This is a genomic window from Halovenus aranensis (assembly GCF_900100385.1).
Lineage (GTDB): Archaea > Halobacteriota > Halobacteria > Halobacteriales > Haloarculaceae > Halovenus > Halovenus aranensis.
This window is the reverse complement of the sequence record NZ_FNFC01000006.1, coordinates 56,115-168,608: the sequence shown is the minus strand read 5'-3', so window position 1 is coordinate 168,608 and position 112,494 is coordinate 56,115. Positions and strand designations below refer to the sequence as shown.

111 protein-coding genes, 1 tRNA gene and 1 pseudogene (1 of these 113 cut by a window edge) are annotated in these 112,494 nt (G+C 61.1%); 49 read left to right on the top strand and 64 right to left on the bottom strand.

The window, feature by feature from the left end; translation table 11 throughout:
- Positions 1-18: 18 nt before the first annotated feature.
- Positions 19-690 carry an MBL fold metallo-hydrolase gene (locus tag BLR34_RS07940; RefSeq protein ID WP_092701728.1) on the bottom strand — a complete coding sequence of 224 codons (672 nt, stop codon included), beginning with the start codon at positions 688-690 and terminating at the stop codon, positions 19-21.
- 110 nt (positions 691-800) lie between these two features.
- A complete protein-coding gene (locus BLR34_RS07935; RefSeq protein WP_092701725.1) occupies positions 801-3,458 on the bottom strand; it encodes an efflux RND transporter permease subunit in 2,658 nt (885 codons plus the stop codon).
- A gap of 293 nt (positions 3,459-3,751) precedes the next feature.
- On the opposite strand from BLR34_RS07935, the gene BLR34_RS07930 reads away from it, so the two are divergent.
- Positions 3,752-4,657, top strand: coding sequence for an ABC transporter ATP-binding protein (locus BLR34_RS07930; protein ID WP_092701722.1), 906 nt, complete (start codon positions 3,752-3,754; stop codon positions 4,655-4,657).
- Positions 4,650-5,435: an ABC transporter permease subunit gene (locus BLR34_RS07925; RefSeq protein WP_092701719.1), complete on the top strand. Its 786-nt coding sequence runs from the start codon at positions 4,650-4,652 to the stop codon at positions 5,433-5,435. Before BLR34_RS07930 ends, BLR34_RS07925 begins: the two co-directional genes overlap by 8 nt.
- Positions 5,436-5,489: 54 nt before the next feature.
- Here BLR34_RS07925 and gltB read toward each other — a convergent pair whose 3' ends face one another.
- Positions 5,490-10,112, bottom strand: a complete 4,623-nt coding sequence (gene gltB / locus BLR34_RS07920) for a glutamate synthase large subunit (RefSeq protein WP_092701716.1) — start codon at positions 10,110-10,112, stop codon at positions 5,490-5,492.
- Between the two features lie 161 nt (positions 10,113-10,273).
- Positions 10,274-11,956 carry an ammonium transporter gene (locus BLR34_RS07915; protein ID WP_092701713.1) on the bottom strand — a complete coding sequence of 561 codons (1,683 nt, stop codon included), beginning with the start codon at positions 11,954-11,956 and terminating at the stop codon, positions 10,274-10,276.
- Between the two features lie 456 nt (positions 11,957-12,412).
- On the opposite strand from BLR34_RS07915, the gene BLR34_RS07910 reads away from it, so the two are divergent.
- Positions 12,413-14,968: a methyl-accepting chemotaxis protein gene (locus BLR34_RS07910; protein WP_092701710.1), complete on the top strand. Its 2,556-nt coding sequence runs from the start codon at positions 12,413-12,415 to the stop codon at positions 14,966-14,968.
- 18 nt (positions 14,969-14,986) lie between these two features.
- Here BLR34_RS07910 and BLR34_RS07905 read toward each other — a convergent pair whose 3' ends face one another.
- The 15 genes from BLR34_RS07905 to BLR34_RS17580 form a co-directional block, all read right to left on the bottom strand.
- Positions 14,987-15,190, bottom strand: a complete 204-nt coding sequence (locus BLR34_RS07905) for a hypothetical protein (protein ID WP_092701707.1) — start codon at positions 15,188-15,190, stop codon at positions 14,987-14,989.
- A 49-nt stretch (positions 15,191-15,239) separates the two neighbouring features.
- A complete protein-coding gene (gene hypF, locus BLR34_RS07900; protein WP_092701704.1) occupies positions 15,240-17,525 on the bottom strand; it encodes a carbamoyltransferase HypF in 2,286 nt (761 codons plus the stop codon).
- A 2-nt stretch (positions 17,526-17,527) separates the two neighbouring features.
- A complete protein-coding gene (hypB, locus tag BLR34_RS07895; protein ID WP_092701701.1) occupies positions 17,528-18,286 on the bottom strand; it encodes a hydrogenase nickel incorporation protein HypB in 759 nt (252 codons plus the stop codon).
- Positions 18,287-18,288: 2 nt separating this feature from the next.
- A complete protein-coding gene (locus BLR34_RS07890; protein ID WP_176765268.1) occupies positions 18,289-18,666 on the bottom strand; it encodes a hydrogenase maturation nickel metallochaperone HypA/HybF in 378 nt (125 codons plus the stop codon).
- Positions 18,667-18,715: 49 nt separating this feature from the next.
- Positions 18,716-19,756 carry a hydrogenase expression/formation protein HypE gene (gene hypE / locus BLR34_RS07885; protein ID WP_092701695.1) on the bottom strand — a complete coding sequence of 347 codons (1,041 nt, stop codon included), beginning with the start codon at positions 19,754-19,756 and terminating at the stop codon, positions 18,716-18,718.
- Positions 19,753-20,919, bottom strand: coding sequence for a hydrogenase formation protein HypD (gene hypD / locus BLR34_RS07880; RefSeq protein WP_092701692.1), 1,167 nt, complete (start codon positions 20,917-20,919; stop codon positions 19,753-19,755). The genes hypE and hypD overlap by 4 nt, the downstream gene beginning before the upstream one ends.
- Positions 20,912-21,256, bottom strand: coding sequence for a HypC/HybG/HupF family hydrogenase formation chaperone (locus BLR34_RS07875; protein ID WP_092701689.1), 345 nt, complete (start codon positions 21,254-21,256; stop codon positions 20,912-20,914). Before BLR34_RS07875 ends, hypD begins: the two co-directional genes overlap by 8 nt.
- Complete coding sequence (locus tag BLR34_RS16920) at positions 21,256-21,432, bottom strand: hypothetical protein (protein ID WP_176765267.1); 177 nt, start codon at positions 21,430-21,432, stop codon at positions 21,256-21,258. The genes BLR34_RS07875 and BLR34_RS16920 overlap by 1 nt, the downstream gene beginning before the upstream one ends.
- Positions 21,432-21,935: a hydrogenase maturation protease gene (locus BLR34_RS07870; protein WP_092701686.1), complete on the bottom strand. Its 504-nt coding sequence runs from the start codon at positions 21,933-21,935 to the stop codon at positions 21,432-21,434. Before BLR34_RS07870 ends, BLR34_RS16920 begins: the two co-directional genes overlap by 1 nt.
- Positions 21,922-22,728 (bottom strand): cytochrome b/b6 domain-containing protein, encoded by an 807-nt coding sequence (locus BLR34_RS07865; protein ID WP_092701683.1) that lies wholly within the window; start codon positions 22,726-22,728, stop codon positions 21,922-21,924. The genes BLR34_RS07870 and BLR34_RS07865 overlap by 14 nt, the downstream gene beginning before the upstream one ends.
- Positions 22,725-24,287: a nickel-dependent hydrogenase large subunit gene (locus BLR34_RS07860; protein WP_092701681.1), complete on the bottom strand. Its 1,563-nt coding sequence runs from the start codon at positions 24,285-24,287 to the stop codon at positions 22,725-22,727. The genes BLR34_RS07865 and BLR34_RS07860 overlap by 4 nt, the downstream gene beginning before the upstream one ends.
- Positions 24,288-24,293: 6 nt before the next feature.
- Positions 24,294-25,475 (bottom strand): hydrogenase small subunit, encoded by a 1,182-nt coding sequence (locus BLR34_RS07855; RefSeq protein WP_092701679.1) that lies wholly within the window; start codon positions 25,473-25,475, stop codon positions 24,294-24,296.
- A 385-nt stretch (positions 25,476-25,860) separates the two neighbouring features.
- The gene (locus BLR34_RS07850) at positions 25,861-27,432 is read right to left on the bottom strand and encodes a globin-coupled sensor protein (protein ID WP_092701676.1); all 1,572 of its coding nucleotides are present in this window, start codon (positions 27,430-27,432) and stop codon (positions 25,861-25,863) included.
- Positions 27,433-27,569: 137 nt separating this feature from the next.
- The gene (locus BLR34_RS07845) at positions 27,570-29,183 is read right to left on the bottom strand and encodes a long-chain-fatty-acid--CoA ligase (RefSeq protein ID WP_092701673.1); all 1,614 of its coding nucleotides are present in this window, start codon (positions 29,181-29,183) and stop codon (positions 27,570-27,572) included.
- A gap of 117 nt (positions 29,184-29,300) precedes the next feature.
- Positions 29,301-29,618 carry a CPBP family intramembrane glutamic endopeptidase gene (locus tag BLR34_RS17580; RefSeq protein WP_368086079.1) on the bottom strand — a complete coding sequence of 106 codons (318 nt, stop codon included), beginning with the start codon at positions 29,616-29,618 and terminating at the stop codon, positions 29,301-29,303.
- Between the two features lie 34 nt (positions 29,619-29,652).
- On the opposite strand from BLR34_RS17580, the gene BLR34_RS17575 reads away from it, so the two are divergent.
- The 3 genes from BLR34_RS17575 to BLR34_RS07830 all read left to right on the top strand — a co-directional run bounded on the left by BLR34_RS17575 (position 29,653) and on the right by BLR34_RS07830 (position 31,702).
- On the top strand, positions 29,653-30,027 hold the full coding sequence (locus BLR34_RS17575) for a hypothetical protein (protein ID WP_368086078.1): 375 nt from the start codon (positions 29,653-29,655) through the stop codon (positions 30,025-30,027).
- Between the two features lie 278 nt (positions 30,028-30,305).
- Entirely contained in the window at positions 30,306-30,770 is a 465-nt protein-coding gene (locus BLR34_RS17230) for a hypothetical protein (protein WP_218120865.1), read from the top strand.
- Positions 30,770-31,702: a tyrosine-type recombinase/integrase gene (locus BLR34_RS07830; RefSeq protein ID WP_092701667.1), complete on the top strand. Its 933-nt coding sequence runs from the start codon at positions 30,770-30,772 to the stop codon at positions 31,700-31,702. Before BLR34_RS17230 ends, BLR34_RS07830 begins: the two co-directional genes overlap by 1 nt.
- Before the next feature lie 81 nt (positions 31,703-31,783).
- Here BLR34_RS07830 and BLR34_RS16620 read toward each other — a convergent pair whose 3' ends face one another.
- The 3 genes from BLR34_RS16620 to BLR34_RS07820 form a co-directional block, all read right to left on the bottom strand.
- Positions 31,784-33,208 (bottom strand): hypothetical protein, encoded by a 1,425-nt coding sequence (locus BLR34_RS16620; protein ID WP_143414141.1) that lies wholly within the window; start codon positions 33,206-33,208, stop codon positions 31,784-31,786.
- A gap of 283 nt (positions 33,209-33,491) precedes the next feature.
- Positions 33,492-33,770, bottom strand: a complete 279-nt coding sequence (locus tag BLR34_RS07825; RefSeq protein ID WP_092701664.1) for a DUF8101 family protein — start codon at positions 33,768-33,770, stop codon at positions 33,492-33,494.
- A gap of 53 nt (positions 33,771-33,823) precedes the next feature.
- Entirely contained in the window at positions 33,824-35,344 is a 1,521-nt protein-coding gene (locus tag BLR34_RS07820; RefSeq protein WP_092701661.1) for an aldehyde dehydrogenase family protein, read from the bottom strand.
- 156 nt (positions 35,345-35,500) lie between these two features.
- Here BLR34_RS07820 and BLR34_RS07815 point away from each other — a divergent pair, with 156 nt between their 5' ends.
- The gene (locus BLR34_RS07815) at positions 35,501-35,719 is read left to right on the top strand and encodes a hypothetical protein (protein ID WP_143414140.1); all 219 of its coding nucleotides are present in this window, start codon (positions 35,501-35,503) and stop codon (positions 35,717-35,719) included.
- On the opposite strand, the gene BLR34_RS07810 is transcribed toward BLR34_RS07815, so the two are convergent.
- From BLR34_RS07810 to BLR34_RS07795, 4 genes are all read right to left on the bottom strand, one after another.
- The gene (locus tag BLR34_RS07810; RefSeq protein ID WP_092701655.1) at positions 35,720-36,028 is read right to left on the bottom strand and encodes a DUF7968 family protein; all 309 of its coding nucleotides are present in this window, start codon (positions 36,026-36,028) and stop codon (positions 35,720-35,722) included. It lies immediately after the preceding gene.
- Positions 36,029-36,139: 111 nt separating this feature from the next.
- Entirely contained in the window at positions 36,140-36,703 is a 564-nt protein-coding gene (locus BLR34_RS07805) for a type IV pilin domain-containing protein (protein WP_092701652.1), read from the bottom strand.
- A 191-nt stretch (positions 36,704-36,894) separates the two neighbouring features.
- Positions 36,895-37,452: a response regulator transcription factor gene (locus tag BLR34_RS07800; RefSeq protein WP_092701649.1), complete on the bottom strand. Its 558-nt coding sequence runs from the start codon at positions 37,450-37,452 to the stop codon at positions 36,895-36,897.
- A gap of 21 nt (positions 37,453-37,473) precedes the next feature.
- Positions 37,474-38,280, bottom strand: coding sequence for an alpha/beta fold hydrolase (locus tag BLR34_RS07795; protein WP_092701646.1), 807 nt, complete (start codon positions 38,278-38,280; stop codon positions 37,474-37,476).
- Positions 38,281-38,381: 101 nt separating this feature from the next.
- Here BLR34_RS07795 and BLR34_RS07790 point away from each other — a divergent pair, with 101 nt between their 5' ends.
- From BLR34_RS07790 to priL, 4 genes are all read left to right on the top strand, one after another.
- Positions 38,382-39,128 carry a DNA polymerase sliding clamp gene (locus tag BLR34_RS07790; RefSeq protein ID WP_092701826.1) on the top strand — a complete coding sequence of 249 codons (747 nt, stop codon included), beginning with the start codon at positions 38,382-38,384 and terminating at the stop codon, positions 39,126-39,128.
- 155 nt (positions 39,129-39,283) lie between these two features.
- The gene (locus BLR34_RS07785) at positions 39,284-40,543 is read left to right on the top strand and encodes a Glu/Leu/Phe/Val family dehydrogenase (RefSeq protein ID WP_092701643.1); all 1,260 of its coding nucleotides are present in this window, start codon (positions 39,284-39,286) and stop codon (positions 40,541-40,543) included.
- Positions 40,544-40,601: 58 nt separating this feature from the next.
- Positions 40,602-41,171 carry a cell division protein CdpA domain-containing protein gene (locus tag BLR34_RS07780; RefSeq protein ID WP_092701640.1) on the top strand — a complete coding sequence of 190 codons (570 nt, stop codon included), beginning with the start codon at positions 40,602-40,604 and terminating at the stop codon, positions 41,169-41,171.
- Positions 41,172-41,210: 39 nt separating this feature from the next.
- Entirely contained in the window at positions 41,211-42,278 is a 1,068-nt protein-coding gene (gene priL / locus BLR34_RS07775; RefSeq protein WP_092701636.1) for a DNA primase regulatory subunit PriL, read from the top strand.
- Positions 42,279-42,283: 5 nt separating this feature from the next.
- Here the strand turns inward: priL and BLR34_RS07770 are convergent, their stop codons facing one another.
- The 7 genes from BLR34_RS07770 to BLR34_RS07740 all read right to left on the bottom strand — a co-directional run bounded on the left by BLR34_RS07770 (position 42,284) and on the right by BLR34_RS07740 (position 48,642).
- Positions 42,284-42,808, bottom strand: a complete 525-nt coding sequence (locus BLR34_RS07770) for a DUF7472 family protein (RefSeq protein WP_092701633.1) — start codon at positions 42,806-42,808, stop codon at positions 42,284-42,286.
- A gap of 48 nt (positions 42,809-42,856) precedes the next feature.
- On the bottom strand, positions 42,857-43,432 hold the full coding sequence (locus tag BLR34_RS07765; RefSeq protein ID WP_092701630.1) for a DUF7978 family protein: 576 nt from the start codon (positions 43,430-43,432) through the stop codon (positions 42,857-42,859).
- A 50-nt stretch (positions 43,433-43,482) separates the two neighbouring features.
- Positions 43,483-44,010, bottom strand: a complete 528-nt coding sequence (hjc, locus tag BLR34_RS07760; RefSeq protein WP_092701627.1) for a Holliday junction resolvase Hjc — start codon at positions 44,008-44,010, stop codon at positions 43,483-43,485.
- A 50-nt stretch (positions 44,011-44,060) separates the two neighbouring features.
- A complete protein-coding gene (locus BLR34_RS07755; RefSeq protein ID WP_092701624.1) occupies positions 44,061-44,447 on the bottom strand; it encodes a RidA family protein in 387 nt (128 codons plus the stop codon).
- Positions 44,448-44,488: 41 nt separating this feature from the next.
- Complete coding sequence (locus BLR34_RS07750) at positions 44,489-46,033, bottom strand: LVIVD repeat-containing protein (RefSeq protein ID WP_092701621.1); 1,545 nt, start codon at positions 46,031-46,033, stop codon at positions 44,489-44,491.
- 44 nt (positions 46,034-46,077) lie between these two features.
- Positions 46,078-47,883 (bottom strand): PAS domain S-box protein, encoded by a 1,806-nt coding sequence (locus tag BLR34_RS07745; RefSeq protein WP_092701618.1) that lies wholly within the window; start codon positions 47,881-47,883, stop codon positions 46,078-46,080.
- A gap of 72 nt (positions 47,884-47,955) precedes the next feature.
- Entirely contained in the window at positions 47,956-48,642 is a 687-nt protein-coding gene (locus BLR34_RS07740) for a protein sorting system archaetidylserine synthase (protein WP_092701615.1), read from the bottom strand.
- A gap of 136 nt (positions 48,643-48,778) precedes the next feature.
- On the opposite strand from BLR34_RS07740, the gene BLR34_RS07735 reads away from it, so the two are divergent.
- Positions 48,779-49,675: a GAF domain-containing protein gene (locus tag BLR34_RS07735; RefSeq protein WP_092701612.1), complete on the top strand. Its 897-nt coding sequence runs from the start codon at positions 48,779-48,781 to the stop codon at positions 49,673-49,675.
- Positions 49,672-50,322, top strand: a complete 651-nt coding sequence (locus BLR34_RS07730) for a DUF7504 family protein (protein ID WP_092701609.1) — start codon at positions 49,672-49,674, stop codon at positions 50,320-50,322. The genes BLR34_RS07735 and BLR34_RS07730 overlap by 4 nt, the downstream gene beginning before the upstream one ends.
- 113 nt (positions 50,323-50,435) lie before the next feature.
- Here the strand turns inward: BLR34_RS07730 and BLR34_RS07725 are convergent, their stop codons facing one another.
- Entirely contained in the window at positions 50,436-51,929 is a 1,494-nt protein-coding gene (locus tag BLR34_RS07725) for an FAD-binding protein (protein ID WP_092701606.1), read from the bottom strand.
- 93 nt (positions 51,930-52,022) lie between these two features.
- Between BLR34_RS07725 and BLR34_RS07720 the strand changes: the two genes are divergently transcribed.
- Positions 52,023-52,976: a ribose 1,5-bisphosphate isomerase gene (locus BLR34_RS07720; RefSeq protein WP_092701604.1), complete on the top strand. Its 954-nt coding sequence runs from the start codon at positions 52,023-52,025 to the stop codon at positions 52,974-52,976.
- Between the two features lie 2 nt (positions 52,977-52,978).
- A complete protein-coding gene (locus BLR34_RS07715; RefSeq protein ID WP_092701602.1) occupies positions 52,979-53,866 on the top strand; it encodes an ATP-dependent ribose-1-phosphate kinase in 888 nt (295 codons plus the stop codon).
- 1 nt (position 53,867) lies between these two features.
- Here BLR34_RS07715 and BLR34_RS07710 read toward each other — a convergent pair whose 3' ends face one another.
- The 3 genes from BLR34_RS07710 to BLR34_RS07700 are packed head-to-tail and all read right to left on the bottom strand — an operon-like array spanning position 53,868 to position 58,097.
- Positions 53,868-54,878: a phosphotransferase family protein gene (locus BLR34_RS07710; protein WP_092701600.1), complete on the bottom strand. Its 1,011-nt coding sequence runs from the start codon at positions 54,876-54,878 to the stop codon at positions 53,868-53,870.
- A gap of 59 nt (positions 54,879-54,937) precedes the next feature.
- Complete coding sequence (rbcL, locus tag BLR34_RS07705; protein ID WP_092701597.1) at positions 54,938-56,188, bottom strand: type III ribulose-bisphosphate carboxylase; 1,251 nt, start codon at positions 56,186-56,188, stop codon at positions 54,938-54,940.
- A gap of 40 nt (positions 56,189-56,228) precedes the next feature.
- Positions 56,229-58,097, bottom strand: coding sequence for a bacteriohemerythrin (locus BLR34_RS07700; protein ID WP_092701594.1), 1,869 nt, complete (start codon positions 58,095-58,097; stop codon positions 56,229-56,231).
- Between the two features lie 170 nt (positions 58,098-58,267).
- Between BLR34_RS07700 and BLR34_RS07695 the strand changes: the two genes are divergently transcribed.
- Positions 58,268-58,705, top strand: coding sequence for a pyridoxamine 5'-phosphate oxidase family protein (locus BLR34_RS07695; protein ID WP_092701591.1), 438 nt, complete (start codon positions 58,268-58,270; stop codon positions 58,703-58,705).
- On the opposite strand, the gene ndk is transcribed toward BLR34_RS07695, so the two are convergent.
- The 4 genes from ndk to rpl7ae are packed head-to-tail and all read right to left on the bottom strand — an operon-like array spanning position 58,706 to position 60,109.
- Positions 58,706-59,170 (bottom strand): nucleoside-diphosphate kinase, encoded by a 465-nt coding sequence (gene ndk / locus BLR34_RS07690; RefSeq protein WP_092701588.1) that lies wholly within the window; start codon positions 59,168-59,170, stop codon positions 58,706-58,708.
- Complete coding sequence (locus BLR34_RS07685) at positions 59,167-59,508, bottom strand: 50S ribosomal protein L24e (protein ID WP_092701585.1); 342 nt, start codon at positions 59,506-59,508, stop codon at positions 59,167-59,169. The genes ndk and BLR34_RS07685 overlap by 4 nt, the downstream gene beginning before the upstream one ends.
- Positions 59,508-59,735, bottom strand: coding sequence for a 30S ribosomal protein S28e (locus tag BLR34_RS07680; protein ID WP_092701582.1), 228 nt, complete (start codon positions 59,733-59,735; stop codon positions 59,508-59,510). Before BLR34_RS07680 ends, BLR34_RS07685 begins: the two co-directional genes overlap by 1 nt.
- Before the next feature lie 11 nt (positions 59,736-59,746).
- A complete protein-coding gene (rpl7ae, locus tag BLR34_RS07675; RefSeq protein ID WP_092701579.1) occupies positions 59,747-60,109 on the bottom strand; it encodes a 50S ribosomal protein L7Ae in 363 nt (120 codons plus the stop codon).
- Between the two features lie 652 nt (positions 60,110-60,761).
- Here rpl7ae and BLR34_RS07670 point away from each other — a divergent pair.
- On the top strand, positions 60,762-61,055 hold the full coding sequence (locus tag BLR34_RS07670; RefSeq protein ID WP_092701576.1) for a hypothetical protein: 294 nt from the start codon (positions 60,762-60,764) through the stop codon (positions 61,053-61,055).
- A 74-nt stretch (positions 61,056-61,129) separates the two neighbouring features.
- A complete protein-coding gene (locus BLR34_RS07665) occupies positions 61,130-61,693 on the top strand; it encodes an NADPH-dependent FMN reductase (RefSeq protein ID WP_092701573.1) in 564 nt (187 codons plus the stop codon).
- A gap of 10 nt (positions 61,694-61,703) precedes the next feature.
- On the opposite strand, the gene BLR34_RS07660 is transcribed toward BLR34_RS07665, so the two are convergent.
- The 3 genes from BLR34_RS07660 to BLR34_RS07650 all read right to left on the bottom strand — a co-directional run bounded on the left by BLR34_RS07660 (position 61,704) and on the right by BLR34_RS07650 (position 63,533).
- Positions 61,704-62,018, bottom strand: a complete 315-nt coding sequence (locus BLR34_RS07660; RefSeq protein WP_143414139.1) for a DUF7347 domain-containing protein — start codon at positions 62,016-62,018, stop codon at positions 61,704-61,706.
- Between the two features lie 8 nt (positions 62,019-62,026).
- On the bottom strand, positions 62,027-62,692 hold the full coding sequence (locus tag BLR34_RS07655) for a hypothetical protein (RefSeq protein WP_092701567.1): 666 nt from the start codon (positions 62,690-62,692) through the stop codon (positions 62,027-62,029).
- 184 nt (positions 62,693-62,876) lie between these two features.
- A complete protein-coding gene (locus BLR34_RS07650) occupies positions 62,877-63,533 on the bottom strand; it encodes a DUF5812 family protein (RefSeq protein ID WP_092701564.1) in 657 nt (218 codons plus the stop codon).
- A gap of 92 nt (positions 63,534-63,625) precedes the next feature.
- Between BLR34_RS07650 and BLR34_RS07645 the strand changes: the two genes are divergently transcribed.
- The 12 genes from BLR34_RS07645 to BLR34_RS07590 all read left to right on the top strand — a co-directional run bounded on the left by BLR34_RS07645 (position 63,626) and on the right by BLR34_RS07590 (position 74,261).
- A complete protein-coding gene (locus tag BLR34_RS07645) occupies positions 63,626-64,921 on the top strand; it encodes a glucose-6-phosphate isomerase (protein WP_092701561.1) in 1,296 nt (431 codons plus the stop codon).
- 40 nt (positions 64,922-64,961) lie between these two features.
- Positions 64,962-65,723: a creatininase family protein gene (locus tag BLR34_RS07640; protein ID WP_092701558.1), complete on the top strand. Its 762-nt coding sequence runs from the start codon at positions 64,962-64,964 to the stop codon at positions 65,721-65,723.
- A gap of 98 nt (positions 65,724-65,821) precedes the next feature.
- Positions 65,822-65,896, top strand: a tRNA-Val gene (locus BLR34_RS07635).
- 1,325 nt (positions 65,897-67,221) lie between these two features.
- The gene (locus BLR34_RS17370) at positions 67,222-68,052 is read left to right on the top strand and encodes a DUF8148 domain-containing protein (RefSeq protein ID WP_245683195.1); all 831 of its coding nucleotides are present in this window, start codon (positions 67,222-67,224) and stop codon (positions 68,050-68,052) included.
- Between the two features lie 76 nt (positions 68,053-68,128).
- Positions 68,129-68,470 (top strand): hypothetical protein, encoded by a 342-nt coding sequence (locus BLR34_RS07625; protein WP_092701555.1) that lies wholly within the window; start codon positions 68,129-68,131, stop codon positions 68,468-68,470.
- Positions 68,471-68,507: 37 nt separating this feature from the next.
- Complete coding sequence (locus BLR34_RS07620; RefSeq protein WP_092701552.1) at positions 68,508-68,888, top strand: DUF8023 family protein; 381 nt, start codon at positions 68,508-68,510, stop codon at positions 68,886-68,888.
- Complete coding sequence (locus BLR34_RS07615) at positions 68,885-69,280, top strand: DUF8023 family protein (RefSeq protein WP_092701549.1); 396 nt, start codon at positions 68,885-68,887, stop codon at positions 69,278-69,280. Before BLR34_RS07620 ends, BLR34_RS07615 begins: the two co-directional genes overlap by 4 nt.
- Before the next feature lie 5 nt (positions 69,281-69,285).
- Positions 69,286-71,097 (top strand): Env/VP5 family phage fusion protein, encoded by a 1,812-nt coding sequence (locus tag BLR34_RS07610; RefSeq protein WP_092701545.1) that lies wholly within the window; start codon positions 69,286-69,288, stop codon positions 71,095-71,097.
- A gap of 2 nt (positions 71,098-71,099) precedes the next feature.
- On the top strand, positions 71,100-71,675 hold the full coding sequence (locus BLR34_RS07605; RefSeq protein ID WP_092701543.1) for a DUF8063 family protein: 576 nt from the start codon (positions 71,100-71,102) through the stop codon (positions 71,673-71,675).
- A complete protein-coding gene (locus BLR34_RS07600) occupies positions 71,672-72,457 on the top strand; it encodes a DUF8125 domain-containing protein (RefSeq protein ID WP_092701540.1) in 786 nt (261 codons plus the stop codon). The genes BLR34_RS07605 and BLR34_RS07600 overlap by 4 nt, the downstream gene beginning before the upstream one ends.
- Positions 72,447-73,400 (top strand): hypothetical protein, encoded by a 954-nt coding sequence (locus BLR34_RS07595; protein ID WP_092701537.1) that lies wholly within the window; start codon positions 72,447-72,449, stop codon positions 73,398-73,400. The genes BLR34_RS07600 and BLR34_RS07595 overlap by 11 nt, the downstream gene beginning before the upstream one ends.
- Before the next feature lie 96 nt (positions 73,401-73,496).
- Positions 73,497-74,261: a PaeR7I family type II restriction endonuclease gene (locus BLR34_RS07590; protein ID WP_092701534.1), complete on the top strand. Its 765-nt coding sequence runs from the start codon at positions 73,497-73,499 to the stop codon at positions 74,259-74,261.
- 5 nt (positions 74,262-74,266) lie between these two features.
- On the opposite strand, the gene BLR34_RS07585 is transcribed toward BLR34_RS07590, so the two are convergent.
- From BLR34_RS07585 to BLR34_RS17570, 3 genes and pseudogenes are all read right to left on the bottom strand, one after another.
- On the bottom strand, positions 74,267-75,259 hold the full coding sequence (locus tag BLR34_RS07585; RefSeq protein ID WP_092701531.1) for a DNA-methyltransferase: 993 nt from the start codon (positions 75,257-75,259) through the stop codon (positions 74,267-74,269).
- A gap of 313 nt (positions 75,260-75,572) precedes the next feature.
- The gene (locus BLR34_RS17365; protein ID WP_245683194.1) at positions 75,573-75,998 is read right to left on the bottom strand and encodes a hypothetical protein; all 426 of its coding nucleotides are present in this window, start codon (positions 75,996-75,998) and stop codon (positions 75,573-75,575) included.
- Between the two features lie 171 nt (positions 75,999-76,169).
- A pseudogene (locus BLR34_RS17570) lies at positions 76,170-76,238 on the bottom strand (zinc-ribbon domain-containing protein); the annotation flags it as partial.
- Between the two features lie 330 nt (positions 76,239-76,568).
- Here BLR34_RS17570 and BLR34_RS07575 point away from each other — a divergent pair.
- Both BLR34_RS07575 and BLR34_RS07570 read left to right on the top strand, forming a co-directional pair.
- A complete protein-coding gene (locus BLR34_RS07575) occupies positions 76,569-77,390 on the top strand; it encodes an IS5 family transposase (protein WP_092701525.1) in 822 nt (273 codons plus the stop codon).
- 108 nt (positions 77,391-77,498) lie between these two features.
- Positions 77,499-77,774 carry a hypothetical protein gene (locus tag BLR34_RS07570; protein ID WP_092701522.1) on the top strand — a complete coding sequence of 92 codons (276 nt, stop codon included), beginning with the start codon at positions 77,499-77,501 and terminating at the stop codon, positions 77,772-77,774.
- A 284-nt stretch (positions 77,775-78,058) separates the two neighbouring features.
- Here BLR34_RS07570 and BLR34_RS07565 read toward each other — a convergent pair whose 3' ends face one another.
- The 4 genes from BLR34_RS07565 to BLR34_RS07550 form a co-directional block, all read right to left on the bottom strand.
- Positions 78,059-78,358 carry a DUF8011 family protein gene (locus tag BLR34_RS07565; protein ID WP_092701519.1) on the bottom strand — a complete coding sequence of 100 codons (300 nt, stop codon included), beginning with the start codon at positions 78,356-78,358 and terminating at the stop codon, positions 78,059-78,061.
- Positions 78,359-78,500: 142 nt separating this feature from the next.
- Complete coding sequence (locus BLR34_RS16615) at positions 78,501-78,737, bottom strand: hypothetical protein (protein ID WP_143414137.1); 237 nt, start codon at positions 78,735-78,737, stop codon at positions 78,501-78,503.
- Between the two features lie 297 nt (positions 78,738-79,034).
- Positions 79,035-79,352: a transcriptional regulator gene (locus BLR34_RS07555; RefSeq protein WP_092701513.1), complete on the bottom strand. Its 318-nt coding sequence runs from the start codon at positions 79,350-79,352 to the stop codon at positions 79,035-79,037.
- A 330-nt stretch (positions 79,353-79,682) separates the two neighbouring features.
- Positions 79,683-79,976 carry a hypothetical protein gene (locus tag BLR34_RS07550; protein ID WP_092701510.1) on the bottom strand — a complete coding sequence of 98 codons (294 nt, stop codon included), beginning with the start codon at positions 79,974-79,976 and terminating at the stop codon, positions 79,683-79,685.
- Positions 79,977-80,120: 144 nt separating this feature from the next.
- On the opposite strand from BLR34_RS07550, the gene BLR34_RS07545 reads away from it, so the two are divergent.
- The gene (locus BLR34_RS07545; protein WP_092701507.1) at positions 80,121-81,188 is read left to right on the top strand and encodes a tyrosine-type recombinase/integrase; all 1,068 of its coding nucleotides are present in this window, start codon (positions 80,121-80,123) and stop codon (positions 81,186-81,188) included.
- A 420-nt stretch (positions 81,189-81,608) separates the two neighbouring features.
- A complete protein-coding gene (locus tag BLR34_RS07540) occupies positions 81,609-82,148 on the top strand; it encodes a hypothetical protein (protein ID WP_092701504.1) in 540 nt (179 codons plus the stop codon).
- Between the two features lie 38 nt (positions 82,149-82,186).
- Here BLR34_RS07540 and BLR34_RS07535 read toward each other — a convergent pair whose 3' ends face one another.
- From BLR34_RS07535 to BLR34_RS07520, 4 genes are all read right to left on the bottom strand, one after another.
- On the bottom strand, positions 82,187-82,735 hold the full coding sequence (locus BLR34_RS07535) for a cupin domain-containing protein (protein WP_092701824.1): 549 nt from the start codon (positions 82,733-82,735) through the stop codon (positions 82,187-82,189).
- A 74-nt stretch (positions 82,736-82,809) separates the two neighbouring features.
- Positions 82,810-83,604: an arylamine N-acetyltransferase family protein gene (locus tag BLR34_RS07530; protein ID WP_092701822.1), complete on the bottom strand. Its 795-nt coding sequence runs from the start codon at positions 83,602-83,604 to the stop codon at positions 82,810-82,812.
- Between the two features lie 129 nt (positions 83,605-83,733).
- Complete coding sequence (locus BLR34_RS07525; protein ID WP_092701501.1) at positions 83,734-84,705, bottom strand: phosphoadenosine phosphosulfate reductase family protein; 972 nt, start codon at positions 84,703-84,705, stop codon at positions 83,734-83,736.
- 53 nt (positions 84,706-84,758) lie between these two features.
- On the bottom strand, positions 84,759-86,102 hold the full coding sequence (locus tag BLR34_RS07520) for an alkaline phosphatase family protein (protein WP_092701498.1): 1,344 nt from the start codon (positions 86,100-86,102) through the stop codon (positions 84,759-84,761).
- A 124-nt stretch (positions 86,103-86,226) separates the two neighbouring features.
- On the opposite strand from BLR34_RS07520, the gene BLR34_RS07515 reads away from it, so the two are divergent.
- The 4 genes from BLR34_RS07515 to BLR34_RS07500 are packed head-to-tail and all read left to right on the top strand — an operon-like array spanning position 86,227 to position 90,934.
- On the top strand, positions 86,227-87,258 hold the full coding sequence (locus BLR34_RS07515) for a Brp/Blh family beta-carotene 15,15'-dioxygenase (RefSeq protein ID WP_218120863.1): 1,032 nt from the start codon (positions 86,227-86,229) through the stop codon (positions 87,256-87,258).
- Positions 87,255-88,766: a phytoene desaturase family protein gene (locus tag BLR34_RS07510; RefSeq protein ID WP_092701495.1), complete on the top strand. Its 1,512-nt coding sequence runs from the start codon at positions 87,255-87,257 to the stop codon at positions 88,764-88,766. Before BLR34_RS07515 ends, BLR34_RS07510 begins: the two co-directional genes overlap by 4 nt.
- A 49-nt stretch (positions 88,767-88,815) precedes the next feature.
- Complete coding sequence (locus tag BLR34_RS07505) at positions 88,816-90,546, top strand: glutamate--tRNA ligase (RefSeq protein WP_092701492.1); 1,731 nt, start codon at positions 88,816-88,818, stop codon at positions 90,544-90,546.
- 49 nt (positions 90,547-90,595) lie between these two features.
- Complete coding sequence (locus BLR34_RS07500; protein WP_092701488.1) at positions 90,596-90,934, top strand: 4Fe-4S dicluster domain-containing protein; 339 nt, start codon at positions 90,596-90,598, stop codon at positions 90,932-90,934.
- 30 nt (positions 90,935-90,964) lie between these two features.
- On the opposite strand, the gene BLR34_RS07495 is transcribed toward BLR34_RS07500, so the two are convergent.
- Positions 90,965-91,363 carry a hypothetical protein gene (locus BLR34_RS07495; RefSeq protein ID WP_092701485.1) on the bottom strand — a complete coding sequence of 133 codons (399 nt, stop codon included), beginning with the start codon at positions 91,361-91,363 and terminating at the stop codon, positions 90,965-90,967.
- Between the two features lie 144 nt (positions 91,364-91,507).
- On the opposite strand from BLR34_RS07495, the gene BLR34_RS07490 reads away from it, so the two are divergent.
- The 5 genes from BLR34_RS07490 to BLR34_RS07470 all read left to right on the top strand — a co-directional run bounded on the left by BLR34_RS07490 (position 91,508) and on the right by BLR34_RS07470 (position 96,958).
- On the top strand, positions 91,508-92,389 hold the full coding sequence (locus BLR34_RS07490; RefSeq protein WP_092701482.1) for an electron transfer flavoprotein subunit beta/FixA family protein: 882 nt from the start codon (positions 91,508-91,510) through the stop codon (positions 92,387-92,389).
- Between the two features lie 2 nt (positions 92,390-92,391).
- A complete protein-coding gene (locus BLR34_RS07485) occupies positions 92,392-94,056 on the top strand; it encodes an electron transfer flavoprotein subunit alpha/FixB family protein (protein ID WP_092701479.1) in 1,665 nt (554 codons plus the stop codon).
- Between the two features lie 58 nt (positions 94,057-94,114).
- Positions 94,115-95,773, top strand: coding sequence for an FAD-dependent monooxygenase (locus BLR34_RS07480; protein WP_092701475.1), 1,659 nt, complete (start codon positions 94,115-94,117; stop codon positions 95,771-95,773).
- A 6-nt stretch (positions 95,774-95,779) separates the two neighbouring features.
- Positions 95,780-96,154, top strand: coding sequence for a DUF8055 family protein (locus BLR34_RS07475; protein ID WP_092701472.1), 375 nt, complete (start codon positions 95,780-95,782; stop codon positions 96,152-96,154).
- Positions 96,155-96,226: 72 nt separating this feature from the next.
- Positions 96,227-96,958: a bifunctional helix-turn-helix transcriptional regulator/GNAT family N-acetyltransferase gene (locus BLR34_RS07470; RefSeq protein ID WP_092701469.1), complete on the top strand. Its 732-nt coding sequence runs from the start codon at positions 96,227-96,229 to the stop codon at positions 96,956-96,958.
- On the opposite strand, the gene BLR34_RS07465 is transcribed toward BLR34_RS07470, so the two are convergent.
- From BLR34_RS07465 to tmcA, 3 genes are read right to left on the bottom strand one after another with little or no spacing between them, the layout of a single operon-like run.
- Positions 96,955-97,140: a DUF8014 family protein gene (locus BLR34_RS07465; RefSeq protein ID WP_092701465.1), complete on the bottom strand. Its 186-nt coding sequence runs from the start codon at positions 97,138-97,140 to the stop codon at positions 96,955-96,957. The genes BLR34_RS07470 and BLR34_RS07465 overlap by 4 nt on opposite strands.
- Positions 97,141-97,177: 37 nt before the next feature.
- On the bottom strand, positions 97,178-97,660 hold the full coding sequence (locus BLR34_RS07460; protein ID WP_092701462.1) for a DUF456 family protein: 483 nt from the start codon (positions 97,658-97,660) through the stop codon (positions 97,178-97,180).
- 47 nt (positions 97,661-97,707) lie between these two features.
- Positions 97,708-99,915, bottom strand: a complete 2,208-nt coding sequence (gene tmcA, locus BLR34_RS07455) for a tRNA(Met) cytidine acetyltransferase TmcA (protein ID WP_092701818.1) — start codon at positions 99,913-99,915, stop codon at positions 97,708-97,710.
- Positions 99,916-100,006: 91 nt separating this feature from the next.
- On the opposite strand from tmcA, the gene purB reads away from it, so the two are divergent.
- From purB to hisD, 3 genes are read left to right on the top strand one after another with little or no spacing between them, the layout of a single operon-like run.
- Positions 100,007-101,395, top strand: coding sequence for an adenylosuccinate lyase (gene purB / locus BLR34_RS07450; RefSeq protein ID WP_092701458.1), 1,389 nt, complete (start codon positions 100,007-100,009; stop codon positions 101,393-101,395).
- A gap of 48 nt (positions 101,396-101,443) precedes the next feature.
- Positions 101,444-103,033 (top strand): phosphoglycerate dehydrogenase, encoded by a 1,590-nt coding sequence (gene serA / locus BLR34_RS07445; RefSeq protein WP_092701455.1) that lies wholly within the window; start codon positions 101,444-101,446, stop codon positions 103,031-103,033.
- Positions 103,034-103,074: 41 nt separating this feature from the next.
- Entirely contained in the window at positions 103,075-104,340 is a 1,266-nt protein-coding gene (gene hisD, locus BLR34_RS07440; RefSeq protein WP_092701452.1) for a histidinol dehydrogenase, read from the top strand.
- On the opposite strand, the gene BLR34_RS07435 is transcribed toward hisD, so the two are convergent.
- A complete protein-coding gene (locus BLR34_RS07435) occupies positions 104,337-105,536 on the bottom strand; it encodes a DUF418 domain-containing protein (RefSeq protein ID WP_092701450.1) in 1,200 nt (399 codons plus the stop codon). The genes hisD and BLR34_RS07435 overlap by 4 nt on opposite strands.
- 246 nt (positions 105,537-105,782) lie before the next feature.
- On the opposite strand from BLR34_RS07435, the gene BLR34_RS07430 reads away from it, so the two are divergent.
- Positions 105,783-106,502 (top strand): SAM-dependent methyltransferase, encoded by a 720-nt coding sequence (locus BLR34_RS07430; RefSeq protein WP_092701447.1) that lies wholly within the window; start codon positions 105,783-105,785, stop codon positions 106,500-106,502.
- Positions 106,503-106,547: 45 nt separating this feature from the next.
- Here BLR34_RS07430 and BLR34_RS07425 read toward each other — a convergent pair whose 3' ends face one another.
- Both BLR34_RS07425 and BLR34_RS07420 read right to left on the bottom strand, forming a co-directional pair.
- Positions 106,548-106,979, bottom strand: a complete 432-nt coding sequence (locus BLR34_RS07425; protein ID WP_092701444.1) for a CBS domain-containing protein — start codon at positions 106,977-106,979, stop codon at positions 106,548-106,550.
- Positions 106,980-107,039: 60 nt separating this feature from the next.
- Positions 107,040-108,344 (bottom strand): M28 family metallopeptidase, encoded by a 1,305-nt coding sequence (locus BLR34_RS07420; RefSeq protein WP_092701441.1) that lies wholly within the window; start codon positions 108,342-108,344, stop codon positions 107,040-107,042.
- A 103-nt stretch (positions 108,345-108,447) separates the two neighbouring features.
- Between BLR34_RS07420 and BLR34_RS07415 the strand changes: the two genes are divergently transcribed.
- A complete protein-coding gene (locus BLR34_RS07415; RefSeq protein WP_092701438.1) occupies positions 108,448-108,993 on the top strand; it encodes an AAA family ATPase in 546 nt (181 codons plus the stop codon).
- Positions 108,990-109,400: an RNA-binding domain-containing protein gene (locus BLR34_RS07410; RefSeq protein WP_092701435.1), complete on the top strand. Its 411-nt coding sequence runs from the start codon at positions 108,990-108,992 to the stop codon at positions 109,398-109,400. The genes BLR34_RS07415 and BLR34_RS07410 overlap by 4 nt, the downstream gene beginning before the upstream one ends.
- On the opposite strand, the gene BLR34_RS07405 is transcribed toward BLR34_RS07410, so the two are convergent.
- Entirely contained in the window at positions 109,397-111,772 is a 2,376-nt protein-coding gene (locus BLR34_RS07405) for a type II CAAX endopeptidase family protein (protein ID WP_092701432.1), read from the bottom strand. The genes BLR34_RS07410 and BLR34_RS07405 overlap by 4 nt on opposite strands.
- On the bottom strand, positions 111,769-112,494 hold the 3' portion of the coding sequence (locus tag BLR34_RS07400) for an ABC transporter ATP-binding protein (protein ID WP_092701429.1). The gene runs 66 nt beyond the window's last position; the window shows 726 of its 792 coding nt (coding positions 67-792); the start codon falls outside the window, past its right edge — the gene reads right to left on this strand; its stop codon occupies positions 111,769-111,771. Before BLR34_RS07400 ends, BLR34_RS07405 begins: the two co-directional genes overlap by 4 nt.

The window sequence follows — 112,494 nt, the reverse complement described above, 5'->3', positions numbered from 1 at the left end:
CTGCCCGACGAGTCCCGTCTATAGACTGGCGGCGAGCGCGTCGAGTTCGTCGTCGCCGCGGTCTGTAACTGGGTCACCGTGGCCCATACACGCGATATCGAACGACAGGTCTCGACTCGCCAGCGCCTGAATGCTCCCGTCGTTTTGCCTGTTACTCGCGGCAAGCGGCCACGGTGGCGTCCCCAGCGTGTTGCCGTCACCGGTCACCAGGTCACCGAGCATCGCCACCCCGAGGTGTCCATGGTGAAAGGCAGTGTGTCCTGGCGTATGTCCCGGGGTGTGGTAGGCTGTGAATCCGCCGACCGTCTCGCCGTCCTCGATTCGACTGACGCCGGTTCCGGGCGGACGCTGGAAGACGGCGGCGACACGCTGGAACGCGCCTTTTTTGCTGAGGACGGTAGGTCGGTCTGTACCGTCCAGCAAGCTCGCGTCGGGCTCCATCGCGTAGATTGGTGCGGTCGAGCCGAGGGCGGCGAGGCCACCGACGTGGTCGAAATCATAGTGCGTGACGAGTATTCGGTCGAGTTCGTCTGTGTTGTAGCCTGCCTCCCCGAGTTCTCGTTCGAGTGTCTCGGCTCCGGGAGTGCCGGCATCGACGAGAGTCACTGTGCCGTCGTCGACCAGATAGGCGTTCACCATCCCGAGGTCGAGCGCCCATACTGCGCCGTCGTCGTCGAGTTGGACTGCCATCAGTTGTTATCCCGCACTGTCAGAGTGCCTGTCGCTCGATTCGTTTCACTACCGGTCATCGTTTTCTTCTAGTAGCCACAGCAACAGAAACCTACCGCCGGACCGTGCGTTTACGACGCGTCGCCTTCTGCGTCGACGGCCGGCTGTTCGTCACTCTCGGCGTGACTCTCGCCCGGAGGGTTGTCGTCACCGGGGAAATAGCCCGAGGGACCGAAATACCGCGTCCAGAGGACGAGCATCGACGGCAACACGAAGACGCTCGCGAGGAACGCGTAGATAATCGTGAGGCCGGTGATGATGCCGAACTGCTGGAGAATCGGCAGAATTGCGACGGCGAGCGTCCCGAATCCGCCGACGGTCGTCGCGGCGCTGCCGAGCAACGCACCGCCGGTGCCGGTCACAGTTGTCTCCATCGCGTCCCACACGTCACCGCGCCTGCGGAGTTCGAGTTCGTACCGCGAGCTGATGTGGATGCTGTAGGCGATACCGAGACCGACGGTCAGTGAGGTAATCGTCCCGGTGAGCGTGTTAAACGGAATCTCCAGAAGCCACATCGAGCCGAGAATCCACGTTACCGCAAGCGCCACGGGAACGAGCGTCACGAATCCGAGCGATGCCGGATTGCCCGTCAGCCGGTAAGCAAGCGAGAGGAAGATGAAGACGGCGACGAGCGTAATCAACAACCCTTGGATAACCGTATCGAGCAGGTCTTGCTGGACCTTATCGAAGACAACCTGGTCACCTGCGGGCGTCGCCGTGAGGGTACCGCCACTCGCCGATTCGACGGTCGTCGCAACGTCTTTGTTGTCGTCAGCTATCTCGCCGATTCTGGCGTTACCGGTGACGCCGAACTGAAGCCGAATCGCCTGATACTCACCGTCAGCGTTGTAGACGAACTGTGACGCCTGCGGGTTCGCCGTGAGCAAGAGGTCGTACAGCCGTTCGACGTTGCCCTCGGGGACGCCGTCTTCACCGGCCGCCTGGTCGTAGGCCTGTGCGAACTCGGCCAGGGCAGTCTGCTGGTCGGTCCGCTCGGCGGCGGGAATAGCTGCGGCCTCTGTGCCGCGCGCGGCCGTTCGTTGCATCAACGAGAGCGGCGATGTGATGTCAGCCCCGTTCGGCCCCACAAAGACCGTATCGAGGCCGCCGGCCTGCTCACTGGCCTGTGCGAGCCATCGGAGGGTCTGCTCGTTCGTCACGTCGCCACGTATCAGTACCTCCGCCTCGTTGTCTTCTTGCTGGTAGTTCTCGCCGATGAACTCGAGGTCCTCGTTAATCTGGTAGGTGCCAGGGGCCATCGGACCGGGCAGATTCTGGGTCCACTCCGGCGGGCTGTCAGCGAGGAAATCGGTCTCGTCGAAGCTCGTATCGACCTGTGTCGCGCCGTAAGCGCCGGCAAGCGAGAGCAACAGTGCGAACACGACGACTGCGACCGGGAACCGGCGAGCCGCCGCAACGCCGCCACTCAGCACGCGGCCAAACGCGGACCCACCCGTGCCGAAGGCACGTTTCTGTCGGTCGATTCCACGGGCTTCGAGGAACCCGTCGAGTTCGATTTTGACTGCCGGCATCAGCGCGCCGAAGATGACGAGCGCGGCGACGACGCCGACAGAACTCACGATACCGAAGTCCTGTAGCGGTCCGATTGGGCTGGTCAGGTTCGCGAGGAAGCCGATTGCGGCGGTCACCGTCACCCACACTAGGGCCGCGCCGACACCGGCGAGCGCGAGCGACATCGAGCGTCGAATCCCGATATCGTCCTCGCCCGCTGCACGCTGCTCCCGGTAGCGCATGAACACGTGAATCGCGTAGTCAATCGAGAGTCCGATAAGGAGAACCGGGACGGATAACAGAAGCTGGTTGAACGAGATGTTCGCCCACCCCATGAAGCCAAACGTCCACACCAGCACACCGATAATCCCGACGACGCCGAGAATGATATCTAGCAGGTCGCGGTAGGCAACTGTCAGTGCGACGACGACGAACAACAGCGCCAGCGGACCGACGAGCGCCCCGCTGTCACCGAGAGACTGGCTAATTTCCTCGTTCAGGATGCCGAAGCCAAAGATAGAGTACTGCGTACTCCGGTCTTGGGCAATCTCTCTGATTTCGAGTTGTGCCTCCGTGAGGGGCTCGGGGAACGAGTTCGGGTTCTGGACCTCGACGTTGATAGCCTGCCTGACGAGAGTACTCCCGGCCTGGGAAGTCGTCGACCCAGGCTCGTAAGACGCCGGCATGAAGCTCAGATACCGCGGGTTTCCGTCCGGGCCGAACACGTCAGTGACGATAGCTTCGAGTTCTTCCTCCTCGAGTGCCTCTATCGCCGCGCGCTGCTCGGCAAGCGTCGGCCGTCCGTCGCCCCCGTCACCGTCGGACTGGTCTGCGCGCAACGCCGCAGTCGCGACGACGTTCGCGTAGCCAAAGACCGGCCGCTCCGCGGTGAACGTCCGACGAATCGTCTCCCTTTCCTGTATCTCTTGTTGGAACGACAGCGACTCCAGTATCGACTCCTTCGTGAGAACGTTGTCCCCACGCTGGATGACTTGGACGAGCGCTTCGTCGTTACCGTCGTCAGACGTGAAGTTCCCCTCGATGTAGGCCTGTGCGTCTGCCGCAGGAGAGTCACTCTCGAACTGCTCTGTGTCTGACTGCTGTTCTACCTGTCCCATCCCCGCGCCAATCGCGACAGTTAGCACGAAGACGACGAGGATGACTGTCTTGCTGTACGTCGTCAACGCGTCTGCAAGCCGCGTCGGAATGTTACTCATGCGCTACCCTCCGCCTCGCAAAATGGCGTCGCCTTGGCATCGCTTGAGTGTGTTACTTGCTCAACACGTAAAAGCCCACTATTTTCCCCGACTGCCGACCGAACAGCCGTCTTACCGTCCAGAGAGGGTTGAGATAGCTGGCCTGCGCGGAGGGATATCACGAACTGTCGCGCTGCAGTGTGTGGGTACGGTCGTCCAGAGGAGAGGCACAGGGGGATAAATTTCGAGCCGAGTGGTGTGTCGGTCCGAGGGTGGCCGGAGAGACTATTAGTCCGCCGAGAGACGTAGAAGGCATGTCAGTTATCGAGGTAGAGGAGGTCACAAAAGAATTCGGAGCGGTCCGTGCTCTCGACGCTGTCAGCTTCGAGGTCGGGCCGGGTGAAGTCTTCGGCTTTCTGGGGCCGAACGGTGCCGGAAAGACCACCACCATCAGGACGTTACTCGGATTGCTGACGCCGACAGCGGGGACCGCGGCAGTTCTCGGCGCAGATGTCGAAGACGAGCAGGCACTCGTGGATGCCAAAGCGCGTATCGGCTATCTGCCGGCGACGCTCGGGTTCGACCCGGGTGTGACCGGCGAAACGGTGCTCGACTACCACGAGTCAATAAAAGGCGGCGAACGGCGTGACAGGCTCTGTGAGATATTTACGCCGCCCCTCGAACGCCCGGTACGCGAGTATTCGAGCGGAAACGAGCGCATGCTGGGCATCATCCAGGCGTTCATGCACGACCCTGACCTCGTGATACTGGACGAGCCAACCTCGGGGCTCGACCCGCTCAAACAGGAGGAGTTCAACGAGTTCGTCCGCCAAGAGCGCGAGCGGGGAACGACGGTTTTCTTCTCTTCACACGTCCTGAGCGAAGTCAGACGTGTTTGTGACCGAGTCGGGATTCTCCGGGATGGCGAACTCGTCGCGCTCGAAGACGTAGAGACGCTCCTGCGTCGCGGCGGCAAGCGCGTCCGGGTACAGATGGACTCGGACCAGACCACTGCCCTGGCAGACCTCGACGGAGTCGTCGACGTTACACACCTGCCAGACGGTATTCAGTTCGTCTATACTGGCGAGTACGATAGACTGCTCGACGAACTCGCGTCCGCAGACATTCGCGATATAGACATCAGCGAGCCGCCGCTAGAGGACATCTTCCTCCATTACTACGGGTCAGGCGCGACCGGGGAGGGCGAGATGCATGCTTGAGACCGCCCGGTACGAGACGGCACGACGGCGGAGGGAAACAGCAGTGTTGACGGTCGCTATCTCGCTCTACAGTGCGTTTGTCGTCTGGTATTTTTCGGCACTCGACGGCGTCGAATACGAGGAACTCGTCAGCGAAGCACCGGCCGCGCTCAGAGACGCGTTCGGAATCGAGGCACTCTCGACAGTCGAAGGGTTCCTGAGCGCACAGATTTTCAACTTCGTGTGGCTGCTCGGACTGGGGCTGTATTTCGCGTACACGGGCGGCGGCCTGATTGCCGGCGATATCGAGAGCGAGCGGATGGAGTTGTTGCTCTCGTTTCCCCTCTCTCGGTCGCGGCTGCTGGTCGAGAAGTTCGCCTCGCTTTTGCTGCCGATTGTCGTGGTCAATGTCGTCACCGCGGGCGTACTCTACGCGCTCGTCACAGCTATCGGCGAATCCGTCGACGCGACTGACCTCTTTTTCGTCCATCTGTTCTCGGTGCCGTATCTGCTCGTCTGTGCGGCAATCGGCGTCGCGTTGTCGGTCGCTGTCGACCGGGCCGCAGTCGCCGAGCGGGCGGCTGTCGGCGTCGTGTTCGTCCTCTTTCTCGTCGAGTCGGTCGTCGGAACCAGTACCGACTTCGGGGTGCTCCGGTATCTGAGTCCGACGAACTACTACCAGCCGACCGAGATTCTCGTCGACGGGAGCTACGGAATCACGGGAAGCGGCGTGCTGTTAGGTGCGTTTCTGTGTTTGCTCGCCGTGTGTCTCGTCCTGTTCAGACAACGGGACATCTAGCCGGCCTCTCCAGAAGCCGCTGGTCGGTGCAGTGAGACCGCCCCCTATCGGTGCTCAGTCGTCGCTCGACACTGCTCGGCCAGACCCTTCGGAATAGACGCGCTTTGCCGGCGAGGGCGGGTCGTCGCGGACATCGGTTCCCCGACCGCTGTCAATGACCTCGGCGTAGGCGTCAGGAAGGACACGAACGAAGTCATCGAGCGCTGCCGTCCAGTCGTCGAGAACCGCCGCCGCGCGCTCGCTGTCGGTGTACTCGTGGTGATTCTCGACGAGACGCCGGAGCAGCGCCCGGTCGCCGTAATCGAGGGTCTTGTCGACGCTGACCATCTCGCCGTTGACTCGCTCTTCGAACTCGTCGTTGGGGTCGTAGACGTACGCGATACCGCCAGACATGCCGGCGGCGAAGTTGCGTCCCGTCTCGCCGAGAACGGCCACGACGCCGCCAGTCATGTACTCACAGCCGTGGTCGCCGACGCCCTCAACGACGGCCGTCACGCCGGAGTTGCGGACCGCAAAGCGTTCGCCGGCGACGCCGTTGACGTAGAGTTCGCCGTCGGTCGCGCCGTAGAGACAGACGTTGCCGGCGACGACGTTTTCGGCGGGGTCGTATCCGGCCGCATCCGGCGTGTCGATGACAATCCGGCCGCCGGAGAGCCCTTTCCCGACGTAGTCATTCGCGACGCCGTCGAGTTCGAGCGCCACGCCGGAAGCGAGGAAGGCACCGAAACTCTGGCCAGCAACGCCCTCGAACTGGCAGGTAATCGTCCCCTCGGGGAGACCGTCACCGCCGTGCTCGGAGACGACGCGGTTCGAGAGCATGGCACCGACTGCCCGGTCGCGGTTCGAAATCGCCGCCTCGATGGTGGTCGGTCGGCCGGTCTCGATTGCCCGCTGGGCAGCGTTGAGCAGGTCCCAGTCGAGCAGGTCGTCGATTTCCTCGTGGGCCTGTTCGCGGACCTTCCGGCGACTGTCACCGTCAGGTTCGGCAAGCAGTCCCGAGAGGTCGAGGTGCTGTGCAGTCTCGTGGTCCACGTCTCGCTGAGTGAGAAACTCTGGCCGGCCGACGAGGTCGTCGACGGTCCGGACGCCGAGGGCTGCCAGAATCTCTCGAAGTTCCCGCGCGATGAACGTCATGTAGTTGATGACGTGCTCGGGCTCGCCGGGGAACCGCTCGCGGAGGTCCTCCCGCTGGGTCGCAACACCGACAGGACAGGTGTTTTCGTGGCATTGGCGGGCCATCACACAGCCGGAGGTGACCAGCGAAGCCGTCCCGAAGACGTACTCCTCGGCACCGAGAGCGGCTGCCACCGCAACGTCCCGGCCCGTTTTGAGTCCACCATCGACGCTTATCCTGATTCTGTCCCGGAGTCCAGTCGCGGACAGCAGCTGGTTTGCCTCAGCAAGTCCGAGCTCCCAGGGGAGACCCGCGTTCTTTATCGAAGTCTTCGGGGAGGCACCGGTCCCGCCGGAGTGACCGGAGATGTGGACTACATCAGCGTTCGCCTTGGCGACACCGGCAGCAATCGTTCCGATGCCTGCCTCTGAGACCAGTTTGACGTTGACATCGGCGTCTGGATTTGCCGCCTTCAGGTCGAAGATGAGCTGTTTCAGGTCTTCAATCGAGTAGATGTCGTGCTGTGGCGGCGGCGAGATGAGTCCCACGCCGGGGGTGGAACACCGCACGTCAGCAATCATTTCGTTTACCTTCTCTCCGGGGAGATGACCGCCTTCACCGGGCTTTGACCCCTGGGCCATCTTTATCTGGAGTTCGTCTGCCGACGCCAGATACGCCGCCGTGACCCCGAACCGGCCGGACGCGACCTGTTTGACCGAGCACTCGCGTTCCGTCCCGAACCGTTCGGGTGGTTCGCCACCTTCACCGGTGTTGGATTTCCCACCCAACCGGCTCATAGCGACCGAGTTGTTCTCGTGAGCCTCTGGCGAGAGACTCCCCAGGCTCATCGCGGCCGTCGAGAACCGTTCGACGATAGATTCGACCGACTCGACTTCCTCGACCGGAATCGGCTCACGCGGCGAGTCAAAGGCGAGCAGTCCGCGAAGCGTCTCTGCGTCTTCACCAGTGGCGTTGGCTCTGGCTGTAAACTCACCGTACGTCTCGTAGTCATCGTGACGTACTGCTTGCTGGAGGGTCCCGACTGTCTTCGGATTCCAGCCGTGGCGCAGCCCGGACGACCGGTTCTCGTACTCGCCGATAGTCTCTAATTCCGGGTCACCACCGAACGCCATCGTGTGGCGCGCATGGATTCGGTCCTCAAGTATATCCAGCCCGATTCCCTCGGTTCGTATCTCGGTGCCAGTGAAGTACTCCTCGACGAGTGTGGAGTCGAGTCCGACAGCCTCGAAAATCTGTGCCCCCTGGTAGGACTCGACGGTCGAGATACCCATCTTCGCCATCGTCTTCAAGAGCCCGTCTTCGAGTGCGTGTCTGTACGCGGCGAGAGCGTCCTCTTCGTCGGCACCGTCGGGGCCAGCCACCGTATCGACGATAGAATCGTATGCGAGATACGGGTAGACGGCACCGGCGCCGTACCCGACGACCGCCGCGAGATGGTGGACCTCGTGAACGTCGCCCGCCTCGACAACGAGGCCGGCGCGGCTCCTGAGTCCCTGCCTGACGAGATGGTGGTGGACCGCACCCGTCGCCAGCAGACTCGGAATCGGACGCCACTCTCGGCCGACCTGGCGATTCGAGAGGACGACGACATCGGCCCCCTGGTCGATAGCGGCCGCGGCCTCGTCCCGGAGCCGTTCGAGTGCCGATTCCAGCGACGTGTCAGCGCCGAACGTCGCGTCGAGGACAACAGAGGAGTGGGCCGTTGTGGCGTCGAGCCCTCTCAGTGTGCGTGCCTGCTCGTCCGTGATGACCGGCGAGTCGGCGACGATTTGCCTGGCGTGTGCGGGCGTCTCGGCGAGGAGGTTGCGCTGTGGCCCGAGCCGACTCTCCAGTGACGTGACCAGTTCCTCGCGGATGTAATCAATCGGCGGATTCGATACCTGCGCAAACAGCTGTTTGAAGTACGAAAACAGCGGCCGCTCCACCTCGGCGAGGACCGACAGCGGCGTATCGTCACCCATCGACCCGACCGGGTCTGTACCGTCTTCGGCCATCGGCTGTAGGAGGTGATTCAGCGAGTCCGTGGTATAGCCAAAGGCCGCCTGGAAGGCACGGATTGGCGCGTCGGTGTCCCGGTGTGAGTTTGGCGAGGGGTCAGTGCTGTCCCCATCGACAGCGTCACACTCGTTTACGAGCGTCTTCAGGGACTGTTGTTCTGTCTCGACCCACTGGCCGTACTGCTCGTCGGTTAGCTCGTCAAAGACGGCATCGTCAGAGACGATTTGACCGCTCTCGATGTCCGCAACGAACAACTCTCCCGGTTGGAGACGGTTGCGGCTCTCGACCTGTGCGGGCTTGGTCGGGAGTGCGCCTGCCTCGCTTCCCAAGAGCAGTCGGTTGTCAGCCGTGACCTCGTACCGGCACGGACGGAGACCGTTCCGGTCCAAGACTGCCGCCACCTGGTCGCCGTCGAACCCGATGACGAGCGCCGGACCGTCCCACGGTTCGAGGAGTGACGCGTGGTAGTCGTAGAACGCCCGTCTGGCCTCGTCCATGCGCTCGTCCTCGCGGAAGGCCTCTGGAACGAGCATCCGGAGAGCGTGGGGTAGCTCTCGCCCGCCCTGGACGAGGAGTTCGAGTGCGTTGTCGACGCTCGCGGTGTCAGATTGCCCCGGGTCGTCGATAATCGGCGTGACTGTCTCGATGTCCGCGCCGAATCCGGCGTGAGCCAGGTCGTTCTCCCTTGCACGCATCCAGTTGATGTTGCCCTGTATCGTGTTGAATTCCCCGTTGTGGACGATGTTCCGAAACGGGTGTGCGAGGTGCCACCGCCCCAGTGTGTTCGTCGAGAACCGGGCGTGGACGAGCGCGACGTGGCTCTGGAACCGTGGGTCGCGGAGGTCCGGAAAGTAATCCGCAAGCTGGGACCCCTTCAGCAGTCCCTTGTAGACCACCCGACGCCGGTCCAGCGAGAGGATATAGAACGGGTCGTCGCAGTCCGGCCGTCCCGTGCGGTTCTCGATTGCACGGCGGGCGACATACAGCGCCCGGTCGAACCCACGACACGCCCGGTCAGTTTCGCTGCTGTCGGCGAACCGTTCGGCGAGGTCAGCATGCTCGGACGGTGCAACGAACACCTGTACGACAGCCGGTTCCGACTCCAGTGCGGTCTTCCCGAGTCCGTCGTTGTTGGTCGGCACTGAGCGCCAACACAGGACATCGAGACCGTACTCGTCGAGGGCGTCGGTCACGATGCCTTCGAGTTCTGCCTGCCGCTGGTCGTCGGTCGGCATGAAGATAGTCCCGACGGCGAACTCCTCGGGTAGGTTCACGTCGAGCACTGCCCGGAAGAACTCGTCTGGTCGGCCGACCATAAGCCCGGCCCCGTTCCCGGTGTCTGGCTCTGCACCGGTAGTACCGCGGTGTTCGAGATTTTCGAGAAGGGTTATCGCGTCAGTAACAGTCTCGTGAGACGGGTCGCAATCGAGGTCGACGATACAGCCGACACCGCAGTTCGAGCGTTCGTCATCCGGCGAGGCAAGCCCCGCCTGTTGTCTGTCGCCAGCCCCGTGTTTACCCGGCCTGTCCTGTGGGGTAGTCATGGTAAAGCATGACAACTTACCCGTTATACGCTTAACCCTGATACTCTGTGGCGGTACCCAATACACATTAAGAAATATAAGGCGATTGTCTCGACGCACCTGGCCGTCAGCGGCGGGCCAGGACCTAAGAAAGCGGGTACGGGGAACTCGCAGGCCAACCCTCAGATGGCAGCAGGTCCACGAGTGCCCGACTGAATCGCCACAGCGTCGTCTATCTGCGTGATGAATATCTTCCCGTCGCCGGGTTCACCGGTCGAGGCGGCCGTCTGAATCGCGTCGACAACATCTTCAGTCGGGGTATCGGCGACGACACACTCGATTTTCACCTTCTGGTGGAGGTCGATGACGTACTCTTCGCCGCGCCACTGGCCCGTCATCGCCTCCTGTGAGCCACGGCCCGAGACGTTCGTCACCGTGAGCGATGGCGCATCGGCCTCGGCGAGGGCGTGTTTCACGTCACCGAGTCTGTCCGGCCGGATAACGGCGGTCACCATCTCGATGCCGGACCCGCCGTCGGTTCGGAGGTCGTAGGCCGTCACGCCGCCGTCGGTGGCGACGCCACTGTCGGTCGAGATATTGGTCTGCCCGAACTCCGGATACGTCTCGACACCGTGTTCGGAGATGTCCAGTCCGTCGCGCTCGTGTTCCGGGTTGACCCGTGCCTGGCCGACGGCTCTGAATGCCCCCCACACCGCTCCGGTCGCCCCGACAGTCCAGACCGTGATGAGTGTGACACCAGCCACCTGAACCAGAAACGCCTCTGGAATCGAGTCGACGACACCCGGCGCAGCGACGAACGGGAACAACAGCGTCCCGAGCACTCCTGCACTACCGTGGACTGGGAATACCGCACAGACATCGTCGATTTTGAGACGGTTCTCGACGAACTCGAAGACGAGCGGAAGCTGTGCGCCAGCGAGCAGACCCACGACGAGTGCGCCCCACCAGGCGGCCTTGTTCGGAATCGCGGTGATACCGACGAGTCCGGCGAGCAGGCCGTTGGCGACATACAGCGTGTCTACCTTGCCGTTTCGCAGCAGTGCAACTCCGCCGGCACCGACCGCGCCCATTGCCATCGACAGCGTCGTCGTCATAGCGACGCGCCCGAGTTCGTTGCCAAGGTAGGTGCCGTTGTCCATCACAGCCGCGGTCCCGACGTTGAAGCCATACCAGCCGAAGGCGAGGATGAGCGTTCCGAGGACCGCAAACGTCATCGAATGGCCGGGAAGGACGTTGACACGCCCGTTCTCGTCGTATTTGTCCATACGTGGTCCCAGCATCCAGGCCGCAGTCAGTCCGGCGATACCGCCGACACCATGGACAATCATCCCGCCGGCGAAGTCCTGGAACCCGGTACCAGCGACCTCGCCGAAGTACTCTCCGGCCCACGTGACTCCAGTCACGACGGGGTAGATGACTGCGGCCAGCAGGAACGTGTAAGCGACGTACGCTCGAAGCTTCGCCCGGCCCGCGACCGCCCCAGAGACGATAGTCGCGGCAGTCATCGCGAACACCGCGCCGTAGAGCCAGTCGATATACCCCTCGCCGGCGTCTATCGTGTCGACGAAGCCGTTTGCATCGTAGGGTACGGCGAACCCATCACCGGCAACGACCCCCTCGATGCCGACACCGAGCAGGAAGAATACTGTGACCCCAACGCTCCAGGTCAACAGGTTCTTCGTCAGCTGGTTAGCGACGTTTTTCGACCGAACCTGCCCCGCTTCCAACATCGCGAACCCAGCGTGCATGAAGAAGATGAGAAACGACACGAGGAGAATCCACATGTCGTTTATCGCCGTCTCGAAGACGGCCCCGCTCACCTGCAAGACAGATGCCTCGTACATCTGTCAGCGACCCCCCGGTGGCGTCGAAACAGCGTGATTGACCCTCGATGCGGTTCGATTGTGTGTGATTATCAACCTAGTCACGGCCGATATTCCGGAAGTGCCTCACATAAAATTATGCATCACAATTTCAAGATATGCATTATATAATACAACAAACAGACAATATATGGCACAATATCAACAATATAAGGCTATTTATCGTCCAATTTGACGACGTATTAGCAACTATTTTTTGACAGTCGTCGACCGAACTGAGAGCTGATGCGGGCTGTGACGTGTTTTTCTGTTACTCGCACTGATACTTTCGTTGGTTTTCTCGGGCACTAATAGCCGCCCAGTCGGGACAGGGAACTACCCGAGGACAGCAGGGACGTTCGTTAGGTAGTGGACACAGAAACAGACCCAACGTAATTAGGCAGCAATAATAGTCAACACAACGCCCTGTCTTGTTTTATGGCTAATGCCGTAGTTGAACGCTTCAGCGTCGGACAAAAAATCGGGGCACTTCTCTTTGCGATGTTACTCGTTGCCGGAATAAGCGTCGGAGCTGTCTACTACTTCGAATCACAGACGGCAACGCTCGATAACTCGATTGACACGGCAGGAGAACAGCGCATGTTGACCGAGCGGATGCTCGCCCTCTCTAACGAGATTGCTGCTGGCGACGCAGACGAACAGACGTACGACCGACTAGAGCAGTCACTCGAAGGGTACGAAGCGAACTTACAGAGGCTCCGAAACGGAGGAACAGTAGACGGCGAGCAACTCGACCCGGCACCCACAGAGGCGACCGACGAACTGGCGACACAGCGGGAGACGTGGGACCAGTACAGTCAGTACGTCGAGACGCTGCTGAGGACACAGCCACAGAATCCACAGTATCAGGAGGCAGTCTCTTATATCGCGTCGAACAACGACGAGTTACTCACACTGTCTGACGATGTCGTCACCGCGTACGTGGAACACCCCAACAGCGACCAATTCAGTGACGAGATAAACGTGGCTGGTCGCCAGCGGATGCTGAGCCAGCGCATCACACAGAAGACGCTGTTCGTCGCGAACAACGAACAGCCGGGCGAGACGACGCCAGCGGTAGCTGCGGCAAAAGAGGACCTCGCGGCGCTGGTCGATGAGTTCGGCAGCGCGCTGGACGCGATGGCAGACGGCGGAACGCACAGGGGTGTCGAACTCCAGGCGGCGCCCGAGTCGGTGCAGACCGAGATTGCGGAGGTCCGAGAGGTGTGGGACCCGTTCAGCTCTGAGGCGGTGACCGTCTCGTCGTCGGTCAAGTTCAACCAGAAGTTCGTCGACGGCATCGACCAAATTCGCGGAGAGTCAGAGAAGCTGTTCGCCGCCAGTGCTGCGACAGTAGAGGCCTTCGGGACGGCTTCTGAGAACCAGACGGCGTTCATGCAGAATCTGCTTATCGGACTGTTCGCGCTCAACACCGTGATTTTCGTCGGCGGGTTGGTCGTCGCTCGCCGACTCATCGGCAAGCCGATAGCCGAACTCACCGACGTCGCCGACACGATTGCATCTGGCTCGCTGGATATCGAGTTCACCGGCAGAATGCAGGATATCGACGGCGACGGAACCGACGCGCGAGACGAAGTCGTCCGGCTCGCCCACGCCACGAGAGAGATGGAGGCCTATCTGACGACCGTCGCCCAGCAGGCACAGGCACTCGCGGATCAAGAGTTCGACGACCCAGTGCTCGACGAGGACGTTCCCGGCGAGTTCGGACAGGCTCTCTCGACGATGCGCCGAGACATCGAAACTCTGGTAACAGACATCGAGCAGGCGAAAGCCGACGCCGAGCAGTCACAGGAGGAGGCAGAAGCACTCGCGACTGCTCTCGAACAGAAGGCCATCGAGTTCAGTGATGCGATGGAGCGTGCCGCAGACGGTGACCTCACCCAGCGTCTGGCGCGCGAGGGCGACGCCGAGGCGATGGCAGAGATTGCCGATGCGTTCAACGAGATGATAGCGGACATCGAGACGACGATGAGCGAGATTCAGTCGTTCGCGACGGAGGTCGCCACCGAAACAGAACAGGCCAGTGCCAGCGCAGACGAGGTCAAACAAACGAGCGAGAGCGTCAGCGAATCGATACAGCAGATAGCCACCGGCGCACAGCAGCAACGCGAGAAACTCGACCAGGTGTCCGGTGAGATGAACAACCTCTCTGCGGCCATCGAGGAGGCCGCCTCGTCGGCACAGACGGTCGCCGAGTTATCTGACGAGACTGCGACGGTCGCCAAACACGGCGAGGAGACGGCCGAACAGGCAATCGACGAAATCGAAACAATCCAGACCAAAATGGAGTCGGCCGTCACGAACGTCGAGGAACTGGACACGCGAATGGCCGAAATCGGCGAAATTGTCGACGTCATCGGCGACATCGCCGAGCAGACGAACATGCTCGCACTGAACGCCAATATCGAGGCCGCGCGCGCCGGGGAAGCAGGCGGTTCGGACGGCTTCGCCGTCGTCGCAGACGAGGTCAAGCAACTGGCCGAGGAGACACAGCACTCGGCCGGAGACATCGCACAGCTCATCGACGAGGTACAGGCCCAAACCGAGACGACCGTCCGAGAGATACGGGAAACACAACAGCAGGTCGACGAGGCGACTGCGGCCGCAGACGACGCGGTCGAGGCCTTTGCAACGGTCACCGAAAACGTCAACGAGACGAACGCGGGCGTACAGGAAATCAGTCGAGCGATGGACGCCCAGGCGACGAGCGCCGAAGAAGCGGTGTCGATGGCAGACGACGTGGCAGATATCAGTCAGACGACAGCCGACGAGTCGGCAAACGTCTCGGCAGCGGCAGAAGAGCAGGCCTCGTCGATGACCCAAATCACCGCAAACGTCGAGTCACTGGCCGAACAGGCCGAACAGCTCCAGTCGCTGCTCGACACGTTCGAAACAGACTCGCATACGGCCACGAGCCTCGGAACCGAGACAACCGCCTCGGCGGCGACAACCGACGGCGGCCAGCAGATGTAACGACGCGACGGGAGAGGGTCACTCCGCAAACTCAGCGTAGTGTCGAACCAACCCACACTCCGGACACATCACCGTCTCAAGGTCTTTCGTCTCACTCACGCCGAGCTTGCCGAGCAGCCCGGTCCGTTTTTCGCCGGTCCGAATGTGTGGATTCCAGGCGTCGCCCATACTGAACTCGACGGTCTCCATCGTGACACCACAGTCGGGACAGCGATGTTCCATATCCGCGAGATGACACAGCAGCCGAAAAAAGCTGTCGCGACGCCGCAGGTCACGACGCGTCCCGGGCCGTTGCGACGAGTGCCTGACCGTATGCGATTCCGCCGTCGCCGGGCGGGACCCGTTCCGGGCCGACGAAAGCGATACCCGCGTCGGAGACGGTCTGTCGGAGCACCGCGTAAATTGCTTCGTTGTAGGCCACACCGCCCGTGAATCCGACGGCCGTAATCCCGTTGTCGCGGGCGTAGTCGGCCGCAATCGTCCCGAGTCCCCGGGCGAGTGCGTCCTGTGCGGTCGCGGCCACGTCGGCGGTCGACTCACGCTTTCTGAGGGCGGCGAGACGCGAGACCAACGTCGCAGTATCGAGTACGCGGCGACCGTCGTCAGTCGTAAATGGCAGTTCGATGTCGCGGACAGCGCCCTCGCTCGCGTGTGCTTCGAGACGGAGGGCAGGCTCTCCCTGGTAGTCTCGCCTGCTACAGACGCCCAGCAGTGCGCTGATGGCATCGAGATACCGGCCGGCGCTGGTCGTCGCCGGCGCGTTCGTTCCGGTTTCGGCCTGCCGTCGGACGACCGCCGCCTCCGCAGCTGTCTCGACTGCCCCGGTCTCGACCAGGCGGTCATCGACGGCGTCGTCATCGTCGAGGAGTCCGGCAAGAATCCGGGCGGGATGTCGGACCGCTTTTTCCCCACCTGGCAGCGAGAACGGGGCCAGGCCGCCGACGCGGTCGGCAGTCTCGTATCGCGTATCGAGGACTTCGCCGCCCCAGATTGTGCCGTCCCGGCCGTAGCCCGTTCCGTCGGCGGTCACGATGACGGCACGCTCAATCTCGTGTTCGCCACAGAGCGCCGCCGCGTGGGCGTGGTGATGGTCGACCTGTACGGGCCCAACGAGCCCGTCCCGGGCGTGGCGGCGCGCTTCGGCGGTCGTGATGTACTCCGGATGCCGGTCACAGGCGACCAGTGCGGGGCTGATGCCCGCGAGGTCGGTCAGCCGGTCGATGGTCTCCCGGTGGAACGCAGTCCCGGCCGGGCCGTCAACCCCGCCGATATGCTGGGAGAGGACGACGCCGCCGCCGTCGGCGAGCGCGATAGTCACGTCCCGCGAGCCGCCAACCGCGAGGACCGCCGGCGACGTGTCGTCACCGGGTGGATTCGGGAGCCTCGCGGGTGTCCAGCCTCGGGAGCGACGCAGGAAGTGAGGCGCTCCATCGACGACCCGGACGACGCTGTCGTCACACCGCGCGACGATTTCTCTGTCGTGTAAGAGCGCGCCGTCGATGACCTCCCCGAGCGTCTCCCAGAGGGCTGTCGCGGCCGTGACCATCGGCTCGCCCGGCCGATTCGCGCTTGTCATCACGAGTGGTCCCTCCACTCGGTCGAACAGCAGGTGATGCAGGCCAGCGTATGGCAACATCACCCCCACGGTGTGTAATCCCGGTGCGACGGCCGCTAACCAGGGCATGTCTCCCTCGGCTTCGAGGAGCGTAATCGGCCGACGCAGGTCAGTCAGCGTCTCTCGCTCGCCCTCTCCGACGGCCGCAAACGATTCGACCGCCGACACGTCCGGGACCATCAGCGCGAAGGGTTTGGTTGGGCGGCCCGTCCGCTGACGAAGTCGCTGGACCGTCGCGACCGCAGTGGCATCACAGACCAGATGTGTGCCGCCGGTGCCTTTGACAGCGAGTATCTCTCCGTCGGCGAGCGCCTGTGTGGCGCTGTCGAGCGGCGTGTCGGTATCCACTCCGCCGTCGGTCTCGTAGCGCAGTTCTGGCCCACAGGCCGGACAGGCGACAGTCTGTGCGTGATAGCGGCGGTCACTCGGGGTCTCGTAGCTGTCTCGACAGTCCGGACACATCTGGAACTCGTCCATCGATGTGCTGGCGCGGTCGTAGGGAACGTCCCGGACGACAGTGTACCGCGGCCCGCAGTCGACACAGCTCGTCGCCCAGTAGCCGTGATAGCGCGACGTCGGGTCCCGAACGTCAGCCAGACAGCGCTCACAGATGCCGGTGTCCGGCGGGACAGAGACGCCGCCGTCTCCGGCTTCGTCCGCCCCTGAGTCCCGAATCTCGAAGGCCTCGACGCCGGCCGGTCGCTCCCAGGACACGTCGACCGCTCTGACACGGGACAGCGGCGGAGCCTCGGAGCGAATCGTCTCGATGACGTCCTCGACGGCGTCCCGGTCGCCCTCGAATGCAGCATCGATGTAACCGCCCGCGTTGCGGACGTATCCACCGACCCCGGCTGCGGTCGCCGTCCGGTAGACAAACGGGCGGAATCCGACACCCTGGACGACGCCGTCGACCCGCACCGAGGCACGGACGCGTTCGCTCATCGTCAGTGAGTGTGAGCGTGGGGAGTATCTGGGAGGGACGACGACAGCGCGTCGATACCGACACCATCGCGTGCGTTAGTCTCGAAGACCGGCATCTCCGGAGCGATTTCGTCGATATCGTCGCGCATGCTGTCGGTATCAGCCCCGACGGCGTCGGCGATGTCCGCTTTGTTCACGACGGCGGCGTCACAGGCCTGAAAGAGCAGCGGGTGTTTGCGGACCACGTCGTCGCCTTCGGTCGTACTCACCACCAGCACGCGTGCCTGTGCACCCAGCGGGAAATCGGCCGGACAGACCATGTTTCCGACGTTTTCGACGTAGAGCCGGTCGAGGGAATCGAGGTCGAACTCAGCCACCGCGTCGGCGACAAGCGAGCCGTCGAGGTGACACTCCTTGCCCGTGTTGACGTTGACGACCTCGACGCCGTGGGCTTCGAGGCGGCTGGCGTCGTCGTCACCGGCCACGTCGCCGACGATTGCGCCGATTGTCTCCTCCGGTGGCGCGCGCTCGACGAGGCGCTCGACGAGTGTGGTCTTCCCGCTGCCGGTGCTGCCGAGAAACTCCACACAGGAGACGTCGTGGTCGTGGACGACCTCCTCGTGGACGTTCCTGGCCTGCTTTCGGAACTGTTCGAGAACGTCGTCCTCGTCGGCTGCCCCGTCGTCGTGGCTGTGGCCAAAGCGGTGCAGCGAGAGCGGTCCCAGCAGGTCGGTCACGAGTCGGTCCATCGAGCGTTCGAGTCGGTGTGTGTGCATATGCATAGTTAGGTTGTGTCGTCTGTCTCTGGAACGGAGATGCGGGCGAGTCGACACTCGGTACCGGCGGTGAGTTCGAGCCGCGAGTCACACTCCGGACACCGGAGGTCTGGAACCGCCATCGGGAGGTCCTGAATCTCTGCCGGCCGGCCCGACCAGCCACAGTCACAGACCCCCTCCGGCGAGACGCTGGTCACGGCGATATCGGCCTCGGCCGCAGGCGTCTCGGCGGCGACGGTCTCGACACAGAAGGTCAACTGGTCGGGGTTGAGGTGTGTCGCCTCGCCGATTTCCAGTTCGAGTCGGTCGATTCGCTCGGCACCGTGGTCGGCGGCGGCATCGACGGCCTGTTCAACGAGCGACCGGGCAATCGAGAGTTCGTGCACGGTCAGAGCACCTCCGTCCGGTCTGGCGGGACAGTGTGAATGAGCATTCTCAGCAGATTCGCGGAACGGCTTCCTTGCTCGGTTCGCGCATGTAGCGGTTACCGATGCCGGTGTCGAGTACGACCCGACCGTGATGGTCGTCGATGGCTTTGCCGATTGCGGCGGCGTTCTCGCCTTTCGGATGGTCACGGAGCGCCGCGAGCACCGGCTCGGCCGCGGTCGGTTCGACGCCGAGAATCGCCACGCCCTCGTTCGCTATTTGATAGGGGTCGAGGCCGAGCAACTCGCCGGCACCGGTCACGTCGCCGGTCACCGGCACCCGCTCGTCGGTGACCTCGATGCCCACCTCGCTCTTTCTGGCCATCTCGTTGAGCGCGCCGGCCAGCCCCGTCCGGGTCGGGTCTTTCATCGCCGTCACGGCCTCGCCGCCGACCTCCAGGACGGCCGCGAGCAGGTCGTTCACCGGCTGTACGTCCGATTCGAGGTCGGCCTCGAAGTCGATACCCTCCCGTTCGGCGAGCAGTGCGATGCCGTGTTCGCCGATTGTGTCGGTGACGATGATGACATCCTGCGGTGAGAGATCCGAGTCCGGGGTGACGTGTTCGGCGACGCCGACGCCGGCGGTGTTGATGGTGATGCCGTCGAGCTCGCCGTTGCCCATCACCTTCGTATCCCCGGAGACGACCGGGGCGTCTGCCTCGCGACAGGCCTCGGCCATCGAGTCGGCAATGCGTTCGAGCTTCTCGCGAGGGTAGTTCGCCTCGACGACCACGCCGCTCGTGAGGCCGCGAACCTCGGTCGCGCCCATGACCGCCAGGTCGTTGACGGTCCCGGAGACCGCGAGCCGGCCGATGTCACCGCCCGGGAAAAACGGGGGTTGGACGACGTGGGTATCCGTCGTCACCACGAGCTTCTTGTCGCCGACCGGGAGGACCGCCCCGTCGTCGAAGTCGGCCAGTCCGACCAGCGCGTCGCCGGCGTCCTCGAAGCCGGCCGTGAGCGTCTCCGAGACCAAATCGCGCGTCGCCTGTCCGCCGGTCCCGTGAGTGAGGGTAATGCGCTCTTCCTCGTCGGATGCTGTGTCGTTCATAGCTCGGGTCGCCCCCCGTACTCCTGCCATATCTTGCAGGTGCCCTCGCTACTGACCATACACGCGCCCACCGGCTCGGCAGGCGTACACTCCTCGCCGAACAGCGGGCAGTCCGTCGGGTCGGCGGTCCCGGCCATGATGTCCCCACAGATACACTCTTGTAGGTGTTGGGAGGCCGAGGCCTCCCGGAGCGCCGAGGGGTCGATGTCGAACCGCTCGCGGGCGTCGTGGGCGGCGTACTCCTCGCGGAGTTCGAGGTTCGCATCGGGAATGTGTGCGATGCCGCGCCACTCGCCGTCGACGGCCTCGAACACGTCCCAGAGCTGTTCCTTGGCGACGCGGTTGCCCGCCTCGGTGACACATCGGGGATATGCGTTCTCGACGGTTTCCTCGCCGTCGCGGATGTGTTCGAGGAGCTTGACCAGTCCGGCGAGAATGTCCAGCGGTTCGAAGCCGCCGACGACCACGGGCAGGCCGTGGCGGTCGACGATGTCGTCGAAGATACCGTGACCCGTGATGATTGCGGCGTTACCGGCCGCGAGGTAGCCGTCGATTTCGGTGTCTGGCATCTCGGCGACGATGTCCATCGCCGGCGGAATGTACTTGTGTGCCGACAGAATCGAGAAGTTCTCGGGCGGGTCGGCCTTGATTGCGGCGGCCGTCGGCGCGGCGGTCGTCTCGAATCCCGTCGCAAAGAAGACGACCTCGCGGTCGAGGTCCTCGGCGAGTTCGACGGCGTCCTGTGCGCCGTAGACGACCCGAACGTCGGCCCCCTCCGAGCGGGCGTCGTCGAGTGATTTTGCCGTGCCCGACACCTTCAGCATGTCGCCGTAGGTCGCCACTGTCACGCCGTCTTCGGCCAGCGCGACCGCCTCGTCTACCTCGGGCATGTTCGTCACACAGACCGGACAGCCCGGCCCCATCACGAGGCGCACGCTGTCGGGGAGCAGGCTCCGCAGGCCGAATTTCGCAATCGACTGCTCGTGGCTGCCACAGACGTGCATCACCGTCGCCGGCGGGTCCGGCAGGTCGTCCCCGATTTCGGCAATCTTGTCCGCCAGCGCCTCCGCCTTCTCTGGGTCCCGGAACTGGAGTTCGTCGTCACCGTCACCGCCGGGAATCGAGCCGGTCGGACCGGCGCGTGTCGGGTCGCCCTCAGACATCGATACCCAACTCCTCTAGCAGGTCGTCGTCGTCTCCTTCCTCCTGTGCTCCGGCCGCGGGAGCGCCGCTGTTCGCTTCGAGTTCCTCCATCACGTCGTCGGTCAGCATGTCCTCGGGGTCGGCATCGAGCATCGTCTCGAACAGCTCCATGGTCTGCTCGACTTCGGATTCGGGAATCTTTCTGATTGCGTAGCCGACGTGGTTGAGGATGTAGTCGCCTTCCTCGACGGCGTCGCCGACGATATCGAGTCGGACACGGCGCTCGACGCCCCAGAAGTCGGCGACCGCCTCGTGGCCGTCGATTTCCTGAATCTCGCCGGGGACACCGAGACACATCAGACACCACCCCCGTCGCCGTCGTCAATTTGTGAGCCAATCATCTCGGGGTCGCCCGCCAGGAGTCGGTCCGGCCGGAACCGGCCTTTGACGTGGTGGCCCTCGCTCTCGTGTTCGTCGATTGCTTCCTGCTCGATGCGTTCGCCACAGTCAGTGCAGTACCAGTGTCCGTTCATCAGTCCTGAGCCTCCTCGGTAAGTCGCTGTTCGATGCGCGATACAAGCTCCGGTAGTGCCGCCGACACGGGGTCAGACAGCTCCAGTGCGGGGTCGAGTTCGGCGGGGACGACACCGAGCAGCCGGACCCGCTCGGGCACGTCGTAGGCAACGTCGCCGACGGCGAGGGCGTCGGTAAAACTGTAGTCGTGCATCGTCACCTCCGGAGCGTCGACCTCGGGGCGGTCGAGTCGGAACTCCCGTATCGTCCCCGGCGGCTCGTCGAGTGCGAGTGCGTCGACCACCAGTGCCCGGTCGGCACCGCTCATCGCCTCCAGAGCGAGAAACGCCGTCGTCCCGGCGTGGGTCAGACTCGTCCCGTCGGGCAGCGACCGGTCCTCCAGGGCCTCGATAGCGTGGTAGCCGACGCCGTCGTCGCCCATCACCATGCTGCCGACGCCGACGACCGCCTGGGTCCGCTCCTCGCCGGCGGGCCGGCCGGCCGCGTCGCTACTCGTCGTCATCGTCCTCCCTGACGACGTAGGCGTCGATGTCCCCGAACACCATCGACTTCAACGCCGCGTGGTTGCTCGGCAAGACCGCGAAGTAGACGTGTCCGAGCACCATCGCGAGGACGATAAACGCCACGAGCAGGTGAAGCTGCAGGAGGTGTTCGAAGGCCAGCCACGGCGAGAGGAAGCCGAGAACCTCGACCCACCAGACAGGGTCCCCGAGCATCTCGGCGTACATGCTGAAGCCGGTCACCGCGAGCACGCCGAAGAAAATCGACACCCACCAGAAGAACGTCTTCTGCATCGGGTGGTAGGCCACCCAATCGCCCTCCTTTTCGTCGTAGGTCTCGCGGGCGCGGTGATAGCCGGGAATGTACGATTTCAGGCCGACGAAGGCCTGGGCGACCCGGACGGTCACCCGCACGTCGTCGGGCTCGGCGAGCTGACGGTGGCCGTCGACGAAGACGTGATAGAGGGGAAAGAGCACGAACAAGACGGCCATCAACAGCGTCCCGGCCCACATGTGCAGCCCAAAGGAGATGAAGTAGCCGTCCCACGGCGCGACGTTCAGGGGACCGTAGTTCTTCGTCCAGATGGCGTATCCCGTCCCCAGCAACACGAACATCAGAAACGCCTGCGTCCAGTGGGTGATGCGTGCGCCGAGGCTGTGGCGCTCGACGGTCTCGCGCTCCTCGACCTCTCGGAGGCGCTCGAAGCGGTCGTCGAGCCCTTCGGAGGGGTGCCGGAGTGCGACGGCGAACTCGCGAAGACGCTCTCGGAGGCCGGTGTCCGAGTCGGTGCTCACTGTTCGTCCACCTCCTGACCGGCGTACGGTCTGTCACCCCCGGTCGCGACGCCTGCCGGCGACGCGGGCGTGACTTCCTCGGAGTAGGTGCCTGCGGGACTCTCGACGTGGACCGAACAGGCCAGACACGGGTCGAACGAGCGGACGGTTCGCATCACGTTGATGGGGTTCTCGTAGTCCTCGACGGCCATCCCCTCGACGGACTGCTCGAAGATGCTCGGCGTGCCGTTCTCGTCGCGGGGGCCGAGGTTCCACAGCGTCGGTGTGATAATCTGGTAGTTGGTGATGGTCCCGTCCTCGATTTTCACCCAGTGTGAGAGTGCGCCCCGGGAGGCCTCCCAGAGGCCGACCCCCTCGCCGCTGAAGTCGTCGGTCCAGCCGCGGTTGACCGTCGAATCCGGCTCGATGTCGTCGAGCACGTCGAGAATCTGGTCCCGCAAGAGCACCGACTCCTGGGCGCGAGCAATCAGGCGGTTTAGCGTACTGCTTTTGGTCGGGTCCCCGCCGAGAGTGGCCCGCAAATCGAAGGGGTCTCGCTCGGTGACGATGAGGCGGGCCAGCGACCCCGTCTCCATGTTCATCCCGTCGTATCGCGGGGCCTTCCCCCAGGAGTACGCGTCTTCCTTCTCGGGGTCGGGTTTCGGCGGCGACTCCTCCATCGGGTGGCCGCCGGAGTCGTCGGTGTACCACGACCGGGCAGTGCTCTCGTGTATCGCCGACGTGATGTCGTCTTTCTCGGGGTGTGTGAGTTCGCCGTCGACGTAGATGCCGGCCGGAATCTCGCGTCCACCGTCGCCGTCGGGGTAGATACCGTTACAGTAGTACCGACCGGGGCCGACGCCGAAGTCGTCAGCACCGGCCTCCTTGGCGGCGAACAGAAGCGAGACGATGTCGTGGAGTCCTTCGCCGAGGTCGGCGTCGAACTCGCCGTTGCGGACGTTCTCGATAATCTCCGGGATGGCGTCAGTCGGGCCGAGCCAGTCGCTGACGAACTCGACCTGGTCGCGGATGTTCTGGAGTTTGCCCGCGGTCGGCGTCGCGGACATCCCGCCGGGCGCGTAGGTGAGCGGGTGGGGTGCTTTCCCGCCGAACTCGGCAAACCCCTGGAGCAGTTCGCGCTGTGCTTCCAGCGCGCGCTTGTATCCCTCGCCTTCCATGGGGTCGAGGCGGTCCAGTCCGGTCCCGGCCACGGCGTCGCTGTAGTCCGGGCCGACCAGCGCGAACATGTGGACCGCGTGGTTCCACAGTGTCGCGATTCGTTCGAGGAGGTTGCGCATCTGGCGGGCGGTTTCGGGAACGCCGCCGAAGACGCCCGCACGTTTTGCGGCATTCTCGATAGCGAGCAGCGAACTCATCCGGTGGACGGTGAAACAGACACCACAGACCCGCTGGGTGAACACCGGGGCGTCCGACGGCGGGCGGTCCAGGACGACCATCTCCATCCCCCGAAACATGTCTATGTGGCTTTTGGCCTCGGTGACGTGGCCGTCCTCTACCTGTAGTGTCGTGCTATGATGGCCTTCGATTCGTGTCGTCGGGTCGATTTCGATTTCTGGCATCGGTGGTCACTCCGTGGATTCGGTCTCGTCTTGTTCGTCTGGCTCGGCGTCGCCGTAGCCCATCGCCTTCCGGGCCGCGTGTGCGCCGAGGCCGGCCGCAGTCGCGCCGACGGCGACCTTCCCGGCGGTCTCGACGTCGGTCAGCGCGACGCCTTGCTCCTCGATTGGGTCGTAAAACGGCGTCATGCGGTCCCAGAATCCCGGCTCCATACAGCCGATACACGGCGCGCCGACGTTGCGACAGACGCTCGTGCCGTCGTTCCAGAGCCGGACCGAGTCGTCACAGTGGCAGTACGGCCCCTTGCAGCCGACGTTGTACAGGCACTTGCCGGAGCCGTCGCCGACGTGCTCGACGAACTCGCCGCGGTCGAAGTAGCCGCGGCGAGAGCACTGGTCGTGGACCAGCGGGCCGTAGAACGCCTTCGGTCGGTTGAACTCGTCGAGGTCGGGCTCGTGGCCGTTCAACAGGGTCGCGACCGTCAACAGGACGTAATCGGGGTGTGTCATACAGCCCGGGACGTTGATAACGGGAAGGCCGGAGTTGGCGGTGAAATCCGGCCCGAGGACGCCAGCGTCGTCCTCTCGGTGGGTGTACTGGAGCCCCTTCGCGCCGGTGACGTTCGCGTCCATCCACGGTCCTTCTTCGTCGAAGTCCTCGACAGCGGGCGCGCCGTTGTTGGCCGACTGCCAGCCGCCATAGCAGGCACAAGTGCCGATGCCCATGACGTACTCGGCCTCGGGAGCCAGTTCGAGCAGCCAGTCGACGACCGGCTTGTGGTGGCCGTCTTCGGTCCGGCCGAACGTCGCGGCCGAGGGAATCTTCGTCGGAATCGCTCCCTCGACCATCAGGATATCAGGCGAGGAACTCATCGCCTCGGTCGCCGCCTCCCCGGTCTCGGCCATGATTTCGGGGTGGAAGGTCACGTCGAGTTTGAACTGCGAGATGGCCTCCTCGAGGCTCGGCGACGTTCCCTGCAGCGTCGACATGGTGCAGGCAGAGCAGGTCTGACCCTGGAGCCAGACGACCTCTTTGCTGCCGTTGCTTGCCTGTTCCAGCGCGGTGGCAACCTCCGAACTGTACTGGGTGATTACCGTCCCGGCGCTGACTCCGCCGACGAGCTTGAGGAAGTTTCGTCGTGTCGTTGTCGCCTCGGTTCCTGTCTTCGTCTCAGTGTCAGCAGTGGTCATATTGGTTTCTCTCCGTGGAAGCGAGCAGTTGTCCCACCGAACCCAGCGACGGTCGGGTTCTCGATATCGGTGGGTGGCGGTACAGTTACTGTACTGGTTGATGACGGCTGGATAAACAATGATGAAAGGCCAATATATACAGGGTATTTTAACAAGTGCTCCTGGTGACCGGGCGAGCGGGCTAGTCAGTTGCCACGCCACGTCGCATCTCCAGAGGGCCACAGTGATTATTGCGGTTATTTTGGTGAGCCAGTGACCGATACTGTCGTGTCACGGATTGTAACGGAGCTATGACAGTGACATGGCGGTACAGACTCACACTAGCAGAGAACACGAGAGAAACCACAAAGCGGGGAACCCACACCGGAGCCGGGGTCGACGAGGACTACCGTCTGTCGGATTGGGCCGAGTCGTCGGCCAGTCGGTCGACGGTCTTGGTGATCTCGTGAACCTGTGTCGCCTGCTCCTGGTTGGCAGCCGCGATGTCCTCGATTTCGTCAGCGACCTGTGCGGACTGATCGACGAGTTCGTCGACCATCGAGGCGAGCTCTTCGGCACCGGCGGCCTGGTCGTCCGTCGCGTCGGAAACCTCCTGAACGCCCTCCGAGACCTCCTGGATGTTTTCCGCAATTTCCTGGAGGGTATCCATGGCCGTTGTCACCTGTTCAAGTCCCTCCTCGACCTGTCGTGTGGTCTCTTCGAGGCTCGCAACGGTCTCTGCAGCGTCCTCTTTGATGCCGTCGACCAACCGCTCGACCTCACCCGCGTGTTGCTGTGACTGCTCGGCTAACGATTTTACCTCGTCGGCGACGACTGCAAACCCCTCACCTGCGTCTCCGGCCCGTGCCGCCTCGATAGAGGCGTTCAACGCGAGCATGTTCGTCTGGTCGGCGATGTCGTTGATGATATCGACGATAGCGTCGATTTCGTCGATGCGCTCCTGTAGGCTGTCGACGTCGGCGGCGACTCCCTGGACCGAGCCGTCGATTCGATGCATCACGTCGATTGCCTCGGTCGCTGCCTCTCTCCCCTCGTCTGCGAGGGTTTCCGCGCGCTGGCTCGTCGCCGCGACCTGCTGGGCAGTCGATGCAATCTCCTGGACTGTTGCCGACATCTCGCCGACCTCGCCAGAGGCCTCCTCCATTGCGCTGGCCTGTGTTCGCGCGAGGTCGCTGATCTCCTCGCTACTGACCGCGATATCGTCGGCGGCAGTCTGCAGTTGTTCGCAGGCGTCTTGGACGGTGTTGCTGACCTCTTGTTGTCGCTGTAGCTCGCGGGTGAGATTCTGGCTGTAGGAGTGAATGTAGGTATCAGTCGCCACCTGCATGTCGAGGTTGATGAGACGTAAGATAGCCAGCAAATCCTCCGTCGCCTCGTCTACCTCCCTCTGGACGACCGTTTCGACGGTCGCCTCTGGCTCGTCGTCGGTTGTGTCGACACCCTCACCGCCGAGGCGGCTGTCATCGGCCCTGTGGTGAAGCTCCTCGATGAGTGACTCCTTGAGACGGTCACAGACAATCGGGAGAATCAGGTCATAATAAACGCCGTACTGCCCGAGGTACTGTTTCATCGGCATGTCGAGCATATCGTGGAGCTTCCCGATTCGCGCCCGCTCACGGAAGTACGCCACGCCGTACTCACCCTGGACCAGCGTCTGTAGATAGGCTGCCTGCGTCCGTTTGAGCTGGTCGACCCCCTTCTCGGACCGGCTCATCACCTCGATGGTCTCGTCGTGCTCGGTGATGTTCTCGTAGAAATCTGCCGCGACCTGCTCAGCCTGGCCTGCGAACGCATCCTGGTACGCTTCGAGCCGCTCGGCGTCTTCCTGTGTGAACCCGATGAACTCCTTTCGCCATGCGATTTCCTCGGCATCGAGACCGATGTCGGCAATCAGCTCGCCGGCGTCGACTCTCTCGTTGAGTTGTCCCTTCCCGAACGCTTCCTCAGGAGCTTTCATGTCAGAAGAATTTTCGATAAAGCGTAAATATCCAATCGGTCGTTCTCAAAGACCAAGAATATATCACGATTTATTCACAGGGTTGCCATCTTCGGACAAATGCGTTCACCCGCTGGCCGTAACGAGTCCCGGGGGAATTACCCCTGGCCGATCATCTGGTCTTCGTCTTCCCACTCCCGTTTGCGGAGTTCGTATTTCTGTACCTTCCCCGTCGCGGTCGTAGGCAGTGCCTCGACGTATTCGACTTCGCGGACGATCTTGTAGTCGGCGAGGTTATCCCGCGTGAACGCGGTCAGCTCGTCGGCACTGACCGGCGGGTCCTCTGGGTCGCCGTTTGCCGGGACGACGAAGGCTTTGGGCGTTTCTCCCCACCGGTCGCTCGGGGCCGGGATGACTGCGACATCGCCGACGGCCTCGTGTTCGAAGAGCGTGTCCTCCAGTTCGATACTGGAGATGTTCTCTCCGCCCGAGATGATGATGTCTTTCTTTCTGTCCTGAATCGATATCATGCCGTTCTCGTCGACCGTCGCCAGGTCGCCCATGTGGTAGTATCCCTCGATTCTGTCGTTGAACGCCTCCTCGGTGGCCTCGGGTTTGTTCCAGTATCGGTCCATCACCTGATTCCCGCTGACGACGACTTCGCCGAGTGTCTGGTCGTCACGCGGAACGTCGTTGCCGTCCTCGTCGACGACGCGGACCTCTGTTCCAAGGAACTCGAGGCCCTGTCGCTTCTTGATTACAAACCGGTCGCTGCTGTCGTCGTCGAAGTGCCGGCGTGCGTCGGAGGTCGTAATCAGCGGTCCCGTCTCGGTCGCGCCGTAGACGTGTTTGAGATACCAGCCGAACTCGTCTTCGACGGTGCGAATCGTCGCCTCCGGCGGCGCGCTGCCCGCCGTTGCTATCCGCACGTCGTTCTCGCCGGTCGGTTCTGGGTCGTGCTCGTCGTAGTAATCGACCAGCATGTTCAACACCGTCGGTGCGCCACAGAGATACGAGACGTTTTCAGATTGCACGGCCTCGAAGATGTCGCCGGCATCGACGCCGCGGGTACAGACGTGCTTTGCGCCGATGCCCGTGACCGCGAAGATGTGTCCCCAGCCGTTGACGTGGAACATCGGGAGCGTCCAGAGGTAGATGTCGTCGTCGGAGAGGCGCTGGTGAACCGATATCAGGTACGCGTGAATCGTCTCTGTCCGGTGGGTCCGACAGACGCCCTTCGGGTCGCCCGTCGTCCCAGAGGTGTAGTTGATGGTGATGACCTCGTCTTCGCTCATCTCCGGGCGCTCGTAGGTATCCGGGGCGGCCTCGAGTACCGCCTCGAATCCCTCCCAGTCGCCCGCGACCACGTCGGGGTCGTTCGTCATGAACGTCTCCGCCGGCACGTCGTCGCGAATCGCCTCGATTTTCTCCGCGTACTCGTAGTCGGCATACACCGCATCGACGCCGGCGTCGTCGAGGATGTACGAGAAGTCATCGGGCGTGAGCCGATAGTTCAGCGGCGTGTGAATCGCCCCGAGTTGCATCGTCCCGTATGCGGCTTCGAGGTGATAATGCGTGTTCGGGTCGAGGACCGCGACGCGGTCGCCTTTCTCGATTCCGCGAGCCGCCAGCGCAGCCGAGAACCGGTCGGCCCGTTCCCCCAGTTGTTCGTAGGTAAACCGTTCTCCTGTCGTTGCAACAACCGCTTCGTTGTCAGCGTAGTGGTCCCTGGCCCGGTCCAGAAAATCCGTGACGAGCAGTGGTTTCTTCATGATTCTAAACGTCGTAGCCACAGGTACCGACCCCGGTGTTATTATACCCGCTGTGCACTCCCAGTGGTTGAAAATTCCGCACAAGACAAGGCGAAGTGGCTGTCTCCGTCGATTCACTCACACCAGCGGATAGCGAAAGGCGTACAGATTGACCATCGTCTGTGCGATTGCCGGTGCTACTATCGTGCCGTGGTGCTGGTAGAGATAACCGAGCAGACACCCCTGTGGGAGCAGAAATACCACCGTCACGGCCATCGACGCAGCGTTCCCAATATAAAACAAGAGGCTATACAGCAAAGCAAACGCTGTCCCGGAAACGAGAATCGCCCTCTCCGGTGACAGCGCGTTTTCGGCGTGGTCCTGCAAGACACCACGAAAAAACGCCTCCTGAACAAGTGGTGTCAGTACCACTGCTCCGACGAAGAGTGCAATCACAGCGATATCCACGGCGGGGTCGAATCGTAACGCGATGATTGTCACGCCGTCGCCGAGACGCACCCCCCACAGCAACCCGGAAAGAGCAGCAAGCGCCGTTCCCGTGACGACACCGCTCGCTACCTCTGCCCACTGTATTTGCTTCGGGAGAAACTCTCGAAGCGCTGCATCAGTAATGCGAAGATACCAGGCGATGAGAATGACCGTCGAGACGAGATGGGCCCACGTCACCACCGTGTCGTACTGCCACCTCTCCATTCCCCAGACGAGCATGAACGGGAGCATCAATACGCCCGGGAGTACGTACCACGCGGCTCCGAGCCCTGCGATTCCAGCGAGATTCGACCTGGGTCCGGCTGCCCGGCTTCGCCGGAGTGAAACCGCCATCGTCTCGTGGATGATGGTCTGATTGTCTACGAGTCTCTGGAGAAATCCCATGTATATATTTTACCATATAGTTGTAGGATATAAATATAGGGTGGCTGCTAGACCCGGTGCTTGGATACGTCGAAACGGCAGCAGTGACGTGTGTAATTGTTCACAATAGCGGTTTACCGGTAAACCGGTGGCCTCGGCACTCACGGAAGCTCCGGTTAGTACTAATTATATAAAATTTGAGTGTTATGGCTATGATGCACAGAGCAACGGAGGTATCGTTAGATGACTGGCTGGAAAGAGAATATGGGTATGTCGCAAGACACCGGACTGGTGAAAATCTATGCACCGATGAGCCACAAGGAAAGGTGGCAGGAAGAAGCGGACGAGAAAAATTATAAGAGTACTAGTAAGTACCTGCACGAACTTATCCAGGAAGCCCGGGCGATCAGGGACGAAGGGTTCCTCGCGCCCCAAGGCAGCGATCAAGAAGTCCAGCGACTCAAGAAGAAAATCGAGGAGTTGGAGGACCGTTTGGCGCAGGCAAAGCAACAGAATCGTGACTCGGTGACGATTGACGATTCGGCGTTCCTGAAACAGTTCCTCACTGAGGAGTACCAGACGTTCGACGAGGTCTTACAGAAGGTCGTCGAGAGTGACACGGTCGACGAACTACTGCGAGAGCCAATCGAGGACGAACTGTATTTCTTGGCTGCTCGTGAGGAGGTCGAGTTCGAGCACGGTCACGGCTGGCGACTTGCTGGAGGTGAGGAGTGATGGCCGATGACTGGTACGAGACGGTCTACGAGAACAAGCACGACGCGATCAACGACTTCATCAAGCAGAAGCAGACGACTGGCCGCAGTCCACGAACCTTGAACTCCTACAGCCGTGTGTTGAAGCGGTACTACCACGAGCACTTCCCCGACCTTTCGCCTGCGGAGACGGAGGTGCGGCATATCGAGGAGTACCTGCGTATCTTGGACGACCGCGATGTGAGTCAGAACACAAAACGGCGGTACCTCGAATCACTGTCGGCGTTTTTCAGCTACGCGATGAAACGCCCACGGTTCGAAGAGATTACAGGCAATCCGGCTGGTGTCGTCTTGGAGGAGATACCGAAGCAGATCCGAGAGCGACCGGACTGTGCGACGTGGGAGAACGCGAAGAAGATCGTGAAGGCGATTCCGAATCCGCGGAACAAGGCCGTCGCTGTCCTACTGGCGAAGACCGGGTGCCGGTTGGAAGAAGCATTAGAGATCAAGATGGACGACCTGATGCTCGACGGCGGTTTCGTCCGACTGCGTGAGCGGAAGGGAGGGAAGCAGACGGTGGTGCCGATTGATCGAGAGACGATTCGGACGATCAAGCGGTTCAAGCTGATTCGACGGGACACGGACTTGGACTACTTGTTCGTGAGCATCCGTGACGACCGGTTGACGAAAACGGTGATTCAACGAGCAGTACGTGATGCGGCAGTCGAAGAGGGCATCATGGAGAATGGCGAGGATCGGTTCCACAAGAAGTTCACGCCGCATACGTTTCGAACCGTGTTCACGACGCTGATGCGGAATCAGGGGATGAAACAGCACGTCCTCCAGTACATTCGTGGGGATGCGGAGAGCGAGACGATGGACATCTACACTCGGGTCGATAGAAACGAAGCACGGGACGAGTATCTGGACTGTATCAAACCGCTTGGACTCTGATCTGGATTGATTGCGGTCTTTCTCCCAGTTTCTTCCACGTGATTGTAGAGAAGAGAGGCAGCTAGGAGGATGCGATCAAAATTAGCCCGCAACTCTTTCTCTTACTTGGTCGTAGGCTTGATCCCCTCTGACAGCATTGATAGTAGCCTGATTTGTAGGTAGAATTTCTGGGTCTTCTAGTGTTCCCTCTAAAGCTACTGTTGCTTCCCATCCTTGTTCTTGTTGGATTTGATATAGTCCTCTAGAGATATTTTTGATATATTCTCTTTTTTCTGGAGTTGGATCTGTTACAAACTCTTCAAGTGCCTGGCCAAAGCTGTCTGAAACTAGAGTGCCGTCAAGTGCTGCGCCAATATTGGTGTTGTCTCGATCAGGGTTATTGTCATAGCCTGTGATACCCATATCATCCACCATTTGGAATAATGCTACCCCTACCCAATCTCCGACAGCATTAACTACACCTGCATCATTTTCAGTTAGCCCCAAGATATCTTCGGACTCGAGTTCTCGTGCTTTAGTATAGTCTAGAGCGGTGACATAGTGTTCCGGGAACATATTCCCCGACTCACCTGATTCCGAATCTCTTGAAACATTTACTGTATCTTGATCCAAACTTGAACGGTAGAGTGAGGATTCTGGATCTCTGATTACTCTTCTGAAGATGTCAACATTTACGGAGTTTGTCTGTTCTACATATTTTACATTTGCTTCTCCGTTTCTCTCATATTGAAGGAGTGCAGGTATGTGCCGAAAACCAGAGTTTATGTAGGTCTGTCCCCATTCGTTTTCTCTTTCTGCTCCTCCTATACCTCCTGTACTATTGGGGCTTACAGGCTCGGATGCAAATATACTGGATAGTTTAAAGTCTGAAAAATCCGGGTTTATTTGGTTTACAGCCTCTTCAGCAATATTTGACACTATCCAGTCTGCGGCTGCTGAACTAGACACACCTGCTTCTTGTGATGCTTTGATTAGTGCTCGTGTGAATACTATTTCATCGTCTTCTTCGGCAAAGTTCAGGTCTTCGTATCCTAATGTATCGATATGTTGTTCTGGGTTGTTGTAGATTTCTTCTGCCCGTGCGATCATTTCGTCGACAGACATATTCAGACCTTGTCCGTTTGGTGCTGTCTGGCTTGAGGCTGCATCTTCGGCGTAGGCACGGTCGTTTCTCTGCATTTCCTGGTACTCGGATTCTGTCGTAGAATTGGTTATGATGTGGTCGTAGTTTTCCGGTGTTTCGTCGTCTCCCAGGTGGCCGAGTGCGCCGGTTTCGTCTTCGAAGAAGTATCTTACTGCGTTTTCTGGGTCGGCTTCAGTTTGCTGCTCGTCTTCTTGGCTGTCTTCACCAGTCGTATCAGTATCTGCTTCAGTTGTGCCGTCTGAACCAGGTGTCGAGGTGTCCGGGTCATTCTCTTGTGAGTCGTCCGAAGATGTGTTACAGCCAGCGATCGTAATGGTGAGGCCAACGCCGGTTCCAGTCCGCAGAAAATCACGTCGTCTCATTGATTACCGGGCAGTATCAGCGCAACGTTCATAGATGTAAGGGAGATCAAAAGAACAGCGCGGCCGTTCCGTAAGAGTGGTACCAGTTTTGCGAGGTCGTCTAAACATTCATCGACAGAATGGAATATAGAACCACTCTAAGTTGATTTCTGGAAGTTGTGGGACGAATGACGGTCCCACAGTCGAAGGCCTCGGCACTCATAGGGTTCGTCATCGAGATACTCTCGGAACAGTGTGCTTCGTCATCGGCCATCGGGGCGTTGCTTTGCGAGCCTGAAAGCAGTTACTCCTCGCCGACCTGTCGCTCCATCGCGGCGAGATACTCCGCAGCGACTGCACCGTCCCCAGTTCCGTCCGGTCCGAGATGTGCTCTGACTCGCTGACAGCCGTGCAGGAGGCGTTTGCGCTCGTGTTCGTTGGGCACCTTGTTCGAGATGACTCGCTCGGCGGATTCGACAGTACTCAGCGCCGTCTCAGTATCACCGTCTTCGGCCGCCTGTTGGCCCGCAGAGAGCAACTGCCCGAGCACCGCCGTCACGTCAGGAGGCGAGTCGTGACTCACGGTTTCGCTTGTGTTGGCATCTGTAAAAAAGTATGCCGCAGGCCGGCGTCTGGTTAGTCGTCTTTGGTCTTGATGTCGGCCGACAGCCCCTGTGCCATCTCGATGTCCTTGGAGTTGTTGAGCGTCCAGGCACTCCGGTCAGTGACGGCCTCGATGACCTCGCGGGCCGAGGGGTAGCCGTTGCCGGATTTTTTGACACCGCCGAAGGGCAGCTGGACCTCGGCACCGATACAGGGGAGGTTCCCGTACGCGAGGCCGACTTCAGCCTGGTCGCGGTAGCGGTTCACCTGACGGTAGTCCTCAGAGATGACCGCACCGGCGAGCCCGTAGTCCGTGTCGTTATGGATTTCGAGCGCGCGGTCGATGTCGCCGTCGTATTCGAGCAGCGCGACGTGAGGACCGAAGACCTCCTCGTGAGTACAGCGCAGGTCCTCGTCGGGGTCAGCTTCGTAGACGAACGGTCCGACCCAGTGGCCGTCCTCGTGCCCGTCCGGAATCTCCTCGTCGTCGAGGTGCGTCCGGTCGACGAGCACGTTGACGCCCTCGGTTTCGGCGAGTTCGTTGTAGTTTTTGACCTTCTCGAAGTGCTCTTCCTCGATGAGGGGGCCCATGAAGGTGTCCTCGTCGAGCGGGTCACCGACAGCGATATTCTCGGCTACCTCGACGTAGCGCTCCTTGAATTCGTCGTACACGTCAGAGTGAACGATGAGGCGCTCGCTGGAGACACAGCGCTGGCCGGTCGTCTTGAAGGAACTCATGACGGCGGCGTGAACGGCGATATCGAGGTCTGCTTCTTCGGTGATGACGATGCCGTTCTTACCTCCCATCTCACAGGCGGCCCGCTTGCCGGGGTCTTCGGCGCACTTCTGTGCGACTTCGTGGCCAACCTCGGCCGAGCCGGTGAAGAGGACGGTGTCGACGCGGTCGTCGTCGACGATGGCCCCGCCAGCGTCACCGAACCCTTGGACCATGTTGAAGACGCCGTCGGGGATGCCGGCGTCGACCATCATCTCGGCGATAATCTGGCCACACAGCGGCGTCTGTTCGGCGGGCTTCCAGACGACGGTGTTCCCTTCGACCAGCGCAACAGCCATGTGCCAAAACGGGATAGCGACCGGGAAGTTCCACGGCGTGATACAGCCGGTGACACCGCGTGGCTTCCGGCGCATGTACGCGTCTTTCTCTGGAACCTCGCTCGGAACGATGTCGCCCTTGGGATGGCGCGCGTCGCCGGCGGCCCACTCGACCATGTGCCAGGCCTCGGTCACGTCGGCTTTCCCCTCAGAAATTTCTTTCCCGCACTCTTTCGTGACGACTTCGCCGAGCTCTTCGTGGCGGTCTTTGAGTTCGTGATAGACGTCCCAGAGGTACTCCGCGCGGTCGATGCGCGACAGTTCGCGCCACTCTTCGAACGCCTCGTCGGCAGCCGCCATCGCGCGGTCGACATCCGACTCTGTGGCGCGCTGGAACTCGCCGAGTTCCTCGCCGTTTGCCGGGCTGTAGCTTTTGAACGTCTCGTCACCGTCTCCCTCTACCCATTCACCGTCGATGTAGTGTTTGTGTGGCTCGGACATATCTATCTCTATCACGTGCATCAGTTAAAAACCCCATAGAACCAATCTTCCGTGCCTGTGTGGCACATACTCTCTATGTGCTGCCGTGGCCAAATGAAGGAATTCAAGCGCACCCAATCGGTACGCACACAATTTAATGAGCGAGGAGGACACAGCATGCGGACGATGAGGCTGCTCCGCTGGCTATCGCGTCTCCTCGGCGACGCCGAACAAGACGGCGGGTCAGAGACGGCAGACGAGGAAAGCCAATTTGTTCCCTCAGAGATGGACGCTTCGGTCATGCAGGCACACGGGATGGACACGGCCAGAGCCGAGCAGGAACTGACAGACCTGGAGGAGCGAGCGGAGGAACTCGAATCCCAGCACCGGGAGTGACTACGGAGTCCCGGCGCTCTGGACGGCCCAGCCGCCGTCGAGGTCACACGCCTCTCGCACGGTGAACTCGATGCGCGTCTCCTCGGTAAGCCGGGACCCGCCCGCCACCGACTCGACGCGGATTGGTACGTCGAGCGCACTGCCACAACAGCCGACGCCGACGAACTCCTCCCACGTCTCGCCTGCCTCTGCAGTGTCGTGTGCTTTCGGGAGGTAGGTCTTGAACGGCGTATCCTCGACGATGTCTCGGCCCCAGTCCGAGAGGTCGGCGGGATACGAGAGTACGACGTGAGTAGCTGTCTCTGTCATAGACGTACGTTCGACAGCCGAAAGTATAGATGTTCCGCGCACGTGCGTGATGCGCTCACGCGAGCGTCGTCACTGGCAGAATGAGTGAGAGAGAAGAATTAGGTCAGCTATCTACGCGTCCGGGCCTTCGAACGTCTGGAGTGTTGCAGAGGTACTGCCGTCGTCGCTCGTCCAGACGAGCGTGATAGTGTCATCGTCCGCGATGAAGATGTCGACACTCTGGCCGGCGCTTATCGTATCACCGCTGAGCGTGGAGTTGTCGAAGCCGCTGTAATCTGGTAAATTACCGACTTCATTACCACTGCCGTCTAGGAGTTGTGCACTGCTACCAGTAGCCCCCAGTAGTTCTAAATCAATGTTGGGGCCATTCGAGTGTTGTATGTTCAGTGTGCCCTCTACTGAGGATTTACTTACATTACCAGCTGGGTTGCTGGGAGTGCCCCCAGTATCTTTAACAAATACGTTGAATGAGTCTTGTGCACCTGCCTCAGGCTGCGTCTCGTTATAATCGAAATTAAAGCTCGCCTGCGGTGCTGTGTCGCTGACCTGTTCTCCCAAGCCCAGCACGAACGTCGCGATGACAGCCGCCAGAATGACCGTAATGGCGACCATCAGAATCACGCCGATGACCGGACTTACTGCGTCGTCTTCGTTGAAGAGTTGCTTCAGTTGCATGGTTTAGTTCTGTGCACAACGGTCGGGCACTGCCTGTTCCCTGACAGAAAGCGGTGTGTCTATTACAGACAGCAGACCCATCTCGTTGCGCTTATAGGTTCTATACAATACCGGGACGTATTAAGTATTCGCTCCGATTCCAGTGCTTGAAAACGACCGGTAATCAGAGAGTATCGACAGACGGGAGTGGGTCAAAGGTGGAGGTCGACCTGGTCGAGGTCGAGGGTTTCTTCGAACTCGTCGATGTTCGACTCTAATTCGTCAATTTGCTCTGTGAGTGTCTGGTACTCCGGCGAGTCTTCGAGTTCGGTACGGGCCATCTCGACTTCTAGGACGTTCCGTTTGAGTTTGAGGGCGCTGAGTTCCTGTACCTGGGCGTTGTACTCCGAAATCGTCATCGCGCGCTCGACGACCTCGTGGAGTTCGTCTTTGTTGACGGGCTTGACGACGTAGTCGTCGACGTCCATCTCGGTAATATCGAAGTCCGGGTCGACGGCCGTTACCATGACGACGCGACAGTCGATACCGCGCCGCCGTATCTCTTCGAGCACTCTGTCCCCCGACAGGTCAGGCATCCGACGGTCGAGCAAAACGACGTTGAACGAGTCGTCAATCTCCTGTAGTGCCTCCTCGCCGCTGAGTACGACGGCGGTGTCGTACTCGCGGCTGAGCCTGAGCTCATAGGTCTTGGCCACCCGTTCCTCGTCGTCGGCTATCAGTATCCGAGGGCGGTCCGTCCTCTCCGTCACAGTACGTCTTTGATGATACAGCTAATTATAACTATCCGATTCTTGTGGCTCTTTGTCATCTCCCGTGAAGAATGCCCCGAGCACGTCGTTGAACCCGCTGGGTCGTTCGAGCATCGCGAGGTGTCCCGCACCCTCGATAGTGCGCTGGTCGCAGTCGGGCATATTCTTCGCCAAGTACTCGTGGTACGCCGGCGGTGTGAGTCCGTCCCCGTCGCCGACGACGGCGAGTGCCGGAACGTGGATTTCGGTGAGTCGGTCGCGCACATCGAAGGAGTGACACGTCAGAAAGTCCCGCCGCGTAACGTGTTTACCGACATCCTGCATCGTGTCTCTCGATTTGGCGAGGGGAGCCGAATCCGAGCCGGCAAACAGCATCGACGGACGATGGAGCGTGTCGACGGCACCCTCGAAATTCTCGGCCAGGGCCGTCCGTAGCTCCTCTGCGACAGCGAGTTTGGCCCCCGAGCCGGCGAAGACGACCGCCTCGGGGTCGAACGAACTCTCCAAAAGCACCCGAAAAACCACCGCCCCGCCGAGAGAGTTCCCGACGAGAATGTCCGCCTCAGTCGCGCGCGCGACTGCGACGACATCGGCCGCATATGCGGCCAGCGTCTCCGGGCCGGGCTCTGTGTCGATATCCTCGGACTCGCCGTGGCCGCTCAGGTCGAGTGCAACGGCGGGATGAGTCGGGCCATCGGGGGCGTACTGGCGTGCCCAGAGGCGATGAGTAGCGCCACTGCCGTGAACGTAGAGCGCGGTCGGCCCGGACCCGTCGGGTCGCGTCAGTCGATATGCAGTCTCTCTCCCGTCGTGTGTGACTCGTTCCATGGCAAAGGGTATTGAGGCGAGGTACTTTGTCGTATCCCCGAGGGCGTCGGCAACTGCAATGGAGTGTCTTTTTAATGGATGCCGACGTAGTCCAGCCCAAGATGTTCAACGCCATCGTGCGTGCAGATACGTTACAGGCGACGCTCGACTCCGTGGGAGTACTCGTCGACGAGTGCAAGATTCACTTCGACGACGCGGGACTCGAAATCCGTGCGGTCGACCCCGCGAACGTGGGGATGGTCGACCTCTCGCTGGATGCCGAGGCCTTCGAGTCCTTCGACGTCGACGAGGGACTCATCGGCGTCGATCTAGTTCGCCTTCAGGATATCGCTGGGATGGCAAGCGGTGACCAGCTCGTCCACCTGGAGCTCGACGAGGAGACCCGCAAACTCCATATCTCTATCGACGGCCTAGAGTATACGCTCGGACTGCTCGACCCGGAATCAATCCGTGAAGAACCCGACCTACCCGAGGACCTCGACCTACCGGCGAACATCGTCATCGAAGGCAGAGATATCGACCGAGCCGTCAAGGCGGCCGACATGGTCAGCGACCACATCGAGCTGGGTCTCGACGACGCCGAAGATGTCTTCTATGTCGCCGCAGAGGGCGACACCGACGACGTACACCTCGAACTCGACAACGACGACCTCATCGACCTCGTGAGTGGTCCCGCCTCCTCGCTGTTCTCGCTCGAATATCTCAAAAACATGAACAAGGCCATCCCGAAGGATACAGAGGTCACGATGGAACTCGGCGAAGAGTTCCCCGTCAAACTCCACTTCGATATCGCAGAGGGTGAAGGCGCGGTGACCTACATGCTCGCGCCCCGTATCCAAAGCAACTAGCGGCCGCGTCGCCTCTCTCCCAACGAACGTCCGCAGACTGCTGCTGTCTCCGTGTTTTTTCCAGCGCTGTCGATAACAGGTAGTATGTGACTATATCACATTACAGAGTCAAAGGGCACGCATATAAGACCCCCGAGAACAGACCTTGGAGGCACATGTCAGACGAAGGTCCGAGTACTCTCGAAAATATGCGCACGCAGATGAAGCGTGCACAGGAGTACGCCAATGTCACCGAGAACGTCTTTAAACGACTGAAACACCCAGAACGAACGCTCGAAGTGTCGCTGCCGGTTCTGCGGGACAACGGCGAAGAAGAGATTTTCAAGGGATACCGATGCCAGTTTAGCGGCGCGCGCGGCCCCTACAAAGGCGGTGTCCGGTACCACCCGAGTGTCTCGATGGACGAAGTTATCGCGCTCGCGGGGTTGATGTCCTCGAAGACCGCGCTCGTCCAGTTGCCGTATGGTGGTGCCAAGGGTGGCGTCGTCTGTAACCCCAAGGACCTCAGCCGGGACGAGATGAAACGCGTCACACGGCGATACACAGAGGGAATCCGTCGGATGATTGGCCCGAAAGTCGATATCCCTGCACCGGATATGAACACCGGCCCGCGCGAGATGGCGTGGATGATGGACACCTACTCTGTTTACGAGGGCCACACTATCCCAGAATCGGTCACTGGTAAACCAATCGACCTCGGTGGCACCCCCGGACGTGTCGAGGCAACCGGTCGGGGCGTCGCGAATACGACCGAGCAGATTCTCGAATACTACGGTCGCTCCGCCGAGGACGCGACGGTCGCCATCCAGGGATTCGGCAACGTCGGCTCCTGGGCGGGTCGACTGCTGGCCGAGCGCGGCGCGAACGTCGTCGCCACCAGCGACGTGACCGGCGGCATCTACAATCCCAAGGGTATCGACACGCGCGAGGTCGCGGAACTCATCGAGTCCGGCGGCCAGATAGCCGATTACGACGGCGACGTGGACCCGATTACGAACGACGAACTGCTCCGTCTCGATGTCGATGTGCTGATTCCCGCAGCGGTCAGTCACGTCATCACGTCCGATGTTGCCGAGGAAGTCCGGGCCGACATCATCGTCGAGGCCGCCAACGGGCCAACGACTCCAGAGGCCGACGACGTACTCGCCGAGCGTGACATCCCGACGGTGCCGGACATCCTCGCGAACTCCGGCGGTGTCATCGTCTCGTATCTCGAATGGGTCCAGAACACCCAGGAGTACCGCTGGACGCTCGAGGAGGTCAACGCCGACCTGGAACGCCGTATGACCGAGGCCTTCGAGAACATGATGGAAGCCTACGACGAGTACGAGACGCCCGACCTGCGGACCGCGGCCTACACTATCGCGCTCGACAGCCAGGCGACGGCCCACGAGCACCGCGGTCTGTTCCCCTGACTGCTGTCTTGCGCCTGTCTGACGTATCGTTTTGTGGCAGGATATCGTAGCTGTCGCTATGACGAGCCTCGACGAGGCCTACAGCCGCACGCAGTCCGGCGCGCGCGACCCACGACGGACAGCGGTTGGAGTCGCGCTCGTCGGAACCGGTATCCTCGCGCTTCTCGTCGCGATGGGGGTGGTCTGGTTCAACGGCGACGGCATCGACGCCAAACGGTTTGCCGGCACCGTCGCAGGCCTCGGTATCCCTGCCCTCTTGCTCGGCGTTGTCGTCGTTCTTCCGGCCAGTCGCCGGACGCGTCTCGGTGTCGTCCTCGGGACCGTGACGGCGAGTCTCGGCGTATTCCTTTTTAGATACGCGTATCCCGAGCGCTGGACACGGACCGCGGAGCCACTCGCGTTCGAGACAGCAATGCTTTACGGCGTCGGGTGTGCGGTCGCGCTATGGTTCGTGTTCAGAGCCATCGCGACATTCCGGCTCCGGAACAATCCGCAGGGGACGGTCAAACTCGAAGTGGTCCGACAAGGAGAGACCAAGACTGTCAGAGTGACCGACGAGCAGTACGACAGTCTCGTCAACGATGGCGGGACCGCCGACCAGCTCATCGAGGAAATCGAAGACCGGTGACCGTCGACTTTTTCCACCGGCGGTCGCAAGTGGGAGACGATGAAACAGCTTCACGCGCGCTATCCGTTTTTGCAATCAGCGCGGGAAGCAGTCGAGGCGATGGACGTGGCTATCGTCGAGATTGTCCAGACAGACGAGACAGTCGTCGAGCGGGCAATCGAACGCATCGAGACGGCCCTGGATGAGGGTGTCGTGGGCGAACCCCACCGTCGAGACCGCGTCGAGTTACTCTCGTATCCGGTCGCAAGGGTCATCGTCTCGCTCGTCGACGAACACGCGTTGACACGAAAATACGCGAACGCGGAAGCCAGGACCGCACAGGAGCGACTGGAGTACGACCGCACACAGTCTGTCGAGCTAAAGAGCACGCAGCGCGAGCAACTCACAGTCGAGACGCTTCTCAGCGAGTTCGATATCGAAGGGGCCGTCCGGGAGACGCCGGCGGGGTACGCCGTCGACGTGGGGACCTATCTCGACCTCGCCGCAGACAAGCGCGGTGACGAGTGGCGTCTCGTCAACAGGAAGCTGTCAGACGGCGAGGTAACACTCGAATCCACCGAGTTGCTCGTGTTGATTCGACAGGCAGTGAAACAGCGAATCGACGCCGGGCTGCCACTGGCAGTTCCCGACGAAATTGCCGCCGAACTCGACGGTGCGGTCAGACGAGTCAACGAGGCGCTCGCAGACCTCGACCTGATGCGGGACATCGATACGGTGGTGCCAGAGCTGTTTCCACCGTGTATGCGTGCACTCCTCGACGATGTCCAGAAGGGCGAACATCTCGAACACCACTCGCGGTTCGCTATCGCCTCGTTTCTCACCAGTATCGGGATGACGACCGACGAAATCGTCGACCTATTCCAGGTCAACCCAGGCTTTGGCGAGGAGGCAACGCGGTATCAGGTCGACCACATCCGTGGCGACACGAGTCCGACAGAGTACTCGACGCCGTCGTGTGCGACCATGCAGTCGTACGGCGACTGTGTCAACATGGACGACCTCTGTGAGACGATTGCCCATCCGATGGCCTACTACGAGGCAAAACTCGACGATGCCGACGAAGACGAACTCGTCGACTGGCGCGAAGCACAGGCAGGAGAGTCCTAGAGCAGTTACTCCTCGAAGTCGTGGCGCTCGATAGCGTATCCCATCACCGGGAGAAAGATAATGTACCCAACGATGAGCGTAATGAGGGCAAGGCCACCGTTACCGGATAGTGTCGTCCGGGTTTCGCCCTCGGCAGTTCCGACGAGCGTGCCATCGAAAGAACCGTCGTCAACCGTACCGTTCATCTCGCCGGTGACGTTGCCGTCGATTGCACCGCTCATCGAGCCGTCGAGGGTGCCGGTAAAGACGCCGTCCTCGACGGTGCCGTTCACCTGGCCGTCAATCGGGGCCTCGATACTGTTGTCGTATGTTCCGCTGAAGCCGCCGCTCGCGGTGCCGTCGTCAGCTACCTCGAACTGGCCGTCGAAGTCACCGGAGAGCTGCCCATCGAGCTGTCCCTCTTCGTCGTCGGGGCCGACTGTCTCAGTCTCGCCGTAGGCGCCTGTCACCACCACCAGTCCGGTGATGAACAGCGCCACAGCGACGACTGAAACGACAATCTGCACGACCGTCTTCCGGTCGAGGTCCATGCTCGCGGATTTCACAGGAACGGTCAAAAGGGCTTCGAAGCGCTCGCCTTACGCATCGACCGTGACGCCCAGGACGCCACCGATAGCGCCACAGATTCCCGGGTAGGCAACTCCGACCAGCAGGACGCCGTAGAGTCTGTTCGGGCCAATCTGGCCCGCCGCCTCGAAGATGAACGTCCCGCCGACGGCAAGAATGATTGTCCCGAGCACCATCGACGCGCCGAGTTTGGCGCCTGTTCTCGGCGTCTGTACACCGGCAGACTGCACCAGCGCGGCCCCGGCAACGACGTACGCGACGACCGGAATCGCGTGATAAACGACGGCCGGGACGACGACCGAGGAGGTAGCCGCCGCATCGAGCCCCTGCCCGGTGAGATAGTTTATCGAGGCGAGGTCTTCGACGACCGGACCGGCCAGCGACGCGCGCTGTTCGACCGGGACAAACTGTGCGTTGTAGAATAGCCAGCCCGCGCCTTCGACGACATCGCCGATGAATCGCTCGCCCTCGAAGACGAGGAACAACAGCAGCGTCGCCAGATACCCGCCTGCGTAGGCTGTGACGCCATGGACAGAGCTATCGACGACAGGCAACTTGTCGAGGCCGGACTCTGACTGCTCGCTCATCGTTCTGCCGTTCGAGCCAGAGCTAAAAACGTCCGGCGAAATCCGGCGGGTCAGCGAAGCATCTCGACACCGTCTTCGACACCCAAGTCACCGCGGTCGACCGCTTCGAGGACGCGGCGGACGTCTTTCGTTTCGTCTGTCTCTTGTTCGTCCTCGTCGCCGATGTCGTCCAGGGTGCGTTTCTCCGAGTGGCCAGCCAGCTCGTCGAAGTCGGTCCCCTCGGCCAGTGCTTTCTCCTTTTTGACGCGGTAGTTGCCGCCATCGGTCTGGTAGAGGTCGTCCGGGTGAAAGAAATACCAGTCCTCGCGGTCGAATCGGACGCCGATGCGGGGTTTAGCACCGAAGTTACGCGAGAAATAGACCAGCGCGTACACCTCCTCACCGTCGAGATAAATGGGGTCGCCGGCCGACGACTTGGCCTCGATGGCATAGAACTTCGACCCGTCACCGGCGAGGACATCCGGTAACTCTCGGGTCGTCGCGCTGCCGCTTGCCGGCGCGCGCATCACCGCGAAGCCGGCGTCGTCGAGCAAGTTCACGAGCTCCCGCTCCCGGCGGTCGCCCTTGGCGTTTGACATGGCTCGGACTCCGGACCGAGGAATGAAAAAAGCGTCCTGTTCTGTCGCGGTCAGTCTTCGACGCGCGCCTCGGCCTCGATTTCGACGAGCATCGCCGGGTCGATGAGGCGCTCGACTTGGACCATCGTTGCCGCGGGCCTGGCAGTCGAAAACGCCTCTCGGTGGGCGCGCCCGATTTCGTCCCAGTCGTCGATATCCACGACATAGAGACGGGTCCGAACCACGTCGTCGAGGTCGGCACCCGCCTCATCGAGTGCATCGGCGATGTTCTCGATTGCCCGTGTCGTCTGTCGGTACGGGTCGCCCTCGCCGACGACAGAGTCGTCTTCGGTCGCCGTCGTTCCTGAGACGTGGACCGTATTACCGGTCCGAACCGCCCGCGAATAGCCGACCTCGCGTTCCCACTCGGTTCCTGAACTGATGCGTTGTCTGTCCATACAGCAGGCACCAGTCGACCAGATAAAAAGCTACGGCGGCGTTATTCGTCTCGCTCGGTTCGTCTCCGCAGAGCGTACATCGCACCGCCGAGTCCTGTCAGTGCACTGAAAATACCGAATCCGGCTCCGTCGCCGTCGGAGCTCTCGGGAGTGTCAGTCCCAGTCTGTGTCCCGGTTGCCGTCGGCTCGGGCGTCTCCGTCGCGGTCTGTGTCGGGGATGGCGTCGGTGTCTCGGTCGGCGTCTGTGTCGGCGTCGGTGTCGGTGTCGGCGTCGGCGTCTCGGAGCCGTTCTGTATCAGACCGGGCGCGTCTTCCTGGGTGCCTTCCTCGTCGGGGAAGACATACAGCGCAGGCGTCGCCTCTTTGCCGCCGAAAGACGTCTCCGAGAGGTCCGCGCTGGCGGCGACGAACGTCTCGCCGGGGACGGCACTCTGTGCGGTCCAGAAACTCGCCTCGCGTGGATTTCGCCACCAGGCAAGCTGGTCCGGCTCAGCGGGGTCACTGATATCGTGCACCGTAACGCCCCCGAAATACCACGAGGCGTAGACGCGGTCACCAGCGATGTCACAGTTGTGTGCGGTCGTGAAGTAGCCACTCTGCGTGTTATCGTCCGACTCCGGTGGCGAGATTCGTCCGAGGCGTTCGGGCGACTCGTGGTCCTCGATGTCCCAGATGGTGATACCTCCGGGACCGCCCGTCGTGCCACCCTCGGATTCCGAGTCGGGAATCGCCCACGCCTCTTTGCCGACGAGGAGTCTGGTAGCGTCCTCGTTGACGACGGTGTAGTGGTCGTTTCCTGCCGGTGTGAAGTACTCACGGCGCGACTCTCGCCGTGAGAGGTCAGCGAGTTCCTCGCGTTCGAAGTCCCCGACCCGAGACAGAAACGTGGGGTCTGTGGGGTCACTCACGTCGGCGATTACCGTTCCTGCATCCCAGTAAGGCAGGTACGCGATGTCGTCTTGGACGTAGACATCGTGGAGGACACGCGAACCGAGCGAAACATCGAGCCACTCCGGCTTTGCATCGACGAACGACCAGCGACCGACCTCTTCGGGCTCGTCGTCGCTCACGTCGACCATGACGATGGGATACTCGCGCGTGCCACTCGCGGTGAGATAGACCGTGTCGCCGGCGAAAAAGCCGTTGTGGATGTAGAAGTCAGTCGAGTGCCAGGCGACCTGTTCGGGCGCTTCGGGGTCACTGATATCGAACAGGGCAAACCCTTGTGCTGTGTTGGGGACCGGATTCGCCGGACCGGCAAGAACAAGCCGGTCACCGTCGGGCCAGAGGTCCCAGGCGAGGTCCATGTCTTCCCCTCCGGTGTCGATGTCGCGACGCTGTGCGAGTGTCGACGGGTTCTCTGGCTCGGAAATGTCTACCGAGACGAGGCCGTCGTCGGCGGCGACGTACGCGATTTCACCGTCGTGGTGGACGGCGGCCTCGAATGCGCTGTCTATTTCGACGCTGCCGAGTGGTTCGTACCCGCTCTCGTCGCTCTGGCCGGACGACCGCGCCGTCGCTTGCGTCCCGAGGAGGGGGAGAGTCAGAGCAGCGCCACCTGCACGGAGGACCTGTCGGCGTCTCATACAGGAACCTGGCGGGGACGGGCAAAATAGCTAACGACGACAGGTCAGGACTCGACGACGTCGAACCCAGTAATCTCGAAACGCGCACCGCCGGCCCAACTTTCCGAGACGGTAATCTCCCAGTCGTGGGCGTCGACAATCTCTTGGACGATAGCCAGCCCGAACCCGGTCCCGTCATCAGAGGTCGTGTGACCGGTGTCGAACACCTCGTCTCGCTGGTCCGGTGGTACTCCCGGCCCGTCGTCGGCGACGGTAAGCGTCCCGCCTTCGTAGCCGACCCGAACCGTCACGTCCTCGCCAGCGTGGTCGATAGCGTTGCGAAAGAGGTTCTCGAACAGTTGTTTGACCCGTGGCGGGTCACCCTCGAACTGCACGTCGCCAGTCTGTTCGAGCGTCGCTTCCTCACCTGCTATCATCCCCCAGCAGCCGTTGAGAATCGACGAGAGCTGTATGGGCTCGGTCTCTGTGACCATCTCGCCTTGCTTTGCCAACTGGAGCGTCTCGCGTATCAGCGTCTCCATCCGGTCGAGTGCGCCGGCGACGTGTTGGACCGACGGACTGTCGTGGTTGTCTTGGATGATTTCGAGATGCCCCATCGCCACGTTGAGCGGGTTACGCAGGTCGTGAGAGACGATGCTGGCGAACTCTTCGAGGCGCTCGTTCTGGCGTCTGAGTTCGCGCTCGTTTTGCTTGCGCTCGGTGATGTCGTGAAAGACGAGTACGACCCCAGAGAACACCTCGTCGGCGGGGAGCAGGGAGGCATGGACTTCGATTTCGCGGGTCTGGTCCGGTCCGGGATGAATCTGGAGTTCGACAATTTCCTTCTGGGATTCGGAACCGGGCTGGAGTCCCGCGGTTATGTCGTCGGCGATATCGGTCATCTCCTCTGTGATGACGCCGTCCCGACCGAGCGTCGTCAGCGGCTGTCCGAGGAGTTCGTCGACGCTGTACCCAAGAATCTCCGCGCCAGGTGCGTTGATGTTCTGTATCGTCCAGTCGTCGTCGACGGTCAATACGCCCATCGGAATTGTTTCGACGATAGTCTCGTACCGTTCGAGTTCGCTCTCCCGACGCTTTCGCTCGGTAATATCCGAGTAGACGGCAAAGCCGTCGATTTCGCCGCTTGCGCTCACGGGAATCGAGCGGAGGTTAAAGATTCGCGTCCCGTCGGCCGCATTCCGGCGGACAACCCGGTCGACCATATCACCGGAATCGACCTGCGTGTCTATCTCCTGTGACTCCGTGCGGGCGTCGTCGGGGACAATCAGCTCGTTGACAGACTTGTTGCGAACTGCCTGTTCTTCTCGGCCGAACTCGATTTCGAACGCGTCGTTGACTGCCTTGAAGACCGTAACGCCGTCGTCGATGCCGTATGCGACCGTCGGCTCCGGGAAATTCGAGAACAGGTCAGAGAACCGCTCGCGTTCGCGTGCCAGTTCCTGGCTCTGTGTCGGCGTCTCTCCGGCGGCACCTGTGGCTCCCGCCATCTCGGCAGCCCGGGTGGCCAAAGCTTCCGTCGCCCCGGGGACGTTCATCACGTAGTCCGTTCGGTCGAACTCGTATACGTCACCGACACACTCCGCCGAGGCTTCGGCGGCAAACAACACGAATGGGACCGATTCGTCGGACATCCGGACCCGCTGGAGAAAGGATACGACATCCTCCGTCCCGACATCGAGCGCCGAGACCATACAGTCGACTGCCTCCGAGCCGAGTCGCTCTATCGCGCGGTCGCTCGCCGGTGCGGTCGTGACCGCCGAGACAGGGCCTGTTGCTTCGAGCGTAGCCTGCGTTTGACTCCGCCTCTCTGGGTCTGCATCGACGAGCAGCAACCGGACGCCTCGCCCCATTTGTCGGTACTGCGGTGGGCTCTCATTTAACAGTTCGGGAGTTGGTCACTGGCTGAAATACCGTAATTATACTCAGTCAGACCAGTAAAACCGCGGGCCGAGGAACATGTACGCCAGTGCAGCCACCAGTAATACCCGAGGAAACACGCGACCGAGGGCGGTTGGAAGCAAGATAGCGCCCATCTGGACGGTACCCATTACGATAGCGTCGCGCGCTCGGAGTTTCGGGTACGGAACCGGCGCGACCATCGCCATCGAGAGCGCGACGGTTGCGGCGAGAAACACCGGCACGTTGACCAAGCCACTCAGATACGCGGCGGCGAGAATCGACGCGCCGAGCGTGTTCTGAATGCCTGGGCGGTTCTCGTCCTCGTCGACGTGGACGGTATATAGTGCAGTCCGGACGAGCGAGAAGACGACAAATATCGAAGCCGCGCCGACGGCGGCCGCCAACAGTTCGGGGTCGTCGGTCAGGGTCCCCCATTCGTCTTGTGCAACCGCGAAGACGAACAGGCCCGTCGCGGTTCCAAACGAGACGATATCCGCCATCGAATCGAGGTACGGCCCGACGGCGGTCCCCCCAAACGACCGCGCAAAGATACCGTCGAGGGCGTCCGCGACTGCGCCGAGCAACAGCAGCTGTGCGACGAACATCGGTTTCCCCAGGATAGCCCCGGCCATCGCACCGACACCGATGACTGCGTTTGCCAACGTTATCACGTCAGCAACCCCGAGCCGGTCGACCACACGAAGCGACATACACGACTGGTTGGGAAGCGTGTACTAATAGGTGCGGATTCTCGCCGAGAGAGAACGGCTGCAGTCGCCCGGACAGTGTGAGCTGCTGTGACCTAGCCGACAAAACACTGTAGTGGCTGGTTCGCCTTGTCGCGGTATGGCGGCACAGACAGTCCTCGTCGTCGACCCGGACGAGGACGACAGACACGAGACAGTCGAGTCGTTTCAGTCAGCAGCCACCGATACGAACGTCGTCACAGCAGCGTCGAACGCGCAGGCGATAGAGCTGCTCGCGGAAGTTGCGGTCGATGCGGTCGTGACTCGGTACAATCTTGGCGACAACACAGGGTTGGAACTCGTCGCACACGTGCGCGAGGGGTATCCCGAAACGGACTGCTTTCTCTACGCCGAGACGACAGCTATCGACACCGCGTCCTTCGAGGCGGCCGTCCTGGAGTTCGTGCCGAAAGACATGCCCGGCGCGCGCGACAGGCTGGTCGCGCTCGTCGGACAGGACCCCGAGAAAGGGCAGTTAGGCTACCCTCTCCCGGACGACGAAGGCGGGCGGCTCGCCGCTCTCGACAGGTACGGCACCCTCTCGGAGCAGGCTGAACAGGCACTCGCAGATGTCCTCTCGCTCGCAGACCAGTATTTCGACGTGTCGAGTACCGCTGTCACGGTTGTCGACGAGCAGACACAGCGGGTCGTCGCGCGTACTGGCCCGTTCTCGCCGCCGAAAGAACGCGCAGCGTCACTGAGTACCCACACCCTCGTCAGTGAAAATGGCTCGATGGCGGTCAGCGACCTGCGCGCCGACCAGCGCTTCTCCGAGGAGGGTGTGGCTGGTGAGACGGATATCGTGGCCTACCTCGGTGCCGCCATCGAGACGCCGGCGGGCCATCCAATCGGTGCCCTGAATCTGTACTGGAGTCAACCACGCGAGTTCTCATCAGCGGACAGACGCTATCTGGCAACGCTCGCGGACCTCGTCGCCGATGTACTTGTCATAGGGAGCGGACAACAGACACCTGGACAGCGAGGTGAGGATAAATGACCGAACAACCGTACAAGGTCCCAACGCTCCCGCTGGAACCGGTCGCACCGGGCACGACGTTGCTTGTCACCGGCCCGCGACGGCTCGGAACGGAAGTCGCCGAGCGTCTCGTCCTCGAAAAGAGCGACGAAGAGGGTGCAATATTCGTGTCGACCAATATGAGCGGACGAAACTTTCTTCGGCGCTGTCTGGGGAATTACCCGAACCTCCCTCCCGAATCGGTCGGGTTTGTCGACGCGAGTGGCAGACGAGACGTCGATGTCGACACAGCAATGCGCCTCCGGGATGTCTCCAGTCCCGGTGACCTGACCGGTATCAGCATCGCTACTTCCGTCCTCTCGGCCGCACTCGCCGACGACAGCCTGACTCGCGTCAGAACGGGCTACGTCTCCCTGTCAGTCCTCCTGTTGTACACGAACCCGAAGGTGACGACCCGGTTCGTCCACACTGTCAGAGGGCGTGCCGGTGCGACCGACGGACTCGTAGTCTTTGCCCTCGACCCCTCGATGCACCAGCAGTCCGTCACGCACACGTTCGAACACGTCTGTGACGGGCGAGTTCGAACTGCTGTCGTCGACGGCGAACCTGTCCTCCGCGTCGACGGCCTGGGCGACCAGCCAGCGGATTGGGTGCCGGTCGACGGCTGATAGTGATTATTGCGGTAATTTTCGTGACCACGTTACAGGAATCGTCGTGTCACATCCTGTAAGCTCCGTCTGCTGTTGCCACGGCGGTAACGACTCGGAATAATCACTATGAGTTACTGATACTTTCTGGCGTCGGGTTCGAGGTCGATTGCGTCGTAGAACTCGTCGTCGATACGGTCGCGCTCGGCGAGCCACTCGAAGTAGCCGTCACGAGAGGCGGGGTAGTTTTCGTAGTGTTCCTCGTAGCGGTCGACGTACTCTCGTGTCGTCCGAAAGCCCATGAGGGCTTCGTAGAGCATCTCCTTCGAGACGCCCAGATGCTCGAACGTTCCCTTGCGGTAATGCGAGACGAGGTTTTTCGTCGCCCCGGCGGCGATACTCAGCTTCGAGGCGAGGTCGTCGAAGGAAGTCTTGGTGCTGACAATCTCGCGAATCTCGTCTTCGGGGAGAATCGCGGCCACTGCGCGCAAGACGGGGATGTCTATCGAGCTGGCGGCGACGTTGTACGCGTCACGGGCCGCGAGTTTCGCGGCCTCGCCGTGTTCGACATAGAGGTAGTGGTTGTGTTCCCAGAGGCGCTGTTCGCTCACGTCCCCGTCGGCGACGGCTCCGGCGGCTGTCTTGCCGGCAGAGTATCCCGAGAAAGCCGCGCCGCGAATCCCCTTGCCGGTAATTGGGTGTGTGGTCCCGGCGGCACAGCCGACAGTGATGTATCCGGGGGCAATCATGGAGTCGAGCGGGCGACGGAGCGCGAGCGCCGCACCGAGTTTGTTCTTCTTGTCGAAGCGGTCGGCAACCGACGCGCCGTCGAACTCCGGACGGTCCTCAACATCTTCTCGGAGCCGGTCGGCGAGTGCAATCGGTTCCTTGTTCATCTGGAAGCCGAGGCCGACGTTAATTGCGGTCGGCGACCGCGGGAAATACCAGACGTACCCCATCTCTTCGAGTGGTTTGCCGACGATGGCGTTCTGGTACTCGACGGGTTCGTCGGTCTCGATTATCTCCCGGTACGCAGAGCCAAAGTGGGTGTAGTGTGGCTTCTCGAAGGTCGGTTCAGGCTCGACGGCGAGGTCTTCGAAGTCGACCATATCCTGAATCACCGACTGAGCACCTGCCGCGTCGATGACCATCTCGGCCTCGTATTCGACGGACTCGCCGTCGCGAATCGCCTCGACGCCCTGGACCTGTCCGTTCTGGACGATACCGTTGACGACGGTGTTGAAATGTTGAGTGACACCCAATTCGCCAGTCTGTTCGAGCAAGTGCTGACCGAACTCGTACCGGTCGATGACGTTGCTGTGTGTCTCGTAGGGGAGGACCTTCCGGACGCCTAACTCCTCGTCCCACCACTCGATTTTATCGATGTTGCCGTCGGCCAAGACAGCCTCGTCGCTGGTGATAGCCGCCATATCGATTGGGCCAGGGTATCCCTTCGGGTCGGTCGGGCTCTTTATCGCGTCACCGCAAGCGATGAAGCCGCCCTGGTCGGCCGGTTTCCGTTCGAGCTGGACGACCTCGGCACCGTTGGCTGCCGCCGTCGCCGCCGCGAAACAGCCCCCGATACCGCCGCCGACAACGATTACCTCGTAGGCTTCACTCCGGGCCATGTACTGATACCCGTAAGTCGGGGACGATTGTGAATGTAACTGTTTGGTGCGTGTCGTCGCTGCGTTTTTCTCAGTACAGGTAGAAGTGCAGCTATGGACGAACGCGAGGTACACCCCTCGGTCGCGGAAACTGCCGAGGACATCGCCGAGATGGAGATACGAGGGGCCGCGACTATCGCCGACGCCGCCACACGCGCACTCGAAGCCCAGGCCGCCGCGAGCGAGGCACAGACGCCCGAGGCGTTCGAGTCCGAGATTCGACGCGCGGCCCGTCGATTGCTCGATACGCGGCCGACTGCGGTCAGTCTGCCAAACAGCCTCCGGTACGTCCTCCGACGAACGGAGGGTGAGACTGTCGACGCCCTGCGCGAATCAGCAATCGCGGGCGCACAGGAGTTTCGCGACTGCCTCGATTCGGCACAGGCAGACCTGGGTGCAATCGGAGCAAACCGGCTCCGCGACGGCGATACGGTCCTCTTTCACTGCAACTCGACGGACGTAATGGCCTGTATCCGGGCTGCGCGCGAGCAAGGCAAGTCGATAGGCGCGATTGTCAAAGAGACGCGGCCGCGCAGACAGGGCCACATCACCGCGAAACAGCTCCGTGACCTCGACGTGCCGGTCACGCTCATCGTCGACGGTGCGGCGGGGCGTTACCTCGACGACGCTGACCACGTCTTCGTCGGTGCCGACTCGGTGACCGCCGACGGCTCGGTGGTCAACAAAATCGGGACCCGCCAGCTCGCAGTCACTGCCCGCGAGCGCGACACGCCTATGGTCGTCGCGGCACAGACCGTAAAGCTCGACCCGACGACGCTCACCGGACAAACTGTCGAAATCGAGATGCGCGACGAACACGAGGTAATCGAGAGAGCCGAGCGCGAGGAAATCGGCACTATCACCGTCGAGAACCCGGCATTCGACGTGACACCGCCGCGGTACATCGACGCAATCGTCACCGAGCGCGGCCAGTTCCCCCCCGAGAGCATCGTCTTTCTGATGCGTGAGTTGTTCGGCGAACAGGCGAGGCAACCCTGGGAGGAGTGACGATGGGTGCCCCGAGAGTCGTCTGTGCCGGTCACGTCAACTGGGACGTGACGCTGTACGTCGACCGCCTCCCCTCAGCCGACGGCGAGGCGGCCATCGTCGACCAGCACCAGTCCGGCGGTGGTAGCGCGTCGAACACCGCTTTCGTACTCTCGACGCTCGGACTGTCCTCAGTGCTCGTCGGGAGTACGGGCGAGGACAAATACGGCTCGCTCGTTCGCGAGGAACTCGCAGAGGCCGGCGTCGATACGACGCATCTCACGTCGGTACCGGGAGCGGTGACAACGGTCAAGTACCTCGTCGTCGACGAGTCCGGCCAGGTGATGGTGCTGGCAAACGACGGTGCAAACGAGGCGTTCGACACGGCGTCTGTGCCCGACGACGCTATCGAGCGCGCCGACCACCTCCATCTGACGAGTCAGCGGCCCGAAACGGCCCAGGCACTCGCAGAGCGGGCAGTCGAGGCAGGTGTCCCTGTAAGCTTCGACCCTGGCCGGCGCCTCGACTGCCGGGAGTACGAACCGGTCTTTCGACTGGCTGACGTGGTGTTACTGAACGAGAGCGAGGCCGCTGCCACGAAGCAGTCAGCCGCGCTCGAATCGCGAGACGGTATCACCGTCATCAAACGGGGCTCCGACGGCGCGACAGCGACAGTCGACGGCAGGGCGGTCGCTCACGACGGGTTCGGCACAGAGCCAGTCGACACGACCGGCGCGGGCGATGCGTTCGCCGCTGGCTTCATCGCGGGGCAACTCGACGGCACGTCACTCGAAACAGCAGTCGCCGTCGGAAACGCGTGTGGCGCACTTGCGACACAGACGGCTGGCGCTCGTGTGGCTATCACGTGGGACGACATCGAGGACCTGCTCGACAGGACGGTCCCCGAGTAGGTCACTCGGGCAAGGCGGCAGCGAGCTCGTCGAACTGCTGGCGAAAGCGCGCCTCGGCCCGGCCCCGTGCGAGTTCGGAGAAATCCGCAAACGCCGCCTCAAAGCCGGCCATCCGCCACAGAAGCGTCGAGAAGTGATAGACTGTTCGCCGTCGTCTGTATCCGTCGTCGGGGTCGAACGACCGGTGTTTCCTGTATCCCTCGTACAGTCGTTCCCGGAGCTGTTTCCGAGTGCCGGTGTCGCGAAACGCCGGGTCGACAAACAGGAAGTCGGTCCTCGCAATGTGGTATTCGGGGTCGGCCGCAAGCGCGAGCTGCCAGTCCAGCACGGCCGAAATCGGCTTCGCCCCGGCGCTGTCGAACATGACGTTTGCCGGCCGGAAGTCGTCGTGGACGAGACGCGGGACCGCGTCGGTATCGATGACCGGTAGGTTGTCGTCGATATGTTGCTGTGCGGTAGTCTGGAGGTCTGCAAACGGCGTCCCGCCCAACCGTTCGATGTAATCGGCAACGATGTCACCGAAAAACTCCTGCCAGTCCCACGAGAAGTTATCGACGACGAGCCGTTCGTTTTCGAGCGCGAGCGTGCCGAACCCCTCGAAGCCGATTTCGGCGTGCATATCCCCGAGAATATCCCCCGCGTGTTCGACCACTGCCTCGAACGTGGTCTCGGGGAGTTCACCGAGAATCTCGACGAGACTCTCGCCGTGGACCCGCTCGGTGACGAAATACGGCTCGACATCGAGTTGGGGCTCGTCTTGGAAGACCAGAATCCGCGGCACCGGGACCCCCGTCCGGTCGGCGACGAACTCGTGGAGGAACGGTTCGAGCGCGAATCCCGGGTCGTCCGATTGGAACTTGACGACGACCTCGTACTCCTCGCCGGCGTACGACAAAGTCACCATGAACACGTCGCCCTGATGGCCCGCAGTCGGGCGTTCGAACGAGAAATCATCGTAATCAGGGCCGGACTCGTCCAGAACAGCCGTAATATCGCGTTCCGGTGTGGCCACATCTGTCTGTAGGACCGACCATACAATAAGTGTCCCCAATTCGGGTCGGCGGTCGCGTCTCAGCGGGGCGTCTCGGTCCCCCACTTCTCGAGGGCGCGTTCGAGTTCCGGGCAGTCTGTGGCGGCGTCTTCGACCGAGTGTCCCTGTGCGGCCGCGTCGACAGCGTGTCGAAACGCGATTGCGCCCGCGTGAGTCCCGTCTGGATGGCCGTGGATACCACCGCCGGCCTGGACGGCAATGTTCGCGCCGAGTTCATCGAGTAGCTGGTCGAGCAGTCCCGGATGGAGGCCACCCGACGCCACCGGCAGTACGTCGGTGAGCCCGTGACATTCTCCCTGAAGCCAGTCGTTGATACCCTCGGTGTCCTCGTTTTCGAGTTTGCCCAGCCCTGCTGTGCCAGTGTGGATGTGGTCGACGCCACAGAGGCGTGCAATCTGTGCGATGACGCGCATCGAAACGCCGTGGTCGGGAACGCGGTCGAAGGCGGCGTGCATCGCTCGGTGGGCGTGGATGGCGAGGCCGTGGCGCTCACATCGCTCTCGGACCTGCTGGACGGCGGCCCAGCCGGTCGTCACTACGTCGACCATCACGAACTCACAGCCGTGTTCGGCCGCCATGTCGACGCGTTCGAGCATCTCCGACCCCGGTGCAGTCACGTTCAGGAGATAGCTTTTTGTCTCGCCGGTCTCGTCTTCGGCGCGGTCGCGCTGTGCGAGACTCTCGGTCAGACGGTCCTCGAAGGGGTTGAACGACTGGTCGGTAAGGTTCTCGTCGTCTTTCAGCAGGTCGACGCCGCCCGTCCAGGCCTCGTAGCCAACGGTGGCGTGCTGGTCGGTCGTGAGGCCGACTTTGGGTTTCGGTACCGTCGCCGTCGCTGGTCTGTCGCCCGCGTCGAGAATCTCGCTTTTGACCGCGCTCCCGTACTGTGGGCCGGGGAAACTCTCGACGAGAGTCACGGGCCACTCGCAGTCGAGCAGGCGGATTCGGTCGACCGCTTTCATCCCCATGATGTTGCCGGCGATACAGGACAGCACCTGTGGCATACTCCCCGGCTCGAACAGTGCGTCGGGGTACGCTACCTCGATGTGGCCCGCCTCCTCGTCGATACTGAAGGCCGTCGCCGAGAGGTCCCGAACAGAGCCCTCGACTTGAAGCTCGGCCCAGGTGCCATTCGAACTCTCGGAGGCGACCCGACTGGCGGCCGCCTCCCAGTCCATCCTGTCGGCCGGCTCGATGTAGAACTCACAGACGAGGTCGTCGTCCAGCGGGTCGTACTCCAGGTCGAGAAAGTCTTCGTAGGTGATTCCCATACCCCTCATCTAACGCAGCGCCCGCATAAATTCGTTTACGTCACTTCCGGCCGGTCACCCGGAGCGCACCGTCGTCGGCGAACTCGCCGAGGTCGCCGGTGTGATACCAGCCGTCTCGAATCGCGTAGGCTGTGGCGTCCTCGTCATCCCAGTAGCCGTCCATGACGTTCTGTCCCCGCAGGAGGATTTCGCCGTCCTCGGCCAGCGCGATTTCGGTCCCAGGGAACGGCGAGCCGACGACGTCGGCCCGATAGTCTTCGGGCTCGGTAATCGTCGCCAGCCCCGTCAGCTCCGTCGACTCGTATATCTCTCTAACTGGGACACCGAGCCCCCAGAAGAAGTGTAACACGTCGTCGTCGATGCTGTTGGTTCCGGTCAGCGCGTACTCGAGGTCGTCGAGCCCGAACTCCTCGCGGAGTGATGGGAAGACCGTCCGCTCGGCCATCCGCTGTTTGAGCGAAAGTCCCATCGACGCACTCTCACCCTCGCGCATGCGCTCGCCGTAGGCCCGCGCCACATCGCCGTCGCCGGCGACGAGTTTCCTCGCCCCCGAGAGTTCAGTCATTCGGTCCTGAATCGTCTCACAGAGCCGTTCGTACCCCTGCGGGACGCCGACCATCACGTCTGGCCGAGCCGCGGGAAGCTGCTCGTCGAGTGCATCTGCGTCCATGTAGGCCACAGAGCCGCCGGTGTGCCACAGATAGTAGGCGGCCACGCGCTGGTAGATATGTGCCATCGGCAGGAAACACGTCCCGACGCTCCCGGCCCCGAGCGGGAGTTCCTCGGCAAACATCTGGACGGCACCGAGCAGGTTCCGGTTCGTCAGCGCACATCCTCGCGGGTGTTTGTCTGTACCAAGCTTGTAGACAATCGTCGCGACGTTACTCTCTTTCCGGTCGAAGCCGGGCAAACCGTCGGGTTCAGCGGCCGGGAGGTCTTCGATTGGAATGACGCCGTCGACCTGGCGTTCGAGGACGACTGGCAGCGTGGGTTCAGCGACGAGTACGTCGACTCCGGCGTCGTCGATGACGTGCAGTGCCCGCCCCTCGGAGTACAGCGTCGAGACGGGGACCGAAACCAGTCCGGCCAGGTGACAAGCCATATCGACGACTGACCACTTGTAACACGGCTCGGCGTAGATGCCGACGCGGTCGCCGGGACCGAGCCCCTGTTCGAGCAGGCCCGCCGCGACTTTTCGGGCACGCTCTCTGAACTGGGCGAACGTCTGTGTTTCCGTGTCTGCCGGGTTCCGGGGCCGAACAGCCGGCTCGTCGTCGTAGGTCTGGGCAGTTCGGTCGAACCACGCCGCCACCGGCTCGTCGGGTATCGAGAGTGAGCCACCGTCGTGGATGTCACTCGCGAGCGATACCTCGTGGTCGTCCATCGACGCGTCCTGTAGTGCCTCTGGATGAGCGGCCTCGACGTCTCTGTCCTTTTTGAGCTTCCCTGGCGAGTACTCGTAGTCGTCGGGAATCTCGTCGTGGTAATACTCGCTGTAGTTCTGGTCCTGGTTCATTCCGGCGATGTGAGAGTCGAGCCAGTCTCGGACGAACATCAGCACCTCCATCGTGATGTACTCGCCCGCCTCGTGTTTCTGCCGGAGGTCGGTCACCTTCTCTGCGAACTCGGCGTGTTTCTCCTTGTGGTTATAAAAACAGTCGGCACAGTCCATCGAGAACCCACAATCCTGCATGAACTCCTCTTCGTCGCCGAAGTGATACTCGGTGTATCGCTCCAGTTCGACGAGGATACGACGTATCTCGTCGTCTGACTCGCCTTTGTTCATCGCAACGTGAAGCTCGTTCAGCAGTTTGAACAGCTGCTGGTGTTGCTTGTCGAAGCGCTCGATGTCTGTGCTATAGCGCTCGTCGTCCCATTCGATAAAGTTCCCCTCACTACCAGTGGCCATGGCTGAGAGTACTGTCAACTCCCTTCTAAAACGCCCGGTGATTCCAAACCCGTGAAAACAGCCCGCCACCCTCTAACCGGCTCCCGTCAAAACAACACTCATGCGACCGACACCCCCTCCCAACGGCCAGCGCGCAAACTACCACGCCCTGGACAGTATCTCAGAGAGATATGAAACCTCTGAGTGACGACGTAATCGCGACCGTACTGGAACGAAACGGCGTCGGCGTCTTAGCCATCAACGGCGACAATGCGCCCTATCAGGTGCCGATGTGTTTCGGATACGTCCCCGACGAGGACCTGTTTGTCCTCCAGATGACTGGTGGGGAGACAAGCGACAAGAAACGCCACCTCCAGGAGAACCAGCGCGTGAGCGTCACCGTCTACGAGGAAACAGAGCCTGGCCAGCGCTGGCGGAGTGTCGTCGTTCGTGGCGTCCTGTCGGAGTGTTCCTATCAGGACGCCGAGCGAGGGTTCGCGGCACTGGCGAACAACTCACAGTCTGTCCCGAATCCGATTTCCTGGGCAGATTCGCCGGAAAGAACCGAACTCACGCCGTATCAGCTCGACATCACAGAGCGAGGCGGCCGAGAGTTCGACCTCAGGTAGCTACTCGTAGAGCCAGGTCTCGTCGACGCGTTCCCACTCGGTCAGCTCGTCGTCGTCGAAGAACAGGTCGATTTCCCGCTCGTTTGCACCCGGGTCTTCGTGGTCGGAGCCGTGGATGACGTTCCGCCCGAGGTCGAGTCCGAGGTCGCCACGGATGGTACCGGGCGCGGACTCTGCCGGGTCGGTCTCGCCCATCATGCTCCGAACCTGTCGGACCGCGTCCTGGCCCTCCCAGACCATCGCCATCACCGGACCTGCGGTGATAAAGTCGACGAGGTCGTCGAAGAATGGCTTGTCTTCGTGTTCGCCGTAGTGCTCCTCGGCAAGCTCCCGGTCAATCTGCATGAACTTCGCGCCAACGAGCTTCAGACCACGCTCCTCGAACCGCGAGATAATCTCGCCGATGAGGCCGCGCTGGACACCGTCGGGTTTGACCATGACGAACGTCTGTTCCTGCTCGCTCATGCTTCGGCCTCCGTCTCTTCGTCGTCTGCCTCTGTTTCCTCGGCATCACCGTCGGACTCCTCGTCGGAGTCGGCTTCCGCGCCATCAGCATCGGTGTCTTCGGCTTCGGGCTCAGTGTCTTCGGTCGTCTCGACAGCAGCCTCGTCCTCGGTCGCGGTTTCGTCGTCGTCCTCGTAGCCAATCCATTCGAGGTCCCGCGATTCGCGGCCGAGGAAGTAGTTTTTCTCTGCTTTGGCGTCTTTAAACCAGAGGATAGTACCGTCTGTCTTGACGTACATCTTGCCCGTGCCGGGCTCGATTTCCTCGCCGGTGTAATCACACGTCCGTTCTTGAACCATTATTGTCCTCCGATAGTGTCGGCTTCGCGAGCTGTCTCTCGCAGCTGGAGGACATCGCCTTCGCGGACAGGACCGAGCACGTTCCGGGTGATGATACGGCCCTTGTTCGAGCCTTCCCGGATGCGGCATTTGACCTGCATGGCCTCGCCGTGCATTCCGGTCTTGCCCACGATTTCGATAACCTCAGCTGGCGTGGAACCGCCGTCGTCTGCGTCCTCTGCACTCATCCGTGGTCACCTCAGCGGAGTTCCTCGACTTTCTCGGCGATATCCTCGACATCCGTCGAGGCGTCGCCGGCGTCGGTGATGGCAGCAGCGGCACTGCCGACTTCCAGCCCTGCGGCGTGGCCGATGTCGTCCTGTGCCTCGACGAAGAGGAACGGGACGTTCTTTTCGTCGGCCAGCTCGGGGAGGTGCATGACGACCTCCTCGGGCTGAACGTCTTCGGCGACGAAAACGAGGTCTGCGTTCCCTCGCTCGACGGCCTTTGTCGTCTCGTTTGTACCTTTCTTTACAGCTCCCGTATCCCTGGCGACTTCGAGGGCTTCGAGCGCGTCCTCCTCGAGGTCTGCCGGGACGTCGAAGTCAACGTATACTGGCATGGTTGTGTTCACCTCCTGTGTGTGAGCTCACACTCCCCCGCCGTCCGCGGCAAGTGCCACGTCCGCCCGATAGCGGTGTAATCCTATTCCGGCTGGGAGCGTCATCAACTCCACACAGGCTGTATACATTACTGTCCTAGCAGCCCCTAAAGCGCTTTCGAAGAAGTGTCGGCTTGGGAGTGCTGGCCACAGTCACCGGCCGATACACAGCTGTGACTGTCAGCGGTCTCTTGTCCGGTGACAGTCGCCGACGAAGGCCGTGGGTGTGTTTCTCATTCCCCAGGTAGATTTAACACAATTGCCGACTGACACGTTATCGAACACAGTCCGAATGCGGTGATTCACACGATGACAGTCTCTCGCCACCACGCGTTTGCCGCCCGTTATGGAGCCACGACTCCGTTCGGTGGCGAGTCTGTCGGGCGTGTGATGCGGGGTATTTGTGCCCTGAATATCGACGCCCCGAAGCTACACGTTCCGAGTCTTCTTCGGGACCGTTGACCCCATAACTCGTCCCCTCACGCGGACTACCCGCCCGGGGACGGGGAACACGGGGCTGTCACCGGCGCCGCTTCCGGCCGGACGCTATTTGGCTTTCACTCGTCGTAACGCAACGTCTTACCAACCACACTAGACAACAGAGGAACATCCAATGTCAGTTTCGACACATCGAGGTGAATCGACACGGGTCACCGCCACTGTCTCGGTGCGGGTCCCCGAGAACGCCGACGCCACCCTCGCGACCGACGCCCAGCAACGCCTGGCTGCTGTCGACACCGTCCAGACCGCGACCGTCGAGCGCATCGAGGGAATCGACCCCGGTCTCTCGGCGACTGTCGTCACAGTGCGTGCAGCCATCGAAACGCCCAGTTCGGTTGCCGAGTTGCGCCGGATGCTGTCGGATACCGTCGGCGTCGAGGACGTACAGCAACTCACAACGCAGTAACCTAACGTTACCATTAAATTACAGTAATTGGATTCAGAAAACACCTTTTATCCTCCCAAAAGAATCGAGAGAGGATGAGAGAGACGCAGTTAGTCGCTATCTGTGGGAGCTTACGCGGCGACAGTGCGACGCGGGTCGCGCTAGCACACACGCTTGCAGCGGCCGAGGAAGCACAGGCACAGACGACAATGGTCGACCTGCGAGAGTACGACCTGCCGATGTACGACGGAGACGCGAAAGACGCCGGCGACGCGCGGGCGCTACGACGCGAGATGCGTGCGGCCGACGGCATCGTCCTCGGGACACCGATCTATCACGGCTCTATCGCCTCGCCGCTGAAGACGGCCCTCGATTACTGTGGGTTCGAGGAGTTCGAGGACAAGCCCGTCGGCCTGTTGACCGTCGCTGGCGGCCGTTTCCCGACGCCGTCCCTGCTGCATCTCCGGACAATCTGTGTCTGGTTGCGTGCGGTGCCGCTCTCCCATCAAGTCGGCATACCGAACGTCAGCAACGTTATCGAAGACGGTCGGCTGACTGACGAGGACACCCGTCAGCGAATCGAGAAGCTTGGTCGGAAGGTGACAGAGTACGCAACACTGCTTGCCAGAGAGCCCACCGACGTTCCAACGCCCGAGTAGGACGGAGCTGTCAGGACTGGTCGTCTCGCTGGTCGAACGCGCGGACGAGTCGCGTGCCGATTGGTGTCAGAACGTACTGCTCGTTTTCCTTTTCGACGAGTTGGTCTTGCAGCTGGCTGAGATGATAGTTGAACCGGCCCGAGTCCGCCACGTCTACGCGTCGGCGAAGCGTCGAGAACGGCAGCCCATTGGCGTCGGTGGCGTCTGCACGCACATCGTACAGTGCTTCGAGAATCCGGATGCGGGTCTCGTCAGCGAGAAGCGCGCCGATAGATGCCTGCAACTCCGGCCCGGTAAACGAGTCGTCAGACGGTGTTGCGTTCATCGTTCGGGTCACTCCTCGAACACCACGTCTTCGATTTCGACAGTATCGACCGTCGGGTTGCCGTCGTCGTCTCGGCCCCAGGAGAGGACTGGCGTGACACGGTACGTCTCCTCGCCGCCGCCGAGTTCGAGATGGACTGACGACCCGGTCGCCAGCCCCTCTGCAATCCTGTGTCGGGTACTGCGGTCGAAGGCGTTCATCCCGTCGACGGACTTACCCTGCCTGACTGTGACGACTGTTACGTCGACACCACCGGCCCGCATCTCGAGTTCGACCCGTAGCGGAATCTTGTAGGCTGGCGCCTCGTCGAGAAACGGAAATGTAATCACCGCGTCCTCTGCGTTTTCCAGGGACTGAACGTCGTCTTCGTATCTCGTCGGCGCTCGGTTGTCCCTGTCTCGACGGTAGGTCTCGATTCCCAGGGCATTCTCCAGTGACGACTCGATGCGCTCTTTGACCTGACGCTCGATCCGGTCGCCGATATCGTCCTCGATGGTATCGTGGTCGTCGACATCGGGCTCTTGGCGAGTTCGCTGCCTGTTCTGAGGTTGGCTGTCTACCTGAAGTCCTCGGTGAAGTACTTCCCGCCAAGAGAGGTCAAGCTCCTGTTTGGTCCGCTTCATCCGCGCGAAAACCTCGTCGTCGTCGATCGTTATTCGTATCTCTCTGGCCATATGTGAGTTCAGTATACAATAGTATATAAAATTAACCCACTGAACTCACATTGAACTCACAAAATTGTCTCAGTTGTGAGTTTGTGCTGTCCTGCAGGCGGGAAACGTCAACAGGCCATTGGCGAGCGTCGGCGCTGTCGCTGGTTCGTCCGTAGCTAACGTACAGACAACAGCACCCGAAAAGTCAGGGCATATACCGGATACTGACGACGCCATCGTCGTCGTCGGTCCGAATCTCTACCCGCGATACGTCACTGTATCGGGCCGCATTCTTGTAGGTCGTCTCGTCGTCGCGCAGTTCCGCGACGGTATCTTCGGTCTGCTCGGCGTCGACGTTGAGGATGTGTATCTCGCCTTTCCCTTCGCGTTCGATAGCGATGGCGTCGCCCTCGTCTAGCTCCTCGGTCGCGATTTCGTAGACGTGGGTCGTCGGCGCCTCGGAGCTGTGTTCGACGGGAATGGAGTACTGGTCGTCAAGTTCCTCTATCAGGTAGGAAACCCCCATCGGGGGCTGTTGCTTGACAGTCCCCTCGATTATCTCGTGGCGCTTGAGTCCCGGGTTCTCGATAAGCGTACAGATTTGGGCCGTGTCGACTTCGTGGAGTGTCACTGATTCGTCCTGGGCGTATTTGACATAGAACGTCCCGGTGACCTCCTCGAGGTCGCCACCGCCCGGTTCGACCGTCGGCGCTTCGAGATTCGACCCTGGTGACGACTCGTCGGTGTCGGTCTGGTCGTCGCCTGCCTGGTCATCAGACGACGCTTCCCCGGGTGCGACGGCGTCGTCTCGCTCGTACATAGAGACGACTTCTTCGATGTCCTCGGAATCCTCGTCTGTCATACTGACCTGTACGTGTCGTATACTTTTCGTGGTTTCGACTCTCCTCGGGCGAAGTCGTGGGTTCTAACCGGTCTCCGCCTGAGCGGGCACACATGAACATCGATATCGGCAACGTACTCATCGACGAGGCAGAACCCGGCCTCGACGCGGACAGTCTCGAAACGCTCGACGAACGCGTGAGGGAGGCACACCAGCGCATCGCTGACGGTCGCGCGCGAGAGGAGTTTGGGTACGCCGCGCTGAACCTCCCGGAGACGACAGACCCCGACGCAATTCGGCAGGCGTGTACAGAGGTCGAAGACAGCGAGACAATTCTGACCGTCGGTATCGGGGGGAGCGCGCTCGGCGCAGCGACTATCACTGCGGCCATCGGCGACGACGAAACCGGCCACTACGTTCTGGACAACGTCGACCCGGCGCGGACCAACTCGGTACTGGCCGAGATAGACCTCGCAGAGACGGCCGTTCACGTCGTGTCGCGTTCCGGGACGACCGCAGAGACGCTGGCGAACTTCTTGGTGGTCCGGGAGGCGATGACCGACGACGGCGTCGATTGGACAGACCGTACTATCGTCACCACCGGAGACGACGGGCCGCTCCGGTCGCTCGCGAAGAAACACGAACTGCCGGCTCTGGACGTGCCTGACGGTGTCCCCGGACGGTGTGCCGCGCTCTCGACTGTCGGCCTCGTTCCCGCTGCTATCATGGGGTGTGATATCGAGGCGTTGCTAGCGGGTGGGGAAGCAGGTGCCGAGAGTCTCGCGCCGTCACTGTTCGACTGCCCGGCCTACGCCTACGGCGCAGTGGCGCACGCACTCGACCAGCAGGGTGCTGGCGTGAACGTCATGATGCCCTACGCCGAAGGGCTGGAGTCATTTGCCGAGTGGTTTGCACAACTCTGGGCAGAGAGTCTCGGTAAAGAGGGAGAGGGGCAGACGCCCGTGCGCGCGCTCGGTGCAACTGACCAGCACTCTCAACTCCAGCTCTACCGGGCCGGCCCTCGCGACAAGATGGTTACTCTCGTCCGGCCGGAGAATCGAGAGTCACTCACGGTTCCCGAAACAGAGATTCCGGACCTGGACTACCTCGGGAACACTGACCTCGGGAGAGTGCTCGACGCAGAGTTCGATGCCACCGAGGCCAGCCTCGCCGACGCCGGCTGTCCGAATGTCCGAATCGAAATCGAACGCCTCGACGCCCACGGCCTCGGTCGGTTGTTGTACGACATGCAGGCCGCCTGTATTCTCGCTGGTGAGCTCTACGGCGTCGATACGTTCACACAGCCGGCTGTCGAGTGGGGCAAACGGGCTGCTCGCGGACTCTTAGGCGCTGGCGAGACCGCGGAGGCACGGGCAGTCGCCGACAAGTACTGCCGGCGTATCGAGTGACCGGCAAAGAATCAAGTCTAGTCCGAGCGATAGCGGTGGTATGCGACTTGCCGATCACACGACAACGACGGCGGCCGAGGCACTCGAATCGGTGGATGTAGCGGTTGTTCCGGTCGGTAGCACCGAACAGCACGGTCCCGCCCTGCCACTTGGAACGGATTTTATCACGGCCGATGCGTTTGCCGAGGCGGTGACAGACCGCGACGATGTGGCTGTTCTCCCCACTATTCCGGTCGGAGTCAGCGAGCATCACCGGCAGTTCCACGGGACGCTGTGGGTCAGCCCCGAGACCTTCGAGGAGTACGTGACCGAGACGATCGAAGCCGTCGCCTCTCACGGCGTCCGAAAGGCAGTATTCGTCAACGGCCACGGTGGCAACGTCAACGCGCTCGAACGAGCAGCCCGTCGTCTGCGAGGTGATGGGACGGCCTTCGCGCCGACTTGGAACTGGTGGGAGAGCGTTCCAGAGCTGAGTGACGACCTGTTTGACTCTGATGGCGGTCACGCAGGCCCGGCCGAGACGAGTCTTCTTCTGGAACTGGCGGCGTCGCTCGTGCGCGAGGACGCACTCGAAGAGGCTGGCGACGGAGTCCCGGAGAGTTGGGGGAAGTCAGTCCACGGAGCGTCAGTCGGCTTCGACACAATCGATTTCACACCGACAGGTGTCGTCGGCGACCCGACAGAGGGCTCCAGAGTGGCAGGCGAGGAGCTATTCCAGGCCGCCAGCGAGGAACTCAATGCCCTCGTCGACTGGCTAGTAGACAAACCATTCGACTCACTCCGTTCAACAGACCACGTGTAGTTACCGCCACATCGTCCCGGTGGCGGCAAAATCGACCGACAGGAGCGCATTCCGATTCGAAACCTTCAATTATCCCCCTGCAGTATGTTGAGTTGCGAGGGTTCGTGGTCTAGACCGGTTATGACACCTCCTTGACATGGAGGAGGTCGGCGGTTCAATTCCGCCCGAACCCATACGATTTCTAAACGTTTCGGTACCTGAAGTAAGTAGACGTAAGTATCTTCCTCTGATTTCGCTGTTTTCCAAAACAAACTACCACTACAATCATGTATTTCAGGTGGTGGTTCGACCGTGACGGACTGGACTCAGTTCGTCGCGTACATCTGTCGGCACTCATCCTGTAGCGACGACTGTATCAATCACATCGACTCCGCAGCTGCACAGACGAAGCAGTGTTGGGAGTGCTATCGAGAGAACCAAGATGCTCCTCTCGTCTCCCACCACCTGCCAGCTGAGGACTCCCAACCAGCTACTCCTGTTCTCACAACTGAATGAGTCTCGCCGAGCCCCCAGGACACCTCGGCGGGCTCGACCTCGCGGATAGATGTAACACTCCCGTCTTAGCAGACCTCCTCGACGAGCGTGACCTGCTCGGCCACGGGCCACTTATCGACGGGACGCTCACACAACGCGATACTGACAGAGTGCGGATAGCGAAGTTTATCGCGTCGAAACCAGAAGGTACGCCACTCACCCACGTCGTTTCATACGCGGTCAAAGGCGTCAACCCGAACCACTGCGAGCGCGTCGACGGCTCGGACCCAGACTATCAGTTTGCATACCGCTTCATCAACGACCTCGTAGCGTCAGACGACCCGTACGTCCGGAAATCAGAGTCGTCAGGCGTTCTTTTCGTGACCCCGACAGTCCGCCTTCTTGACTTGATTACAGAAGGCATTACTCAAACAACCCATACGGAAGGGCTGACGTACGACCGTGAGTTTCTGCGTAACTACCTCGCTCGCGTCGATTCTGTAGACGATGGCCTGCGCGAGCTGCTCGAAGACGGTTTTACATCCTACCTCAATCGCATCGAGGATTATCAACTGCTGTTTGACGTTCACTTTGTCGACCGGCGTGGTGGCGAGTCCACCAAGCAGATGACGAAAGACTACAAAACCCGATTCAACGACCAGGGCCGCATCTCGAAGCAGTTCGCCCGCTTCAACGACGCGCTCGAATACGGATACGACTACGCGGAGAACGCGGTGCTGGCAACACTGACGACCGACCCGAAGCAGTTCGACTCGTTGCTCGAAGCAATCGAAGCGATAAACGAGAACTTCAACCGACTGCTGTCGTACTTCGACTCTGACCCGTCGACGAAAGCAGACACCAGAAACGAAAGTACGCTGACGTGGACACCAGGGCGAGCCTCGGACGTGACGGGCCGACCGCGAGAGCGACCAGAGTACATCAAGGCGCTGGAGTTCACGGAGAAGGGGTATCCACACCTGCACGTGCTGTTCTTCAAGTTCCCACACGCGAGAAAGACGGTATGCCGTGGCTCTGCGACAAACCGGAGCTGGCGACGAAGTGGTCAGACTACGGCCAGGGCCGAATCGTCGACACGTACCCGCTCGTCTACCGCGACGACCTGGACGACCTCGACCCTGACTTTCAGAGCGACGAAGGCTTTGTCGACTGGTACCGGTTCGGTGACCACGACCACGGCGAAGACTGGATACGCGACCGATCGCGACAGCACGAACTCATCGAGTTCAACGACGAAACCGACTCGAAAGAGTCGACAGCAGGCGCGTACCTCGGCAAGTATCTGAGTGCGACCTTCGGCGCGCTGCTCGACACCACCGAGTCATTCGAACAACCCGAAGACGAACGCGGGAGTTTCGGCGACAAGGCGGCCACGTGGAAGCTGGCGCTGTACTGGGCCACGAACCGCCGGTTCTGGTCCTGCTCGAAGAACATCACGCGCGGTATCGACCCGAACGACCACACGCAGGACCCGGACGTACGGGACACTGTTCGGTACTGTTCCCTGGACTCCCTGAAAGCAGCTTGCGAAGATACGATACGCGATGAACTCGCTCGACGACAGTGGGACGATCTTGACAACTTCGAAGCCGCGATAGAACGCGCCCTCTCTGAGACAGAGCAACCCGCTGTCCGGTCTACACTGCCAGAAGAAAGCTCCTACCGCTGTATCATCGACTATGTGGGTGCGTATGCGTACTGGGACCTCCCCAGTGGTGCCGTCGACGATACACACCGAGATGTTGAGACAGTCGAAGACTGCGTAGATACATCTCCAGACCTTCCCGAGGTTGACCGAGAGAATGATCCGCCTATGGCCTCTGTATGGCATTAATCTAGCAATTTGAATACATAATTTTCCAAATGTCATCTTCCGCTTAATACTAGACGGCTAGTAATATCTAGATGTCATGGCATCCGAAGAACTCTCTCCGCCAGATGGATTCGACAAAGGGCCGTCCAACGACTTCGAACAGGACGTTGAAACAATTGAACTCACTGCTGGTGAAACTCTCTGTGGGACTGTCACCGGCAAAGATGAGGGCGACGGTGAATTCGGTCCCTACGTTCGCCTGCGTATAAACGACGACGACCGCGGCCTCATCGATTACTTCGCCAAAGGCGAAGCGAAACAGATGTACTTCGCGGACGACCTCGCTGTCGGCGACGATGTGTGGGTCGGTATGAAAACCGAAACGCAAGAGCACAACGGCAACGAGTATCACCCGACGATCTGCCGCGTGACTGAGTAGATCGCTCACTGTCCCCGCGACGCTTCCGTCCCTCCCCATGTCAAACCACGAACAGCACAGGGCTGGCATGTTCGTCGACACCGTCCCCGCGATTGCTGGACTCGTCTACGCAGCTGCGGCTGCCGTCCAGTTCCTTGACGCTCAAATCGCGCTCGGTGTGCTCGACTGGACATTCAACCCCGGCCTGGCAATGGTCGTCTCGCTTGCTGCTCTCGTTGTCGCCTTCGCCAGCTCGGAGACGCGCAACTGGGAGCATTACGACAACTACGAACAGTCCCTTATCGGGATTACCCTCCTTATCATGATACTGCACCACTACTCCCCGACAGTCGAAACGGCAATCGCAAACAACCAACCCCTCACCGGATTCACCGCGTTCGGTCTCGGTATTCTCGCCTGGGGGGTGCTATCTCGATGAGTTACGACAACACCGCCATGGAAGTCAACACTCACGATTTCCTGGTGTTCCCCGTCTTCGTCGCGGCGGCTGCTGTCGCACTCGGCATTCTCGACAGCACGCTCATGGGCTTCGACCTCTCCACCACGCTGCTCGACCTCGGTGAGAACCACGCCCTTTCGATTGCCAACGGGTTGGCAATCGCATCACTCGGTGTCGTTGCCTACACGAACGACTGGCACAGTACTGAGATGACTGGTATCCAGGCGTGGCTTATCGTCGCCACTGTTGGCATGGTGATTGCCCCGCCGTTCTTCCCGGTCTTCACAGAAACGCTCGCTGAAACGCCAGGCGCACTCGTCGCCCTGGCCGTCCAGTGTGGCGGCTTCCTCACGTTCTCCTGGCTCGGGTGATTTCCATGCCAGGAACTGACACCAAAGTGACTCGGCGGACTATGATGAAAGGAACCGGCTGGACACTCACAGCCTGCGCGGTCGGCGCGACCGCGACCGGCTCGGGCGCGGCGGCGGACTCGACCCCGACCCCAACAGACGGCGACGGCGGCAGCGACGGATTCGGTGATGGGTTTTTCGGTGCAATCGGCAAGGCGTCAACCTCCCCGATGGTATTCAATCCGGCGCACGCCGTTGCATCTTGGCTCAGTGGCGACTCTGACAAGGCTGAGAAGGAGGCACTACAGCGGTCTGCCTACCATGATGCAAAACGGTATCGCAAGTCCATGGAGCGGAATCTCAAGTACCAGGAGAGTACGCTCGACTATGTCTTTGATGGGCTTTTCGCTGATGCGAAAGCTCGGGCGATTCAAGAAATCAATAAGCAAAAAACGAAGGATGAAGTCGAACAGGCCGCTCTCTCTCGCGCCCTCGCGGAAGTTATCAAACTTCAGCAAAACGTCATTCTAGCAAATAATGGCGCTGTTGAAACTATCCGCAACTATTGGGAAACCGCTGAGGAGCGTGATATAGACAAAGCTGCGGTTATGGACTCAGAATACTACAAAAATGGTGATTACGCCCGCGAGTATTTTCGGCCCAACGCGAGCACGAGCTATCAACTCCTCGATGGGTCTGACATGGATGTGCAGGAGGTGGAGCTGAAAGTCTCGGAAAAGCCCCTCAACAAGACCCATCAACTGAGTAACGTCTCTATCTTGGGAAATGGTCATTCTCCATGGTATTTCAAACATCCCGATGGGAAAACTATCGAAATCCTGCCGGGGTCGGTCTCTGGCCAACTGTCTACAATTGAGGACCGGTGGACAGACAGCCTCAAACCAGATATCCAGACGTGGGTGGCGAACGCCTACGACGAGGTTGCATCTGGCAACATCGAAACCGGCGACCTCGTCACCTCTATCGACCTCGCCCAGCAAATCAGCGACGAAGAACCAGCGAACCGAGCGATTGCGGACCTCCGCATGTCGGGGATCCCCGTCAAAACGGACCACAAGGCAACTATCAGCACGGCTCTCGATGCTGGCCATGATGCGACGGTCACGGTCTACGACGTGTTGCTTGCGTCGTCCGGCACCTCTGCTTCTGTCGCACAGGGCGATACGGTGGACCCGTCGAATGTCGATTACGACTGGCTCATCAACTACAAACCGTCAAATGTTGAAATCTCTTGGCCTCACTACCAGTCACAGATTGATGGCGGCGTCGCCACAATCAACCGGACTCCCTCTGTCGAAGTAGCGGCTTGGCTCAGCAACCAGATGACGATGCAGATTACTACCTCGTATGATGAGACGGTTGCGCTCGACCCTGCTGAGGTTGGCAATCCGAAAAACTCTGGTCAGAGCTTCGACGTGGACCTCTCCGAACAACTTGACCAGCAAATAGCAGAAATCCAGTCTATCAAGCTGTTCAGCGCGATGGAGGAAAACGCGGCCCAAACGAAATTCATGAAAAGTTCGTTCACGGTCGAGGAAATCGGCGGCGACGTGTCTGAACTTAACTTCGAGCACGACCGGAGCGTACAGACCACGGACAACTACATGACCGAAGAAGAATGGAAGCAGCGGCGCGAGGACTTGAAGAAAACCCAAGAGGCGATAAGCACCAATAACGGTGCTATCAATATCGGCCTCCCCGACTTCAGTTTCCCCAGTCTCGGACCTAATATCCCGACCTTACCAGGAATGGGTGTTGTCGAGTCGGTCATTGTCGGCGGTGCCGCAGTGTTCACTCTCGACTTCCTCCGTAAGTAACCATGACTGCATCCACCCACACAGTCGGGTGGTTGGTCGTTGCGGTCTTCCTCGTCACCGCCTCCGTTTTCTTCGCTGCACCAGCAGCAGCACAACAGGCTCCCGACGAGACCAACGCGACGGCTACCCCCGACCAGGACACCACCGAACTGTACGCCCAACTCTACGACCTCGACATTCATAGCGTCGAGTTCGACACGACCGACCAGGACGGCCACGTTGCTATCATCGAAGCCACCTGGAATGGCCCGACTCCCCAGCGTGTTACCGTCACCCAATTCCCCGATGGTGGCGACGTTGCTATCCACAACACACGTCTCCTCCCCGACGAACGCACCAAATTCACCGTTGACCTCGTGGATGATTCCGCGGCAGCACTCTATACTGAACAGTCCCTCGAGCAAGGCCGCGCGAAGAAACTCACAGATGACGACGATTATCTGATAACTGGCCCCTGGTCAGCAACCGAGGCACAGATAACCGGCGCTGCTGGCTTGCTCGCTGGCTTGCTCAGTACGTCAGTGCTCGCCTATCGAAAAGTCGCATCTGACAACGACGAACCGGAGCGGATACTATGAAAGACGTCGTACCCGAAAAAGCGACCTCGCTCAAGCAGGTGGCGATTCGTGACCGCTGGAAACTCGCTACGCTCGGAGCTGTGTTGCTCATCGCCATCTGGTTCTTTGAACCGAACCTGCCGCTTCCCTCTGGCCGACACGTCAAGCTGTTCGTGATGGCGTTCGGGACAGCCGCACTGATTGGCTACCCCTGGGTCCGTCGCCTCGTTGACTGGCTGTACCGCCCTGCTCACACGCACCTACACGTCTTCAACGCCGAAAAGGACCTCCTCGCAATCTGGAAACTCCCGGCCTCCTCCTGGCGTGACCTCGACGTGACCGACCACGAGATTTACCCCGTCCAGGCTGCCGAACCAACCTACCAAGCCCGCGAGTACGATCCCGAGGAAAACGAAGCAGTCGGCACCTGGCGCGGCTCGGCTACCGACCTCGAACTCGTCGAGTCCCGAGCTGCAATCAACGACATTCGAAACGACCTCGAACAGATGGCCCAGGAAGGCCTCACGATTCGAGTCAAACAGTCGTCCATCGTCCGACAGGCGACCTCGGACATCATCATGGAGTTCCTCCGCGATTACGAGAGTGAAACCGTCTACTCCGGCGAAGACCTCCAGCAGAAGATAGACGACGCTATCGAGAACTGGGAACTCGACGAGGCCCCTGAACAACCGGAAACCGACGACCGCCAGGACGACCAAAGCCAGACCGAACCCAACGTCGACCAGCAAGCAGATCACCTCGAAACCCCCGACCAACCCGACCCCCGCACCAATGGACACTAACGATACCGCCTACTCAGCTGCAAAGCTCCGCGACTACATCCAGGGAGAAGTGGCACACAACACCGACCTCTACCCCCACACTGGCATCGTCGAGCCGCGTTCCCCAGCCAGCGAGATGCTGTCCTACATGGAAAGCATCTACCAGCCCGGCGGCGATCTCCCGCCGGACCTCCAGGCCACCCGTGCCGCCGAAGACCTCCGTCGAGCAGCGGCGAGCGAACACGTCGGCTCCTCCGTCAAGGACATTCCCGCCTTCGCGGTCGGCCTCACGGAGAAAGACGCAGAGATTTCAGACGCCCAAGCGTTCGCTGAGATACAGAACTCGCTCATCAACAACCACGCGCCCTACCTGGCAGCCATCTTTGGCTCACCGAACACGGGCAAATCCTCGCTCGCCACGCTGTACGCAGAGCTGTGGGAACAACTCGCGGAAATCAAGTACCCGGACACGCCCGAGCCGGTCATCATCTCGAACGCGGCCTCTATCGGGTGCCTCGACCACCACGTCCAGGACGTGACCGAGTTCCGTGAGCTCCTGTTCGGCTCCGAGGACTGGTTCGAAAGTGACGGCGAGGACGGAACTCCCCCAGCGGTCGACCCAGAGACGCCCGTGTTCTGGATTTTCGACGAGGCCAGCACGCACCTGGACGCCCGGACGAACAGCTACGAAGTGGCGAACCAGTACACGCCACTGTTGAAACGGTTCGCCAAAATCAACTGCGATGCGGTCCACATCGGTCACTCCGGCTACGACATTCACGCCGAGCTGCGGCGCGACACGCTGATGACCGAGTTCCTGTTCAAGACCAGTAAGAAGACCGTCGAAGTGTACGCCTCGATGGACGAAGACCAGGGCGCAGAGAAGAAATACGAGCTGACCGAGGTGCCCAAACCCTCACACTGGATAGACCCCGACGACTTCGCTTCCTGGTCCTGGGAATAATCTCTGTGAATAGCCCGACACGTAATTATTAAAACCACAGTAAGGTGATAAAATATAATCGGTAAATCTACCAATGAGGGATTGCATTCCCGTTGTATGTCGATAGATGACCTCGAGCAGGAGATTTCTGATGCAGTAACACATTATTGGGCGAAGCTGTCCGATCAAGAAGAGGCACAAAAGAAGTCAGAGAATACGGCTCGTGGCCGACGAGCTGAGGTTGTTGGTGGCGAACAGATGGACGGACTTGCTGGCCTTATCGAAGATGCACTTGTCGATGCAGGTCTCCCCCGGGATGCGGTACTCCACGATCACGATGCCGTCCTCCCCGGCTACTACCGAGCAACAAAACGCTGGGATATCGCAGTTGTTGTCGATGATGAATTGCTCGCCGTAATGGAGTTAAAGTCCATCGCCAGCTCATTCGGCAACAATCTAAACAACAGAATCGAGGAAGCCGTAGGAAACAATACAGACCTATATCAGGCCTATCAAGAGGGACTATTTGAGCCGTCACCAACGCCCTGGGTCGGATATCTAATTCTGATGGCAGACACAGAAAAGTCGAGAGGTTCGGTTCGAATACGAGAGCCAAACTTTGAGGTTGATGATGAATTCAAAGACGCCTCCTATATTGACCGGACTGAACAGCTGTGTCTTCGAATGGTTCGCCAACGTCTTGTCGATCAGGCCGCGTTCCTCACCTCCCCGAAAGATGGAGGAATCGAGGGCAAGTATAATGAGGTTAACCCTGAACTGACATTTAGCCGGTATCTTTCTTCTCTCGTTGCACATATACAGAGTCATATGGACTACGAGCAACCAGACATTCAGGACTACGAGTCCGATTCTGCGGAGTAACCAGTCTACTGGAACACTTCCATTGTGAGGTTTTCGTAGTTAGAAAGCGTTCCTCGCTCTTTCTCGATTCGCTCTTTTGCGACCTCGAAATACTGCTCCTCGAGCTCTACCGAGATTGAATTTCGGCCACATCGTGAGGCTCCGACAGCTGTCGATCCGGACCCCGCGAACGGGTCAACGACAGTATCACCAGTAAACGAGAACATCCGTATCAATCGCTCCGCGAGCTCGGCCGGGAACGGCGCTGGATGGTCGGTCTGTGGTTCTCCTTTGATATCGTCCCACAATTGCCGGAACATCTTCTGGTGTTCGTCAGCTTCGATTAGGCTCAAAATCCGTTCCGCAGTAGACGGTGACCGGTACCCGCCAGGCTTGCGGAATAGCAGAATGTACTCAATATCGTTTTTAATGACTGCCCCAGGCTCGTACGGCTTCCCCAAGAACCGAGCGTTTCCGCCTGCCTCAAGACTTGCATTCCCGATTTTATACCAGATGATCGGTGCGAGATTGTCGAATCCCAGGTCAGTGCAGTGTTCCTGAATCGTGGCGTGGAGAGGCAACACTCTGTGACGCCCGTACTCACTACGTGAACGGAGAACATCGCCGACTACCACACACATTCGACCTCCAGGAACGAGCTTCTCGTAACACTGCTTCCAGACTTTATCGATCTCCCTGTTGAACTGTTCGTAACCTTCGAGATCGCCCAGCTGGTCTTCACCACCGGTACCGTTCTCGTAGTCCTTGATATCGAAATACGGTGGTGACGTGACAACCAGTTCAACACTCTCCTCCTCAATCATCGAGAGGTCTCGAGCATCCCCGAGATAGAGTTTATGATCCGAAGGGAGCGATTGAACCGACTTTTCTACTTTCCCCATTCGTCCCTTATCCCGCGCAAGTGCAGGTAAATCAGATTTGAGGTCACGGTCAGACTTCTCGAGGAGATCACGGCAACTCTCCGGAACATACTCGCGCATATCGAAATCCTCGTTCATTACGTATTACTGGGATACTCTTTGGTTTTAAACCTGTGTCTATATTGGCTCACTTGTTGTTCTAATCTCACTCTCTCTACCCCTCCTCCCGCTGGAGAGAGGTACCTGCTATTTCTACAAGAGCTCGAGAACAGAGCCAGCCCCGACATTCACCACAAGGCCCGGACCCGGAAGCGACCCCCCTGCCATGGGGGGTTGACCCGGAAGCCCGGCCGCACGCCCCGAGCGGAGCGACGGGGCCACTCGTCACTGCGGTAGCCCGGTGGCTGGCTCAAAATTAAATCTGGGCTTCTTATTATATAACTGAACCAACCTATTCCAAGTACTCAGTCTCACTGACCGTGCTGTCGTAGAGTAGCCATTCTCCTTGATGTGGTCGCATATCAAATGTCTGCGTGAGACGGTTGTCCCTAAAGCCCTCGCTGTCTATTCGGGTAGTTTGCACAACTTTGGCCTCTGCCTGCTCTTCACTAAGCATCTCAATTGACTCAATAGTGATGTCAACCGTCAATACATCAGGCGAAAATCGCTCAAACATTGTTTCGAGTTGTCTCCGCGATGCGTCATAGACTGGGGATTCTGGATGCACTGTTCCCATGTATCGCTCAATGTTGCCGTTGTCGAACGCCTCAGCCTGCGTCCGGATGACTGTCTCGATTTTGCCCTTGTCACCACCGCTACTGGTACCACTATCTCGGAGAAAAAAGTACCAGCCACCACCAGCAGCAGCCGCGACCATGCCACCACCAGCCAACAAGATGTTCCGGCGGCTTCGACCCTGTGAATTTCCTACACTAGGAGTACCAGCCCGCTTCCTCGGACTACTATCCCGCTGCTGTCCCCTACTCGCTGCCCGTTGACCACCAGCGACTGCGCCGCCAGTCTGTTGGCCACCCTTAGATGTCAATTCCGTTCCACATTGGTCACAATAGCTAGCTTGATCACTGTTCTCTGTCCCGCACTGTGGACAATATACCATACAGAACAGGTATCAGATTGGGCTAATAAGTTTAGGGATTATATGTGGATACAGAAACAAAAATGTATATCGAGAGATAACTATTACAACATCATCTAAACAGACTTAGCCTGTGTCCCGGTTTTATTCCCTGTCTCCTTCATTACGCTGCATCAGTACAGCTATGCCAAGCATTGGTAAGTAGACTCCGAGAAATGTGGAAGTTCCTGCTATTCCAAATATCAATCTATCGCCGACTGGAAGCAATGCTTCATTGAATTCGGCTCGGTATAAGTAGTGGCTCTGTTGAAATCCTCAGAGAGTTACATGTTCGCCGTGTAATTCGATGAGATGAAGGCCCTCCCGAAGTCGCAGATTCTCCGATTTACTGAGAAGGCGATCCATTTGGCACGCCGAGCGGTTTCTCGATACTCCTCGAAGTTCTCCAAACATCGCTATACACTTCCCCAGCACGTTGTTTTGCTGTGTCTCAAAGTTCGGAAGGACACGACCTATCGTGGCCTGCTTGACGAACTGATCGAGATGCCGCGCATTCGTCACGCCCTCGGATTAGCTGAACTTCCTACGCCATCAACGCTTTGTAAGGCGTTCAACCGGCTTGATATGGCTGTCTGGCGTGCCATATTGACTCTCTCAGCGACGCTACTTCCGACGAGCGGTGTCGTTGGAGTTGATGCGTCAGGATTCGACCGCAGTCACGCCTCAAAACACTACACGAAACGAGCCGAACTCACGATTCAGCAGCTCAAAGTGACGTTGCTGGTCGATACGAAAGTGAACGCAATCCTCGATCTCCACGTGACGACAACACGAAAACACGATAGCCAGATTGCGCCGTCGTTGATCAAGCGCAACCCCGAGGATATTGGCATTCTACTCGGTGACAAGGGCTACGACGACCAGAAGATCAGGCAACTTGCCCGGCAACACGAGGTTCGGCCACTGATAAAGCATCGTGAGTTTACATCGCTCCACAAGGCATGGAACGCGCGCTTAGACGCTGATCTCTACGGCCAGCGGAGTCAATCCGAGGCGGTCAACTCAACGCTCAAGCGGAAGTACGGTGCGTTTGTTCGCTCCCGACGATGGTGGAAGCAGTTCCGTGAACTCACTATTGCTTGTCTCAGTCACAACATTGACCGATCACTCTGAGCAGTCAATACCTAGTCTGTACTGAACGATTCTTGGGTCGCCTGTACCGACCACTGTCCGCGGAACGGCATCGCCACTGTTTTTAGACGCGCGTTGGATATTTGACTGATGCCCTCCAACAAAGCGACAGCCGCCGCCCCGATAGCAACCGGCGTCCTTCTCGCCGGGACGGCTACACGAGAAGTCGCACAGCACGGACTGGAACTCTGGACGACGCTGGCGCTCGCCGGTGGCCTCTCCGCGGTTGCTGTCGGCCTCGGCGTTCTGACCGGTCGTGGGTTCGACTCCGACGACCGCGACGGACACCACAGCCGGACAACAGTCGCGCTCGTCAGCCTCGCACTGACGAGTCTCGCCGTCGCGGCGGGAATCGCGCTGGCGTAGGCGACGCCAACCGACCCGCGTTACGTCCGATACGCGCTCAACGTCTGCTGTAGTCCGGGATACGCAGCGGCGCACGCCGCCGCAGTTTCTCGATAGGGAGCCTTCATCCTCTCACCAATGCCCGAGAGCCCGGTGACCGAGACGCGCTGTGTATTCAGCACGACCGCAGAAACCTACTCATTCCCCGTCAGGAGCGTCGTGCGAGATACAGAGGGTGTATGCAGCAGGGTACCTGTGAGAACAGCGCTCTCAGAACGTCGGTGGGCTCGAAGACCTTCCGTCTATCACGCAGTGATGAGGTCGGGTGTCAAGAAGAGAATCACGAGGAGACTCATCAGTACGGTAATCGCCGTGAGTCTCAGGACACCAGCTTCCCGTCGGCGGGATTTCGGCAGAGACTCGGCAATACCGGAAAGGGCCATCCCGACGCTCATAAACAGTGTAGAGTAGAACGGTGTTGCTCCTTCCACAATAACGTAGTACCCCTGCTGCCCGGCCAGCAGGAGTGCACCACAGAGGAACACCAGTCCAAGGGGACGACCAGAGGGCTCGCTAAACAGCGTTTGGTCGATGATGGAGGGCATCGAGCGTGTGATTATCCGCGTGGAATAAATATGTTGCGCGTTCGCCCACCTGTTGCTGGAATCTCCATACCTGTGCCGAGCGAACGGTGCCGATGGCGCTGACCGACTCGCGCCCTGTATTCAGCACGACTCCAAGAACATATCACCTGCTGAGGATTTCAACAGAGCCTAAGTAGTATATACTCGAAGCAAACGCAATGTTTAAAATGAGATATATTCCGGTAAATAGGGTCCCTTCCAGTGTCCATATCGGTATATCAAATCTAACCTCTTTCACGTGGGTTCTGTCTAAGTCAATATTCGATGCTAATATTGAAATTCCAGCAAATCCGATTGAAATGCCTGTTATCAGTGCAGTTGCTACTTCAGTAGAGGCCATATTTTAGTTAAATATTGGATGTCTCGGCTTCGGATGGTCTTCTACATCCAATTCGCCTTCCAAGTACTGCTTACCCCACGTTGTCAACTCTACAAAGTCCATATCAATCGTAGCGAACGTTACCAAGTCCGCATCTGCCAGGACCTCACACCGCTCCTGTACCTGTGCTTCAGTCGCGTGAATGTTTGGCAGGTCTGCCATCCGTGCAGCTGTCGAAAACGACTCGTCTCGGAGGTGTTCAAGAATACGATCATCGAGGGACCACTGCCACTGGGCGGTTCTTCGTATTGTCATGTTTCAGGCGTTGTTAGTGCTTTCAGTAGCGTGATTCTCTCCGCTTCCGGTGCTCTCCTCTATGTACACCTTCCGCTCGGCGTCGTACTCCTCGTCGAGGTAGGCCTTCCCCTCCTCAGTGATGATGTAAGCCCCGTTACCGACCGGTTTTAGTAGTCCATTCTCTGCCAGCTTTTGACAGCGCCGTGAGATGTGCGCTCGTGAGACTCTGATGAGGCCACTATCTTTCAATTTCTTTGGTGTCCCATGACCGTCATTTTCCCGTATCCACTCTAGAATACGGTCATCCCAGACACTTTGCCACGAACCAGATCTACGCATTCTATTAACAGAAAAACGCGCTACTACCTAATAAGCCTCAAACGTGCGTAATTGTGTCTTTTGTAGCTATCAATCCGACCGTTACATTTATGCACAGCACGTGTGACATAGAAATCGCGGGCCACTGACTGATGGCTCTCCGTCATCAGAAACAGGCCGTGCTGGAACACGGCCCAGAAGGTGGCTCCCCAGTGCAATCATGCAAGACGGAACCACTGTGGGGAATCAACCCCACACGACCCCAGTAGCGTCGGCACCTGAAAAAACTGCGGATGCGACAGACTACCGACTTCGCTGTCCTGACTGCGGCTATACCGAGTTCAACAGTAGCTACGCAATCCTCGCGTCCCGGCAGCGAAACACGCCGTGCCCGAACTGCGACCGAATGCTCGGCCTTTCGAAGCGGAGTGGTCCGCAATGACGGCCGTCGCCCAGCTCGTGATTGAACGCACCCTCGGCAGAACGCGAGAAGGCGGCTCCTGCGCGCAGTGCAACGCTGACTACAGAGGACAGCCCTACGCCGACTGTGGCTATCGGGTTCTCGCCGAAGTAGAACCCGGCCTGGTCGAACTCGCCTGCCTCTGTGGTGACTGCCACTCTCGCGCCACCCAGGAGGGTACGCATGAGTAACCTGCCAGTCCGTCCGAGCTGTACGTTTTGCTCCACTGACGGGCTACACACCGCGCCGTGTGCGCGTTGTAGAGTTGCCCTTTCGAAACTCACCCAGCCGGGTGTCACTGTCGTCTCTAAAGAGGGAGTCATCATCGAATGACAGAACGCCGAACTCCTCCCGATGACCTCACCGTCGACGAAGCGATACAGCAGTACCTACGCCGACTTCGCCGGGACAAAAACGAGTCGACCGTCCGCACCTACCGGCTCGACCTCCGCCAGTTCAAGCAGTGGTGTGACGGGGAAGACATCGAACAGATCTCGATGCTGACCGGGTACGACTTCGAACTCTACCAGGACGACCGCGCTGCTGACCTCTCACCCATCAGCCTCGAAAAACAGATGATGCTCCTCAAGCGATTCATCAACTTCTGCGAAGATATAGAACTGGTCGAACCCGGCCTCGCCGATGCGGTCCATGTTCCCCAGGCGGACCCCGACGACCGCGTGAGTAAGGAAAAACTCGAAACCGAAGACGCCCGCGCCCAGCTCCAGTTCTTCCGGGAGCGCTCGAACGGCCTCTACGGAACCAAGTGGCACGCGGCCCTCGAAGTTCTCTGGCACACTGGCGCTCGAATCGGTGGCCTCCGTGCGCTCGACCTCCAGGACTACGACAGCGACGACCTCGTGCTGTCGTTCCGACACCGACCCAAGACCGGGACGCCCCTGAAAAACAAGCGAAACGGCGAACGCGACGTGGGGATTCTCCCGGCAGTCGCCGACGCCTTAGACGAGTACATCGCCGAACACCGAAACAACAAGCACGACGAACACTCGCGGGCACCTCTGTTCACTACGCGGATGAAGATGGCTCGACCGTCACACAACGGTCTCCGGTGCTGGGTTTATCAGGCTACTCAACCCTGCTGGCACACCGACGACCCCTGCCCCCACGACCGGAAGCGCGACACTTGCGACTGGACACAGAGCAGTAAGTCGTCAAAGTGCCCATCCTCGCGGTCTCCCCACGCGATTCGCACCGGCTCGATAACCTTCCACCGCGACCAGGGCTTCGACCCAGAGGACACCGCCCGACGAGTCAACGCATCACTTCGAACGATTCAACGACATTACGACCAACCGAGTCGCCGCCAGGAGCTCGAGGAGCGGCGTCGACCACAGCTGACGAAACTCACTCTGGAGGACACTGAAAATGATAACTGAAAACCGCAAGACAGCAGAGCGAAAGACTCCGCCCGAACCCACTACACTTCCTGTACAACCGTTCTGAAACGAGCACGGACAGTCGTCTACAATTTCCGTCTCGACTAACGAAGAAAGTAACCCCGAGTCTGCACCCAGTTTGGGTAGAGATAGGAGTACCGGCAGGTTGGCACAGCCCAGAATCTACCTGTATGGCCCTCCCAGCACATTCCAGCCCCAGGCCGAGGTGGGAGACTCCAAACGGTAATACCCCAACTGCGGTCGAGATTCGTCCGCCTTCAGGCAGAGGAGAATGTCAATTGCCAGGTCGGAAATCCCTGTTTAATATCTTCTGCTCGTTACATATTACCCCCCGTTTATAAAACCAGCAGGATAGCCCAGGCAGCAGGTTGATTGTACTTCGACGGCACCAAACAGTGTATGTCTGGATACGACCCCGACGCAGAGGTTATTGGGAAGTACATACTGGCATTCATCGAGTCAGCTGGCGAAGTGTCACCAGTCTTCGAGAGTAAGGTTCGGAGCAAGTTCGAAGAGAATACCGGTGAAATCAGACCTGACGAATGGTACACAGCAGAGGACGTGAAACGTACGTACGAGTCGATTTTGGCGGACGTGGGACCGAAAACGATGAAAAACGGCGGGATAGAAACGGCGAAAGCCTTGCCCTTCGAAGAGGACAACTCCGTTGCGGAGGCACTGGACTTGCTTTGTGAGGAGCACACGAGCAGCGAGGTATACAGAAATACCGCGAGCCGCCAGCCGGCAGGCCAATACACGTACGAGGTTAACGGTCGGTCAGCACACCTTGGTGCGACAGAAGACTACCCGTACACGAAACCGTTCGTCGAAGGTATCTACAGAGGACTGATTCGAAAATACGGCACAGGGGCCACACCGGAGTTCGAGGAGACAACACCTAGGCCAGACGAGGGGTTTGCCTGGCATGTCGAGTGGTGAGCGAAGCTCCGCACTGTCACAGAGCTTCTCAGCGTCTGCTACTCTGAGACGAGATCGTCGTTTTTCGCGACAACTTCGTCGCGTTTTCGGTCGACAAACAGCGAGTCGGTCGATTCGGAGTCACCGGATACGTCGTCTTCTGCATCGCTCCCTTCGAGTGCTTCGAGCCGCGCCACAGAAACAGCCCTTGCGACCGACAGCGACCGGTGGGTTTGGTCGCCGACGACCTCGATTTTGTTCCGCGCCCCGCCGGGAACGTAGACGAACTCCATCGGCTCGATGACCAGCGTCTGGTGGCACCCGTCCTCGCGTTCCATGGTGTATTTTGCCCGGCCGGCGAGACAGAGGTTCACCTCGTCGAGACCGGGCGTGTGGGTGTGCCAGTCGAGTTGCTCGTCGGGGTGCAACTCGAAGTACAGACACCGGAACTCGTTTGTCCGGATGGTCTGTGGCGGATGAGCAACGTCGTCGGCGTCGGCACCCTTTGCCCGTGCTGTCTGAATCTTGTACATCGTCTGCTCGGGGAGGTGTGCGAAGGCACGCTCCTCGGGCGTCAGTGTCGCGTTATCGCTCTCTGGGTCTGACATAATTGTAGCTGTGTTGCTGTCTGCTTGGTTGTTGTCCCAACACGTTGGCTGTCCCATCGAAGGGTCGCTGGCTGTCAGTCCGCCGGCAAAGATATATCGAATCGCTCTGTGAGCACGTCGTGCCACGCCTCGGGCGGAACTGACTCTTCGTGTTTCTCTGCACCGACGTACTCGACGAGCGTCTCGGAATCGAGGTGGACCAACCCGTTGTCAGTCCCCACCGAGACCGAGGGCGACCCGGTGAACGTCGACTCGGGAGCGCGCTGGAGGTAGTCGTTCGTCGCCTCGAAATACGAGAGCGAGCGGGGCGTCTCGTCGAACACGTAGCGGTCGGTCCACTCCTCGTCACCGTCGTAACGAAACGCCACGCGGTGGGTCACGTCGGGACGCTCGGAGTCGACAACGCGCCACTCGACCCCGACATCGTCGGTCACTGCCGAGCCATCTACCGGAATCGGCTGTCGAATCTTCGGCAGTCCCATCCCTACATCGACTACGTAGCGGTCGTCGAGATGGACCACGTTGGCGTGGTGGTTTGCCGGGAGTTCGATACCACCGTCGCCGGTAATTCGCGCAGCCACGCGGTCGACCTCGTAGCCAAGGGCATCGAGCAGCCAGTGAAAAAGTCCATTGAGCTCGAAGCAGTAGCCGCCGCGTTCACGCTCGACGATTTTCTGGTACAGCTGTGGCGTCGAGAGCGTGACGCCGGCTCCCTCAGTGTCACCGTGTGGGTCGCCGACGATTGCGAGATTCTCGAACGGCACCGCTCTGACGTGCGCGTGTGAGAGTCGCCGAAGTGGCGCTGGCCCCGGTTCGTCGACAGTTGACGGGTCGAGGCCGATGCGACGTAGGTACTGTTCTGGCGTCATCGCTGTCGCGTGGCTGGTACAGTTCTCGTCCGAACAGACTGGTGATTCGGTCGCATACACGGAAAACGAGCGGTGAGAGTATCAGTGTTTTCTGAACCGAGTTTTGGTACGTGAGCTGAAACGACCGGCCTACATGTAGCCGAGGTCGCGCAGACGCTCCATCAGGTCTTCTTTGTCCTGTGCGCGGCCGGCGCGCTCGGTCGTGTCTTCGAGATTCTGGAGCCAGGCGGGTTCGTCGGTCGTCTTCTCGGTCGACACCTCAGAACCCAGCGACCGGAAACCGGCGACGTATTTCGGCGAGATAGGAACGTCTTCCCACTCGACGCCCTCGGGCAGGTCCTCGCCAGACTGGGGGACGTAGCCCTCGTCGGGGAATTCTGCTGCTTCTTCGGGGACGACGTAGTGCCAGAAGGCGTCCCAGACATCGGCTTCCTTGAACTGCAGGATTGGGTGCACGCGGTCGTGTGGGGGGTACGTGTCGGGGTCGTGACGCGGCGAGAAGAACGTCTCGTCGGCGCGTGCCTCCTGTTCGTCCCAGCGAACGCCAGAGATTACACCATCAATCTCCTGGTCTTCGAGGGCGTCGTTGAGCGCGACCGTCTTGAGGAGGTGGTTGCCGACGTAGGTGTCGAGCAGGAACGGGAACGTCTCGTCTTCGTATTCGAGAATCTCGCGAACGTGGTGCTGATTGTGGGCGTCGAGTGCGCCGACAGGGATGTCGTCGCCGGGTTCGAGGCCCTGTTCGGAGACGTACTCACCAACGCTCTCGTTGCGCGCGTAGACGAGGTCGATGTCCCACACATCGGCCCAGTGTTCGACGAAGTCGGTAATCTCGTCGAAGTGCTGGAAGTGGTCGATGAACACCGCGGTCGGTTTCTCGTAGCCGAACTCGTCGGCGACTTCGTTGATGAAATACAGCGTGAGCGTAGAGTCTTTGCCGCCAGTCCACATCACGGCCGGGTTTTCGTACTCCTCGAGACCCTGCCGGGTTACCTCGATGGCTTTCTCGATTTTCGCTTCAAGCGACGGATATGCTGTCGGTTCCTCGCTTTCGCCGTCGGCGTAGTCGACATCGACGTAGTCCGGAAATTCTGCCGTCATAACTCAACTGCGACTCCTGTGTTTCATCAAGCTTTCCATTCAATTCGAGGGCTCTAGCCCACGAGACTGCGCCCTTCCATCTCTCGGGTGTCGGCGTCGACTTCCATGAGGTCGAGAATCGTCGGCGCGATATCGTAGAGGTCAACATCCGCGAGCGAGAGGTCTGCCGTCGAGTAGAGACAGGCGTTCCCGAACTTGTGCATCCCGTTGCGTGCTTCTTTGGCGAATATCTCATCGCCGTCGTCGAAGCCGGCCTTGAGGTCGAACCCGTCTGCGGGCACGACGACAACGTCTGGCGCAATCTCGGTGTGTGGTCCGTCGAAGACCTCCTCGCCTTTGACGATGCGGTCACAGACCGCGCGGCCGTCCGGCCCGGTCAGCGTTTCGAGGTCGTCGATGAGTTCCTCGCGGACCGTCTCGTACTCGCTTTCGGGAACGACACCGCCGGGCTCGCGGCCTTCGAGGTTGAGATAGAAGCGTCCCGGAATGAGCGAGTACGCCCGTGCGTCGTCGCCGATATCGGCCAGTTCCTCGGGCTCGTCGGTGTCGTAGGTGAGCCAGCCCTGCTGGGCGAGCCACCGGTTACATTTCACCTCGTGGTGGAGTTCGGTGAAGCCGTGGTCCGAGGCGATGATGAGTTCGGTCTCGTCGTCGAGCATGGCGCGAATCTCGCCGATGTAGTCGTCGAGCGTACTGTAGAATTCGAGGAACGCCGCGGCGTACTCCCCGTCCTGGGCGTAGTCCCGGAACAGGAAGTGGTTCACGCGGTCGGTCGCCATGAAGACCCCGAAAAAGAGGTCCCAGTCGTCTTGCTCGACGTAGTGACGGAAGGCTTTGTAGCGCGCCTTGAGTGTCTCGTTCGCGCTCTCGATGAATGCGGTCTTGTCGTCGTCGTGGCCGAGGCTGGCGTCGACGTCGATGTTGTACGCGAGGTCCGACAGCGTCGCTTCGAGTTCGGAGTCGCTCGCCGCCTGTTCGAGCGAGGGCGAGAGAAAGCCCGAAACCTGTCGCTGGATGTCCTCGGACGGTGGGAAGGTGACGGGAACGTTGAACACAGAGGCGTTCCTGTCGGCGTCGGTAACCACATCCCACAGCCGGGGCGCCTCGACGTGTGCCCCGACCGGAACGTACGTCTCGTAGGAGTCAGACTTCCGGTCCTGGAAGCCGTAGACGCCCGTCTCGCCGGGGTTTCGCCCCGTCGTCAGCGCCGGCCAGCAGGCGCTCGACTCCGGGGGCACGATGCTGGATATCTGCCCACCGGCACCCTCTGTTGCAATCGCGTGGAGGTTCTCGAACACGTCGGGGTGGTCTTCGACGAGGTCGTACGGCACACCATCGATACCGAGAAAGACGACCCGCGGGCCGTCATCGCCGCGCAGGCGGTCGAACAGTCCCATATCGCTGGCTGAGGCTCCGAGACTGTAAATAGGTGCTGTCTTCGGCGCGTCTTACCAGCGCCATACTTGAAACCCCACAGTATCGTGGTTGTGAAGTCATCCCGGTACACTCCTAACCCCGCGTATGGCGACAGAGCGACAGCGCGTCGATTGGCTCCAACCGCGTCGCATCGAAGACTGGTTCGTCTTTCTCTCAAGGGGGTCACTGCTCGCGGTGACGGCCGCGGCTGTGCTGGCAGCCGTTGCTGGGGTGTCCCTCGATGTCGAGACTCAGATGCTCGTCTATCTGGTTGGCATGGTCGTTTTGAACCTGCCCCACGGTGGCTTCGAGCACTTCGAGAACGTCCGCCACCGTGGCGTCCCGTTCGGCATCAGGTACGTCGCGGTCTATCTGGCGGTCCTTGTGGCCTTCGTGGCTACCTTTTTCGTTGCGCCTATCCTCGCGCTCGGCCTCGCCTTCGTGACTGCAATCGCTAAAGGTGGCCACGGTGACCTGCACGTCCTCGATGCCGTCGTCGGAAGCGGTCACCTGGAGTCGCGAGTACAGCGCGGGCTCGCGGCGTTCGTCCGTGGCGGCGCTATCATGATTGTGCCACTGGTCGCACAGCCCGAGGTGTTCTATGGCTTTTCGTCGTACATGCTCTCGATGTTCGACCCCGGTCTCACCGGCGTCCTCTGGGAGCGGATGGAACTCGCCCGGAGACTGTTCGGTGGCTGTTACGGGGTCGCGCTCGTGGCACACCTGCTTCTGGGCTATCTCCGGGGCGGAGCGTCGACGACGTGGCTCGTCGAGGCAGGTGAAACAGTGCTGTTGGTCGCGTATTTCGCGGTCGTCCCGGTCGTCGTCGCTGTCGGGCTGTACTTCCCGCTGTGGTACTCGCTCCGACAGGGCGGGCGGTCGGCCGTCGCACGTCGCCAGGCCGCGACAGAGACTCACTCGACGGGCTTCGTGCTGGGGGTGCTTGCCGCGGGCGGCCTCGTTACGGCCGCTATCGCGGCTGCGTTCTGGCTCGCTGTCCCGAATCCGCTCGGGAACGCCGACCTGCTTCCCGGGCTGGTCGCCTTCTACACGATATTTGTCTGTATCGTTGCCCTCCCACACGTCGTCGTCGGCGAGTGGCTCGACAGTGACCGCGGCATCTGGTACGTCCCATGACCGGGGACCTGTGCGGCCAGTCCGTCGGCGTCGTCGGCGCTGGAGTCGGTGGCCTCGCGGCGGCGGCCTATCTCGCCCGTGACGGCGCGGACGTGACGGTCTACGAGAAACTGTCTCAGGTCGGCGGCGTGGCAGGCCGAATCGAAGACAGTGGCTTCCAGTTCGACACCGGGCCGTCCTGGTATCTGATGCCCGATATCTTCGAGCGCTTTTTCCGGGCGTTCGGTCACGAGCCAGAAGACTTCTACGATCTGACCCGTCTCGACCCCAACTACCGGGTGTTCTGGACCGACGGCGACAGGGCCGATGTCCCGGCCGACCCGACGGCGGCCGCGGAGTTGTTCGAGTCCTACGAGGGCGGGGCCGGCGAGGCGTTGCTTGCGTATCTCTCGGAGGCAGAGCGGGCCTACGATATCGGGCTAAATCGCTTCGTCGTGCCCGGACGGTCACGGTTTCGCGACTACCTCTCGCTTGACGTGCTCCGGTCGGCACACGGCCTTCGACTGCTCGGGACGATGGACGACCACGTCACGGACTACTTCGAGCATCCGAAGCTACGCCAACTCGTCGAGTACACGCTGGTCTTTCTCGGCGGGTCGCCGTACAACACGCCGGCACTGTATACACTGATGAGCCACGTCGACTACGGGCTGGGCGTGTACTATCCCGATGGCGGGATGGCCGCCGTCGTAGACGCGTTTGAAGCTGTCGCAACCGAGCAGGGGGCCGAGATTCGGACAGAGACACCAGTCTCACGGCTCGACCCCGGGGAGCGAGAAGTCACGCTCAGCCACAGTGACGGGACTGCTACCCACGACCGAGTGGTCTGCAACGCGCCGCCGGCCCACGCCGAGCGCGAACTGTTCCCCGAGGATGTAGTCGACCGGCCGCGCTCACAGTGGGAGGATGCGACGCTTGCACCCTCTGCGTTCATGCTGTATCTCGGCGTCGAAGGGAATGTCGACCCACTGGAACACCACACGCTCGTGTTGCCAACTGACTGGGACGACCACTTCGAGCGTATCTTCGAGGTCCCAGACTGGCCCGAGACGCCCGCGTACTACGTCAACGTCCCGTCGAAGACGGACCCGACTGTCGCCCCGGAGGGCTGTGAGACCGTCGTCGTCCTCGTCCCGGTCGCGCCGGGGCTGCCAGACGACGAGGACACCGTCGCCGAGTTCCGGGCGCAGATTCTCGACGATATCGCGGCCACCGCAGGCGTCGACCTGCGCGACCGTATCCGCGTCGAGCATCGGGCGACTGTCTCCGATTTCGAGCGGCTGTTTAACAAACAGCAGGGGACGGCACTCGGCGTGGCACACACGCTCAGACAGACCGGCCCCCTGCGTACCGGCCACCGCGTTCCCGGCGCCGACCGCTGTTACTACGTCGGCGGCGATGTCAACCCCGGCATCGGGGTGCCGATGTGTCTCCTGAGCGGCGAACACGTCACCGACGCGGTGCGCGAAGACGTGGCCGACCGAGGGGTGCTCGACGCACTCCGGTGACAGGCCGAATCCGACCCAGTTTTAGTCGTCCGGCGAGATTCTCCCGGTAATGGACGAGGATATCGAGAGACGAGCCAGAGAGGCAGCAGAGATAAACGCCCTCTACAACGCGCTGAAACACGACAGCGACGCACAGGTCGATGCAATCATGGGGCCGTTGATGGGCGAAAACCCCGAATTTCGGGAGTTCGGCGACCAGATTCGGGGCGCCATCGCGCCTGTCGTCGAGCGAGTCAACGGGATGGGTCAGGAGGAACGCCGCGAGCGGCTGGCAGAGCTCGCCCCAGACCAGCTCGACGAACTCGAATCTGAGGACGAGGAAGACGACCAGAGACTCCCCGAGCTACCGAACGTCGAGGAGTACGACCAGGTCCGGATGCGGATGGCTCCGAACCCCAACGGACCGTGGCACTTGGGCAGCGCTCGGATGCCCGCGGTCATCGGGACCTACAAGGACATCTACGACGGCTGGATGCTCTGTCGGTTCGACGACACAGACCCCGAGACAAAGCGACCTGACCTCGACGCCTACGACCAGATTCTCGACGCCGTCGGCTATCTCGGCTTCGAGCCCGACGAGGTGCTTCGCGCGAGTGACCGCCTAGATATCTACTACAGTCACGCCCGCGACCTCATCGACGAGGGTGGTGCCTACACCTGTTCGTGCCCTCAAGCCGAGTTCTCCGAGATGAAAAACGCCGGTGAGGCCTGTCCCCACCGCGACAAGGACACCGAGACGGTCCACGAGGAGTTCGAGGCGATGGTGGCCGGCGAGTACAGCGAAGGCGAGATGGTCCTCAGGGTGAAAACAGACATCAAGCATAAAAACCCCGCGCTCAGAGACTTCGTCGCTTTCCGGATTATCGAGACACCACACCCACGAGAGGAGGCAGCCGAATACCGGTGTTGGCCGATGCTTGACTTCCAGAGCGGTATCGACGACCACCTCACCGGCGTCACGCACATCATCCGTGGCATCGACCTGCAGGACTCGGCGAAGAAACAGCGCTTTGTCTACGATTACTTCGGCTGGGAGTATCCCGAGGTGGTCCACTGGGGTCACGTCAACGTCGACGGCTACGACGTCGCGATGTCGACATCGACTATCAAAGAACTGGTCGATTCCGGCGAACTCGACGGCTGGGACGACCCGCGCGCGCCGACACTCGCCAGCCTCCGGCGGCGCGGCATCCGCGGCGAGGCAATCGTCGACGCGATGGTCGAACTCGGCACATCCACCTCGAACGTCGACCTCGCAATGTCGGCCATCTACTCGGAGAACCGCGAGCGTATCGACGACGAGACCGACCGTGCGTTTATGATTCGCGACCGCGACGACGGTGGGGCCGTCGAACTCCCTCTCTCGGGTGGGCCAGACGCCGGCCACCCACCGATACATCCCGAACACGACGACCGCGGGCGACGCGATATCCCGGTCGGCGCGGGTGTCATGCTCGAAGCCACTGACCTCCCTCAAGAGGGAGAGCGGGTCTGGCTCAAAGGCTACGGCTGTGTCAGATACACCGGCGAGGGACTCGAATACGTCGACGCCGACATCGACGTGACCCGAGAGGACGACGTGGCTATCGTCCACTGGGTCCCGGCCGAAGACAACCGAGAGGTCCTGATGCGAACCCCGGACGGAGACGTGACTGGGTACGCAGAGTCGACACTCGAAGCGTACGAAGCCGACGAGTTGCTCCAGTTCGAGCGCGTCGGGTTCGTCCGTGTCGACGGCCACGACGACGGGCGGACGACCGTCTACTTCGCACACAACTAGCCCAGCGGTTGAACATTTAAGTATCAGCCCGGTCTGTAGTTATCTAGTTATGGCAATCGACCCGGAGTTCGAGGACACGTACACGGAAGTAGACCGACACGACGGCCACCGCGTCTGGACACCCGATGGCGAGGAGACAACACAGGAGAAACAGGGCATCCACGGCACCCACGTCGCGGTAGATTTCGACATCTGTCTCGCGGACGGGGCCTGTCTCGAAGACTGTCCAGTCGACGTGTTCGAGTGGGTCGACACGCCGGGCCACCCCGAGAGCGAAATCAAAGCCGACCCCGCCCACGAAGACCAGTGTATCGACTGCATGCTGTGTGTCGACGTCTGTCCGGTCGACGCAATCGACGTCGACCCCAGCAGAGCGGGACGAATATAGCGGGAGAAAACCTCCGGGGGACTTACGAACCTATTTTTCGGCAATCCACTCGCGGGCTTCTGACAGGCTTTCGGTGATGTACGACCGGTGTTCGGACTCACCCATCCCTTCCATCAGCCGCTCGATATCCATCTCTGCGATGAGACTTTCGGGATGGACGACGCCGCTGTACATCATGCCGGCGTCGATGATGTCCGGTGCCCACTCCTCTTGTAGCCACGTTCTATCCTCTTTGGTGTGGGCTTCGATGCGGCTCGAATCGACAATCATCTTTGAAAAATCATTGTCCGCTGCGAACTCCAGCAGGGCGTTCGCGCCCTGGCGGAACTCCTCACCCGAGACGGTTGCTGTCCACGTGTGAATCACCGCGTCGATTTCTTCGTCCACCTCGATTTTGTAGGACTCGGTTTCCTCGATTACCCGCGTCATACCCTATCTTTCCCGTGGTCCGTATATAAAGCATCCTGTATCGCGACTGATGCGAAGGTCTCTCGCGACCACATTTCTTGCGAATCTGATGACAAAAGATTTAGTTCCTCCGTGTTATGGTGTCACGATAGGGCAGTGTTACATATGCACATGGTTACTCTTACCAAAGGAGTACCCGACTTCAGGGAGGGGAAGGTATCGTTCGACGAGGACGGCCACCTCGAACGCGGGAAGACACCCACAGTGATGAATCCAAACGACAAGGTCGCCCTCCAGGCAGCGCTTCAGACAAAGGTCAAACACGGCGGGCACGTCTCGCTTTTGAGCATGGGGCCGCCGGGGTACAAAGAGGTTCTACAGGAGGGGATGGCAGATGTGTACGCCGACGACCTCTGCCTGCTCTCGGACCGCGAGATGGGTGCGGCGGACACCTGGGCGACGGCGATGACGATTGCTACCGGCATCGAGATGCTCGACGAGGAGCCAGACATCATCTTCGCCGGGTTCAAAACCGCCGACGGCGAGACGGGCCATACCGGCCCACAGACGAACTGGTGCATCGACATCAACGACGAACTCACGGACCGGCCACTGATTACGCACGTCATCTCGCTGGATATCGACGAGGACACAAACACCGTGCGGGCGAAACGACTCGTCGAGGGCGACGTCTCCGAAATCGAGACCATCGAGACTGACTTGCCGGCGTTTATCGTCACCGACCCGGAGTTCGAGGCAAACTACCGCCGGGCGGAACACCGACTCCGATACAAGGACCTCCGCGAGCAGACACAGGAGCGGGCGGCGGCGCTCGACCTCGACGAGGACGTGACCGTCTGGGACCACGAAGCGCTCAATCTCGACCCAGATTTCATCGGCCTCGACGGGTCACCGACTATCGTCTCCGGCGTGGACCCGATTCCGAAGGGACCCTCCGAGCGCGAGGCGAGGGTGGTGACACCTGACGACGAGGATGGGATGGAAGCGGTGTTCGAGGAACTGAACGCGTTCGCGGCGGGTGATTGACGATGGTCGCTATCGACCCCACCGAACACGAGATTTCCGAGCTGGGACCCGAGGTCAACGGCATCGACGACGCCGCGGAGCTGCGGGAGATGCTATCACTCGAAGCCAGCGGCGAGGACAGAGCACCAGTCAAGACGCTTATCGAGAGTCGTATCGAGACACTGGAAGCCGGGGGAGAAGACGACCCCGAATCGGTCGACCTGACAGAACTGACCATCGCGGACATCGCGAACATGGTTCGGGACATCGACGACGGAGACTTGCTCCGTGACATCCTCGAACGCGAACGAGAGGGGAAAGAGCGGAAGGGGGCCATCTCACAAATCGAGAGCCGCATCGAGTCTGTCGAGGGAAGCGACGATGACGGCACGGAACTTGAGTACGAGCCGCCCGAAAAGAAGTACCCCGACCTCGACCATCCGACCGCCGACAAGCAGTACGTCGAAGGCGTCTCGGGCGAGTCCTATCGCGACATGTGGGTCTACTGTGAGACCCAGCAGGGCAGACTCATCGACGTTTCTAAGGAGATGCTCGGGCGTGCGAGAGAACTGATGGACGCATACAACGCCGACAACGCGGTGGCTGACGACACGGCATCCTACGGCGGCGACGAAGGTGGTAACACAGAGGAGGTGGTTGCGGTGCTCATCGGCGACGACGTTGCCGGCCTGGCCGAGGAGGCGATTGCTTACGGCGCCGACCGCGTGGTCTACCACGACGACGACCGACTCGCTCGGTTCCGGCACAAACCGTACACTGAGCTGTTCTGTCATATGTGTCGCGACTGGAGCCAGGAGTGGCGCGACTACCACGAACCTCGTTACAACATCTTCCCGGCGACCAACAACGGCAGGGACCTCTCGGCGCTCGTCCAAGGCGAACTCGACTCGGGACTGGCCTCGGACTGTTCAGACCTCTACATCGGGGCGGCGATGATTTCGAACCCCGCAAAGACTGGAAAACCGGGCGACAGCGTCGAGTTCGAGCGCGTCCTCCACATGCCCCGACCGGACTTCTCCGGGTTCGAATACTCGACCATCCTCTGTATCGACAAGCCGTTCCGGGATTTTCACCCCCAGGGTGCGAGCGTCATCCCCGGGACCTTCGAAGTGCCCGAACCCGGCGACCGCGAGGGCGAGGTCGTCGAACACGATATCGACCTGCCCGAGGACTGGTTCCAGGTCGAGGTCGTCGACCACGACCAACTCGAAGACGGCGTCGACCTCACGGGCCACGAGGTCGTCGTCGCGATGGGTCGCGGTATCGACCGCGTCGACCCAACGGAGGGCATCGAACTCGGCCTGGAGTTGACAGACCAGTTCGAGGACGCCGGCTTCGGCCTCTCTCGGGGCGTTATCACGGCGTCCTACGAGTTCGGGAGTCACGTCGAGGGATACATCACGGAGGAGCGCCAGATCGGCGAATCAGGTCAGGTGGTCGAGCCCGACCTCTACATCGCGGCTGGTATCTCGGGCGCAGTCCAGCACAAGGTCGGGATGGACGAATCCGACACTATCGTCGCAATCAACACCGACCCCGAGGCCGACATCAGGGGCTTCTCGGATTACTTCATCGAGGGTGACCTCTTCGAGGTGCTCCCCCGGTTCATCGAGGCACTCGAAGAGGGGACATTCGAGCGGGCGATTGCAGAGGTGAGTAGCGACTGATGACCGCCACAGTCCTCGACAGTCCACGTACCGACCAGACAGCCACAGGAGGGAGACAATGACTGAATACGAACACTACGAGGCAGTCGTCGTCGGGGCCGGTCCCGGCGGTGCCGCCGCCGCAGCAGCACTGGCAAAACAGGGTATCGAGACGCTTGTCCTCGAACGCGGCGCAGACGCGGGCGCAAAGAACGTCTCCGGGGGACTCATCTACGCCGAAGAGTGGGCTCCCTACACCATCGACGACCTGTTCCCCGGGTTCCGCGAGGCGGCCGCCGAGCGCCCGGTCGAGGAGTACTACATCCACAACATCGCAGGCGAGAACGTCAAGACGTTCGACCTCGACAGAATTCACCACAGGGGGACAGAGTGGTGTGACGCGGTGTTACGGCGACGGATGGACTCCTGGCTGGCCGAGCGCGTCCACGAGATGACACGCGAGACGGGCGGCGGCCTGCTGACAGACGTTCGCGTCAACGGCCTGCTCCGAGAAGGCGGGACCATCGTCGGCGTCACCTGTGACGAGTTGGACCCAATCGAGGCAGACGTCGTTATCGCCGCAGACGGCGTGAACTCAGAGCTCGCTCGCGACGCGGGCCTGATGGACTGGGACGACCCCGACGACTGGTTCCAGGGCGTCAAGGCGGTTGTCGACATGGAGCCCGAGGTCATCGACGAGCGCTTCGACGTGAGGCCCGAGACCGGGTCGGCACACCTGTTCTCGGGTGACCTCTTCGACGGCGTCCGGGGTGGCGGGTTCCTCTACACCAACGAAGACTCGCTCTCTATCGGGACTGTCTTCCACCTGGACTCGCTTGCAGACGAGCGAGCCGAGCCCCACGAGTTACTGGACAGTCTGCTCACCCATCCGTTGCTCGACCAGTGGCTACAGGGTGAGTACGAGGAACGAGAGTACGCTGCGAAACTGGTGCCTGACTCGAAGAGGGTCGCCCACCCGTCGCCACACCGTGGTCGTCTGCTGCTCGTGGGAGACGCAGCCGGACAGATGCAGGCCCAGGGGCCAATCATCAAGGGCATGAACCACGCCGTGACTGCGGGTGGCCTCGCGGCCGAGGCTGTCGCGGAGGCACAGACGCGCGGTAACGTGCGAGCAGCAGGCGCGCTCTACGAGCAAAAGCTCGAAGACGAGGGCGTGATGAAGCGTCTCAGACCGCGCCGGTACCGTGCGACGCGGTTTGTTTCAGAGAGCAGGCCGGTCAACAGGCTGGGCAGGACACTCGTCAACTCCCGACTCGGCGCGGCAGGGCTGAAGCTGTTCGATGGCCTGCTGGAGCGGTCGTTCAACTCGCCGTTCGTCCTCGGGATGATTCCGGATACGAAGATGACCTACGTGACGATACCCGAGCGCGTCGGGGAAGTGCTCGGCGACCCCGTCGACGGCGAGAGTCGGGTCGAGCCGCCCGAGCTCGACGACCGCATCGGCGACCTGACATACGACGTCGACGACCCACACATCGAAGTTCTCGACGATAGTTTCGAGGCTAGCGGGACCGCCGTCACTGCCTGCCCTGTCAGCGCGGAGGGTTTTGGCGGCGGCTGTTACCGGGAAGAGACTGTCCAGACCAACGGCGAGGCCGAGCGAAAGGTGAGTCTCGACACCCAGCCCTGCGTGGAGTGTGGCACCTGTGCGGTCGTCGCAGACACCCACTGGGAACACCCGAGTGGTGGCAAAGGCGTCCAGTTCGAGCAGGGGTAATTCGCCATGTCACGGACCGAGCGGTTCCACCAGCGGATTCACGAGACTGCAAATCGAGCGGCCGAGGACTGTGTGGCCTTCGAGCCCCCCGTATCGCCGCCGGACGAGGAACGTGCGACCGAGATTCTCCGAGAGGGAGTCGGCCCAGCCGTCTCGCTGTACGTCGAAGCGAAAACGGGGGGGTTGAACGTCTACTTTCCGCCCGAGGAGTACCGGGCCCTCGAAGCGTCGGTCAACGATTGGCTTGGGCTGTATGCCGCCTGCTACGGGGTCGATATGGAACCCGACGTGACCCTCCGGGTGGCCGCAGAACTGCTCGTCGATACACACAATATCAGCGATGTGGCACAGATACTGACTGGCGTCCCGGAACGCGCCTGAACAGCCTGCCGAGGGTGTCAACTCACCAAACTGTACCCAATTATTATAACCCGTGGCGTGGTATCTAGGACCATGACAGGAGTTACCAAACCAGAGTTCGCCCACGACAGCAGACGCGACATCTACGACTACGTCGAGAGACACGGCGCGATGGAGCCCGATGCGGTACGCGAGGCGCTGGGAATGGAACGGCGGGCGTTCGGTCACCACATGGCAATTCTCAAGCGCGACAGCGTACTCGAACAGCGACAAGGAAAGTTACGGGTCGCCTTCGAAGGTGGGGCCGAGGAGGAGTACACGGGCGGCGATATCTCGTTCACCATCCGGCAGGCCAGAGAAGAGGACCTGACTGGGCTGGTCGGCGCAATTCGCCAGGCCATCGGCGGGGGACAGTACGTGCGCGCAGAAACTGTCGCAGATGTGGTCGACAACGAAGGGGTACTGCTGCGACACAACGAAATCGAGTCACGCATCTTCTTTGTCGCCTGTGTCGGCGGCGAGGTCGTCGGCTGGGTCCACCTCAAACACGTCGACCTCGACAAACTGCGCCATACCGCACAGCTGACCGTCGGCGTTCTCGAAGAGTACCGCGGTAACAGTATCGGGAGCCACCTGCTCGAACGCGGGCTCTCGTGGGCAGCCAAACAGGAGTTCGAGAAAATCGAGAACGCGCTGCCAGCGACCAACGAGCGGGCTATCGAGTTCCTCAAATCACGCGGCTTCGAAGTCGATGCCGTCCGGGAGAACCACTACAAGCTCAACGGGAACTACGTGGACGAAGTCATGATGATGAAACAGCTCTAGTTCTCTCTGTTCGCTGCCCCTTCGGGTAGTTCCTCCGCGGCTGCTGTCAGCGCATCGGCGACGACTCCCTCCTGTCGCGAGCGAACGCGGGCGTGTCCCGCACAGACGTACTCGTTTTCGGTCCACGGAATGTGTAACTCGAAGGTCGCCTCGCTGTTACACCCCTCCTGTGTACACTCCATAAGACAGTGTATACTCCCGAGCGACTTAAACCAGGAGCTACAGGAGGATGACCACGACCATCACACCAAGGATGACGAGGCTGACGAGCACCTTCACGACCTTCTGGCCGAACGACTGGAGGACGACGACGACCGACGAGACCAGGCTACCGAGCAGGTCGCCGCGTCGTCGGTACTCGAAGGCGAAGACGGTGACAAACAGCCCGGCGAGCGAGACAGTTGGCCCCCAGAGAACGAACAGAACCGTACTCACGACGCCAGCGACGGTGGCGACTGTCGTCGACGCGCCGCTTACCTTCGCGGCGATGACCGGGCCGATGAACTGCGACGCGATGACGAACAACCCGAGCAGCGTCAACACGACCACCACGCTTGTCGAGGGAGCGGTAAAGCCCGTCTCCCACCAGTAGAGGTAGACACCCGCCAGCGAGAGCGGCATCTCGCCGGGTGTCTGTGGGAGTATCGAGGTGACGGCACCGGCGACCAGCAGGGCCAGCGCGAGGAGGGTGAGTGTCGACATCAGCAGTAGGTTCGGGCTCCTCGATGGTTAGTGTCACGGTCGCAAACTCAATTGCTTTCCGCGTCGTCGAGGTCGTACTCCCCGAGCAACGTCTCGACGACGCCACCCAGTGCACGGTTACAGGTCGAGGCGGCGTCGTAGTCGAGGTTCGCTGCAACGGTCTCGGCGGGACGTAATTGAAGACACCGCCCGACGAGCAGGCGCTCCTCACGTGCTAAAAGGGACGACTCAGGGCCGTCGACGAGTGCGGCCAGCGCGAGCGACCGAACCGGGCCGGGCGCTGTCTCGAAGATACCGGGACCGGACGCGACCGACACGAGGTGTCGCCGGCCAAACTCACTCACCTCGACTGTCGGCGTCGTCTCGACGGCGCGACAGACGGCACGGACGACATCGGTGTCGGCGTCAGCCAGCGCGTCCGGGAGCGTCTCGGGGAGGCGTTCGAGAAACCACTCTGTGTGTGTCGAGAGCAACTCCTCGCCTGCCGGCGAAAGCGGGCGGAGCATGATGACCGAGTGTTCGCCGCTCCGGCGGTTTCGCGTCGTCGATAGATGGACCGGTGCAAAGTCGTTCTGTCGCCAAAACGCGACGAGGTCGGCGGTCGCGCCGTATCCGACACCGAGCCAGTCGGCATCACTGTACTCCCGGGCGAGTTCATCGAGCAGCCGCGAGCCAAAGCCCACGGAGCGCACGTCCCCGTGTGTCGCGATGCGCATCACCCGGTACCCCAGTGTCTCGCCCGCCGAGCGGTCCCGGAGTTGGCTCGTGAGCACGTCGGGAATCATGTTCCCCCTGATACGCTCGCCCTCGTACACCCGCTTGCAGGTGTCAGGAGAGAGCCCGCCCTCCTGTGAGAGCAGTGCGACCGAAACCGGGTGACCGTCCTGAAAGAGCCCGTGGACGGAGACATTCGGCGCGTCGAGCAGGCGCATCAGGTCGTTGGGTTCGGTCCGGTAGTGTGCAAACACGAGCAACCCGAACACTTCCCGGAGAAGCGTCTCGTCGGCACACAACTGTTCGCTCGACAGCCGCCGGAAGGTCACAGATTCGGGAGACGCACCGGCGAGTACGCCGCTGACCGGCGGGTGGGCGTCGAGTGCCAGCGCCCGGAACGACCAGACCTCGACCGGGTCACCGGGCGCGTGCCGGACCGGTGTCGACAGTCCCACCTCGGTTACGTCGTGTTGGCCGTCACGCAGTCGCTCTCGGAACCGGACGGCGAACCCGCGGCCGGTCCCCTCGTAGCCGTGTGTGGTCGTGATGTACGCGACCGACGGGACGGCGAGTGTCGATTCGAGCCGGCGAACTGGGAGCGCAGCCGCCTCGTCGACAATCAAGCAGTCGGGAGAATCTAACGAGTCCAGGTCCTCGACGGGGACATACCGGACGGTCCCGTGGCTGTCGAGGACGCGGGGGTTGTCGTCTGGCCTCGCCCCGTCGAGACTCTCCAGCTCAGCGAGCAGCCCCTGAGCGTGCTCGATGAGCGTGGCGACGTTGCGGTACTGCGGCCCGGTGACGACGATATCGTGACCGGCGTGGGCGAGACTGGCGGCGGCGAAGCCGGCGATAGCTGATTTCCCCCGCCCGCGGTTGGCCTCGACGACGACCGCCTCGCCGGTATCGCACAGGGCTTCGAGCGAGTCGAGCGCCGCCCGCTGGTCGGCGGTTATACAGCGGTCGTAGGCCTCACCGGGAAACGAGTGGTCGGCCGAGCTGTCGCTTCCCTGGCGGCGCGCCGGCGGGCCGTACTCGACGAGGCCGTTGCGCTCGACGGTTCGCGTGTCCGCGTCGACTACTGCGACCCCTCTGTGTGTGTCGAGCGTGCCAGCCAGCCGCTTCCGGAACCATCCCGTCACGTCTGCCGTCTCGAACGGCGGGACGGCGAGGGTCTCGTCGAAGTCGTCGCGGCGCTCGCTCCAGGTATCGAGTGGCGGCGTAAGTAACACGAACAGCCCCCCGCCGTCGACGGTACCGACGAGTTGGCCGATGTGGTTCGGCTCACACCGCTCGTGACAGTCGAGGACGACCGCCGACCTCGTCGTTCCGAGGAGGTCGGCGGCCCTGTTGTAGCCGAGTGTCTCACACTGTAAGGAGTCTGCCGGACCAACGTAGCTGGTCTCGCCAAGCGGGAGGTCGACGCCGTCGAGTATCTCGGCGGCCAGCTCCCGCGTGTTAGCAGGCCTTCCAGAGAGAACGAGCAGCCGGCGCTGGTCGTCCTCGCGGGCCTGAGCCAGCAGAGCGCGCACCTGGTCTATCACTGTCGTATCCCCCCGTAACAGCCCCACCGTAGTTAAACGTGAGATATCGACCGGTAGGCTTTTTCGAGCCTGTCGAGCATGGACAGATATGACCGACCGGACCAGCTACGAGGCGGTATCGCCCCTCGACGGGCGGTACGCTCGCTACACCGAACCGCTCACAGCCTACGTCGGCGAGCGTGCGCTCATGCGTACGCGAGTCGAGGTCGAAGTAGAGTATCTCATCGCGCTGGCAGACCTCGACGTGACGCCGCTCGCTATCGACGAGCAACAGCGCGCTCACCTCCGTGCCCTCTATGAATCGTTCGACGCCGAGGACGCCGAGGTTGTCAAACAGCTCGAAACGACCGGGTACGGCGAATACGAAGCGACCAACCACGACGTGAAAGCCGTCGAGTACTTCATCCGCGACGGGCTGCCTGCGGGGCTCGACTGTGCCGAGTGGATTCATTTCGGGCTCACCAGCGAGGACGTGAACAACCTCGCCTACCGGCTGCTCGTCGGCCCCGCAGTCACGGAGGTGCTCGTCCCGTCGCTCCGAGAGGCCCGAGACGCGCTCGCGGCGATGGCTCAGGAGTACCGCGACCTGCCGATGCTCGCACGCACCCACGGCCAGCCCGCGACGCCGACCACCTTCGGCAAGGAGATGGCCGTCTACGCCTCGCGGCTCGGCCAACAGCTCGGTCGCATCGAGGCGGCGGCCGGATCGCTGTCTGGCAAGCTGGCGGGCGCGAGCGGAACGTACGCGGCCCACGATGTGGCGTACCCGAACGTCGACTGGCGGTCGTTCAGCCGCGCGTTCGTCGACGGCCTGGGGCTCGACCACGAGCCGCTGACGACGCAGGTCAACCCCTGTGACGACCTCGCCGAACTGTTCGACGCGCTCCGTGGCGCGAACAACGTCTTGCTCGACCTCGACGTGGATATGTGGCTCTATGTCTCTGACCGCTATCTCGGCCAAGAGGCCGTCGAGGGCGAGACGGGCTCTTCGACGATGCCACACAAGGTGAACCCAATCGACTTCGAGAACAGCGAGGGGAACCTCTCGAAAGCGAACGCAGACCTCGGCTTCCTCGGGGAGTATCTCACGCGCTCGCGGCTCCAGCGCGACCTCTCTGATTCGACCGTGAAACGCAATATTGGCGCGGCATTCGGTCACTGCCTCATCGGCTACGAAAAGCTCCAGACCGGCCTCTCGAAGGTCGTCCCCAACGAGCAGGTGATGGCCGAGGACCTCGAATCGACGCCGGAGATACTCGGCGAGGCCGTTCAGACGATACTCCGCCGCGAGGGCCACACCGACGCCTACGAGCGGGTCAAAACGCTGACCCGCGGGGAGGACGTGACGCTTGCCGATTTCCAGGAGCTGTTCGGAACGCTCGACGTTCCCGCGGAGGTTCGCGAGGAGTTGCAGGCGCTGACGCCGGCGGAATACACCGGCGTTGGCGCGAGTATGGTCGACGACATCGACGGCTGAGGCCGGGAGAAAACAAACGTTATCTCCCCACCCGCACATGCTCGGGGCATGAAGGTACTGGTGACGGACCCGATAGCCTCGGCGGGCATCGAGCTGCTCGAAGACAACGGCCACGAGGTCGAGAAGTCGTACGCGCTGAGCGACGAGGAACTGCTCGAAGCCGTCTCGGGCGTCCACGCGCTCATCGTTCGCTCGGGCACGGAGGTCACCCGAGAGGTCTTCGAAGCGGCCGAGGACCTCCTCATCGTCGGTCGTGCCGGCATCGGCGTCGACAACATCGACCTGGACGCGGCGACGGACAACGGCGTCGTCGTCGCGAACGCGCCCGAAGGGAACGTCCGCGCCGCGGCCGAGCACACGGTCGCGATGACCTTTGCCTCCGCACGTTCGATTCCTCAGGCACACGCCCGGCTCTCGGGGGGAACCTGGGCGAAAGGCGAGTTCCTCGGGACCGAAGTGAACGACAAGACCCTCGGCGTCGTCGGCTTCGGCCGGGTCGGCCAGGAGGTCGCCAAACGGCTCACCAGCCTCGGGATGGACGTGGTGGTTTTTGACCCCTACATCAGCGAGGACAGGGCCTCGCAGTTCGGCGCGGAGCTGGTCGAGAGCCTCGACGACTGTCTGCAGGCGGCTGATTTCCTGACGATTCACACGCCGCTGACCGACGAGACCGAGAACATGATCGGCGAAGCAGAACTCGCCCAACTCGAGGGTGGCTACGTCATCAACTGCGCCCGAGGCGGTATCGTCGACGAGGCCGCACTGGCCGAGGCCGTCGAGGACGGGATTCTCAAAGGGGCGGCAGTTGACGTATTCGCCGAGGAGCCGGTCTCGCCGGACAACCCACTGCTCGACGTCGAGGAGGTCATCGTGACCCCTCACCTGGGAGCGTCGACCGAGGCGGCACAGGAGAACGTCGCAGTCTCGACGGCCGAGCAGGTGCTCGCGGCCTTCGAGAACGAACCCGTCACGAACGCACTCAACGCCCCCTCCATCGACGAGAGTTCGTACCCGGCAATCGAGCCATACGTCGGTCTTGCAGACACCGCAGGAGAGATTGCCGTCCAGTTGCTGGACGGTCGCGTCGAGCAGGTGGAAGTCTCCTACGCGGGGGATATCGCGGACGAAGATGTCGACTTCGTGACCGCGAGCGCGCTGAAAGGCGTCTTCGAGCCCCTGGAGTGGCAGGTCAACGCGGTCAACGCCCCCCGCGTCGCCGACCAGCGCGGTATCGAGGTAATCGAGACGAAGACGCGACACGCCGAGGACTTCCAGTCGCTTGTTACCGTCACAGCGGGCAACAGCGACGAGAGCGTGAGCGTCTGCGGGACGCTCTTTGCCGGCGAAGACCCCCGCATCGTCCGCATCGACGGCTACCGCGTCGACGCCGTCCCACACGGGCACATGCTCGTCGCACGGAACACCGACGAGCCGGGCGTTATCGGCTTCATCGGCTCGGTACTCGGCGAAGAGGACGTGAACATCGCGGGCATGTTCAACGGTCGCGAGACGATTGGCGGCGAGGCGCTGTCGGTCTACAACCTCGACGACTCGGTCTCTGACCCTGTGCTGGCGCGCCTGGGAGAAGACGACCGGATTATCGAAACGCGATATATCTCGCTCGACAACGGCGAGTGAGAGAGCGACAGACAGTTAGTGACGGCACCGAACTAGCAGGTATGGACGTACGCAGGACCGCAGAGCTGACGCCAGCGACGCGGCGCGCTATCTTCGAGCGTTCGAGTGGAGTCGCCGCTGTCCGAGACGACGTTGCGGAGATACTCGACCGCGTCCGCGAGGCGGGTGACGTTGCGCTTCGGGACTACGCCGAGGAGTTCGACGGCGTCACCGTCGGGACAATCGACATTACTGACAAGGCAGAGCGGGCAGTCGACGCGGTCGACGACGACGTGCTTTCGGCAATCGAGACCGCCGCCGAGAACATCCGCACCTTCCACGAGCGCCAGAGGCCCGAGGACTGGCGCGAGGAGTTCGACGGCCGCGAACTCGGACGGCGGTTCAGGCCACTCTCTTCGGCCGGCGTCTATGCGCCCGGTGGGACTGCTTCGTATCCGTCGAGCGCGCTGATGGGTGTCATTCCAGCAAAAGTAGCTGGTGTCGACCACGTGGCCGTGGCGACACCGCCTGCCGATGAAATCTCGCCGGCCACGCTGGCGGCGATCGAAGTCGCCGGCGCAGACGCCGTCTATCAGGTCGGGGGTGCGCAGGCAATCGCCGCGCTCGCCTACGGAACCGAAACAGTCAACGCCTGTGACGTTGTCGTCGGCCCGGGCAACAAGTGGGTGACCGCCGCCAAGGCCGAGGTGCGTGGTGACGTAAACATCGACTTCCTAGCCGGTCCGAGCGAGGTGCTGGTCCTCGCCGACGAGACAGCGGACCCCGAGCTTGTCGCAAGCGACCTCGTCGCCCAGGCAGAACACGATACCGACGCTGCGGTGGCCGCTGTGACCGTAGACGAAGACCTTGCCGAAGCAATCGCCGCCGAGGCCAGCAGTCAGGCCGAGGAGGCCGCCCGTTCCGATGTCATTGAGGACGCATTCGAAAACGAGGCAAGCGGGGTCTTCCTCGCCCGGTCGATGAGCGAGGCGGCGCTCTTTACCGACGAGTACGCGGTCGAACACCTGTCTATCGTCGCCGACGACGACGAGGAGTTGCTTGCACGCATCGACAACGCCGGGTCGGTCTTCCTCGGGCCGTACAGCCCCGTCGCCGCGGGCGACTACGCCAGCGGCCCCAACCACGTGTTGCCAACCGGTGGAGAAGCCAAGCGAGTTGGCGGGCTCTCAGTCGAGACGTTCCTTCGCTCCTCGACTGTCCAGCGTCTCTCCGAAGGGGGGCTAGACGAGATAGCCGACGCCGTCACGACGCTGGCAAGAACTGAGGGCCTCGACGCTCACGCAGAGAGCATCGAGAAGCGACGTTAACGCCGAAGCGGCGGCACGGACTCGTAAGTGACCAGCCGCCAGAGCCACTCCATCGGGCCGAACCGGAAATATCGGAGCCACAGGACCGAGAGCGGTATCTGCACCAGCCAGATGATGACGACGAGAGAGAGCGCCTCGACGCGGGTCACCTGGCCGAACTGTCCGAGCCCGTGACCATAGAAAATAGTGGTCGCGACGACGGTCTGGAGTATATAGTTGCTGAAGGCGGTCCTGCCGACGGCCGCCAGCCCTTTGGTCACGACACCGTCAGCGAAACGTCGCGAGAACAGCATAATTGCGCCGATGTATCCGCCAGCGAGCAGGAAGCTCCCCCAGTAATTGAACTGCTGCCAGTAGAGAATCGAATCGATAGCCCACTCGTTGGCTTCGATAAAGGCGACCCCAGCCAGCGTCAGCGACAGGCCAGCGACACCGCCAGCGAGCATGAGTCGCCGATAGAACGTGGACGAGCGCTCGTTAGTGAGAATCCCCTGTTTGAACAGCGCCATCCCCAACACCATGGCCCCGGCGACCCGCCAGAACGTGTAGCCCAGATATCCCTGGGTCTGTCGTCGGAAGGAGGTCGACACCCGGTGGTCGAGTTGTTCGACCCAGCCGCTCTGGTAGGTCTCGATTTCGCTCTGGAGCACAGACGCGGCAGGGTCGAGCGAACTCGCGAGCTGGCTCGCTTCGCTCGTCAGAGCGACGGACACCTCGGTCAAGGAGGGTATCGCGAGGAGAACGACCGCGATACCGAGGAGACTCCGCACGTCGTGGTCGCGGAGAAAGACGACGAAAAAGGCAGTCACGCCGTAGGCGACGAGAATGTCACCGTACCACAGCGCGTAGGCGTGAACGAGTCCGAAGGCAACGAGCCAGCCCGAGCGTTTGAAAAACAGTGTAAGCGGCTCTTTCCCCTTTTTCTCGGCGTTTCTGGTAAAGAGCAAGAGGCCACCACCGAACAGAATCGTGAACAGCGTGATGAACTTCTGTTCGGCTAAGACGTGACCCACGAACCACGCCCAGTAGTTGGGACCCGTGAAGTCGCCGTACGCGGTCGGATTCGAGAGGACAATTTCCGGCATCGAGAACAGCCGGATGTTGATGACGAGGATGCCCAGTAGCGCGAATCCACGCAAGGCATCGAGCGCGACGATTCGCTCTGAGGGGGGAGTCGGGCCGTTCTCGGAACTCATCGGTAGTGCCCTCGGCGGTCGCCTGCTGGTTGTCGGCCCATCGGTCGCTCACGGCGGACGGCAGCGCGGTTTCCTGCGTGCCACATTCGTTATCTGTGCTGTCGCGTGGTAGCCACTAAAGCGATTGTATCTCTGTGCCAACTCCCGTCGTGCCGGACGCTGGGGGCAGCGACAATATCGTTTCTCGGTACCAGAAAACACATGTCATTGTGAATTTATTATATCCGGGCGAAAACAGGGGCCTGAATGACAGCAGACCCCTTTGGCCGTGCACTGGCAGACCACTACCACGGCCGGCGAGGAGAACCACTGGTACAGCGCGACGGCGAGCAGCGGCTTGCCCACCCTATCGAGAAGTTCTATTTCGAGGAGTACACCAGTGAGGCCGCATGGGCCGACTGGTTCGACTCGTTGCTGGATGGACCGTTGTTGGATATGGGTGCCGGGGCAGGGAAACACGCGCTGTACTTCCAAGAGCAGTTTGAGACAGTCGCAATCGAGGAGAGTGACCACCTCGTCTCGCTGATGGACGACCGCGGGGTCACAGATCCGCGCAACGTGGACATGTTCGACCTCACGGCCGCGTTCGGCCGTGACCGGTTCCAGTCGGCGCTCGCGTTCGGAACACAGGCCGGACTCACCGGCTCGATAGACGGGCTTCGGGCGTTTCTGCACGACCTCGCTGTGGTTACCGAGCCGGATGGAACGGCGGTAATCGACAGCTACGACCCCGAGCGAGACGAAGCGAGTGAGTTACTCGGCTACCGGCCGGACCCGACGCCAGGGCTTGCATCCCGGGTGATGAGCTTCGAATACGAGGGAGCGGTCAGCGATATACTGCTCTTTCGACTGTTCAGTCCCGAGCGGTTCAGAGAGGCGACTGTTGGGACCGCCTGGGAGGTGACAGCGGTGCGGTACGGCGAGGGCGATTCGGCGTATCACTACTGTGTCGCGCTCTCGAAGTAGTTACAGTCAGTGACAACAGACCAGTATCAGCCACAACACTCTCGCTCACCGTTCGGGATGGAACTCACGGACCGGGAGATATTTCGCGATGTCGGTCGTGGTGACCATCCCGACGACGGTTCCCGCCCGTGTCTCGGTTATCGGGACCTTCTTTACATTCCGGTCTGCCATCAGTTCGGCAACGTCGTCCAGCGTTTCGTCTGTCGAAGCAGTCAGGACCGGCGAGCTCATGCAGTCTGCGACGGTCGGCGTCGTCGGGTCCTGTCCGACGGCTGCGAGTTCGACGAAGTCGGTCTCGGTGATAATCCCGTCAGGCCGTCCGTCCTCGCCATCGACCAGCAGTGAGCCGATACCGGATTCGTAGAGACGGCTGGCTGCATCGGCCGCCGTGCGGTCGCTTGCTATCGTTTCCACCCCTTCTGTCATCACGTTTCCGACGTACACGTCCCGAACCGACGGAATCTCTCGTCCCGTCATTACCTACGTTTCGGGCGCGGTGTGTGAAAGTCTGTCGCACACCCAGGTCGACTCGAATCCTCAGCTGATGTCGAGACCCTGTTCTGTCGCACGGTCCTCAATCGTGTCGGGGTCGACGCGTTCGGGGACGAACTCCTCTGTTGCGAGCTTCAGGACGCCGGCCGAGAGAACAACGGCGAGGTCACGGAAGTCTCGCTTGTCGAGCTTGTCGAGAGTATCCGCGTGTGTGTGCCCCCAGCCTCGACCGTCCGACTCGGAGACGGAGTAGGCCATGATGCCGGGCACGCCCTCCTGGACGAACGGCCAGTGGTCGCTGTGTGGCTTGATATCCTCGTCGACTTCGACAGGCGTATCGAGCGCATCTGCGACGGCCTCGAACGTCGCGGTGAGTTCGTCGAAGCCGTGGGTGCCGACGCCGAGCGACCGCGAGCCACCGATGGCATCGAGGTTGACGACCGCCCGAATCTCGTCGAGGTCGCGTGTTTCTGCCATGTGTCCGGAGCCACGAAGTCCGGTTTCCTCGGCCCCGAACGTGGTAAACTCGACGCCGACAGCCAACTCGTCGGCAAGCTGTGAGAACAGGCGGGCCACCTCACAGACGAGTGCCGAGCCAGCGCCGTTGTCCTCGGCACCCTCTGCGATATCGTGAGCGTCGTGGTGTGCGGTGACCAGAATCCGCTCGTCGGTGTCCGGACCGATGACGCCCGAGACGTTCTGTGAGGTCGCCGTCTCGTTGTGGCAATCGACGGACAGCGTCGCCTCGACAGCGTCCTCGCAGTGACGCACCAGCCGGTGGCCGAGTTCGCGCGAGACGCCGACAGCCGGTATCGCGCCGGGGTCGTCGCCCTGGTGGATACCCCCGGTCGGTGGGAGACAGCCCTCGACGTGGTTGCGGAAGACGAACCCGACCGCACCGCCCTCGATGGCAGCTTCGTACTTTTCCTTGCGGTGAATCCAGCGGTCGTGGTCCTCGGGCGTCTTGCTCGATGCCATCGCAAGCTTGCCCTCGATGTCTGCCTCGTCGAACTCGGCGGGCGTACCGTGCCCGACATCGACCAGTTCGGCAGTCTCTTCGCCCGCTGGCGTCCCCGGGAGCGCGAGTACCTGATGCTGGTGTCTGTAACTCCCGCGTCCCGCGAGGTCGAGCGTCGACGAGCTACGCCACCAGCCGGGGACTTCGAACTCCTCGATGGTGACTTCTCGAAGCCCGACCTCCTCGAAGGTGTCGGCAATCGCCTGTGCGCCCTCGTGTTCGCCGTCGTGGGCAGCCATCCTGTTCTCGATATCGACCAGCGAGACGAGTGTCTCCCATGCGATGCCGTTGCGATGCGCGTCACCGATAACCCGGGTATCGAGCCGTGCCATACCGGCACAAGCGGGGCCCCAGACCTGAACCTATTGGTTTCAGCAAGATACTCGACCGCGGCCGTTCGCAGTGTTTATCCGGCGGGTGAGCCAACTCCCGCCAATGACAGTCATCGGTACGGTCGGGTTACCGGGCAGCGGCAAGAGCGAGGCGGCAACGGTTGCCCGGGAGATGGGTGTTCCGGTGGTGACGATGGGCGACGTCATCCGGCAAGAGTGCCGCGACCGGGGGCTCGACCCCGCGACGAACCACGGGGCGATTGCACAGGCGCTGCGCGAGGAGAACGGCCCAGCCGCGGTGGCCGAGCGCTCGCTCCCGCTCATCGAGGCCGAGCTTGAAAACAGCGAGACGGTCCTCGTCGACGGCATCCGCTCGGATGTCGAGGTCGACGCCTTCGAAGAGGCGTTTGGCTCGTCGTTCACGCTGGTCCGTATCGAGGCCCCCTTCGAGATGCGAGCCGAACGGCTGGAACTGCGCGGGCGCGACGCCAGCGAGGACGATGGCGGCGAGTCACTGGCAGACCGCGACGAGCGCGAGCTGAGTTTCGGTATGGACGAGGCCATGGACCGGGCCGACCTGGTGCTCGAAAACGACGGCAGTCTAGAGGCCTTTCACGAAACGATGGCTGACATACTCGACAAACAATGATACACAGCATCGACGTCGAAATCACCGCACCGGTGTACGACACAGAGGTGACAGACCGCGTCGCAGACGGGATGTCGAACATCTTCCCGCCTGCCGAACCAACCTTCCAGCACGGCGAGTTGACCGCAGGGGTACACGACCTCGAACACCTCTCCGAACTGCTTCACAGACAGGAGATACTCGACACCGCACGCGGCGTCTTCTTCGACAACCGTCGTGGCGACTCGTTTTCGTTCCGGCTGAACAAACAGGCCGCCGTCGAGGGCGTCGTCAACTTCGTCGTCGACGAACCGGGCGAACTCGGCGCTATTGCGGTTCAGGTAACGGTCGACGAGCCATCAGTCGAGGAGTTTATCGATTATCTCGCGCCGCGGACCCAAGACGGCGCGCCTGTCGACACCGACTAGACCGTCGCGAGATACGCGCCAGCGACGAGGAGCACATTGTAACAGCCGTGGACTCCCGCAACGACGAGCACGTTCTCCGTCCGGAGATAAACCGTCCCCCAGACACACGAGACTGCAAACAGCAGGCTCAGCGTCACCCCTGTAGCGAGGATGTTGTTACCGAGGTAGGCCGGGACGTGTGCCAGTGCGAAGAGAGCACTCGCCAGCATCACCGCAGTCGTCGGGGAGAACCGTTCCCCGAGGTATTTCTGGACGACGTTACGGTACAGGAGTTCTTCGACGGGCGCGTTGACAAACAAGACCAGCGGAACGAGTGCGAGCAACAGCCAGGGGTCACCCTCCTCGGCACTGAACAGTGGATGGTCCGCGACCGGGAGTCCAAGCCCAGAGATGAGGAGACTCGCGACCGCCCACACCCCGACAGACACAGTGACGCCACCGAGGCCAAGCAGGAGGTCACGCCGTGACGGGCGACATACGTCGAGATAGGCGCGGCCGCGGCGGGTAACATAGAGGAACCCGGCGACGACGAGGACGTATCCGGCGTACTCGGCGACGAACAACAGCGGGAGAAGCAACGCGACGGGCCGGTCCAGTCCGACGAGCAACGCGACAGAGCTACCGACGGCCTGCCCGACGACGACGGCACCGACCGCGAGTACGAGACTGGCGTACACGTGAAACAGGCCGCCGGGTTCGACCCGCATGCGACCGTAATTACGTAGGCGTGCGACCGCGTACCGCCGCGACCCGTCAGTGACGACGAGCATCACGACACAGAACAGCCCGAAAGCGGCGATACCCTCCCAGCCAGAGAGAGGTGTCTCGGGCGTTGTCAGCAGTGCACCGAGTGCGACGGCCAGGCAGGTAGCGAGAAGCGTTACACCACCGTGAATCAGGGCCGCAATGATAGACGGAGCGACCGTCTCGACGCTGTCGAAGACTTCGGTCGTCTCGAACTTCGGGAGCGCCGAGCCGATTCCGAGTGCAAAGGCCGCGCTCGTGACGACGACACCGACGAGCAACGGCACGACGGCGAGTGTACGGCCGAGAGTAATAAACGGCCCCGTCGCGAGATAGAGGACGGCTCCAGCGAGACCGACGGCGAGACCGAGGCAAACTCCCACGAGCAGGCGCGCATGAACGAACGTGCGTGCCGGCGTCCGCGCGAGGACGAGCTGTGAGAGCATCGCGCCCTCGGTTCCCAGCGGGTTTAGGCAGACCACTCCGCCAGCCAGCCAGACACCTAACACCACGAGACTCCCGCCGAGTGTCGGGCCAAGCAGTGCCGGCGTCTCCAGCCCTATGGGAAGGAGCACTGCGAGTACCGGAAAGAGATAATAGAGGAGATAGACGTACTGGTCGGGTCGGCGAACCGCACCACGGACGTATCCCAGCCCTGCTCGGAGCGTCGCCGAGCGAGACAGGAGTCCGTCCTGTCGGCCGATTGTCGCACTCGGCGTCTGCTCGAAGACGGGCCGTCCGCCGGATGGCTCGGTGTCGTCCTCGTCGGCAGTTTTGGGCGTCGCGTACCAGAAGGCGGGCGCGATGCGTACCTGGACGGCAAAGATGGCCGGAATTGCGGCAAAGACGAGCGCGGCTGCAAACAGCGTCTGCCAGCCGAGCGGGTCCGCGACTGGTGACCCGACGAACAACAGGTCAGCGTACCAGCCAAGCGGCGTCGCGGGGTCACCCGTCGGGAGCTGGTCGACTGTTGCGCTTGCTTGGCCAGAGAGAAAGCCGCCCGTAAACGCGAGTACGAAGACGATGAGTGTGACAGACGCAGTCACGATACGGCGGGCGTACTCGGGGAGGCCAAGTCGCTCGATGCCGACCCAGACGAGATACGCGAGCGTGAGGCCAATAAGCAACGTCACGAACAGCAGTGGTATCCCGAAGACGATTGCCGCGACTGGGAACAGCGGTGCCGCCGCGCCGACAGCGTACGCGACCAGCGGCACAGCCACCAGACACATCGGCACGAGCCACGTCCCCAGCAAGTACAACAGATTCCCGACGACGATTGCCCGTGTGGGAGCGCTCGTCAGCAACAGCGGCTGTACGGGGTCACGTGCGAGCGACTGGACGGCCCCAAGCCCACCCAGGACGGCGAAGGCAACAAGTCCCGGCAACAAGAGGTTTCGCGCCGTCGCCACAATCGGGACATCCGCCCCGTCGGCGGTTGTGGCCCCGAGAGCGTACCCCTGCTTGACCAGCAGCAACATCGCGGGCAACACCAGCAACGCGAGAAAGCCGTAGATGGCACGCTGTCGCCGGGAATCGTTGCGTCGCCAGAGGTCGAGAGCCTCACCGTACGCGATGGTCCAGCCGATGCGGAGGTCGCGCCAGAGGGCGGACAGGTCGACTGTCATAACGCTCGTTCGTCCGTCGTGATGTCGAGGAATGCTGCTTCGAGCGTCCCCTGGCCGGTTTCAGACTCTGTGCGCTCGATGAGGGCTGTCGGCGTATCCTCTGCGACCAGCTCTCCCTCGTAGAGAACTCCAACCGTATCGGCGAGTTCCTCGACGACGGGCAGGATGTGTGATGAGAGGAACACGGTCGTCCCCGTAGTGACCTGTTCGGTAATCAGGTCGATGACCGTCCGGGAGGCCCGTGGGTCGAGACCGCTCGTCGGTTCGTCGAGAAAGGCAACGTCGGGGTCGTGCAAAAGCGCCTGGACGAGGCCAACTTTCCGACGCATCCCCTGTGAGTAGGTGCCGATTCGCTCGTCGGCCACGTCCAGCAGGTCGATGCGGTCGAGCAAGGTATCGATGCGGTCGTCGGACGTCGAGATATCCAGATTCCGGATATCCGCCGCGTAGGCGAGCTGTTCGCGTGCGGTGTATGATTCGTAGACCGGCGGCTCGTGTGGCAGGTAGCCGAGGTGCTGTTTGACCCGGTCGCGCTCCGAGACGGGGACGCCCATCACCGACGCGTCACCGCTGGTGGGCGGGAGCAGCGAAGTTAACATTTCGATAGTCGTCGTCTTGCCGGCTCCGTTCGGCCCGAGGAAGCCGTAGACGCTTCCCTGCGGAATCGTCAGGTCGAGGTCAGAAACAGCGAGTGTCTCTCCGTACCGTTTACTCAGTCCACT

Coding starts and splice junctions, on each gene's coding strand:
- BLR34_RS07940 (WP_092701728.1), bottom strand. CDS start 690: ATGGCAGTCCAACTCGACGACGACGGCGCAGTATGGGCGCTCGACCTC.
- BLR34_RS07935 (WP_092701725.1), bottom strand. CDS start 3,458: ATGAGTAACATTCCGACGCGGCTTGCAGACGCGTTGACGACGTACAGC.
- BLR34_RS07930 (WP_092701722.1), top strand. CDS start 3,752: ATGTCAGTTATCGAGGTAGAGGAGGTCACAAAAGAATTCGGAGCGGTC.
- BLR34_RS07925 (WP_092701719.1), top strand. CDS start 4,650: ATGCTTGAGACCGCCCGGTACGAGACGGCACGACGGCGGAGGGAAACA.
- gltB (WP_092701716.1), bottom strand. CDS start 10,112: ATGACTACCCCACAGGACAGGCCGGGTAAACACGGGGCTGGCGACAGA.
- BLR34_RS07915 (WP_092701713.1), bottom strand. CDS start 11,956: ATGTACGAGGCATCTGTCTTGCAGGTGAGCGGGGCCGTCTTCGAGACG.
- BLR34_RS07910 (WP_092701710.1), top strand. CDS start 12,413: ATGGCTAATGCCGTAGTTGAACGCTTCAGCGTCGGACAAAAAATCGGG.
- BLR34_RS07905 (WP_092701707.1), bottom strand. CDS start 15,190: ATGGAACATCGCTGTCCCGACTGTGGTGTCACGATGGAGACCGTCGAG.
- hypF (WP_092701704.1), bottom strand. CDS start 17,525: ATGAGCGAACGCGTCCGTGCCTCGGTGCGGGTCGACGGCGTCGTCCAG.
- hypB (WP_092701701.1), bottom strand. CDS start 18,286: ATGCATATGCACACACACCGACTCGAACGCTCGATGGACCGACTCGTG.
- hypE (WP_092701695.1), bottom strand. CDS start 19,756: ATGAACGACACAGCATCCGACGAGGAAGAGCGCATTACCCTCACTCAC.
- hypD (WP_092701692.1), bottom strand. CDS start 20,919: ATGTCTGAGGGCGACCCGACACGCGCCGGTCCGACCGGCTCGATTCCC.
- BLR34_RS07875 (WP_092701689.1), bottom strand. CDS start 21,256: ATGTGTCTCGGTGTCCCCGGCGAGATTCAGGAAATCGACGGCCACGAG.
- BLR34_RS16920 (WP_176765267.1), bottom strand. CDS start 21,432: ATGAACGGACACTGGTACTGCACTGACTGTGGCGAACGCATCGAGCAG.
- BLR34_RS07870 (WP_092701686.1), bottom strand. CDS start 21,935: ATGACGACGAGTAGCGACGCGGCCGGCCGGCCCGCCGGCGAGGAGCGG.
- BLR34_RS07860 (WP_092701681.1), bottom strand. CDS start 24,287: ATGCCAGAAATCGAAATCGACCCGACGACACGAATCGAAGGCCATCAT.
- BLR34_RS07855 (WP_092701679.1), bottom strand. CDS start 25,475: ATGACCACTGCTGACACTGAGACGAAGACAGGAACCGAGGCGACAACG.
- BLR34_RS07850 (WP_092701676.1), bottom strand. CDS start 27,432: ATGAAAGCTCCTGAGGAAGCGTTCGGGAAGGGACAACTCAACGAGAGA.
- BLR34_RS07845 (WP_092701673.1), bottom strand. CDS start 29,183: ATGAAGAAACCACTGCTCGTCACGGATTTTCTGGACCGGGCCAGGGAC.
- BLR34_RS17575 (WP_368086078.1), top strand. CDS start 29,653: ATGATTGTCACGCCGTCGCCGAGACGCACCCCCCACAGCAACCCGGAA.
- BLR34_RS17230 (WP_218120865.1), top strand. CDS start 30,306: ATGTCGCAAGACACCGGACTGGTGAAAATCTATGCACCGATGAGCCAC.
- BLR34_RS07830 (WP_092701667.1), top strand. CDS start 30,770: ATGGCCGATGACTGGTACGAGACGGTCTACGAGAACAAGCACGACGCG.
- BLR34_RS16620 (WP_143414141.1), bottom strand. CDS start 33,208: ATGAGACGACGTGATTTTCTGCGGACTGGAACCGGCGTTGGCCTCACC.
- BLR34_RS07820 (WP_092701661.1), bottom strand. CDS start 35,344: ATGTCCGAGCCACACAAACACTACATCGACGGTGAATGGGTAGAGGGA.
- BLR34_RS07815 (WP_143414140.1), top strand. CDS start 35,501: ATGCGGACGATGAGGCTGCTCCGCTGGCTATCGCGTCTCCTCGGCGAC.
- BLR34_RS07810 (WP_092701655.1), bottom strand. CDS start 36,028: ATGACAGAGACAGCTACTCACGTCGTACTCTCGTATCCCGCCGACCTC.
- BLR34_RS07805 (WP_092701652.1), bottom strand. CDS start 36,703: ATGCAACTGAAGCAACTCTTCAACGAAGACGACGCAGTAAGTCCGGTC.
- BLR34_RS07795 (WP_092701646.1), bottom strand. CDS start 38,280: ATGGAACGAGTCACACACGACGGGAGAGAGACTGCATATCGACTGACG.
- BLR34_RS07790 (WP_092701826.1), top strand. CDS start 38,382: ATGTTCAACGCCATCGTGCGTGCAGATACGTTACAGGCGACGCTCGAC.
- BLR34_RS07785 (WP_092701643.1), top strand. CDS start 39,284: ATGTCAGACGAAGGTCCGAGTACTCTCGAAAATATGCGCACGCAGATG.
- BLR34_RS07780 (WP_092701640.1), top strand. CDS start 40,602: ATGACGAGCCTCGACGAGGCCTACAGCCGCACGCAGTCCGGCGCGCGC.
- priL (WP_092701636.1), top strand. CDS start 41,211: ATGAAACAGCTTCACGCGCGCTATCCGTTTTTGCAATCAGCGCGGGAA.
- BLR34_RS07770 (WP_092701633.1), bottom strand. CDS start 42,808: ATGGACCTCGACCGGAAGACGGTCGTGCAGATTGTCGTTTCAGTCGTC.
- BLR34_RS07765 (WP_092701630.1), bottom strand. CDS start 43,432: ATGAGCGAGCAGTCAGAGTCCGGCCTCGACAAGTTGCCTGTCGTCGAT.
- hjc (WP_092701627.1), bottom strand. CDS start 44,010: ATGTCAAACGCCAAGGGCGACCGCCGGGAGCGGGAGCTCGTGAACTTG.
- BLR34_RS07755 (WP_092701624.1), bottom strand. CDS start 44,447: ATGGACAGACAACGCATCAGTTCAGGAACCGAGTGGGAACGCGAGGTC.
- BLR34_RS07750 (WP_092701621.1), bottom strand. CDS start 46,033: ATGAGACGCCGACAGGTCCTCCGTGCAGGTGGCGCTGCTCTGACTCTC.
- BLR34_RS07745 (WP_092701618.1), bottom strand. CDS start 47,883: ATGGGGCGAGGCGTCCGGTTGCTGCTCGTCGATGCAGACCCAGAGAGG.
- BLR34_RS07740 (WP_092701615.1), bottom strand. CDS start 48,642: ATGTCGCTTCGTGTGGTCGACCGGCTCGGGGTTGCTGACGTGATAACG.
- BLR34_RS07735 (WP_092701612.1), top strand. CDS start 48,779: ATGGCGGCACAGACAGTCCTCGTCGTCGACCCGGACGAGGACGACAGA.
- BLR34_RS07730 (WP_092701609.1), top strand. CDS start 49,672: ATGACCGAACAACCGTACAAGGTCCCAACGCTCCCGCTGGAACCGGTC.
- BLR34_RS07725 (WP_092701606.1), bottom strand. CDS start 51,929: ATGGCCCGGAGTGAAGCCTACGAGGTAATCGTTGTCGGCGGCGGTATC.
- BLR34_RS07720 (WP_092701604.1), top strand. CDS start 52,023: ATGGACGAACGCGAGGTACACCCCTCGGTCGCGGAAACTGCCGAGGAC.
- BLR34_RS07715 (WP_092701602.1), top strand. CDS start 52,979: ATGGGTGCCCCGAGAGTCGTCTGTGCCGGTCACGTCAACTGGGACGTG.
- rbcL (WP_092701597.1), bottom strand. CDS start 56,188: ATGGGAATCACCTACGAAGACTTTCTCGACCTGGAGTACGACCCGCTG.
- BLR34_RS07700 (WP_092701594.1), bottom strand. CDS start 58,097: ATGGCCACTGGTAGTGAGGGGAACTTTATCGAATGGGACGACGAGCGC.
- BLR34_RS07695 (WP_092701591.1), top strand. CDS start 58,268: ATGAAACCTCTGAGTGACGACGTAATCGCGACCGTACTGGAACGAAAC.
- ndk (WP_092701588.1), bottom strand. CDS start 59,170: ATGAGCGAGCAGGAACAGACGTTCGTCATGGTCAAACCCGACGGTGTC.
- BLR34_RS07685 (WP_092701585.1), bottom strand. CDS start 59,508: ATGGTTCAAGAACGGACGTGTGATTACACCGGCGAGGAAATCGAGCCC.
- BLR34_RS07680 (WP_092701582.1), bottom strand. CDS start 59,735: ATGAGTGCAGAGGACGCAGACGACGGCGGTTCCACGCCAGCTGAGGTT.
- rpl7ae (WP_092701579.1), bottom strand. CDS start 60,109: ATGCCAGTATACGTTGACTTCGACGTCCCGGCAGACCTCGAGGAGGAC.
- BLR34_RS07670 (WP_092701576.1), top strand. CDS start 60,762: ATGTCAGTTTCGACACATCGAGGTGAATCGACACGGGTCACCGCCACT.
- BLR34_RS07665 (WP_092701573.1), top strand. CDS start 61,130: ATGAGAGAGACGCAGTTAGTCGCTATCTGTGGGAGCTTACGCGGCGAC.
- BLR34_RS07660 (WP_143414139.1), bottom strand. CDS start 62,018: ATGAACGCAACACCGTCTGACGACTCGTTTACCGGGCCGGAGTTGCAG.
- BLR34_RS07655 (WP_092701567.1), bottom strand. CDS start 62,692: ATGGCCAGAGAGATACGAATAACGATCGACGACGACGAGGTTTTCGCG.
- BLR34_RS07650 (WP_092701564.1), bottom strand. CDS start 63,533: ATGACAGACGAGGATTCCGAGGACATCGAAGAAGTCGTCTCTATGTAC.
- BLR34_RS07645 (WP_092701561.1), top strand. CDS start 63,626: ATGAACATCGATATCGGCAACGTACTCATCGACGAGGCAGAACCCGGC.
- BLR34_RS07640 (WP_092701558.1), top strand. CDS start 64,962: ATGCGACTTGCCGATCACACGACAACGACGGCGGCCGAGGCACTCGAA.
- BLR34_RS17370 (WP_245683195.1), top strand. CDS start 67,222: ATGCCGTGGCTCTGCGACAAACCGGAGCTGGCGACGAAGTGGTCAGAC.
- BLR34_RS07625 (WP_092701555.1), top strand. CDS start 68,129: ATGGCATCCGAAGAACTCTCTCCGCCAGATGGATTCGACAAAGGGCCG.
- BLR34_RS07620 (WP_092701552.1), top strand. CDS start 68,508: ATGTCAAACCACGAACAGCACAGGGCTGGCATGTTCGTCGACACCGTC.
- BLR34_RS07615 (WP_092701549.1), top strand. CDS start 68,885: ATGAGTTACGACAACACCGCCATGGAAGTCAACACTCACGATTTCCTG.
- BLR34_RS07610 (WP_092701545.1), top strand. CDS start 69,286: ATGCCAGGAACTGACACCAAAGTGACTCGGCGGACTATGATGAAAGGA.
- BLR34_RS07605 (WP_092701543.1), top strand. CDS start 71,100: ATGACTGCATCCACCCACACAGTCGGGTGGTTGGTCGTTGCGGTCTTC.
- BLR34_RS07600 (WP_092701540.1), top strand. CDS start 71,672: ATGAAAGACGTCGTACCCGAAAAAGCGACCTCGCTCAAGCAGGTGGCG.
- BLR34_RS07595 (WP_092701537.1), top strand. CDS start 72,447: ATGGACACTAACGATACCGCCTACTCAGCTGCAAAGCTCCGCGACTAC.
- BLR34_RS07590 (WP_092701534.1), top strand. CDS start 73,497: ATGTCGATAGATGACCTCGAGCAGGAGATTTCTGATGCAGTAACACAT.
- BLR34_RS07585 (WP_092701531.1), bottom strand. CDS start 75,259: ATGAACGAGGATTTCGATATGCGCGAGTATGTTCCGGAGAGTTGCCGT.
- BLR34_RS17365 (WP_245683194.1), bottom strand. CDS start 75,998: ATGGTCGCGGCTGCTGCTGGTGGTGGCTGGTACTTTTTTCTCCGAGAT.
- BLR34_RS07575 (WP_092701525.1), top strand. CDS start 76,569: ATGAAGGCCCTCCCGAAGTCGCAGATTCTCCGATTTACTGAGAAGGCG.
- BLR34_RS07570 (WP_092701522.1), top strand. CDS start 77,499: ATGCCCTCCAACAAAGCGACAGCCGCCGCCCCGATAGCAACCGGCGTC.
- BLR34_RS07565 (WP_092701519.1), bottom strand. CDS start 78,358: ATGCCCTCCATCATCGACCAAACGCTGTTTAGCGAGCCCTCTGGTCGT.
- BLR34_RS16615 (WP_143414137.1), bottom strand. CDS start 78,737: ATGGCCTCTACTGAAGTAGCAACTGCACTGATAACAGGCATTTCAATC.
- BLR34_RS07555 (WP_092701513.1), bottom strand. CDS start 79,352: ATGCGTAGATCTGGTTCGTGGCAAAGTGTCTGGGATGACCGTATTCTA.
- BLR34_RS07550 (WP_092701510.1), bottom strand. CDS start 79,976: ATGCGTACCCTCCTGGGTGGCGCGAGAGTGGCAGTCACCACAGAGGCA.
- BLR34_RS07545 (WP_092701507.1), top strand. CDS start 80,121: ATGACAGAACGCCGAACTCCTCCCGATGACCTCACCGTCGACGAAGCG.
- BLR34_RS07540 (WP_092701504.1), top strand. CDS start 81,609: ATGTCTGGATACGACCCCGACGCAGAGGTTATTGGGAAGTACATACTG.
- BLR34_RS07535 (WP_092701824.1), bottom strand. CDS start 82,735: ATGTCAGACCCAGAGAGCGATAACGCGACACTGACGCCCGAGGAGCGT.
- BLR34_RS07530 (WP_092701822.1), bottom strand. CDS start 83,604: ATGACGCCAGAACAGTACCTACGTCGCATCGGCCTCGACCCGTCAACT.
- BLR34_RS07525 (WP_092701501.1), bottom strand. CDS start 84,705: ATGACGGCAGAATTTCCGGACTACGTCGATGTCGACTACGCCGACGGC.
- BLR34_RS07520 (WP_092701498.1), bottom strand. CDS start 86,102: ATGGGACTGTTCGACCGCCTGCGCGGCGATGACGGCCCGCGGGTCGTC.
- BLR34_RS07515 (WP_218120863.1), top strand. CDS start 86,227: ATGGCGACAGAGCGACAGCGCGTCGATTGGCTCCAACCGCGTCGCATC.
- BLR34_RS07510 (WP_092701495.1), top strand. CDS start 87,255: ATGACCGGGGACCTGTGCGGCCAGTCCGTCGGCGTCGTCGGCGCTGGA.
- BLR34_RS07505 (WP_092701492.1), top strand. CDS start 88,816: ATGGACGAGGATATCGAGAGACGAGCCAGAGAGGCAGCAGAGATAAAC.
- BLR34_RS07500 (WP_092701488.1), top strand. CDS start 90,596: ATGGCAATCGACCCGGAGTTCGAGGACACGTACACGGAAGTAGACCGA.
- BLR34_RS07495 (WP_092701485.1), bottom strand. CDS start 91,363: ATGACGCGGGTAATCGAGGAAACCGAGTCCTACAAAATCGAGGTGGAC.
- BLR34_RS07490 (WP_092701482.1), top strand. CDS start 91,508: ATGCACATGGTTACTCTTACCAAAGGAGTACCCGACTTCAGGGAGGGG.
- BLR34_RS07485 (WP_092701479.1), top strand. CDS start 92,392: ATGGTCGCTATCGACCCCACCGAACACGAGATTTCCGAGCTGGGACCC.
- BLR34_RS07480 (WP_092701475.1), top strand. CDS start 94,115: ATGACTGAATACGAACACTACGAGGCAGTCGTCGTCGGGGCCGGTCCC.
- BLR34_RS07475 (WP_092701472.1), top strand. CDS start 95,780: ATGTCACGGACCGAGCGGTTCCACCAGCGGATTCACGAGACTGCAAAT.
- BLR34_RS07470 (WP_092701469.1), top strand. CDS start 96,227: ATGACAGGAGTTACCAAACCAGAGTTCGCCCACGACAGCAGACGCGAC.
- BLR34_RS07465 (WP_092701465.1), bottom strand. CDS start 97,140: ATGGAGTGTACACAGGAGGGGTGTAACAGCGAGGCGACCTTCGAGTTA.
- BLR34_RS07460 (WP_092701462.1), bottom strand. CDS start 97,660: ATGTCGACACTCACCCTCCTCGCGCTGGCCCTGCTGGTCGCCGGTGCC.
- purB (WP_092701458.1), top strand. CDS start 100,007: ATGACCGACCGGACCAGCTACGAGGCGGTATCGCCCCTCGACGGGCGG.
- serA (WP_092701455.1), top strand. CDS start 101,444: ATGAAGGTACTGGTGACGGACCCGATAGCCTCGGCGGGCATCGAGCTG.
- hisD (WP_092701452.1), top strand. CDS start 103,075: ATGGACGTACGCAGGACCGCAGAGCTGACGCCAGCGACGCGGCGCGCT.
- BLR34_RS07435 (WP_092701450.1), bottom strand. CDS start 105,536: ATGAGTTCCGAGAACGGCCCGACTCCCCCCTCAGAGCGAATCGTCGCG.
- BLR34_RS07430 (WP_092701447.1), top strand. CDS start 105,783: ATGACAGCAGACCCCTTTGGCCGTGCACTGGCAGACCACTACCACGGC.
- BLR34_RS07425 (WP_092701444.1), bottom strand. CDS start 106,979: ATGACGGGACGAGAGATTCCGTCGGTTCGGGACGTGTACGTCGGAAAC.
- BLR34_RS07420 (WP_092701441.1), bottom strand. CDS start 108,344: ATGGCACGGCTCGATACCCGGGTTATCGGTGACGCGCATCGCAACGGC.
- BLR34_RS07415 (WP_092701438.1), top strand. CDS start 108,448: ATGACAGTCATCGGTACGGTCGGGTTACCGGGCAGCGGCAAGAGCGAG.
- BLR34_RS07410 (WP_092701435.1), top strand. CDS start 108,990: ATGATACACAGCATCGACGTCGAAATCACCGCACCGGTGTACGACACA.
- BLR34_RS07405 (WP_092701432.1), bottom strand. CDS start 111,772: ATGACAGTCGACCTGTCCGCCCTCTGGCGCGACCTCCGCATCGGCTGG.